Here is a 112,066-nt window from a genome sequence, read left to right as displayed (position 1 = left end):
GTGCTGTCGGCGGGGGACCGGTCGTTGAACGGGTGTGACGGGTGCTGCGGGCGAAGGGCCGGTGCTGTGGGCGTTGGCGGTGCGGGAGACGGAGGACGGCGACGTGATCGCGGAGGTGATCATCGAGGTGGGTGAGGAGGACTACGGAGCGCTTGCCGTGGATGCGTGGGAGAGCGGATTCGTGTCCTCGGCGGGGGACGCGCCGGTGACCACGGGCGTCGTCCGGGTGCGGGAGAACCGGGTGGCGGGGCTGGTGCTGGTCGGTGGTCGCCAGGTGTGGGAGCCGTTCCCGGCGATCGAGGCCTCCCCGGGCTGGCTGTCGGCCGCGGCCGAGGGCGGCGCGCTGGTCACCCTCGTCCCGCCCGGCACCTGGCCGCACCTTGCCGCACTTCCGCCCGACCGGCGCGCCGATGCGTTCGAGTCGGGATTGGAGGAGGCGCAGGACCGGGGGATGGTGCTGCGGGGCGTCGTCACGGTCGAGATGCTCTGAACGGGGCCTCTGTCGGGAGCCTGCCGGGTCGGACGACCCGGGACCAGGTCTGCCGTGCAGGTGGAGCAGTGGCTCGGACCACCGGCTGACCTGTCCGCCTCCCCTCTGCGGCGGGCTTCAGTTCCCGTCGGAGCCCACCGCCCGGTCGCCGTTTCCGGCCGGGGTCCCGTCGAGGAGCGCGAGAAGGGAGGCGACGGTGTGCCCGGCCTCGGCCGGATGGCGCAGTTCGGTGTCGGGGTTGATGTGGTAGCGGTTGCGGCGGCCTTCACGGCTGCGGGTGAGGTAACCGCCGGTTTCGAGGTCGGCGACGATGCCCTGCACGGCGCGTTCGGTCACCTGGCATGCGGTGGCGAGGTCACGCATCCGGATCTCCGGATTGCGGGCCACGAGGGAGAGCACCCGGGCATGGTTCGTGAGGAAGGTCCATCCGCTGCCGGGATCGCCACTGGTCATGACCCCATCCTACGATCAATGGTTCCTGCACTGCAATACGCGTATTAAGATTCACGTATCTATTGACATCTCTTGTGGGGCGGCGGACGATCGATTCGACAGCCTTGCTCCCCCAGAGGAGGCGCCCGTCATGTCCGAGAACCTCGGCCCGCTGAACCGGCTCACGCCCGCCCTCGGCCCGGGTACGACGGCCACGGCCGTGGGCTCCGTCGAGGACCTGCCGGACCGGCTGTTCGCTCGGACCATGCGCGGGTCCGACGGGGTGCTGCGCGTACACCTGTCGGGCGAGATCGACCCGGAGAACTCCGACGCGCTCCGGGGCGTACTGCTCGCCCTGGGGGAGGAGCGGCCGAGCGCCGTCGAGCTCGACCTGCACGACGTGGCCTTCATGGACTGCTCCGGCCTCAACGTCCTGCTCGAACTGCGCCTGCAGGGAATCGCCGCGGGATTTCCGGTCCGGCTGCGCGCCGCGAGCCGCACCGTTCTTCGCCTGCTGGAGGTCTCCGAGACGCTGCCGCTCTTCACCGGTGGCCGACCGGTCCGGGGGCCTGTGCTGACCACCCGGATCCAGCGCTGGCTGCTCACCTTCCCCGGCACCCCGGGCTGCCACGCCGATCAGCCGAGCGTGGTCGTCGCCCTCATCGGCACCGGCCCCGGTGGCCACCCGGCGTACAGCGACGCCGCCGGAACGGTGCGGGCCGAGATCACCGCCACGGGCCACGTCCACGTGCTGGACAGCGGGCCGCACCCCTCACCACGCACACCCCCGCACGCCCAGCCCCTCACCTGATCGCCGCTCCCGACCGATCCGGGCGCGAGCCGTTGAGCCGTCAGGTGGATCTCTGGCCGGGCCGCCGAGTGGCCCCGTGGCGCGGGGAGGCAGGCTTTGTAACGTGTCGCGGCAGGTGACCGTCCGAGGCCAGGAGTGCGATGCTCAGCAGCCGAACCTTCCGTTCACGGTGGTCGGCTGCCGTCGCCGGGCTGCCCGTGCTCCTGACGGCGCTCACCGGCTGCGCCAGCGGCGGCGGGGGCGGCGGTCCCGTGGCACTCAACTGGTACAACTTCCCGGACGACTCCGGCGCTCTCCAGCAGGCCGCCGACGGCTGCAGCAAGAAATCCGGCGGCCGGTACGTCATCCACTACAACAAGCTGCCCCGCACGGCCGACGGCCAGCGGCAGCAACTGGTGCGCCGCCTCGCCGCGCACGACGCCGGGGTCGACATCATGGGCCTGGACGTGACCTGGCCGGCGGAGTTCGCCGAGGCCGGCTGGATCCGTGAGTGGACCGGGGCGATGAAGGAGCAGGCGACCGCCGACACCCTCCAGGCGGCGGTGCAGACCGCCACCTGGAAGGGCAGGCTCTACGGCGCCCCCTACAACTCCAACACCCAACTGCTCTGGTACCGCGACGACCTGGTGCAGACTCCGCCCAGGAGCTGGGCCGAGATGCTGGCACAGGCCGGCGCGCTCGCGAAGGCCGGCAAGCCGCACTACGTCGAGATCCAGGGCGCCCAGTACGAGGGCCTCACCGTCTGGTTCAACACCCTGGTGACCAGCGCGGGCGGCACGATCCTGACACCCGACGCCCAGGCCCCCTCGCTCGGGCCGCCGGCCGTGGTCGCGGCCGGGATCATGCGGGCCACCGCACGGTCCGCAGCGGCGGACCCGTCGCTGCCCAACCAGATGGAGGACGAGAACCGGCTCGCGATGGAGTCCGGGACCGCCGCGTTCGAGCTGAACTACCCGTTCGTCTACCCGTCCATGAAGGCCAATCAGCCGGAGCTCTTCAAGCACTTCAAGTGGGCCCCCTACCCCGGGGTGACCGCGGACCGGCCCGCGACGGTGACCATCGGCGGCATCGACCTCGCCGTCGGGGCCTACAGCCGGCACCCCGACCTCGCCTTCGCGGCCACCCTCTGCCTGCGCGACCGCGACAACCAGCTCACCAACGCGCTCAAGGGCGGTCTCCCGCCGTCGCTGCGCGGTCTCTACCAGGCAGCGGAACTGACGAAGAACTACCCGTTCGCCGCGGACGTGCTGGCCGCGCTCGACACGGCGAGCGTACGGCCCCGCACCCCGGCGTACCAGAACGTGTCGATCGCCATCTCGCACACCCTGTCGCCACCCGCCGCGATCCAGCCCGAGAGCAGCATCGCCGACCTCCGGGGGCAGATCCAGGACGCACTCGGTTCGAAGGGGTTGATCCCGTGAGCCCATCCGCCACGGCCGCCGAACACGAGCGCGCCCGACCGCGTCCCGAACTGTCCGAGGGCGCGCGCCAGGAGCGGCGGCTCGGCCTGCTGCTCTGCGCGCCCGCGGTGGTCGTGATGGTCGCCGTCACCGCCTACCCCATCGCCTACGCGATCTACCTCTCCCTGCAGCGCTACGACCTCCGGTTCCCCGGGCAGGCCCACTGGGTCGGGCTCAGCAACTACGGGGCCGTCCTGACGTCCCCGTTCTGGTGGCAGGCCCTGTGGGTGACCGTCCTCATCACGGTCGTCTCGGTCGCCGTCGAACTCGTGCTGGGGATGGCACTCGCCCTGGTGATGCACCGGGCGATCTTCGGGCGGGGGACCGTCCGCACTGCCGTCCTGATCCCGTACGGCATCGTCACCGTGGTCGCCGCCTACTCGTGGCAGTACGCCTGGACGCCGGGCACCGGCTACCTGGCCGCACTGCTGCCGGCCGGGAGCGCACCACTGACCGACCAGTGGCAGGCCATCGGCCTGATCATCCTGGCCGAGGTGTGGAAGACCACCCCGTTCATGGCGCTGCTGCTGCTCGCCGGACTCGCCCTCGTCCCCGACGAGACGGTGTGGGCCGCCATGGTTGACGGGGCGAACTTCTGGCAGCGGCTGCGGCTGGTCGTCCTGCCGCTGATGAAGCCCGCCATCCTGGTCGCGCTGCTGTTCCGCACGCTCGACGCGTTCCGGATCTTCGACAACATCTACGTCCTGACGGGCGGCTCCAACGACACCGGCTCCGTGTCGATCCTCGGCTACGACAATCTCTTCACCGCCCTCAACCTCGGCATCGGGTCGGCGATCTCGGTACTGATCTTCCTGTGCGTGGCAGCCATCGCCTTTCTCTTCATCAAGATCTTCGGTGCCGCGGCGCCGGGCGGCGAACCGGAGCGGCGATGATGTCCCACCGCAGCAGGACCCTCACCGGCTGGGGCGTCGTCAATCTCATCGTGATCCTCTACGCGCTGTTCCCCGTGTGGTGGATCGCGGCGCTGTCGTTCAAGGACCCGAGCACGCTCACCGACGGCAACTTCATTCCGCGCAAGTGGACGTGGGCCAACTACCGCGGCATCTTCCAGACCTCGGAGTTCACCCGGGCCCTGATCAACTCCATCGGCATCGCCGTGATCGCCACGACGATCGCCGTCGTCCTGGGCACCATGGCCGCGTACGCGGTCGCCCGCCTGCGTTTCCCCGGCAAGCGGCTGCTGATCGGCATGTCGCTGCTGATCGCGATGTTCCCGCCCATCTCGCTGGTCTCCCCGCTGTTCAACATCGAGCGGGTGCTGGGCATCTTCGACACCTGGGCCGGGCTGATCATCCCGTACATGACCTTCTCGCTGCCGCTGGCGATCTACACCCTGTCCGCGTTCTTCCGCGAGATCCCCTGGGACCTGGAGAAGGCCGCCAAGATGGACGGCGCCACCCCCGCGCAGGCCTTCCGGCTGGTCATCGCGCCACTGGCGGCGCCCGGTGTCTTCACCACCGGGATCCTCGTCTTCATCTTCTGCTGGAACGACTTCCTCTTCGCGATCTCGCTCACCTCCACCACGGCGGCCCGGACCGTACCCGCCGCCATCGCGTTCTTCACCGGCAGTTCGCAGTTCCAGCAGCCCACCGGTTCGATCGCCGCCGCCGCCGTGGTGATCACCGTACCGATCGTGATCTTCGTGCTGCTGTTCCAGCGTCGCATCGTCGCCGGACTCACCGCCGGCGCAGTCAAGGGATGAGCCCGCCCCGGGCGGGACAGGAAGGCAGACCGTGGCCGAGATCGTCCTCGACGGCATCACCAAGCGCTACCCCGACGGTGCGCTCGCCGTCAAAGACTTCAACCTCACCATCGCCGACGGAGAGTTCGTCATCCTCGTCGGCCCCTCGGGCTGCGGCAAGTCCACCACCCTCAACATGATCGCCGGGCTGGAGGACATCACCGCCGGGACGCTGCGGATCGACGGCCGGGTGGTCAACGACAAGGCGCCCAAGGACCGCGACATCGCCATGGTCTTCCAGAGCTACGCGCTCTACCCGCACATGAACGTCCGCGACAACATGGGCTTCGCACTGCGGCTGGCGAAGGCCGACAAGGCGGTCATCAGGACGAAGGTCGAGGAGGCCGCCCGCATCCTCGACCTCACCCAGCACCTCGACCGGAAGCCGGCGAACCTCTCCGGCGGCCAGCGCCAGCGCGTCGCCATGGGCCGCGCCATCGTCCGCGACCCCAAGGCCTTCCTGATGGACGAACCGCTCTCCAATCTCGACGCCAAGCTCCGCGTCCAGATGCGCACCCAGATCGCCGCCCTCCAACGCCGCCTCGGCACCACCACCGTCTACGTGACGCACGACCAGGTCGAGGCGATGACCCTCGGCGACCGGGTCGTGGTCATGCGCGGCGGTGTCGTCCAGCAGGTCGGTACGCCGCAGCACCTCTACGACGCCCCCGTGAACCTCTTCGTCGCCGGATTCATCGGGTCACCCGGCATGAACTTCCTCGCAGCCAGCCTCGAACAGAACGCCCTGCGCACCTCGCTCGGCGACCTCGCGATCGACGACCGGCTGCGCCGCCTGCTGGAGGGGCAGGACGCCCCGCGCGACCTCATCGTCGGTGTCAGGCCCGAGGACTTCGAGGACGCCGCACTCGTGGGCGAACGGCGCTCCGGACAGACCTGCACCGCCACGGTCGACGTACGGGAGTCGGTGGGCTCCGACGTCTACGTCCACTTCACCGAGGAGGGCGGACCCGCAGGCACCGCCGAGCTCGCCGAGCTCGCCGCCGACTCGGGCCGCGCCGACACCGGGATGCAGGGCCACCGGATCGTCGCGCGCCTCGACCCCGCCACCAGCGCGGTCGAAGGCAGCCCCCTGGAACTGTGGATCGACACCGCTCGCATCCACGTCTTCGACCCGGCGACCGGCGCCAACCTCACCCACCCCGAACGGGCCGGGCAGTAGGGCGGAGAGGGCGCGGCTCCGGGCGGCCGCCCGTCGCCGTCGCGACGGGCGCCGGAACGGGTGACGCCTGTCGTACCCGCGCGGTCCCGCCACCCTTCCCCGGGTGGCGGGACCGCGCGGTGGCGTGATGCGCGAGGTGCCTGCGTCAGTCCTTGAAGACGTCCTTCACTTTCTCGCCGGCCTGCTTCAGGTCGCTCTTCGCCTGCTCGCCCTTCCCCTTGGCCTCCAGACTCCTGTTTCCGACGGCCTTCCCGGCGGTCTCCTTGACCTTGCCCTCGATCTTCTCGCCGGTGTTCTTGACCTTGTCGCCGCTGCCCATGGGGTGCCTCCTGAAAGTGGCTCGGGGCCGTTGCATCAGGCGTCTGCCCGGGCTGGGGCGGGTGAACCGGACGAATGTCCAGGGGTGGCCGGCGGCCCGCGGAGTGCGGTCACCGACGGGCGACGGCGAGGCGACGCCCATGGGGCGATTGGCGGCCGTGCCGGGGAGCCTCCTCCTCCGGTTGGGATCCGCCGGCCCGGGAAGACGCAGGTCGAGGGGGACGGAAGCAAGGAGAGCGACATGATCGTTCTGGGTGTGATCCTGCTCGTGATCGGTCTCGTCACCGGTCTCGGATTCCTCTGGACCATTGGCGTGGTGCTCCTCGTCATCGGTCTGATCCTCCTGATCCTCGGCTCGGTGGGCCGTGAGGTGGGCGGACGCCGCCACTACTGGTGAAGCGCGTCCGGGCCGCTCGCCTTGGAGGCTGCCGTGCCGGTACTTGTTGTCCTGCTGCTGTGTGCTCTGCTGCTGTTCACGCTCGGCTTCGCCTTCAAGCTGCTCTGGTGGGCCGCACTCGCGGCCTTCGTGCTCTGGCTGATCGGCTCCCTACGTCGCGGCACGAGTACCGACAGCTCCGGTCGCAGCCGGCACCACCGGTAGCGTCCCCCGCTCCCATCGGCACACCGGGCCGCCACTGCCGCGCCCCGGACGTCCTTGTTTCGGGCGGCCCGGGCGGGTGAGACGAGCGGGCGGGGAGCTTCCCCCTCGCCGCGGGTGATTCCCGTCGGTGAGCCGCGCTGCGAACGGAGCCCATGCCCATGAAGGTCTCGGACCACATCCTGGAACGCCTGCGGCAGTGGGAGGTGGAGCAGGTCTTCGCCTACCCCGGGGACGGCATCAACGGCCTGCTCGCGGCGTGGGGACGGGCGGACGACAAACCGCAGTTCGTGCAGGCGCGGCATGAGGAGATGGCCGCCTTCGAGGCGGTCGGCTACGCCAAGTTCTCCGGCCGCACCGCGGTGTGCGCGGCCACCTCCGGACCGGGCGCGATCCACCTGCTGAACGGCCTGTACGACGCCAAGCTCGACCATGTGCCGGTGGTCGCGATCGTCGGGCAGACGGACCGGAGCGCGATGGGCGGCTCCTACCAGCAGGAGGTCGACCTGCTGTCGCTGTACAAGGACGTCGCCTCCGCCTACTGCGAGATGGTCACCGTTCCCGAACAACTGCCCAACGTGCTGGACCGGGCGATGCGGATCGCCACCACCGCGCGCACGGTGACCGCGGTGATCGTCCCGGCCGACGTGCAGGAACTCGACTATGAGCCGCCCGCGCACGCGTTCAAGATGGTGCCCTCCAGCCTCGGCGTCGGCCGCTACGCGCCCGTGCCCGCGGACGACGACCTCGCCCGGTGCGCCGAGATCCTCAACGCGGGGGAGAAGGTCGCCGTACTGGTCGGCCAGGGTGCCCGGAACGCCCGCCCGGAGGTCGAGCAGCTCGCCGAGGTGCTCGGCGCCGGTGTCGCCAAGGCCCTGCTCGGCAAGGACGTGCTGCCGGACACGCTCGCGTACGTCACCGGCGCGATCGGACTGCTGGGCACGCGCCCGTCGTACGAGCTGATGCGCGACTGCGACACCCTGCTGGTGATCGGCTCCAGCTTTCCCTACAGCCAGTTCCTGCCGGAGTTCGGCCGGGCCCGGGCCGTGCAGATCGACGTCGACCCGTCGATGGTCGGGTTGCGCTACCCCTTCGAGCTGAATGTGGTCGGGGACGCCGCGGAGACGCTCAGGCGGCTGATCCCCCTGCTGGACGTCAAGGAGGACCGGGCGTGGCGGGAGACCGTCGAGGAGAACACCGCCCGCTGGTGGGAGGTCATGGAACGTCGTGCGGCCGTGTCCGCGGACCCGCTCAACCCCGAGCACGTCGTCCACGCCCTCGACGCGCTGCTGCCCGACGACGCCATGATCGCCGCGGACTCCGGCTCCTCCGCCAACTGGTACGCCCGCCACCTGCGGATGCGCGGGGCGATGCGCGGCTCGCTGTCGGGCACGCTCGCCACCATGGGACCAGGCGTGCCGTACATGATCGGGGCGAAGTTCGCGCACCCCGACCGCCCCGCGATCGCGATCGTCGGCGACGGCGCGATGCAGATGAACGGTCTCGCCGAGCTCATCACCGTCGCCAAGTACTACCGGCAGTGGTCGGACCCGCGCCTGGTCGTCGCCGTGCTCAACAACCAGGACCTCAACCAGGTCACCTGGGAGATGCGGGCGATGCAGGGCGCCCCGCAGTTCGAGCCCTCCCAGCACCTCCCCGACGTCCGCTACGCCGACTTCGCCGTCCAACTCGGGCTCCACGGCGCCCGGGTGGAGAAGCCGGAGGACGTGGAGCAGGTGTGGCGACAGGCCCTGGCCTCCGACCGGCCGTACGTGATCGACTTCCGGACCGACCCGGCGGTGCCGCCGATCCCGCCGCACGCCACGCTCGACCAGATCACCGCGGCGGCCTCCGCCGTCGTCCACGGCGACAGCGACCGCGGCGCGATGATGAAGCAGGGCATCAAGGCGAAGATCCAGGAGTTCCTGCCCGGCAGCGGCAAGGAGTGACCCCGGTGAGTCTGCCAGCCGTTCTCCGCCCTCCGCCCGGCCGGGCCGCAGGCCCTCGCCCGGGCGGCGTACGACCTGCGCCACGGCCGCATCGAGCGGTCGCTTCCCTGCTGATGTCCGGCGGCGCCCTGGTCACCGCCGCCGAGATCTACCTCGAGCACGACCGGGCCAGCTTCGGCAACCGCATGATGTGGTGGCCCGTCGTGCTCGGCCCGCTCTCCGCCGGGGCCGCCTGGCCGGGTGCGCCAGCGAACGCGCCGCGCACACCGTCCTGCCGGTGATGTCCGCCGCGGTGGTCGCCAACGGCCTGCAGGGCACCTACCTGCACGCCCGCGGCATCGCTCGCAAGCCCGGCGGCCGGTCGATGGCCCGCTACAACGTCGAGATGGGGCCGCCGCTGTTCGCGCCCCTGCTGGTGACCCTCGTCGGCGGCATGGGCCTGCTCGCGTCCGTCCTGCGCCGGGAGCGGTGACCGTGCACGCCCGACGACCGCCGTCCCGCCGGATCGTCCCGTCGGGGGAGACCGGCCGGCGCGTCCCCGACTTCGACGTCCTCGACCAGTCCGACGCGTGGGATCCGGCGTCCGCCGCCACCGTGTACGAGCGCCTCCGACTCCAGCCGGACCTGCGGTTCTTCACCACCACGGAGGAGGCCTGCGCGGGCGCCCTGCTCGACCTGCTGCTCGCCCAGGACGGGCCACCACAGCACCCGAAGGTCCCCGTCCTGCAGATGGTCGACGCCCGCCTCGCCGAGAACCGGACGGACGGCTGGCGCCACCGGGACATGCCCGAGGACGGAGACGCCTGGCGAGCCACCCTGCGCGGCCTCGACGAGGACGCCGACGACCAGCACACAGCCCCCTTCGCGGCCTGCACCGCCGAGCGGCAGCGCTCCCTCGTCCAGGCCGTCCCGGACCTCCAGGGCGACGACTGGCACGGCATGCCCGCCGGCCATGTCTGGAGCCTGTGGACCCGCTACGCCTGCACCGCGTTCTACGCCCACCCGTGGACCGGGCGGCCGGCGATCACCGGGGCGAGCCAGCCGGTGATCACGTGAGCCGTCTCGGGGGCGCCCGACGCCGGAATCGGGGAACTGCACGACGACCACTGGACCCACAGCCGCCTCGCCGCCGTCGCCGGCCTGCGCGCCGCCGCCACCGCAGGCGTCACCGACCGCGGCACGCCGGCCGCTGGGATGCCCTCGCCGACCGGATCACCGCCCGTACCGCCGCCGCAGCCACCCACCCCACCGGGCGCTGGCAACGCACAACCACCGACCCCGGCGTCGATGCCGCTCTGCTGCTTCCCGCCCTGCGCGGCGCCGTGCCGGCCGACGACCCGCACACTCTGGCGACCCTGGAGGCCGTCCGCTCCGATCTGTGCGAGGACCACTACACCTACCGCTTCCGGCACGACGAACGGCCGATGGAGGAGGCGGAGGGCGCGTTCCTGCTCTGCGGCTTCCTCATGGCCCTCGCCGAGCACCAGCAGGGGCGCGCGGTGGAGGCGGCCCGAGGGTACGAACGCAACCGCGCCGCCTGCGGCCCGCCCGGGCTGTACGCCGAGGAGTTCGACATCGCCCGGCGGCAGCTGCGCGGAAGCCTGCCGCAGGCCTTCGTCCACGGTCTGATGCTGGAGGCCGCGGTGCGACTGGCCCGGCCGGTCCGGCACGGAGAGCTTCAGATTCCCTGATTGGGTGTCCGCGCCGTGGGCAGGCGCAGCGACAGTATGGATTGTCCGGCTTGTCTATTCGGAAGGAGACCGTGGTGAGCAAGGTCAAGGAGTCCATCGACGTGGACGTCCCGCTGCACAGCGTCTACAACCAGTGGACGCAGTTCGAGGACTTCCCCGTTTCATGAACGGGGTGGAGGAGGTCCGTCAGACGGACGACCGGCACTGCCACTGGACGACGAAGGTCGGCGGAGCGCGCCGCGAGTTCGACACCGAGATCGTCGACCAGCTGCCCGACGAGCGGGTCTCCTGGCGCACGGTCGGCGGTGACGTCCGGCAGATGGGCGTGGTGACGTTCCAGCGCCTCGACGATGCTCGCACCCGGGTGAGCCTGGCCATGGACTTCGAGCCGCATGGCATGGTCGAGAAGGCGGGCGACATGCTCGGTGTCCTGGACCGCCAGGTCAAGGGAGACCTCAAGCGCTTCAAGGGCTTCATCGAGGAGCAGGGCGGCGCGGACGGCGGGTGGCGCGGGCGGCTGGCCCCCGACGGGTCGGCAGCCGCCGGTGCCGGTGCTGGTGCGTCGGGAGGTCTGGCGGACGCGCCGATCCGGGAACGCCCCCAGGCCCGCATGACCGGTGAGGGCGCGCCGCCGCCCGAGGACCCGGACGGCATGCGCCTGGGCTGACGGCCCCGCCGCACTCGCCGGCGGTCCACCGCTCCGCGGAGCGGTGGACCGCCGGCGAGTGCGGCGGGGCGCCGACCGGGGAGAGGGGCCCGGTGGGCGGTCACCGGACCCCGCGCCCGGTCGGTGGATGTCCGAAGGCACTGTCCGCAAGGGCGGCCAGCAGGGCGGCAGGGTCCTCGTAGACCTCCAGCGCACCGGCGGCCCGCAGGTCGCGCTCGCCCCAGCCGCCGGAGAGCACGGCGATGCACGGCACCTTCGCGGCCCCCGCCGCCTCGATGTCCCAGACCGTGTCCCCGACGAATACGGCCTCGCGTGCCTCGGCACCGGCCTTCGCCAGGGCGGCCCGGACGAGGTCGGGCGCGGGCTTGCTCGCCTCGACGTCGTCCGCGCTCGTCGCGGCGGTGACCGCGTCGTCCGCGTCCAGGGCGCGCCGCATCACCGCCATGTCCCGCCGGGAGGCCGAGCTCGCCAGGACGACCGTCCAGCCCCGCGAGGCCACCGCGCGCAGCAGGTCCGCCGCGCCGTCGAAGGGCCGCAGCCGTGGCCAGAACCGGGCGTAGAGGGCCTGGTGGGCGGCGCTCATCGCGCTGTCCTGGTCGCGGTCGCGGTCATCGCCGAGGACGCGGTCGAGGAGCTGGTCGCCGCCCATACCGATCGACGCGTGGATGCGGGCCATCGGCGGGGCGTGGCCGTACTGGGCGAACGCTTCCGCCCAGGCCAGCGTGTGCAGGTAGTTCGTGTCGAGGAGTGTCCCGTCGATGTCGAACAGTGCCGTGGGCGCCATCTCTCCTCCTCCGCTCGAAGCCGGTCGGTCCGGCCTCGACGCTACGGCCGCTGCGCTCCGGCCGCGACGCACCGCGCCCGGGCGTTTGCCCCGGGGGCTGCCGGACACACGACGGGACATGGACGCATCGAGCCGGTCGGGACGGGTCGTCGCGGTGACGGGTGCCAGCGGCGGGATCGGCCGGGCCTGCGCCAGGGCGTTCGCGGAGCGCGGTGACCGGCTCGCCCTGATCGCCCGCGGCAGCGCTGGGCTGGAGGCCGCGGTGGCCGAGGCGCGACGGAGCGGAACGACCGCCATCATGGTCGAGACGGACGTCTCCGACCCGGACGCCGTCGAGGCCGCCGCCGAGCGCATCGAGAACGAGCTCGGTCCGATCGACGTCTGGGTGAACGACGCGTTCACGTCCGTGTTCGCGCCCTTCACGGAGATCACGCCGGAGGAGTTCCGCCGCGTCACCGAGGTGACCTGCCTGGGCTACGTCCACTCCACCCTGAGCGCCCTGCGGCGGATGCTGCCGCGCAACCAGGGAACGCTGGTGCAGGTCGGATCGGCGATCGGCCACCGCGGGATCCCGCTGCAGACCGCCTACAGCGGTGCGAAGCACGCGCTGCAGGGGTGGCACGAGGCGCTGCGGTGCGAACTCCTCGCCTCCGGCACGTCCGTGCGCACCACCATGGTGCAGATGCCGGCGGTCAACACGCCCCAGTTCGACTGGGTGCTGTCCCGGCTGCCGAACCGCGCCCAGCCCGTGCCGCCGATCTACCAGCCCGAGGTGGCGGCCCGGGCGGTCGTGCACGCGGCCGACCACCCGCGGCGGCGGGAGTACTGGGTCGGCGCCGGCACGGCCGCCACCCTGATGGCGAACGCGGTCGCCCCCGGACTGCTGGACCGCTACCTCGCGCGGACCGGCTTCGACTCCCAGCAGACCGACCGCCCCCGGCGTGCCGACGACCCGGCGAACCTCTGGAAGCCCGTCGACGGAAGCGAGGACCACGGCGCGCGCGGACGCTTCACAGACGGGTCGTACGACCGCAGTCTGCAGTTCGGGGCCACCGCGCACCGTGGCCGCCTCGCCGCCACGGCGGCCGTCGCCCTCGCCGTGGGCATCGGTGCCTTCGCCAAGCGGGCGAGGTGATGCGCATCGCGGGCCACCCGCAGGGGATGTGAACGACAACCGGGCCGTGTGCGACCCGACACCGGGTCACGCCAGCGGCGGCGGGCGACCGCCCGCAGAGCCGGCCGACACCGAGGAGCTACGTCATGCCGAGCGGATCGAGTCCCAAGCGGGAGCGCCAGTACGAGCACATCAAGGACAGCGCCCGGGAGCGCGGGGAGAGCCCCGAGCGGGCCGAGGAGATCGCGGCCCGCACAGTCAACAAGGAGCGGGCGCGGCACGGCGAGTCCAGGACCGCCAGCCGCTCGTCCACCCACGACATCTCCTCCGGCCGCCGGGGCGGGCTCCGCTCGCATTCCGGCTCCCAGGGGCCGACCTTCGACCAGCTCTACAACGAGGCCAAGCAGCGCAACATCAAGGGCCGGTCGAAGATGAACAAGAAACAGCTGGCCGATGCCCTCGGCCACTGACCCGCCAGGGGTGCGGGCGCGGCGCCCGGCCGAGGAGGAGCATGACCTTCGCCCACCCGGCCGAGCGCACCGACGGCGACCGCGGCCGGTTCGAACGCCTCGCCGAGGCGGCCTCCAACCTCACCGCCTCGCCGGCCTTCTCCGTGTTCTGCCTGCTCTTGGTGGCCGCGTTCGTCACCGTTCACGCCGCCCGCCTGTCCACGGAGTGGCAGATCCTCGTCGGCGACACCATGACAGCGCTGACCCTGCTGCTCCTCGCGTTGCTGAAGAACGCCGAACGCCGCGCCGAGCACGCCGTCCAGCGCAAGCTCGACGCCATTGCGGCAGCGCTGCTCGAAGAGCGCGAGGGCCCCGAGGGGACGGCCCGGCGGGAGCTGCGCGAGGCGATCCGCATGGACGAGCGCCTCTGAACCCGCGAGCGGCAGCAATCCCGGAAACCGCGGGAATCAGGCGAGGCGGTCGTTGCCTTCGCCGCCTTTTCCGGGTCCACTGAGGGCGAACGCACATGTCGTGCGTGCAGCGCCGTACGCACGGTCTCCATCCCCCGGGTGCCGTTGCGGGCGTGGCGCGATCGGGCGGTCGAGTTCTCCCATGTCCCCGGCCGCCCGTTCCCCTCGTCAGGTTCCCGGCCCGTCCTGGTCGCGCGCCCCGGCAGGCCGGTTCTCGTGGGTGGCCGTCCCCGGCGGGCGGACGTCGAGAACGGTGTCGGTCTCGGTGATACGCAGCAGGCGCCGCATCTGCTCGCGAGGAGCCGACAGACACAGGGCGATGCCGCGGTCGCCGGCGGTCCGGCGGGCCCGCAGGAATTCGTTGAGGCCGGCCGAGGCGCAGAAGGTCAGTCCCGAGCAGTCCACGACCACCGTGGCCGGTGGCGGCGGCCTGTTCAGTTCCTCCTCCAGGGCCTGACGCAGGAGGGGCGCGGTGTCCATGTCCGCGTCACCCATCGGCGCGACCGTCCGGATGCCGGGCACGTCCTCGCGGCGGACGATGCGCAGGCTGGGGCTCATGGTTGCCGCCCTTCGGCGATTTCCCCTCCAGTGTGGTCGCGCAGGCGTCCCTGTGCAGCGCCCGCTGCCGACTCCGCGGCGACGGTGCACCGATCCGCGTCCGCGAGGGTTACTCCGCGGGCTGCCGGACACACGCCCGGGGGAGAGGTTCGCGGGAGGAGGGCGCCCTGTGATCGCCGACCGCTCCGAGCATCGGCATCTGGATCTCGGTACCGCCGACAATCGTGGCCTGCACGAGGGGATGACCTTTGTCCGCCGGACGCTGGCCGCGTGGAACGGCACAGCCGTGGCCGGGGAGCGGGAGGACATCCTGCTCGTCGCCTGCGAACTGATGACCAACGCCTACACCCACAGCCCGGGAGCGACGGCGCTGGACCTCGACCGGGACGGCGGCCGGGTCACCGTGGCGGTCACCGACAGCGGAGGTCCGCGTCATCCGACGGTGCGGCCGTGGAGTCCCCAGGAGCCGCACGGCCACGGCCTGCACATCGTCGACCGGCTGGCCACCACGTGGGGCGTCTCACCGGCCACGGGTGGCAAGACGGTGTGGGCCCGGTTGCCGTGGTCGACCGGACCGGGGTGATGAGCGGCCCGCGTCGACGACCGGGCCGGGCCGACGTGTCGGCCGCAGTGGACCGTCGTCGACCGCAGCCCGACCGCTCACGGGTCGGAGAGGCCGAGCACTGAACTGGCACCGGTGAGGTCGAACAGGTGACGCACGCGGGGCCCGGCGGCCTGGACCACCAGCCGACGGCCGTCCGACTCGGCTGCACGCCGCACGGCGAGGACGGCGTTGAGTCCCGAACTGTCGCAGAACGTCACCGCGGTGAGATCCAGTTCGAGGTTGCCCGGCCCCGCGCGCAGGGCCGCCTCCAGCATCCGGCGCACCTCGTGGGCGCTGTCCTGGTCGATCTCCCCGGCCAGGACCAGAAGGACGCCCGAAGTGGTGGGGACGGCCTTCCCCTGCACCCGATAGGAGCCGCTGGGGCTCTGCGCCAGCCGTGGCCGGGGCGAGGGCGTTTCGCCGTCCCCCGTCTCCCGCAGGTGCGGCGGGCGATCCGATCGGTCGGACATGAGGACGCCTCCCTCGGCGTCGCGGGTGTCGTACGCGGCACCACCTTCAGGTTATGCCCGGTGGTCCTCCGGGGCGGGCGGCGCACCGCCACCCTGCGCCGTCCGTCACCGGTCCCGCCCCGCGAGGCGCTGTCGGCGCGCTGTTTCGCCCGGTGCCACCCGGGCAGGCGCCAGGGCCCGGAGAGGCAGGAGCGACACCATGGACGACCTCCCCCAAGGCGATGCCGGCGGCGTACCCGGACACGCGGACGAGAGCGACCAGCGGGTCCCGACGGTCCGTGCGGGCACCCCCGTCGCCGAACAGAAGGACGTGAAGGACGGGGAGCACGAGAGGCAGGAGGAGCACGAGCACGACGCCGCGGCCGGGAGGAGCGGAGCGGGCGAGCAGGACCGCGCGGGCCGGCGGGACCGGGCGGGAGGCCACCCGGACGGGGCGGGCCGCGACCGCACGGTGTGAGGAGCAGCGATGAGTCACCGGACGAGTGCGGACCACCCCGTCCGCCGTGGGCACGACCCGGGGGACCATCTGCGCCGGGTCGCGGCCGCCCAGATGGAACTGATGGCCGAGGACGTGCGGAGACTGGCGCTCGCCCTGCACGAGCTCTCACGCCGCGAGGGCACCCGGCGCCCGTCCGGGCCGATGGTCGGCCCCGTGGGTGCGGTGCCCCCGCCGGTCGCCGCTCCGGACTCCCGGCCCGATCCGGCCGCTGCCTGACGGCGGCCGGACCGCTGCGCACCCGTACCGCCAGGAGAGAAGGCCACCATGAGTGAGCGGATCCCGAGGAGGGCGCGGCCGCGCCGTTTCCTGATGTGCCCTCCCACGTACTTCGCGGTGGAGTACGCGATCAACCCGTGGATGGACCCGGCGGTCCCGGTCCACCGCGCGAGAGCTGTCCGCCAGTGGGGCGAACTGCGGTCGGCCGTCGAGGGGCTGGGGCACTGCGTGGAGCTGATCGATCCCGTTCCGGGGCTGCCCGACATGGTGTTCGCCGCCAACGGCGCGACCGTGATCGACGGGCGGGTCCTCGTGGCGTCGTTCCGCCACGCCGAGCGCTCCGGTGAGTCGTCCGCGTTCGAGCGCTGGTTCAGGGGGCGCGGGTACCGCCCGGTTCTCGCCGCCGAGCACGTCAACGAGGGCGAGGGCGACCACCTGCGGGCGGGTCGTACCGTGCTCGCGGGCTACGGGTTCCGGACCGAGCGGGCCGCCACCGCGGAGACCGCGCGCTACTTCGGGCGGCCGGTGGTGGGCCTGCGACTCGTCGATCCGCGCTTCTACCATCTGGACACGGCGCTCGCTGTCCTGGACGAGCGCACCGTGATGTTCTGGCCCGGGGCGTTCACCGCCACCGGCCGTCGTCGGCTGGCCGCGCTGTTCCCCGATCTGCTGGCCGTGGGGGAGGGCGACGCCGAATGCTTCGGGCTCAACGCGATCAGTGACGGGCGGCACGTCGTGCTGCCCGCAGCGGCCGAGCGCACTGCCCGGCTCCTGGCGTCGCGCGGCTTCGAGCCCGTGCCGGTGGAGACCGACGAACTCGCGAAGGGTGGTGGCGGCCCGAAGTGCTGCGTCCTGGAACTGGGGGCCGCCACGGTCCTCCCGGCGGCCGCCTGACCGTCCGGGCGCCGGTCCCGTACCGCGCCCCGGCCCGTGCGCCGGATTCGGGGTCACCGACGTGGCGCGGGGTAGGCGCCGAGGCAACCGAGCCCCACCGTCCGGGAGGTTCCGTCGTGGGTATCACCGCCGAAGGCCGCGAGCCGGTCCTGCCCCCGCCCCGGGGGCCGTTGACCGCCTACGTGGCCGGCCTGCTTGCCGGGCCGCCGACGTCCCGGGCGCCCGCGTACGAGGGGCCGGTCGACGCACCGTGGGACGACGACCACCAACTGGCGCTCTACGTCTGCTACGAACTCCGCTACCGGGGGTTCGCGGGCGTGGCAGCCGCCTGGGAATGGGATCCCCCGCTCCTTGCCTTCCAGCGGCGCCTGGAGGACGCCTTCCTGGCGGCCCTGCGGGCCGAAGTCGCACCGGTGCCGCCGCTCGCCGGTCAGCTGTCCGCGCTGCTGGTCGAGCCGGTGCACGGCAACGGCCCCTCGCACTTCCTGCGGGACGAGGGGGAGCGGTGGCAGGCCCGCGAATACCTCGTGCACCGCTCGCTGTACCACCTCAAGGAGGCGGACCCGCAGGCCTGGGTGATCCCCCGGCTGCACGGCGCCGCCCAGGCGGCCCTGGTCGCGGTGGAGCACGACGAGTACGGCGCCGGCCGCGCCGAGCGCGCCCACTCCCGGCTGTTCGCCGAGATGATGGCGGACTTCGGTCTCGACACCGGCTATGGGTACTACCTCGACGCGGTACCCGCACCGGCCCTCGCGGTCGTCAACATGATGACCCTCTTCGGCCTCCACCGGAGCCTGCGCGGGGCATCGGTGGGGCAGTTCGCCGCCGTCGAGGTGACGTCCTCACCCGGCTCCGCGCGCCTGGCCGAGGCATTCGGGCGGCTGGGCGCCGGGCCCGCGGGCACCCGCTTCTACCGTGAGCACATCGAGGCCGACGCCGTCCACGAGCAGCTCGTGCGGCGTGGCGTCATCGCGGCACTGATCGCGGACGAACCAGAGTTGGAGGCCGACATCGCCTTCGGAGTGGCCACCACCGCACTGCTGGAGACGCGGCTGGCTGACCACCTGCTGGGGGCGTGGCGCCGCGGCGCGTCGTCACTGCGGCGACCGCTCGCGGACGGCTGACCGGCCGACGCCCCGATCCCGATCGCCCCTCGCCCCGACGACACACCGCGGTGCCCGCCCGCGCCCCGTCACCCAGGTCGGCTACTCGCCGTTCCCCGGCCGCTCCGCGGCGCCGTCGGGCGGCTGCGCCGACGGTGACTGGTGTCGCAGAACGGGTACAGCCGACTTCGGCGGCACAGGCACAGGGCGACCACCGGGCGTTCGCTCCTGCGGACCGAACCGTCCGCCAGGACGACCTCGACCGGGCCCTCGACCAGTGCCGGCCCCACCCCGTCCGGGAGGACGATGCGGGTGCTCTCACCTCGGCCTGACACCGCGGACCACCACCAACTCCTCCTCGCGCTCGCCCACCGCGATCAACCCCCGCTCCTCGAACCAACCCGCCCGGGCGGACATGATCGGACCGAACGGCTGGACCCGCTGCGCCGTGACCCGGACGTCCAGCCCCGATCGCTCCAGCGCCAGGCAGGTGGCCTCGACACCGCACAGCGAGGACTGCACCAGCAGCAGCACACCGCCCCGGTCGAGCACGCCCGGCCCCTCCCGGCAGATCCGGTCCAGCAGGGCCCGGCCGTCCGGACCGGCGTCCCAGGCCCTCGCCGGGCCGCGGGCGGGCGGTTCGGCCGCCGCGGCGGGCACGTACGGCGGGTTGGAGACGACCAGGGCGAACTTCCGTCCCCGGACGGGGGCCAGCAGGTCACCGTGCCGCACGCGGATTCTCCGCCGGTGCAGTGCGCCGTTCAGCCACGCGGTCGCCAGCGCACGCCAAGAAACGTCGATCGCCGTCACCCGGGCGCCGGTTCCGGCGGCCGCCAGCGCCACCGCACCCGTGCCCGTGCCCACGTCCAGGACCTCGTCGCCGGGCCGCAGGGGCTCTTGCACCACCCTGGAGATCAGCAGGTCGGTGTCCTCCTGCGCCCGGTACACGCCCGGCGGTCGCATCAACCACATGCACCACGCCTGCCCTGTCCGGCGGAACCGACACGCCGCCCGCGGACACGCCGCCCGCCGTGCACCGCCGGCCGTGCACCGTCCGCCGCGCCCACCTGCGGTGGGCGGCCCGCGCGCGTCAGGCCGTGGCGGTGATCCCCGTGATCAGCCGGATGAGGCCGTCCCGTCCGCCGGCGGCCAGGGCTGCGCGCTGCCGGTCGGCACCCTGGCCGTCGCGCAGCAGGCGGTGCACCAGGGAGGTGACCTGGCGCTCGTCACCCGCCTCCCGCAGCGCGGGCAGGGTGTACTTGAGAAGGCCGGCGACGACGTCGCCCGCCTTGGCCGGATGCCCGGTCAGCGGGTCGTGCAACCGGTTCGTCAGGCCGTATCGTGCGGCGTGCCACACCGCCCCGGCCGCGAACTCCGGCGGCTGGACGGGAGCCGGTGCACCGGCCCGCTCGCCGGCCATCGCGGTCGCGACCAGCGCGCGGATCAGGCCCGCCAGCAGGACGGCCTCGTCCGGCCGGAGCTGCACGTCCGTCGCCCGCACCTCCACCGTCGGGAAGCGCTCGGACAGCCGCGCCTGCCAGTACAGCTGCCCCCGGTCGCGGATGATCCCGTGGTCGACGAGTGCGCCGGCACGCCGCTCGTAGTCGTCCGCGTCGGCGAACGGCGGCGGCGTGCCGCTGACCGGCCAGCGGCCGAAGACGACGGTGCGCCAGCTGGAGAACTGTGTGTCGGCGCCGTCCCACAGGGGAGTTCGCTCCGATGGCGACGAGGACGGGCAGCCAGGGCCGGAGCCGGTTCAGCACCGCCACGCCGGTCGCCCGGTCGGGCACGCCGACGTGCACGTGCATGCCGCAGATGAGCTGCTCGGCGGCCAGTTGCGCGGCATCCACCCGCATCGAGCGGTACCGCGGTGAGGTGCTGATCGCCGGCGTCCCCAACGGTGTGAAGGGCGCGGAACCCGAGGCCGCGAGGCGGCAGCCGACGTCCTCGGCGGCCTCGGCCAGCGAATGCCGCAGACGCAGCAGATGGCCACCCACCTCGTCGAGCCCGAGACAGACGGGAGTGTTCACCTCCACCTGGCACTGCAGGAGCTCGGACTGCACCTCCGAGGAGGCGACGGCGGGCCGGAGCCCCGCGGCCGTCCGGACGTGCTCGGCGCGGGGCACCGTTCTGCCGGTGGCGGGATGGATCAGGAAGAACTCCTCCTCCACGCCCACGGTGAGTGTGTCCATGGGTGGGTCGGCCTCCTCGGTTGACGCCGCCGGGCTGACGGTGCGTCGGATTCAGGGTCGAGGCGGCGTCGCGCCGACCATGAGGGCTGTGGCGCCATGTGCGGCGCACGTGCCCACCTTCGTCCCGGCGTCTGTCCGCATCGGCCGGATCGAACCGTGCCGGGGGCGGAGCGTGCGGGGCGCGGAAGGCCTCGGAGGCCGCGCCTCCGGAGCTCGGCCGGATTTCTCGGATTGCATCGGGCTGTGCGGGTAGGCGTTCCTGGTGCGGGGGTCGTCCGGTCAGGATCGGACGGCAGGGGGTCGATCCAGGTGGTGATGACGATGCGACAAGTTCTCGTGCGGCGGCCCCAGGTGCCGGCGCCCCGACCCCCGCTGGACCTTCGGACGCCGTCCGGCCGTCCGCTCCCGTACTGAGCGTGACCCTACGCCGCTACGGGCCGCAGATCGTGCGGCCCGTAGCGGTGTCAATGGTGTGCGGCGTCAGTGGCGCGCGAGGCCGGGGGCGGTGGGACGGCGCGTGCTGCGGGCGCGGACGTCATCCGCGGTCGGGGTGGCACAGGCGGGGCGGCACGTCGTCGAGGTCGACGAGGACGTCCATCGGCGGGTGGAGCCAGCGGATCAGCCGACGGCTCTCGGAGGGGCGCGGGTGCTGTTCGGAATGGAGACGCAGTGCGGTGCCGACGGTGCGGGACTGTGCCTCGTCGAGGAGGGCGGTGACGGCGCGGCTGCCGTTCCACGCCACGAGCAGGCGCTCGGGGCGGGCGACGGGGCCGAGCACGCCGACGGCGCGGGCCGGCTGGGCGGACATGAGGTCTTCCGTTCACGAGGGAGTCGGTCCCCTGCACGTCTACCCGTCGTCCGCATTCCGAACGCGGTGTCGCGGTCGGAGCCCGGAGAGGGCTGCCACGATGTCGCGGCGCCCACTCGCCCGTCCTCCTGCGGTCGGTCACCCGGAGACCCGGCCGCCGTCGTGAACGGCCGCTTGTCGGCGTCTCACCCGGGGCCGCCGCCCGACGACGACGACGGGCGGCGGCCGGGCAGCGGCGGTTCCGGCGCCCGGCCGCCGGGTGCGCCGAGCTCCGGCTCCAGGCCCTCGGTCACGCGCGTCACCGGACGGCCCACGTCGCCGCGCCAGGCCTCGAACGCCCAGGCCGTGGCCGCCACCAGCGCCGACCCCAGCAGCCAGCCGCCGAGGACGTCACTCACCCAGTGGACACCGAGGGCGATCCGGGTGATTCCCACGCCGCCGACGGAGACCGCGGCCGCGGCCCAGGCAGCCGGTCGCAGCCGCTGTGGGACGGAAGGCAGCAGGACGAGCAGCAGGATCGCGCAGGAGGCCGCCGCCGTCATGGCGTGCCCCGAGGGGAACGAGTAGCCGGGCGCGGTGGCCACCGGATCCGGCAGCCGGGGCCGTACCCGGGCGACCGACATCTTGAGGAGCAGGCCGATCAGGCCCGCGGCGGTTTCGGTGGCGGCCGCCCAGAGGGCCAGGCGCCAGGCTCGGCGGGCCAGCAGGCCCGCAACGACGACCGCCACGAGCAGCCGGAAGGTCAGTGGATCCCAGACCCGGTCACTGAGCAGCCGGACGGTCGCGAGGAGCCCGGGGCGGTCACGGACGACCGCGTGCAGGCGCAGCGCAGTCTGCTGGTCGACGGTCTGCAGCGGACCCCAGTGGGCCTCGATCAGCACGACGAGGACGACAGCGGGCACGGCGGCGACCGCGAACGCCACCCCGGCGGCCGCCAGACGTCCGGCGAACCGGAGGTCGGCGCGGCGAAGGGCGGCGAACCGGATGGACAGGGGACGCGAGGTGCTGCCGGAGGGAGTCATCGCACCGCGGCTACCCCGCTGCCGTGCTCCGAAGCCTGCCGTCCGACCGGGCCACCGCGTCGGGGTCGGTGACCGTGTCGCGCGGCGAGCACCGTCGGGACGGTGGGGCCCGCGATCACTGTCGGGTGGCCGTGTCGCGGCCGGCCTCACTGTCGGACTCCGTCTCGGGATCCGGGCGGACGGGGTCCCGGTGCCCTGTCCGGTCGGCCTCCAACTGCGCCGCGAACGCGACCCCGAGGAAAAGGGCGATCGCGGTGAGGTAGGACCAGAGCAGCAGCGAGAAGAACACGCTGAGCGGCCCGTAGACCGCGTCGAAGGAGCCGCTGATCCGCAGGTAGGCGCCGAGCAGCAGGGTGAGCCCCACCCACAGCACCAGATGGACGGCGGCCCCGAACGCCAGCCAGCTGTAGCCGGGCTGGCGGCGGCGCGGAGCCCTGCGGAAGACCACACTCGACGACAGCAGGGCGAGCAGCAGGCCGACCGGCCAGCGGAGCACCGCCCAGGCGGCGGCCGCGCCGTGGCCCAGGTGGTACACCTGCGAGACCGCGGCGGCGATCTCGGGGCCGGCGACCAGGACGACGAAGCCGAGCCCGAGCGGCACCCCGGCCCCCAGCGCCATGGCAAGGCCCCGCCCGTACTTGCGGTGGAAGGGCCGGTCGCGCTCGATGCCGTAGATGCGGTTCGACCCGCGCTCGATCTGGCACATCGCGGTGGCGACGTTGGCCAGCGAGAATGCGGCCCCGAACCACAGCGCCACCGCGCCGCCGCTCCCGGCCCGTTCGCGGCTCTGCTGGAGCACCTGGTGGATGGTGTCCGCGCTGGGCCCGGTGGTGAGCCGGCCGATCGTCAGCTCCACGACCTCGCCGATCCGCTGGGTGTGCAGCACCGACGAGAGGCCGACCAGGGCGATGGCTGCCGGCACGATCGACAGCACGGTCTGGAAGGCGAGCGCACGTGCGTGACTGAATCCGTCGGCGTAGCGGAACCGGACGAAGGCGTCGACCGCCAGGCGCCCCCGGCGCTCCGCCCGGAGCGAGGCCACGGCCTCGTCGGCGGACAGCTCCTCGCGGGCCCCGCCCCGTCGTCCGACCCGGGTGGCCGTGCCCATCAGTTCCCCCGTCCGGTCGCCGGGGCGGCCGGCTGCTCACCGGACACGGACCGCGCACCCGGCGGCGTGGCCGCATGCGCTTGTTCCCGCGGCGGCGTCTGCGCCCCGTTCATCCGCTGCTCCTGCCTCCGGTCCCGGGTCGGTTCATGGGCTCGTTCTCGGTCCTGTGCACGGTTCTGTTCCGGCGTCCTCTGCGAACCGGGGCGGCGCCGCACGCCGTCGGGCGCGTGGATGAGCAGCGCGGCGGGCTGCACCTGCAGGGTGAGGGTCCGGCCGGCGGGTACGGCTTCGCCGTCCAGTTCGCGTGGCGCGCTGCTGTCGGCGGTGACGGTGATGCGGCGGGCCCGGAAGTACTCGAGCGGCCCGTGCGCGTCCCCGGTCCGCCGTCCCGGGCGGCCCATGCCGAGCCCGAGGAGGGCGGCCGTCCAGCCGCCGATCCCGTGCGGGTGCAGCAGAACGAGGTCGAGGAGACCGTCGTCGGGCTCGGCCTCCGGCAGGAGCCGGACCCCGGCCTGCAGCGAGCCGACGTTGCCGACCACCGCCATCTGCACGCGACGCCGCAGCACGGGCTCGTCGTCGAGCGTCACGGCGATCTCCACCCGCTGGTCCCGCAGGTGCCGCAGGACGGGCAGCAGGTAGGCCGGCCAGCCGAGTCGCCGCTTCAGCCCGCGACCGGTCCCGGCCACGATCGCGGCGTCCAGGCCGATCCCGGCCATGGCGCAGACACAGGTCGGCACGATGCCGTCGCCCTCCGCGAACGCCAGGTCGATCCGACGGGGCCGGGCGGCGAGAGCGGTCCGCAGGGCCTGCACGGGGTCGCCGGGCAGTCGGAGGTTGCGGGCGAGGACGTTGCCGGTGCCGCACGGGACGATGGCCAGCGCCGTTGCGCTGCCGGCGAGGGCGTGCGCGCAGGCGGTCACCGTCCCGTCGCCGCCGCAGGCGACCACCAGGGCCGCGCCTTCGCGGACGGCCTGCGCGGCTACGCCGCGGCCCGGATCGTCGACGGTGGTGGCCGCGAACCGTGGCCGGTGGAAGCCGTGCTCGGCGAGCACGGCGCGCAGCGCCTCCCGGGTGGCCGGCCCCACCAGGTGGGGATGGAACACCACGACAGCACCTCCACCGACCACCGCCGGGTCGCCGCCCGCCGCGCCTGCGGTGCCCGGCGTGTCCGCGGTGCCGGCGGCGCTCGCAGGAATCGCCGGGCCGGCGGCCTCCGTGTCTGTACGGTCCGAAGGGTCCGTGGTCCCCGGTTCGAGCGGGGCTGCCGACGCGAGCACTCCCGGGGCCGCGTTACGGTCCGCAGAGGCTCCGGATCTCCCGTCAGCTGTCCCCGCGGCGGTGGGGGACGGCGCCCGGTCCGCGAGCAGCGCCCGCCACATGATCCACAGCACCAGTCCGCCGTTCAGCAGACCGGCCAGCACATCGGTCGGGTGGTGCATGCCCCGGTACAGGCGGCTGGCTCCGACGAGCAGCGGCAGCAGCAGCGCCGTGACGGCCAGCGGCACCCGCGCCGGTGACCGGACGAGGAGCAGGAACAGCACCGCCAGCCCGCCGTACAGCGCGAGGGCCGCGCCGGTGTGCCCCGACGGGAAGCTGGACGTCGGCGGCGCCGCGTCCATCGCCGGCACGGCCGGCCGCGACCGCTCCACGCATGCGGTGACCAGCAGGAACACCGCCGACTGGGCGGCCACCGAGCCGCCGAGGAACGCCGCCTCGCGCCCGAGCCGCCCGCGGCTTCCGGCCAGCAGCGCGACCACGACCACTGCGGTGACCGATACCACGGTGGCGGTGCAGGCCAGTTGGGAGAGCCATCCGCTCACGGTGTCGAGCGCCGGGACGCGCGACCTCGCGAGCCACTCGTCGAGACCGCTGCCCGGCAGGCCGGTCGCCCGCCGCACCGGTCCGGTGAGCAGCAGCCCCAGCAGCACCATCAGCATCGTCTGGAGGCCGAGCGGCAGCACGACCCGCCGTCCGAGGGCCATGCCCCGCAACATCGTCATGCGCCCCGTCTGCCCAGTGGCGGGGATTTCAGCCTCAGCCGTGCGGGCGGGTTCCGCACCCGGTGGGCAGGGACGGCCGGGCCGCTCGTGCCCCCTGGCCGGCGGGGCTGCCCAGCGGTCACAGGAAGTGCCGGATCGGCGCGGTGGCGGCCTCCAGTGCACGACGGCCCGTGCCGCGGCGCCGCCAGCGCCCGGGGTCGAGCCGCTCGCTGCGGGTGACGTCCTCGTCGAAGTGCGCGTCCAGTCGGGCGGTGAACTCCTCGTCGATGACCGCGAGCATGACCTCCTCGTCGTGGTCGAGGGAGCGCCGGTTGAAGTTGGTGGACCCGATCAGCGTGGCGATGCCGTCCACGGTCAGCACCTTGGCGTGCATCATGGTCGGCTGGAACTGCCAGATCGTCACGCCGCTCGCGGTCAGGTCCTCGAAGAAGCGCCCGCCCGCGAGTTGGCACACCCGCTTGTCGGTGTGCGGCCCGGGAGGAGGAGTTCCACCTCGACCCCGCGCCGCGCTGCCGCACAGAGCAGGTCCACGAAGTACCGGTCGGGCGCGAAGTAGGCGGTGGCCAGGCGAAGGCGCTGCTCGGCGCCGGAGATGACCACCCGCATCAGCGTCTGGAGGTCCTGCCAGCCGACGCTGGCGGAGCCGCGGACCACCTGCACGACCGCCCGGCCGGGCTGCGCGTGCTCCTCGAACCGGTCGGCCGGCCCGTACAGCGCGTCCTCGCGGCACTCCGCCCAGTTCTGGGCGAAGGCGGCGGCCAGGCCGTCCACCGCGGGACCGCGCACCTGCACGTGGGTGTCGCGCCACTCGTCCGGGTTGCGGGCGTCGCCGCTCCACTCCTCGGCGATGCCGACGCCCCCGGTGAACGCCGTCCGTGCGTCGACGACCAGCACCTTGCGGTGGCAGCGGTGGTTCTGTTTGAGCGGTGAGAGCCGGACCGGCCGCCGGAACCAGGCGACCTCGACACCGGCGGCCGCCATCAGGTCGAGCAGTTCCCGTTCGATCAGCCGGCTGCCGAAGCCGTCGAGCAGCAGCCGCACCCGCACGCCCTGACGGGCCTTCGCCGCCAGGGCGTGGGCGAAGCGGTGGGCGATGTCGCCGCGCCAGTAGACGAAAGTCGTCATGTCGACCGTGTGCTCGGCCTCCTCCACGGCCTGCAGCATCGCCGGGAAGATCTCGTCCCCGTTGCGCAGCGGGAGGAGCTCGTTGCCCTCGGTGGCGGCGATCCCGATCAGCCGTTCCAGCCGACGCCGCAGCGCCTGCTTCCGGGCCGTGACGTCCGCCTGCGGCGAGGGTGTCTCCCGGAGGCGATGTGTCACCGGCGGGAGTGGCTCGGCCTGTGGTTCGGCGGTACGGGCGGTGCTTTCGGACAGCACGGAATCCCCCTCGGGGCGGGTCGGGAACGGGCCGGGGTCGGCGGCCTCCAGGACGGCCGTCGGCTACCCGCTGCGCGGAATCCCATGGCACCCGATGGCGCCCGGTGACGCTCGACGGCGGATTCGGCAGCTCGGCGACGGACGAGGCGAAAACACCCGCGGTGCGCGAGCTGCTCAGCCCGGCCACCGACCGGACCGCGCCGAGCGTCGCCGCCCCTGCGCCGATCTCCGGCGTTGACCACCGCTGCGAGTCCTGACGATCAGTGCGATCGGTCACGTCGTCCGTGACCGTCTGCTTCGTGCCGTCCACGGCAGGCCCCGTTCGGGGGAGTGTCCGGGCGCGGTCATGAGCGGGGCCGGACGGCGGCCGCGGCTGCGGTGACGGAGGTGGCTCGGCTCGCGGCCCGGGCGGCCCCGAATGTCTGGACGTACGCCGGTCGGTCCTTCCCGCGGGCCGGTCGGCACCGGATGGGGCAGCGTTGTCGGCCATGGGGACCTTCTTCGCACGCATCACCACCGCCATGGCGGACAGTTCGGACAACGTCGGCGTCCGGATGCTCAAGGCACTCGACGCGGTCGGCGAGGCGAGTGAGCTGGACCGGGTCACCGAGCCCGTCAGGGACGCCGTCCGGGCACTGCCGCTCGGGCGACTGCGCAGCATCCTGCAGGGCCGCCCGCTGGGGCATCCGCTGCATCCGGTGCTCGTCCAACTTCCCATCGGGGCATGGACGTCCGCCACCGTGTTGGACATGGTGCCGGGGTGCGAACGGGCCGCCAAGTTCCTGGTCGGCCTCGGCGTGGTCGCCGCCGCGCCGGCCGCGTGGACCGGGTGGGTCGACTGGGCGGAGCAGCACGAGCAGCAGATGCGTACGGGCCTCCTGCACGCCGCCTCGGTGGCGACCGCAGCGGGTGTGTTCGGCGCGTCGTGGGTGGCCCGTTCCCGCGGTCGCCACGGGCTGGGGCGGGCCTTGGGGCTGGCGGGTGTGACGGCGGTCGGCGGTGGCGCCGCGATCGGTGGCCATCTCGCCTACCGGCAGGCTTCCGGGGCGAACAAGGCGGAGCCCGTTGCGCACGTGGTCGAGCCGGGCTGGCGGACGCTGGGGCAGGTCGAGGAATTCGCGGTCGGCGAGGCCGTCCGTCGGATGGTCGGCGAGGTGCCGGTCGTCGTCGTCCGGGAGGCCGACGAGGTGTTCCACGTCCTGGCCGACCGTTGCAGCCACGCCTCCGGTCCGCTGTCGGAGGGGAGGTCGCCGACGGCTGTGTGATCTGCCCGTGGCACGGGAGCGCCTTCCGGCTTTCCGACGGCTGGAACGTGGGCGGCCCGGCGACCGCACCGCAGCCGCGGTTCACCACGCGGACCGGCGCCGACGGCAGCCTGCAGGCTCGCCTCCCGGGTGCCGGCTGAGTCCTCTGCCCCGTACCGACTGTCCCTGCTGCGAACCGGTGGCACCGCACGGCGTCCGACCGGCCCCGGCCGCTCCTCGAAGGCCACTCCCGCGCCCTCGCGGCCTGTCCGACGCGGCGGCCCATCCCCCGCCGACGGGAGCCCCCGTGGCACACAAGGAAATCCGGCGCGAGGACCGGAACCAGCAGGAGGCAACCGAGGCCCGGCCGCCCGCCGATCGCTCGTACGGTGACAGCGCCTCCGACCACACCGAGCCCGCAGACGGACCCGACCCGCGGCGCCCCGACACCGCAGCGGTGAAGGAGGGCTACGACGCCACCGCCGAGAGCACCGCCACGGCCCGGGCCCCGCGAACGGACACCGTCCAGCCGCCGGACGACGACCCTGAGGAGTAGAACGCCCGCCGGCCTCCGGATGGGCGGGCCCGGGCCGGGCAGGTCCCGGCGGCCCGGCAGGTCGTACGGCCGAAGGGTGCGGGATTGCCTGGGGTCGGTCCGGCCGCCGTGTCCCCCCTCGTGACGGCCGGATCTCGCCGCTCGGACCGCGCGGGCCCGCTGGTGCTCACGCCGACCGGACGGCCCGGTCGCAGCGCGGGCAGACGGTGCCGGCGAGGTGCGGCGGGAACCAGCGCTCGCCCGGCGTCGCCGGCTGCCAGGGCTCGACCACCATGCTCGCGGTGTCGGTCCCGCAGGCCGTCACCGGGCCCGGGTCACCGGGCACGTCCGGATCGGACCCGGCCGTGTGCACGACCAGGAGGTCCGGCCGATCCGGCTGCTCCACCACCACGAGGATGCCCACCACCCCACCCTCCCCGGCCAGGAACCGAGCCGCACCCTGTGACCGGCCATCGGGCACCGGCCCGCGCAGCCGAGGGGCCGGGCGCGACGACATCACGCCCTGCGGGCCGGGCCCGTGCGGAGCGCCGGGGATGGTCGCGGAGTTCCGCGCACCGACGTCAGGGCTTCGGCGAGTTCGTGGTCGGACAGGCGGTGGTAGTCGGTGTACCAGTCCGCGACCGACCGGAAGTACCACGGCAGGCTCAGACAGACGAGGTCGTCGACGACCGGCCGGACGGAGGCAGCCGCACGGGGTGCACAGACGGGGGTGGCGACGACCACCCGGGCGGCCCCGGCGGACCACCCGTCGCGGACCGCGCTCAGCGCGGCGTCGCCCGTGGCGAGTCCGTCGTCCACGAGGACGACGGTCCGTCCTTTGCCGCGAATGACGGGGCGGGGCGGCTGTGTCGCCCAGTGGCCGGGCGGCACCTCGCCGGCCAGCTCGGCGTCCAGGCACCGCGCCACCTCGGCGGCCACCGCCAGTCCGCCCCGGGACAGAGCGAGGACAACCGGGTCCACCATCGGCTTGCGCGAGGCTCGGGCCAGCCGGTCGCCCAATTGCCGGCCGGCGTTCCGGCGGTCGCTGAATCTCACCGCACTCACCTCTGATCGGGCCGCAGTGCCCCTTCGTGGCAACCGCTCCCCGCCGCGCCTACCCGAGCGCTCCCGTTCGACGCATCGCGGCCGGCGGGCGGGCAGTTTCCGTGCCGGCGGGTCGTTCTCAGCCGACGGGGTAGGCGCGTCTGGTGACCGGTCGGCGCCGCCGGCCCACGGAGTGGGAGACGGATCATGGCCGCAGCTGGTTCGGACATACCTCTGAGTGAGGACCAGGCAGACCTGTACGCGTGGGCCGGGGCCCTCGGCTGGTCGGTGGACGGGGGGACGCCCGTCGCCCGGGACCTCCTGCGGATCCGGCGCTCCGGGCGTCTCGTGGAAGCCCACTTCTGGCACGACGGCGGGTTCCGCTTCGCCCGTGCCCACGGCCCCGACGGCCCCGACCTGGAACTCGACCTGCCGTCGACACTCGACTTCCTGGAACACCACGGAACGGACCTGGGCGACGGGCCGGCCCCCTCGGGGGCAGCCGTGTCGAAGCCCGTTCCGCCATCCGAAGCAGGCACCGCCGCACACGCGCCCCCGGCGGGCGTGCCACCCCAGGAGACGCGGCCGGGCGAGGGGAGCACCACCGCCGGCATCTCCGTGCCCGAGCCGACGGAGGTGCGCCGTGCATGGGGACCCTGGCCGATCGCGGTGCTCGCGGTGCTCGTCGCCTGTGTCGTGCTCTTCTTCATCGCCCGTGCCGCGGGCTGATGACGGCCCGGCGGTCGCCCACGGCGTCCCCTTCAGCTCCGCCCCGGACCGCCGCCGGCTGCTCCGGGGCGCCCGGGCCGCGCGGGCAGTAACGTGAACAATCCGCTCCGTCGAGCCGCGCCGGGAGGTGAACTGTGGGCAGCTACGTCGAACACGATCTCACCACCCTCGCCGACATCCTCGAATCCGCCGCCCGCTCCCTGCCGCCCGATCTCCACCCGCGTGCCCGGCGCACGGTGGCCGCTTTCGCCCGTGACCGGGACGACTACCGGATGCTCCTGGACGCCCTCGGCCTCGTCCCCGACGATTCCGCCGTGCCCGGGGCCGCGGGCCGAGGCCCGGATCAGGAGCGGGCGGCCCCGAGCGTACCGGGCGCACGTCGTGCCGGACGGGCCGACCGGACCTGGGATGATGGCCGGCATGGACATCCGGCGCAGGAACAACGTGACCGTCACGGGAAACCCGCACGGGCGGGTGGTGGTGCTCGCCCACGGGTTCGGCTGTGATCAGAACATGTGGCGCCTGACGGTGCCGGCCCTCGCCGAGGACCACCGGGTGGTGCTGTTCGACTACGTGGGCTCGGGGCGCTCGGACCCGTCGGCGTTCTCCGAGGATCGTTACGCCTCCCTGGCCGGCTACGCCCGGGACGTGGTGGAGGTGTGCGAAGCCCTCGACCTGCGGGACGCGGTGTTCGTCGGCCACTCGGTGAGTTCGATGGTGGGGGTGCTGGCCGCGGAGGCGGCTCCGGAGCACATCGGGGCGCTGGTGATGGTCGCCCCCTCACCGCGGTACATCGACGACGACGGCTACCGGGGTGGCTTCAGCACCGAGGACATCGACGAACTGCTCTCCTCACTGGAGTCCAACTACCTGGGCTGGTCGGCGGTCATGGCGCCGGTGATCATGGGGAACGCCGAACGGCCCGAACTCGGCGCGGAGCTGACGAACAGCTTCTGCGCCACCGACCCGGAGATGGCCCGGGTCTTCGCCCGCACGACCTTCCTGTCGGATTCCCGGGACGAACTGAAGCGCGTCAGCGTCCCGACCCTGGTGCTGGACTGCGCACGGGACGTCATCGCCCCGCCGGAGGTCGGCGCCTTCGTCCATCGGGCGATCCCCGGCTCCACGCTGATCACACTCGACGCGACCGGTCACTGCCCGCACCTGTCCGCACCCGAGGCCACCAACGAGGCGCTCCTCGCCTTCCTCAAGGGCCTGGGATGACGTGCCGGGAAGGACAGGAGGGCGCAGCGCCCGGGCCCGAGGACGGCTCGGTGGTGACCTCCGCGTTCGCCGCACTGCTGGAGGACAGTTCCGAGGACCTGTACGAGCACGCCCCCTGCGGCTATCTGTCCACCCTGATGGACGGCACCATCGCGAAGATCAACGGGACGCTGCTGGGCTGGCTCGGCCTGGAACGCAGCGCCGTGGTGGGCCGGAAGCGCTTCACCGACCTGCTGACAGTGGGCGGGCGGCTGTACCACGAGACGCACTTCGCTCCGCTGCTGCAGATGCAGGGGGAGATCAGCGGCATCGCCCTCGAGATCGTCCGCGGTGACCGGACGAGGATGCCCGTGCTCGTCTCCTCCGCAGTGAAGCGCGGCAGTCACGGGGAGCCGTTGCTGATCCGCACCACCGTGTTCGACGCCCGGGACCGCCGGTCCTACGAGGAGGAACTCCTGCGCGCCCGGAAGGCGGCCGAAGAGGCAGCACGGCAGGCGCAGGCCGACCGGGCCCGGCTGCAGGACGCCCTCGCCGCCCTCCAGCAGGCACTCCTGCCCCCGTGCTGCCGTCGGTGCCCGGAGTGGAGACGGCCGCCCACTACCACACCGCCTCACCCGACCGGCTCGGCGGCGACTTCTACGACTTCTTCCCGGTGGGCGAGGGGCGCTTCGCCTTCTTCCTCGGCGACGTGTGCGGCAAGGGGCCGCAGGCTGCCGCGGTCACCTCCCTGACCCGGCACACGCTGCGCGCCGCCGCCCTGCACGACCCCGACCCCGTCTCGGCGCTGTCCACGCTCAACACCGTGCTGCACGAGCGCTATTCGGGCGGCGACCCGCGGTACTGCACCGCGATCTTCGGCATTCTCGAACCCGACCCGTCCACCGGCCGGGTCGGCGTTCTCCTCGGGTCCGGTGGCCACCCGCCGGCCCTGGTCCTGCGGGCCGACGGCACCGCCGACTTCCTGCCCACCCCCGACGGCCTCCTCATCGGCATCCTGCCCGATCCCCACTTCACCACCGCCACCACCACCCTCGCCGCCGGCGACACCCTGCTGCTCTACACCGACGGCCTCCCCGAAGCCCGCACCGGCCCGGGCCGCACGGACCGCTTCGGCGACGACGCCCTGCTCGACTTCGCCGCCGGCCTCGCCGGCCGGCCTCCCCAGGCCGTCGTCCGGGCCCTGACCGGCCTGCTGGACGACTTCGGCGACGGCCTCGACGACGACACCGCGCTGCTCGCGCTCGGCGCTCCCGCCGCGGGCGGGCCCACCGATCCGCCTCCCGGCCCGGGGACGAAGAACGCATGATGAGCCCTCTGAAGATCACTGTCCGAGACGCCGCGACCGGCCCCGTCCTGGAGGTTGCCGGTGAACTCGACTACGCCACCGCCCCAGGGCTGCGCGATCTGGTCACCACCCTCACCCTCCGACCGGGCCAGCGCCTGGTCGTGGACCTTTCCGGGATGGGCTTCTGCGACTCCAGCGGCCTGACCGCCCTGCTGGCGGCCCGTCACCACGCCCACGCCGCGCAGGCGGAGATCGCGCTTGCCGCCGTCCCCGCCCACACGCTGCGCACCCTGCACATCGTCGGCCTGGACCAGATCTTCACCCTCCGCCCCGACGCCGAGTCCGCCACCCGGGCCTGAGCCCCGGGGCGGGCGCCTGTCCCCACCAGGGGACTGCGGCCGCCGGCGACGGGCAGGCGCCGGGCCAGGCGAGCACGCTCCGCATGGACTGTCGCTCGCCCGAGGCGGCCCGATGACGGGGAAGTGCCGCCCGGCGGTCAGCGGTGCAGGGCGGGCAGGACGAGTTCGCGGTAGGCGTCGAAGAAGATCTCCTGGTCGGGGCCGATCTGACCGATGTACACCTCGTCGAAGCCGGCGCGCTGGTAGGCGCGGACGGTGTCGATGTGCTCGTCCTCGTCGTCGCCGCAGGTGACGGCATCGGCCACCATCTCGCGCGTGACGAGTTCGCTCGCCTGCTCGAAGTGCGTGGGGGTGGGCAGGATCTGCGCCAGCTCACCGGGCAGGAGCTCGGTCGGCCACAGCCGGTGAGCGGTGTCGACGGCCTTGTCCCGGTTGCTGCTCCAGCAGACCTTCACCCCGCCGACCACGGTCTTCCCGGTGCCTCCCGCGTCCCGGTAGGCCGCCACGAGGTCGGCGTCGGGGCTCATCGTCACGAAGCCGTCGCCGAGCTGCCCGGCCACCTCGGCCGCCTTCGGGCCGAAGCCGGACACGTAGATCGGCAGCGGCCCGGCGGGCGCGGTGTACAGCCGGGCATTGTCGACGGCGTAGTGGCGGCCGCGATGGTTGACCAGTCGCCCGGTGAACAGCTCTCGCATCACGCCCACCGCCTCCTCCAGCATGTCCGCCCGCTCCGCGAACGACGGCCACCGGTCTCCGTTGACGTGCTCGTTCAGTGCCTCCCCGGTCCCCACACCGAGCGCGAAGCGGCCGCCCAGCAGCACGCTGGAGGTCGCCGCGGCCTGCGCGGTCACCGCAGGGTGCATCCGAACGGTCGGGCAGGTCACGAGCGTGGTGACCGGCAGGTCGACAGCCTGCGACAGGGCCCCGATCATCGACCAGACGAACGGGCTGCTGCCCTGTGCATCGTTCCACGGGTGGAAGTGGTCGGAGATGGCCAGGCGGGTGAACCCGGCCTGCTGCGCCTGCCGGGCCTGGTCCAGAAGCTCGGCAGGTGTGAACTCCTCGCAGGACAGGAAGTAGCCGTAGTCGGTCATGGAAGCCTCCACCCCACCGGCAACAGCGCGCTCGTCACCCGGCCCAGGTGCCGGGGGCGACTGCTCCGGGACGCCTCGACGAGCAGCCCGCCGAGCATGGACAGGTTCTTCAGGAAGTGGATGCGCTGCTGGGCGCGCTCACCCGCGTCCTCGGCCTCCCAGAAGCGGTGACCGGCCCAGGTCACCGGCACCAGGGTGCAGGCCAAAACGGCGGACGACAGCCGCGGCAGCCGCCCGAGCGCGAGGAGCGAGCCGGCGACGGCCTGCACTCCGCCGTTGAGCCGCACTGCGGTGCGGACGTCGCTCGGGACGCCAGGCAGTGGCTCCAGCGCGTCGACCACCGGGGCCGCCGCCGGGACCAAGGGCTTGGGACGCCGCACCGCACCGGCTCCGCCTGCGATGAACATCGACGCCAGCAGAGGGCGCGCACAGACATTGATGATCTCCATGACCAGCGCCTGTCCATCGGGCCGCGGTTCAATCACGCGGACCGTCCTCGGGGAGGACGTGCACAGCTGCCTCGACCGCGGCGGCCCCGTCACCCGCACCCAGGCACCGCGCGCCGACCTCCCGCTCGCGGACTTCCGCTTCTCCCAGGACGAGAACGACGACGCCGTCCAGGAGGTCTCCGACGGGGCCGGCGGGTCGTCCGACTGGGTCCCCACCCTGCCGGACTACCTCGACGTCTCGGTCACCAGCTCGACCGCGTTCAGCCCACCGACACCATGCCGCTCTCCACCCGCGCCAAGCTCCGGACGGCTGCGCCTCGGCGGAGGAGGCTGCCCGCGGCGGCTGCGTCCTGCGCGATCCGGCCGTCGGCGAGCGGCCGCAGGTGCTGCTGCTCGCCACAGGCTCGGAGGTGCACCCGGCACTCGCGGCACAGCGACTGCTGGCCGACGGCGGAGTGCCGAGCCGGGTGGTGTCATTGCCGTGCCTGGAGTGGTTCGCAGCCCAGCCCCGCGCGTACCGGGAGGAGGTCCTGCCGCCTGGTCTCACCGCCCGGGTCGGCGTGGGGGCCGGCGTCGCGCTCGGCTGGCGGGAACTGGTCGGCCCGCGGGGCCGGATCGTGAGCCTGGACCGCTTCGGTGCCTCGGCCGACTACCAGCGCTCTACACCGAGTTCGGCCTCACCGCCGAGGCGGTGGCCGACGCCGCACGGCAGAGCCTCGCCGAGGCCGGGTGAGGCGCCGTCCGTGGGAAGGCGCACCGGGCTCGCCCGATAGGACTGGCCCGACATGAGCGGACCGTCCTGCCGGACGTTCCCGCCGTGACGCCGAACGACGGCATCCGCGTCCCGCACCCGGCTGACGGCTCCGTCGGGAGCCGGGCGTCTGCCGAGTGCGGGGCCGGGAGCGCTGCTCCCGGCGCCCCGTGGCTACGGTCGGGCGCTGTGCGCCGCCGGCCCGCGCGGATGCCCGACCAGTACCTCGGTACTGGTCTCCCGGTGCCACCCGTTGAGGAGGTCGGCCTGCGCCCGGGCCCGGTCCGCCAGGCGATCGACCGCGGCGGCGTCCAGACGCGGGTCGTCCTCGGCGACGCTGCGCAGGGCCCGCCACAGGGCTGCCTTGCCCTCGACGCCGGTGCGCATGGCCTCCAGCTCGACGAGATCGCTCAGCGGCGGCCGGCGGACCAGGGTGCCGTTCGGCTTGAGCCTGCCGATCCGCTCGCCGGCGACACCCAGCCAGGTGCGGTAGTGCCGGACGGGTACGCCCAGCCGGTTCATGATCCGCACCAAGTCGTCCCGGTCCTGGGCGATTTCCCGGGCGAGTCGGCGCAGGTCGGCGGCGCGCCGCGGGTCCGGGTGGCTGCCGGCCATCCGGCGGGCCAGCGCGGCGCCGCCGAAGGCTCCGGTCAGGTGGTCGTTCAGGTAGATGTTCAGCGGTCGCGCGATCTGCTGTCGGGACATCGTGCCCTCCATCGAATATGGGCCGCCTGCGGGTGGCGGACGACACGGCCGGAGCCGTCGCCTCCGGTGCGCCTACCCGGATCGCGGTTTCGTCCCGCCGCCCGAACATCGCTTTTGACCGGGACGGACCGGGGCAGGCGTCTGCCGCAGCATTCACCACGACGACGGGAGTGCACCATGACCGGCCACGGCGCAGACGTGATCGCGGAGCTCGAGGCGGACCATCGGGAGGTGCAGATGCTCTTCGCGCGGATCGCCGTGGCGCCGCGCACCGAGCTGCAGGAGCTCGTCCACCGGGTCAGCGTCGAGCTCGTGCGGCACTCGATCGCGGAGGAGGCCTACCTCTACCCGGCCGTCCGCGCCCACGTCCTCGACGGTGACCGGCTGGCCGACAAGGAGGTCGCCGACCACGCCCAGGTCGAGAGGCTGCTCAAGGGCCTAGAAGGCAGGTCCCCGGCCGATGCGGACTTCGATCCGCTCCTGCGGACGCTGAGCCGCGAGGTGGGCCTGCACATCCAGGACGAGGAGCAGCGACTCTTCCCCGCGCTTGCCTCCGGCACCACGCCGGAGGAGCTGATGAAACTGGGGGATCGGGTCCGCGCGACGAAGGCGATGTCGCCGACGAGGCCGCATCCCGACGCGCCGTCCTCGGCAACCGCCCGCCGGCTGCTGGCCCCGGGGATCGGCCTCATCGACCGGGTGCGCGACTACGTCTCCGGCCGGGGGTGATCCGGCACCAGGACACCGCGTGCCGATCAGAAGGAACGGCTGCGCCGCAACCGGAGCGGCCGGCCGTCGGGGTCGGCCACCAGGCGGTAGAGGGGGCCGGCCAGCACGCGCGCCGTGCCTGTCAGCTGCGGCACCCGGTAGGGGCGCAGCCGGCCCGGCGGACGGGGGCCCCGGCGGCTGTTGCGGTGCCACGCGTCCAAGGCGGCGGCGGCCTCGGCAAATGCGTCGAAGGCGAGGACCGGGTCGCAGAGGGGATCCGGCGCGAGCGGGTCGTCGGGCGCGGGGCGGTCCAGGTGTTCACGGGCGAGTTCCAGTCGGAGGTTCCTCGCGAAGGTACGCGCGCTGTGGCCCTGCCCGCCTGGGTCGCGCGGCTCGCGCCCGTCCCGGTCCTGGTCCAGGACGGCGCAGTTGAGCTCCGAATCATGTGTCCAGGAGCGGCGGTTGAGGTTGGCGGAGCCGACCGACGCCCAGACGTCGTCGACCACGCACACCTTGGCGTGCACGTAGACGGGAGTCCCTGCGTGGTTCTCCACCCCGTAGACGGCGACCCGGTCACCGCCGGCGCGGCGCAGCTCCTCCAGGGCGGCGATCCGTCCGACCAGGTTCATCCCCCGGGTGAGTCGGCCGTCCTGATCGGGGTGTGAGGGGACGACAGCGATCAGCCGTAGCCCCGGGTTGTCGGCAAGGGCCCGGGCGAAGCAGCCTGCGACTTCGGCCGACCAGAGGTACTGATCCTCGACATGGACGAGCGCCCGGGCCCGCAGCAGGGCCTTCCGGTAGCCGCGGGCGACACTGCGCTCGCCGTCGGGGGCGTAAGGGTAGCCGCGGAGCAGCCGGTTGGGGTATGTGCGCAGCACCTGGACGGTGTGGCTGCCGCAGGGCAGCGGGTCGGGCAGCCGGGCGGGCAGCCGGCCGGCCCGGGTGTCCTCGCGGTGCACCAGCTGGCGTAGCCGGCCGAATGGGCTGCGGCTGAGCGGGGCCGGGTCCTCCCAGCGCTCCCGGAAGCAGCCCTCCAGGTCACCGACGGCGGGCCCGCGGACGGCCAGCTGGAGGTCGTGCCACGGCGGCCGGTGGCCGTAGACGGCGGCCATCGGCTGGGCCCGCGGGTCCCCGCGATGGGTGCCGTCGTCACGGCGGCTGTGACAGAGGTCGATGCCTCCGACGAAGGCGACATCGAGGTCCGGGCGGTCCGGATGGCGCAGCACGACCAGCTTCTGGTGGTGCGAACCGCCCGGCCGCACCCGCATGTCCAGCAGACACTCGCCCCCGGCAGCCTCGACTTCCTCGCCGATATGGCGGTTCTCCCGCTCGCTGAACTGGAGCCGGTCCAGATGGGACCGCCACACCAGGCCCTTGACGATCACGCCGCGTTCGGCCGCCGCGCACAGCGCGCCGCCGACGTCGGTGCCGTCATCGTCGAGCAGCTCGTCCGGGTCGCCGCGCCAGTCGGTGAAGAGCAGCAGGTCCCCGGCGCGCTGAGCACGCACGGCGGCGAGCAGTTCGGCGAAGTACGCGGCGCCGTGGACCAGCGGCCGTACCCGGTTGCCCTCGGACCAGGCCGCCCGGCCGGCCCGGCGGTGATCCAGGACGGTCGCCCGGTTCCCGCGTTCGTCGGGCAGCAGCAGCCAGTCGGTGAGTTCCACGGTGCGCTCTCCTCCTTCCCCCGTCGGCCTGACACCACCCTGACGGCTACCCCGGGGGCGGCGTTTCATCGGCACAGGTGCGTCCTCCTGTGGTGTGGGTTTGGGGGCTTTGGGCAGAAGCGGGGCATGTCGCTGGCTTCGGCGATGGATACGGCGCAGGTCCGGTCGGTGGTTCTCTGGCACGGCAGTCCGGGGCTGCGGGCGCGCGGGCGCCTTGCGTCCTGGCCGGCCGGCCCGCCGCGGATGGACGGCAAAGTGGTGCTGGTGACCGGTGCCGCGCCGGGAACCGGGCGGGCGGCTGTGGCCGGGTTCGCCCGGCGGGGTGCCCGTGTGCGGGGCCTGGCCCGGGATCGGGCCGGCCACGGACCCTCCCGCTGACGGCCGCACCGGACGAGGATCCTCGACCGTCCCGGAGGCGACGTCGCCCCGCAGGATTGCGCCTCCCGCGTGCGCGCACGGGGCTGTCTGTCCAGACTGGAAGTGCGGCCCTTGGCGCCCGAAGCGCCGACAGTACCTGATCGCTCGAAGATTGCCCTGGGCGATCGGTCGCCGCGGTTGACTGGGCGTCACACCTGCGCGATGGCCGAGGCCAGGCCTCCGGTGGACGCATCGCGTTTGCCCCGCGCCCGCCGTGAGCCGGACGGTGTCCGCGTCCGGCGTGTGCCGCGGAGTGTCGCGCTGTGTGTGTGCCCCTTGACGCGCTGTCCGACCGGGAAGGGCACATCGGGAAGGGATGACCTCATGAACAACGCCACCAAGGCCGCTGTGGCGGCTGCCGTCGCCGGCGGCTACGTACTCGGGCGCGCGAAGAAGGGACGACTCGCGTTCGCGGTGGCAACCTACATCGCCGGGCGCCGGTTCGGGCTCGATCCGCGGCAGCTCGCCACCGAAGGGCTCCGGAAGCTGGGTGAGGTGCCCCAGGTCGCCGAGCTCAACGAGCAGGTCAGGGGGAGCTCCTGGAGGCGGGCAAGAAAGCTCTGGTCGCCGCGGCCAACCGACAGGTAGGCGAGCTCGCCGACTCCCTGCGCGAACGCACGCTCAACATCGGCAAGCCGAAAGACCAGGACGACGAACTCGACGACGAGGAAGAGTTCGACGAGCCCGAGGGCGAGGGGAGGGCGAGGACCAGTGGGAGGAGGTGCCGCAGGACGAGGACGTCGAGGAGCCCGGAGAGGAAGGAGAGGACGAGGAGGAGCCGGAGGAGGAAGAGGAAGAGGAGCCGTCGCGCAAGCCTGCCCCGCGGCACCGCGCCGGACGTCCCGCGCGGTCGGCTCACAGGGCCGAGCCCGAGCGCAAACCCACGAGGAGGACCCCGGAGAGGTCCGCCTCCCCGGCCAAGCGCTCGACCGGCCGCGCGGCGCCGGCCGGACCGGCGGCGAAGAGGACGGCAGGAGCGAAGGCTTCTGCCCCCGCGAAGAAGAGCGCGACGCAGAAGGCTCCCGCGGAGAAGAGCGCGGCGAAGGCCCCAGCGAAGAAGGCTCCAGCGAAGAAGGCCCCAGCGAAGAAGGCTCCGGCGAAGAAGAGCGCGGCGAAGAGGACCGCCTCCGGAACGCCGTCCACGCGCGCCGGCAGGAGGTAGGCCGTGGCCACCAAGGAGGAGCAGAAGGCACCTGGGACCTCGGGTTTCGACAAGCTGCGCGAGGAGGCCGTCCACTATCTCGGAGCACAGGTGGAGCACCTGGTCGACAAGGCCGGCGAGAAGGTCTCCGACCTCACCGGCCGGCTCGGTGAGGTCGTCGAGAACGGTGGCGCGCTCCCGAAGAGCGGCGCCCGTGCCCTGCCGGGGGCTCACCGGCGAAGGCCTTCCTCGGCGAGAAGGCGAAGAGCGTCAAGGACAACGTCGTCGACAAGGTCAAGGGCGCGTTCGGCGGCGGTGGTGGCGGCAAGCCCGGACGGAAGTCCGGCAAGAAGCCGATGAACATCATCGAGACCCTCGACGTCGGCGTTCCGCTGCGCACCGCGTACGACCACTGGACGAAGTACGAGGACTTCAGCGGCTTCGCGAAGGGCGTGCAGAGCGTCTCCCAGGGCGATGAGGTCACCACCGACTGGGAGGTCAAGGTCGGGCCGTCCAAGCGCAGCTTCAAGGCCACCGTGCAGGAGCAGGTACCGGACGAACGCATCGTGTGGACCTCACAGGGCGCCAAGGGCAGTACCCGCGGCGCCGTGAGCTTCCACGAGATCACCCCACCCTGACCCGCATCGTCCTCGTCGTCGAGTACTACCCCGCGGGCTTCTTCGAGAAGACCGGCAACATCTGGCGCGCCCAGGGCCGCCGGCTGCGCCTGGACTTCAAGAACTTCCAGCGCTACGTCTCGCTCAGCAACGACGAGGCCGACGGCTGGCGCGGCGAGATCCGCGACGGCGAGGTCGTCAAGACCCACGAGGAGGCCGTCGAGGAGGAAGAGGCCGCCGAGGGGGAGAGCGAGTACGACGAGCCCGAATACGACGAGGAGGACGGCGGTCCCGAGGAGGAAGACGCATACAGCGAGGAGGGAGAGCCCGAGGAGTACGACGAAGGGGAGTTCGACGAGGGCGAGTACGACGACGAGGGCGAGTACGACGACGAAGAGGATGCCCCCGGGAATGACGATGACGAGGAGGAGTTCGAGGCGGATGAGGAGGATGGTGGTGAGCGTGCCCGCCGTTGACCGGCCCGAGCACCCGGGTTCGCTCAAGAAGGCGGCCGACGCCATCCTCGGGTGACGCGGTGACGCGGTGACGCGGTGACGCGGTGACGCGGTGACGCGGTGACGCGGTGACGCGGTGACGCGGTGACGCAGTGACGCAGTGACGCAGTGACGCGGTGACGCGGTGGGCCGCCGGTCCGCCTGTCCCCACGGTGCAGCCTGGGCCCTTTCCCCTCCGGGGGACGGGGGTGCCCGGGGTTGGCAGACGGTGTGTCAGTAGTAATGGCGGCGGGCGCCGACCTGGTGGCCGACCGCGCCCAGGATCCACAGGATCGCGCCGATGACGACGAGGACGATGCCGATGGTCCAGAGTATGGAGATGCTGGTGAGGAATCCGATGACGAGAAGGATGACTCCGAGGATGATCACGGTGGTCTCCGGTGTGTGGTCCCGGTAGTGGTGCTCCGCCGGTGCGGAGGTACTGGTTCGTCTTCCCGTTTTCGTGCTTTTAACGGGGCATTCTCCTATTTGTTGTGGTCTCGCCTGGCACGAGTTCCGGATCCGGGTGGGATCGCGAGTTCGGGCCGGCGCCGGTGCCGCGAACCAGCTCACGAGTGCGTTCTTCGGAAGGTGCCGGCAGTGTCCTGGAAGATCGGTTGGCCGTCCGGGGTGTGGGTGCCGGTGGCGTGAACGATCACGATCTCCGGGGGCGCGTGGGTGCCGGGCGTGCCGGGGAGGGTGACTGCGTAGCGCGTGCAGGTCAGGCGGCCGTGGCGACGGGCTCGGCCATGCGGGTGGCGAGGGCGTGGCGGACGTCGGGCTGGACGGGGAACAGGTCCTCGGTCTCGCTCAGGCGGAGCAGGCGTTCGACCTGGGGGCTGGGGGAGAGGAGGACGAGGGTGCGGCCGGCCTGGCGGGCCGTCAGGCGGGCCTGGAGGAACAGATTGAGGCCGGTGCAGGAGCAGAAGCCGAGGTCGCGCAGGTCGACGCAGATGAGCGGGCAGGGCATGGCGAGCGTCCGGTCGAGGGCGTCTCGCGCGGCTTCCGCGTCGTCGGGGTCGAGGGTGCCGCCGAGGTAGCACAGGGCCGCGTCACCGAGACGAGCGGTGACGGCGCGCAGGGCAGTGCCAGGCGGGCATGCGGGGTGGCAGGAGTGGGGGTGCATGGCCAGGCCTCCTGGCCCGTCGATGGTCCCCATGCTACGAGGGAGCGACGCGCTCCGGTCGTCTTCGGGAGTCCCGGGCAGACGGCGGGTGCGAACGGCGGGGACGACGGGCGACCGCGGCGGCAACCTGCCGTGTCTCCACCCTACGCCCCCGGAATGAAGTGAACCCGGGCCGCAGGGATGACGTCCATTCGCCCTGCGGGCACAGGCCGAGGGGATGATGAACACAGAGCGTTGTGACCCGTCCGTGCTTCGGCCCGTCGAGAGGGTTCGCGGGACGGGTGCTCCCGATTCCGGTTTCCCTGGAAGCTGCGGGGCAGACGCTGCCTGGGCGGAGGCGGACAACTCCCTTCGCCCCGCACCGATCGGCCTGGGGCCGGCCGTGCATGGCACGGTGATCATGACCGGGGTGCCGCCGTCTGAAGAAGCCGGACGGGCGGGGCTCCCTTCTTCCGCGTTTCCTGTTGACCCGATGCCCTTCGTCCCGGAGGGGTGGGTGCGCGGCGTCCGTCTCGTGAAGGGATGCGGGCGGTGGGCAAGGCGCAGGCGCGTGCCTTGAGCGATGCGCGCTTCGTCCGGCTGGCCGGGCTCGAGCCCGGTACGGCCGCCTCCAGCCATGTGCGCGGCACCCTCATCGAGCTGAACGTGCCCCTGGTGCGCTTCGCCGCGGCACGCTTCCGCTCCCGGGCCTCGACCGAACGCCAGGGCCTCACACAGGCCGGCACGGTCGGGCTGATCAAGGCCGTTGACGGCTACGACATCCAGCGCGGTGTCGAGTTCCTCGCCTATGCGCTGCCGACCATCATCGGCGAGATCAAGCGGTACTTCCGCGACACGATCCGGCCGGTGCGGGTGCCGCGCAGCCTTCAGGAGCTGTACCTCACGGTCACGCATGCCGCGGACCGGCTCGAACAGCGATCGGGGCGCCTGCCGACCGCCGCCGAACTCGCCACCGACCTCGACGTCGATCAACCCCAGGCGGAGCGGGGCCTGATGGTCGGCCGGGCCTACCGGGCGTACTCCCTCGACGAGCTGCGCGGCGACAGCAGCGACGGCATCGCCACCCGCGCAGAGCGCATCGGGGGCTGCGATCCCGAACTCGACCTGGTGGGCCGCGTGGGCGCGGGCCAGGAACGCACCCTGGCCGCGCCACTGGCGCCGTCCCGGGCCACTCCGCACTCTGCCCCCCCGTGGGCTGCCTGCTCCGGCCCTCGTCCCGGAGCACCTCCGGTAGGCCGTTCCGCGGCCGTCCGGTGCCGCACCTGATGCCTCGTCCGCCAGATGCCCACGCCCGACGCCCCGGCCCCGGTCGGCGCGTCCTCAGCGTTCGCCCGCCGCGTGGTGGAGGTACTCAAGGGCGTTCAGCAGGGTGTCCCGCAGATTCCAGTTCAGCCAGCCCGCGGTGTGGTGGGCCAAGGCGTCGAGGGCGCTCTCCTCGATGCGGCTGGGGGTGTGTCCGGGGCGGGTGTGGTGGGTCGACACGATCCCCAGGCAGCGGCCGAGGACGAGGAAAGGGGTGCTCTGCACGGCCCGGCTGTCCGCTGCGAGCAGCGCCTCGCGGGCGGGGGCGTACGAGAACAGAGGGTCGGTCGACGTGTCGGTGACGGTGACCCGCCGGCCGCGGGCCCGGGCAGCAGAGCAGGCGCTCGTGGTGGCGGGGGAGACGCGGGCGAAGAAGTCCAGGAACGGCTGGTCGAAGCCCTGCTGCTCCTCGATCACGAGCGTGTCGTGCAGCGGATCGAGGACCTGCAGGTCGGCCCGGGCGCAGCCACTGATGTCGACCGTCCGGGCGAGGGCGGCGCGCAGGACGGTGCCACGGTCGGCGGTGTCGGCTCCTGCCTCCTCCCAGTATGAGGAGTCGGGGGCGCCCGGCCGGTTCCGACGGGGGAACCACAGCCGGTGGCGGTCGGCCGGTCGTGGTGCGGCGACAACGGCCTCCGCCAGGACTTGGGGCGGCAGGTGGTGGAGTCGGGCGGCGGCCTCGATCAGGGCAACGGTGTCGGCACCGTTGGCCAGCCGGTAGCGCTCCATCAGAACGCCGGCTGCCTGCCAGAGCGTCGCGGTCTCTACGGACGGGCGCTGCGGGAACGGGAGTCGGGCCGGCGCGGTCGAGAGCCCGCCGGTGCTCCCGTGGCCACGTCCGTGGACGGTCGGGTCGGTGGTGGCGATGGCCGTCCTCCTGTCGCGGACACGGCCGCGTGCGGCAGCCGGGTGCACGCCGAGCGTACCGGTGACGACCGTGCGTCCGGCGCACAGTGGTCGGGGAAGGGGTCGGGGAAACCGCAGGCCCTCCCGGCCCGTGATGGCGATGGGCGGACTGCTGTCGGGTCAGGCCGGGCGCGGGACGAGGCCGCGCAACTCGCCGCCCCCGTCCGCGACATGGCCGTAGGAGGATTCGGGTACCTCGTGCCAGGCGCCCGTCAGGTCGCCGAGCGGTTCGGAGACCACGATGCGTGCACCGTCCGCGACCTCGCGCAACGCCTCGATCTCCGGGTGGAGCGCGCGCAGCGTGCGGACATCCGTGCTGAAGAACAGTGTCCTCGAGTGACGTTCTGTGGAGTATCGGAAGGCCCAGAGGCGGCGTCCGTCGGAGACCGCGACCGTCATCTGAAGTGGGTCGGGCACACCGTGGCGGTTCCCTGCGGCCTCGATGGTGCCGATCATGCGCTCGACGGCGAGCGGGGTGTCGTCCTGCAGCCCGAACGTGAGCGCCACGTAGAACATCAGCTCGGAGTCGGTGGATCAGCAACTGCCACCCCTTCCGCTACGGCCGCTGGTTGTGGATGCACAACGGCGCCATCCAAGGCTTCCCCGAGCTCAAGCGGGACCTCGCTCTCGTCGTGGACCCGTCGCTGTACCCGTTCATCGAAGCGTGCCGGCTCTGGTCGATCAGGGAGTGCTGGGGCTTGTAGAGCAGCTCCGCCAACGCGATCGGAGACCCGGAATAGGCCAGCCACCTGCACATGTCCTCACCGTCCGTCGCCAACATGGGCGGGTGCCCGGCCGGATGCCGCGGCCGCGGTGTCTGTCCCGCCCTGCCTTCCACGGTAGGCACGACCGGGGCCGCCCGCCGAACATGACCAGGCAGGGACGGTCTGCTCGGCCAGTCAAGGGGAGCTGGCACAGAGCCGTCGCGTGGCCCTGTCTTCTCGTCCGTCCGCCCCGCCGATGCAGCCGTCCGGATTCGTCGAACTGTCGCCGCCAGGTTCGGGGCCGGGGTCCCACGCCAGGTATGGCGAGGGACCCCGCCCGGCTCGCCGCCTACCGGGGCGAGGTTGCCGGTGGAGGTCGGTGCAGGTCGAACCGGTCGAGGTTCATCACCTTCTGCCAGGCCGCCACGAAGTCGCGCACGAACTTCTCGTCCGCGTCCCCGGCGGCGTAGACCTCGGCGATGGCGCGTAGCTGGGAGTGCGACCCGAAGACGAGGTCGACGGCAGTGGCCAGCCATCTCATCTCGCCGGTCTTCCGGTCCCGCCCCTCGAAGACGTTCACGCTCGACTCCGACGCTCTCCACTCCGTGCCCGAGTCGAGCAGATTGATGAAGAAGTCTCTCGTCAGCGTCTCCGGACGCAGGGTGAGGACGCCGTGCTGGGAACCCCGGAAGCCGGCGTTCAGTGCCCGCATGCCGCCGACCAGGACGGTCATCTCGGGCGCGGTCAGCGTCAGCAGGTTCGCCCGATCCAGCAGCAGCGTCTCCGGCGACAGCTTTTCGCCGGAGCGGAGATAGTTGCGGAACCCGTCGGCCCGCGGGGCGAGCACGGCGAACGACTCGACGTCGGTCTGCTCCTGCGAGGCGTCCGTGCGCCCCGGCGCGAACGGGACAGTGACGGTATGCCCGGCGTTCAGCGCGGCCCGCTCGACCGCTGCGCAACCGCCCAGGACGATCAGGTCGGCGAGGGAGATCCTCTTGGCGCCGGTCTGTGCCGCGTTGAAGTCCCGCTGGATCTGCTCCAGCCGATGCACCGTTCCGACCACCTCGGGCAGGTCGTTGGCCTCCCAGTCCCTCTGCGGCGCCAGCCGGATCCGCGCCCCGTTGACCCCGCCGCGCTTGTCGGTACCGCGGAAGCTCGCTGCTGCGGCCCACGCGGTGGTGACCAGCTGCGGGATGCTGAGACCGGAGTGGACGATCCGCTCCTTGAGGGCCGCAATGTCCTCGTCCTCGACCAGTTCGTGATCGACCGGGGGGACCGGGTCCTGCCACAGCTGCGGGTCGGGAACCCACGGCCCGAGATAGCGGGACAGCGGGCCCATGTCGCGGTGGAGCAGCTTGTACCAGGCCTTCGCGAAGGCCTCGGCGAGCTCGTCCGGATGCTCGTGGAAGCGCCTGCAGATCGGCCCGTAGACCGGGTCCTCCCTCAACGCCAGGTCCGTCGTCAGCATCATCGGGGCGTGCCGCTTCGACGGGTCGTGCGCGTCCGGCACCGTGCCCTGCGCCGCGGGATCGGTCGGCCTCCACTGGTGGGCCCCAGCGGGACTGGTGGTGCGTTCCCAGTCGTAGCGGAACAGGTTGCCCAGATAGCCGTTGTCCCAGGCCGTCGGCTTGTTGGTCCAGGCGCCTTCCAGTCCGCTGGTGAGCGTGTCGGCGCCCTTGCCGCTGCCGTACGTGTTGTGCCAACCCAGGCCCTGCTGCTCCAGGGGAGCGGCCTCGGGTTCCGGGCCGAGGTACGCCGGATCGACGGCGCCGTGGCACTTTCCGAAGGTGTGACCTCCGATGATGAGGGCCGCTGTCTCCTCGTCGTTCATGGCCATCCGCCCGAAGGTCTCCCGGATGTCGCGGGCGGCGGCCAGCGGGTCCGGATTGCCGTCGGGACCCTCCGGATTCACGTAGATCAACCCCATCTGCACGGCGCCGAGAGGATTGCTGAGATCGCGGTCGCCGCTGTAGCGCTCGTCTCCGAGCCAGGTGTCCTCCGGGCCCCAGAAGATCTCCTCGGGTTCCCAGATGTCCTCGCGTCCGAATCCGAAGCCGAACGTGCTGAACCCCATCGACTCCAGGGCGCAGTTGCCGGCGAACACCAGCAGGTCGGCCCATGAGATGTTCTGGCCGTACTTCTGTTTGACCGGCCACAGCAGCCGACGCGCCTTGTCTAGGCTGGCGTTGTCCGGCCAGCTGTTGAGCGGGGCGAAGCGCTGGGCGCCACTGCCGCCGCCTCCTCGCCCGTCGGCGATGCGGTACGTGCCTGCGGCGTGCCAGCTCATCCGGATGAACAGCGGTCCGTAGTGGCCGTAGTCGGCAGGCCACCAGTCCTGTGACGCGGTCATCAGCTCGATGACGTCCCGCTTCAACGCCTCGACGTCGAGTGCGGTGAACTCGGTCGCGTAGTCGAAGTCATCGCCCATCGGGTTGGAACGGGGCGAGTGCTGGTGCAGCACCTGCAGGTCCAGCTGGGCCGGCCACCAGTCCCGATTCGCCCTTGGGCGAGTCGGGACCGGGGTGGGGAGGGAATCGCTGGGTTTTCACTCTCGCTGCCGGACACGTCCGCCCCTTCTTCTTCCATTCTGGTACGGCTTTTCTGCCCCTTTCACCCGTATGCTCCCGTATCGCGGCCGGTGCGCCGAGCAGAACACGCAGGGAGCGGCCGGCGAGTGCCCGGACGGCGGTGTTCGGCCGTGGTGCACTGCGCGATCGGCATCCGCTCGACGACGTCCGCGCCGCCTCGTCCGTGACCGGCGATGCGAACGCGGGCTTCCCGGCCGGGTCGGCCCCCGCCGGCGGTGGCCGACGGACGCCCGTTCCGATGCTCGCGGTGCAGGGCTGCTGCTGCGCATCACCGGTCGCGGGCGAGTGCGGGGTGGGACAAGGGCGCCTCCCGAGCCTCCTTCGGTTCGCCCCGGTGGGCCGGTGGGTGCGGCTGCGCGCTGCGCGCCGGATCGCCCTCGGCACGACGCCGCTCGGCAGCACGCCCCCGGCCCCGTCCGTGCGGCTGGAGGAGTCCGTGCAAAGCCGTGCACGATCTTTGTGGACTGGACCAATAGGCCGGTGGCGTGCGGCCGACCAGACTGGCGGGCCCGTCCACACCTCCGCCACCTGCGGCGATGACCCACCAGGAGCGGAGCACGTGTCCACCTCCGACCACGCCGGCCGTGATCTGTCCGCGTTCGGCGACGCCGAACTCGCCGAGGCCCTGCGTCCCGCAACGGACGGCACCGGCGGCGGGCCGGACCAGGACGCGGTGATGGCGGAGGTGTTCCGGCGGCACCACGCCGCCGTCCTGGCCTATGCGCGGACCTGCTGCCGCGACCGGCACAGCGCCGAGGACCTGGCCGCGGAGGCCTTCGCGGCGACCTGCCGCGCGGTGACGGCGGGCCGCGGCCCTCGTACGCCTGGCGGCCCTATCTGCTCACCTGCGTGCGGCGGATCGCCGCCGACTGGGCGCGCGGGGCGCAGCGCATGCACCTCGCCGCCGACTTCGACACCTGGGCCGCGGCGATCCCCGGATCCGAGGACACCGAGGCCTCGGTGCTCGACGGACAGGAGGCCGCACTGGTCGCCCGCGCCTTCGCCCGGCTCCCGGAGCGCTGGCAAGCGGTGCTCTGGTACTCGGCGGTGGAGCGGGAGGGCGCGGGGGAGGTGGCGCGTCGGCTCGGGATGACCGCGAGCGGCGTCGGCTCGCTGGCGGCCCGCGCCCGGGAGGGGCTGAAGGCGGCCTACCTGGAGGCGCATCTGGACGCGGCGGGCAGCGCGGAGTGCCGGCACTACGGGCACCTCCTCAGTGTCGCCGTCCGTGGGGGCGGCAGCCGGGGGCGCGACCTGGAACGGCACCTGGCGTCCTGCGACCGGTGCGGACGGGCCGCCGCCGACCTGCAGGACATCAACAGCCGGCTCGGTGCCCTGCTCCCGGTCGCGCTGCTGCTGTGGGGCGGGTGCTACGCCGTGGCGCCGCTCGCCGCCGGCGCGGCGGCGTCGGGAGCGGGAGCCCCGGCCGGCCAGGCGGCGCGGCCTCGGGCAGCGTGACGTCAGGTGGTGGTGTGACGTCAGGCGGTGTGACGTCGGGTGGTGGTGTGACGTCGGGTGCGGTCGGGGCGTGGGTGCCGGTGGCCGGTGCGGTGCTGGCGGTCGGCGCGGCTGCGGTCGCCGCCACGGCGATGTTCTGGCCGGCGAGTCCCTCCGGCCCGGGTGCGCACCCCGCGACCCCGCCGGGGCGGCCGCATCGGTGGGCTCGGCGGCGGTCACCACCCCGACCGCGACCCCTCCCGGGCATCCGTCCGGAGCGCCGTCGGCGACCGCGTCGTCGGCCCCGTCCCCGGCCGTGCCGCAGGTCTCGGCGACCCGCCCGGCACTGCCGGCCGGGTCGCGGCAGTTGGTGAGCCGCAAGACCGGCCAGTGTGCGGAGGCCGGGCCGGGCACGGCGGTCTCCCAGCAGCCGTGCCGGTCCGTCACCTCCCAGGCGTGGTCGCTCGTCACGGCCGCGGACGGGACGGTGCAGCTGCGCAACGCGGCGGCCGCCCGTTGCCTGGGCGTCGGCGGGAGCACCCAGGATCAGGCGCGCACCGTCCTGGAGCCGTGCGACGCAGCCGCGGCAGGGCAGAGCTGGCGGATCCCCGACGACGGCCAGTACCACCCCGTGATCAACCAGGACAGCGGGATGTGGCTCGGCCTGGTCGACTGGTCGCTCCCGGCACCGCCGGCCGGGGACGGTCTGACGCAGAGCAAGAACTACTACAACGACCCGGCGTTCCGCTGGTTGCTGCGTCCCGCTGTCGACTGAAAGGTCACGGTCGGATAACGTCGCGGGATGGGTCGCGGGCCGGGCCCTCTCCTCTGGCACGCCGGGCGGATCCGCCTCCCGGCGCACGACAGCCAGGGAGTACACGTGAGACCCTTCCGCTCGTCGGCCGCCCGCGCAGGGCGCGCGGCCAACCGGCTGGGGCGCCTGCGCGGCGTCCTGTTCGCCCTCCTCGCCTGCCTCGTCGGCCTGCCGCTGGGCCTGCTGCCCGTCGGCGCCGCGCACGCCGCCGTCCAGGTCCCGCTCACCGCGCTGCCCGGGCCCACCCCGCCGGTGGCCTGCGACCCGAGCGTCGACGACACCACCGAGGGCCGGATCCAGGTGATCTACGCCTACGAGGCCGGCGGTGCCGACCGCTACGCCACCGCCCTCACCACCATCCGCCGCGTCACCTGGGACTGGGACCAGGTGATGGAGGCCAGCGCCCGCCGCTTCGGCCGGGGCGACTCCAGGCGTCTGCGCTTCGTCCAGACGCCGGACTGCCAGATCGACGTCGCCCGGGTCCGGATCCCCACCAACCCGAAGCCGACCGACACCGCCGCCAACAACGCCGGCGCGATCGTCAAGGCCGCCGTCGCCGCCCTCACGGCGATCAAGGCGCAGCCGGCGGGCGACACCCGCAAGTACATGGTCTTCTCCGACGCACCGTCCTGGATCCCGCGCGTCACGCTCGGCGGGGTTGACGGCAACCGCTGCACCGGCGGGGGCAGCGGCCGGGGCACGCTCGCAGGGGGCTGGGCCGCACTGCCGCTGGAGATCGGCTGCTGGGACGAGGCCACCATCACCCACGAGATGGGCCACAGTTTCGGCCTCACCCACTGCGACCAGGACACGAACGGCGGTGCGAACGGCCCCAACGGCCACGACCCGATGTGCCGGGGCTGGGGCAGCCCCGCGCACTGCACCGAGCTCAACGGCAACTACGTCTACGACTGCCAGGCCGACGGCTACGCCTACTTCAACCCCCACCCCGCGGCCGGCAGCGAGCTCGCGACCCACCCGGACGAGAACCTGGCCGACAGCCCCTACCTCATCACCACCAGCCCCGCCCCCGACGTGACGATGCGGCTGGTGAACACCGCCACCGGCAAGTGCCTCGACGCCCCGGGAGGCGGGGACAACGTCCTCGTCCAGCACACCTGCCGCAACACCGCCACGCAGTACTGGTTGCGCCACATCGACAACCAGGGCTACTTCACCCTGATCAACAAGGCCACCGGTACCTGCGCCGACGTCGCCAACGGCTCCACCGCCCCCGGCACCCCGCTCATCGCCTACACCTGCACCGGCGGCCAGAATCAGCAGTGGTGGTTCAGCCCCGCCGATCAGTCCGGCGCCCAGCACGTCACCAGCCGCAAGAGCGGGACGGACATCGGCCTCGCCGGCACCGCCGCGGCCGTGGCCGGCGACATCGTCCAGCAGGGCGGCGGCGCCACCGCCTGGCGGATGGACTTCACCACCTCCGACGCCCCCGCCGACCCCACCGCCTTCCGGCTGCGCAACACGGTCAGCGACGAGTGCCTGGACACCGGGAGCACCACCGGCCTGATCACCCAGATGCCCTGCCGCGCCACCACCACGAGCCAGCGGTGGACTCGCGTCCCCGCATGGACGGCTACTTCGAGGTCCGCAACGCCGCCACCGGGGACTGCCTCAATGTGCCCGGCGCCTCCAAGGTCGACGGCAGGGCGGTCAACCACTCGCCCTGCAACGGCACCGACGCCCAGCGCTGGACGGTCGTCGGCACCGGCAGCCTGGTCAACAAGAACAGCGGTATGAGGATCACCGTCCTCGACTCCGGCGACCTCGCCGGTGACCTCGCCGTCCAGAGGCCCGCCTACGGCAACGCCCAGACCTTCACCATCGACACGACCGGCCCCGACTCCGCCGCCCGCACCGGCACCTTCCACCTCGTCAACGAGAACTCGAGGATGTGCGTCGATGTCCCCGGCGCCGCCACCACCGGCGGCACCGGCCTCGTCCAGAACCCCTGCACCACCACGGGCAGCGAACGCTGGGAGCGCCTGCCGACCGTCGACGGCAGCTACCTGCTCCGCAACACCGCCACCGGCCGGTGCCTCGACAACGGCGGCACCGCGGCCACCGACGCCCAGGCCGTCCAGCAGACCTGCGCCACCACCGACCCCGACCAGATCTGGAGCCTGCCCACCAACGGCGCCTTCGGCCGCCTCGTCGACCGGGCGAGCAACCTGAACCTCAGCATCCACGGATGGAGCACCGCCGCCGGAGCCCCCGTCATCCAGGACGCCTACACCTACGGCCACCCCGCCCACCGCTTCGCCCTCACCCCGACCCCGTGACCGCCTGACGGCTCGACAGCTCGACCCCCCGGCGGGCGGCCCACCCCACGGGCCGCCCGCCACCGGGCCCTCGACCGGGGATCCGAGCGGGGGCCTCCAGGCGGAGCGGTCCCTGCTGCTGCGGCGTCCTGGTGTACCGGGGGCCGCTGGACGAGGGCCCCGGGCCCGGCCGCGCTGCCGTCGGACGCGGCCCGGACTGCTTTCGCTGCACGCCGATGACCGTACAGGCCGCCGGCGGCTCCACCGGGCCCGTGGACCCGACGACGGGCCCCACTCCTAGGATGGACGGATGGCAACGATCAAGCAGGTCCAAATCACCTTCGACTGCGGAGAACCGGCGCGCGTCGCTCGCTTCTGGTCCGAGGCACTGGGGTACGACGCACCGCCGCTGCCGGAGGGGTTCGCCACCTGGGACGACTTCGACCGCGCACTGTCCACGGGGCATCAGGGACCGGCGTCCGCCGCCTGCGCCGACCCCTCGGGTGCGGGCCCGCGGCTGTACTTCCAGCGCGTTCCCGAAGGCAAGGTCGTGAAGAACCGGGTGCATCTCGACGTGCGGGTCGGCACCGGGCTCGTGGGCGAGGAGCGCCTGGCCGCGCTCGAGGCCGAATGCACGCGACTGCTCGCGCTCGGCGCGGTGCGCGGGCTGCTCCTGCGCGCCGACGGTGTCAACGAGTCGTGCCTCCTGATGCAGGACGTCGAAGGCAACGAGTTCTGTCTCGACTGAGCGGCTCCGGAACGCGGCGCCGTCGCGGGTCGCCCGCCTGCCCGCCCCCGCCCCCGTCCCCGGCGGCCCGGCCCCCGGCCGCGGATCCGCGCTCAGTCCCCGGCTGCCGCCCGGTCGGCGAGCGGCAGCCGGCGGGCGGCCGGGGCCAGGGCGGGCGAGCGCCAGGCGCCGTCGGGGTGGTAGAGGTTGACGCCCGGTGGGACGATCTCGTCGATCCGGTCGAGCGTCGCGCCGTCCAGCGTGAGCGAGGCACCCTTCAGCAAGCCGGTGAGCTGGTCCATGGTGCGCGGCCCGATGATCACCGAGGTGACGGCCGGGTGCGCCGCCGGAAAGGCCACCGCGAGCTCCGGCAGCGAGCAGCCGAGCTCGCCGGCGAGCCCGACCAACTGCTCGACCACCTCCAGCTTCCGGACATTCTCGGGCAGCGCAGGGTCGAAGCGGTGCGGGGTGAGCGCGGCCCGCCCGCCGGTCAGGTCCACCGGACCGCCCTTGCGGTACCGGCCGGTGAGGAAGCCGGAGGCGAGCGGGCTCCAGGTGAGCACGCCCATGCCGTAGCGCTGTGCGACCGGCAGCACCGAGGACTCCACCCCGCGGGCCAGGATCGAGTACGGCGGCTGCTCCGTCCGGAACCGTGCCAGTGCACGCCGCTCGGCCACCCACTGCGCCTCGACGATCTCCTCGGCCGGGAAGGTCGAGCAGCCGAAGGCCCGGATCTTGCCCTGCCGCACCAGGTCGCCCAGCACGCCCAGCGTCTCCTCGACATCCGTGCGGTGATCCGGCCGGTGCACCTGGTACAGGTCGATCCGGTCGGTGCGCAGCCGCCGCAGGCTGTCCTCCACGGCCTGCACGATCCAGCGTCGCGAGTTGCCGCCCCGGTTCGGCCCCTCGCCCATCGGGAAGTGCACCTTGGTCGCCAGCACCACGTCGTCACGCCGCCCCTGGAGCGCCTTGCCGACGATCTCCTCGGACTCGCCCGCGGAGTACATGTCCGCGGTGTCGACGAAGTTGATCCCCTGGTCCAGTGCCGCGTGCACGATGCGGATGCAGTCCTCATGGTCCGGGTTGCCGACGGATCCGAACATCATGGTCCCGAGGCAGTGCGTGCTCACCTCGATGCCGGTACCGCCGAGTACTCGGTAACGCATGGTCATCTCTCCTTCTTCCACCGCTGCAGGGCTGCCGGTCGGCCACTCTAGGAGCTGGAGTCGGGTCTAGCTCAAGTCCTACGATGATCGAATGGAATCCCCGGAAACCCTGGCCACCGCCGGTCTGAGCATCGGCCAGGTCGCCGCACGCACCGGCCTGAGCGTCCACGCGCTCCGCTTCTACGAGCGTGAGGGAATCCTGGCCAACCCCGTGCAGCGCGAGGCCGGCGGCCGACGCCGCTACACCGAGGGGGACGTCGAGTGGCTCAACCTCTGCATCGTGCTCCGAGCCTCCGGCATGCCCCTGCCCGAGATCCGCCGCTACACCGGGCTGGCCCGCACCGGCGCGGGCACCGAACCGGACCGGCTGGCGCTGCTGCGCGATCACGAGCAGCGCGTCCTGGGACAACTCGCAGATCTGCAGCGCTGTTTGGACATCGTGCGGCACAAGGTCGCGGCGTACGAGGACTACCTGGAGCAGTCCCCGTGACGTGGCGCGTGCGGCGGCTGGCCCGGGGAGGTCCGCCGCACGCCCACGCGGTTCAATCGTCGTAGCGGTGCTTGAGCGCCTGCCGCTGACGGAAAGCGACGCCGGTGGCCACTTCTGACGTCACCTCGACCGCCTCCCCGGATGAGTACGAGGTTGCGCGATCAGCAGGCGGAGTTCGATTTCGGGCCGCCGTATTGGGCGAGTGCGGCGGTCAGTTGAGCTCGCTGGGTGTCGGTCATCGGGCCCAGGATGCAGACCGGGATGAGGGCGTCGCTGCGCAGTGCCATGTCACTTGCCGTGGGGTAGGGCCATCCGGCGGGGCGAACGTCGATGTCGGCCTGCTGGGTGGCGCCGTGGGAGCCTGGTGGGGAGACGGATGGGAACCGGACGTGGACGGCGGTGTACCGATAGGCGGAGGTGCCCGCATAGTCGAGGTCGGTGCGGAAGTGCATCTCCCAGCCGGGCGGCATTGCGCGCTTCGCGGGTGGCCCGGGCGAGCAATTCCGCACGCTTCGCCGGAGACGGATCGGCCGGCAGGCGGGCTTCCTTGATCGCCACCTCCACACCCAGCGCGGCGTCCTCGGCGAGCCAGACCTGGCCGAACCCTCCTGCACCCGGGCGCCTGACGAACACTCAGACACCGGGGGCCAGCCGGGCGGTGAGAAAGCGAAGGATCTCGTCGCGGGCGTGCAGCGTCGGGTGGCCCTGCTGGTCGACCAAGTGGGCGGTGACCACGCTGTGGGCGCAGCCGACCAGGTCCCGGAAGAAGGGTGGCGGGTCGGGGTTGGCCGCGATCGCGGGCAATTCCCGGCCGTCGAAGGCCTCGCCGAGTAGAGCCCGGTAGGCGGCGAAGCGCCGGCCGGTGCACCACCTGTCCCCCTGGAATCGGTAGGCCAGCACGGTCAGGCCGTCCCGGCGGACCCGATCGGCCACGGCGGAGGCGTCCTGCAGGCCGAGTTCGATTCCGGCGGGGTCGTCCAGCGGTAGCGAGGGGTGGTTCATCACGGGGGCGATCACGGCAGGTTCCAGTGCCATGGCCAGTGCGAAGTTGCCGGTGAAGCAGAGACCGACTGCGCCGACTCCTGGGCCGCCGCACTCGGCATGGGCGATCCTGGCCAGCCCGCGCAGCCAGAGCGTGACAGGGCTGGTACCGCCTCCGGCGAAGGCACGGAACTCCGCGCTGACACAGGCCCGGCGGACCACGTCCGCCCCCGCCTCGGCCGTGGGCCAGGCCCCGTCCACGCCAAAGAGCGAGGGAACGTAGACGGTGAAGCCGGCGTCGCGGACCCAGCGGGCCAGCCGGGCGACATCCGGGCTGATGCCCGGCATCTCGGGCATGAGCACGACGGCCGGGCCGGTCCCGGTCACGTGGACGGTCTTGTCCACGCCGTCGACGCCGACCGTGCGGTGGGCGAAGTCGTCGAGGGGGTCGTCCCGGTGAGCCGCAGTGGTTGTCATGAGCGGGATTCTGACGGGAGACTGGCCGCGCCGGGACCGGCGGGATCGCCGGGAATCCCGGTGATCCCGCCACGGAAGTCGGAGCAACCCGGGAGAGGACATGACAGCGCTGCGTTTGGGCGTGCTGGCCTACCCCGGCTGCTTCGCCTCCGAAGTCTTCGGTGTTCCCGACCTGCTGCTGATGGCCGATCGCATCGCCGCGGCCGCTGGTGCCGTGCGCCCGCCGTACGAAGTGTCCGTCCTGTCGCCACGTCGACGGGTCATTGCGGCCGGCGGGACGGCTCTTGACGTGTCGGCGCTGCGGCCGGTCGACGTCCTGGTCGTACCCGGCTTCGCGTTCTCGCCGGGGGAGGACCTGGACGCGTTCCTGGCAGAACTCGGGCCTGAGCTCGCGGCGATCGGGGAGCACGCGGCCGCGGGTGTCGCAGTCGTGTCGATCTGCGTCGGGGCCTTCCTCCTCGGGGAGGCGGGCCTGCTGGACGGGCGCGAGGCCACCACCTCCTGGCTGTTCGCGGACCGCCTGGCCGGCCGCTACCCGCTGGTCGGGCTGCGCCCCGAGCGTCTGGTGGTCACCGACCGCGGGGTCACCACGACGGCCGCCTTCAGCGCGATGTACGACTTCGCGCTCCAGCTGATCCGGGAGCACGACGGTCCGGGCGTAGCGCGCAGCACGGCGCGCGTCGCGCTGGTCGACGACGCCCGCTCGTCCCAGGACCCGTATGTCGATCCCGCTCTGCTGCCGACCCCGGGGGCCGCGTTCTCCAGTGCCGTGAAACGCCGGCTGGATCAGCAGCTCGGGGCCCGCTACGACCTGGTGGCGCTGGCCGCAGAGTTCCGGGTGAGCCCGCGTACGCTGCTGCGGCGCTTCGGCGCGGAGGCCGGCCAGAGCCCGCTCGCCTACCTGCACATCGCCCGGGTCCGCAGGGCGCGCTTCTTGCTCGAGACCACTGACCGCACCGTCTCGGCCATCGCCGCCGCCCTCGGCTACACCGACCCCGACGCTTTCGCCGCGCTGTTCGCCCGCCACACAGGGCGCGGGCCGCGCGACTATCGCACCGCATTCCGCCCAGCCGGGGTTCGTCCGGTCATCGGTGCACCTCCCGATCGAGGAATTACCTGAAACGGAAGGCCTCGCCGGAGCCATGTCCCCTTCCCCGAGTGCTCGTTGAACGAGTCAGGGGGAAGGGGACCAACCCGGCGACTCGCCCGATCAGGGGCCCGGTCCTGCTGCACCACCTCCTTCGGCCTGTCACTGTCACGCCTCAGCGCGTCGAGCCCAGAACAGGACGTGGCCGCTGTCGCCCTCGGGCACGAACTCCTCGTGGATCACGTCGAAGCCGGCCCGTACGAGCCATGCGCGATTCGCATCGGCGTCGGCGTGGCTCCACCACATTGCGGCCCCGCCGCCGAGCCAGTTCTCATCGGTTCCGGTCCAAGCCCGATGCCCGGTCGTGCTCAAGAACCAGCCTCCCGGCCGCAGCCAGGAAGCGATCCGCTCCAAGAGAGCCGGCTGTTCCTCCACCGGAACATGGATCAGGGCATACAGGCAGACGACGGCGTCGAAGCTGCCCTCGGGGAGCTCCACCGTTGTGGCATCAGCCCGGATGAAGTCGGCGCCCGGCACACGCTCCCGGGCCCTGCGGATCTGAACCTCACTGATGTCGATGCCCGTCACGCGGTGACCCGCCGAGACCAGGGATCGGGCTACCGGCACCCCGGTGCCGCACCCGATGTCCAGGACGGCGCCTGTCTCAGGGAGGCGACCCAGCAACTCCTCGATCCACGAGCCGTATTTCGTCTCGCTGCCAAATGCCCGCTCGTAGTGTTCCGACAGCACGTCATACCCGCGCCGGACCACTTCCTTTGGATCTTCAACGTTCACGCGCGCACGCTACGGCGCGACTGTCGGCAGCGCGACCGCTTTTCGCTCGGATGCTGTGGCCGGCCCTCCGACCGCCGACGTCCTTGTCCCGGTGCTGCGGCAGGGGCCCCGGACGGGTGCCACCCGTATGCCCGGACCGGCTGGTGGTCCCGTGGAGCAGGGTTTCTCCTGGTTGGGGGTGAGCGTCCTGCTGCCCTGATCCGAGGAGCGTGCGATGGCGCCGAGCGAAGCCGGGCCGGGCCCGGAGCACGGACCGCCGGTACCTGGCAGCTGCGCCGCGACCGGACCTGGCGGGCCGGTGCCGTCGCGGCCCGTGCCTGCTGCCGGTTCGTCCGGGGGTCGGACGGGGGTCGGACGGGGAAGTGGACGAAGTCGCCCGGTTGCGTGCTCGGATCGCGGCCCCGCCCCGGAGGCGACCACGCCGCCGCCCGAGCGGGAACACCACCAGTGGCGGACGTCCGGTGCGGTGGTGTTGATCGTGGTCGCCGCCCTGCTGTCCTCGCTGTCCCTGTCGACGGTGCTGTCGGCGTGGATGTCCGGCTTCGTGGGCGACACCGACCCGTACGTCCGGACCATGGCCCCGCTCGCCATCGGGCCGGACACCCGGGCGGCACTCACCAGCCGGGGCACCCACGTCGCACTCGAGCGGCTCGACGGGAACGCCCTCGCCGTACAGCTCTCCGACGGCACCGCCGGCCAAGGCGTGCCGCAGAACGTCGCCAACCTGATCAACAACCTCAGCGAGCCGATCGGGAGCGGCCTGACCCCACTGGTCGCAGTGGTCCTGCTCGCCGCCGCCGACGCCCTCCTGGTCGGCCCCTTCCGTCCTTCGGTCACTGCGCGGCGGACTGCCCGCCGGCGGATCACGGGCTCGCTGCGTCGGGCTGTACTCACTCGGTGTGCAGCGCGGTCGGGCGGGCCGGTTCGTGCACCGCTGGAAGGACTTCTCGGACACCGGCGCAGCCCTGCCACCCGTCGCAGACAATCGCCCGCAGAACAGACCGCGGTGCCGCCCCGATCGCGGCGTTCGGGACTGACCGGGCCCGAAGAGGCCCGGGTATGAACCCCGACGACGGGCGAGGCGGCCGACGCCTGCGCCGGCTGGCCGCATCGGGCAAGCAGCGCTATTTCGGTTCCTGGGCGCAGGACCTGTGGGCGCGCCTGCGGGCGATCGACTTCATCAACCAGGGCATGATCTTCGCCGCGACCCTGCTGCTGTGCTTCTTCCCGTTCATGCTCGTGACCGACGCGCTGGCCGGCCGGTCCGCGGTGACGGGCATGGCTCGTCGGCTGGGCCTCGACAGTCAGGCGGCGGCCGAGTTGGCCAGCCTGTTCGCATCCTCCACCACGACGAGGAACGCCGTCACCGGGGCCGCCACCGTGTTCTTCTGCGTCGGGGGCATCGCTGCCATGTCCACGATGCAGCAGCTCTACCAGAAGAGCTTCGGCCTGCCCGGCCGGGGCTTTCGGGACCTTCCCCACCAACTCCTGGCACTGGCGGTGCTGGTGGGGGTGCGGCCCTGGCGGCATGGGCATCGGGCGGGCTGCACCGCTTCGGCGGATCGGTGTTTCTCGCCGTCATCGGCCTGATCGGTTTCACCCTCTACTGGTGGGTCACGATGTGGGTGCTGCTGGCCGGTCGGATGTCGTGGCGATCTCTGCTCCCGTCCGCCTGTGCCACCGGCGTGTACTACCTGGGCATGGGCGTGGTGTTCTCATTCGTCGCCTCGGGCATGGTCAGGTCCAACTCCGAGGAGTACGGCCCTATCGGCGTGGTCTTCGTGCTCATGTCCTGGCTGATCGGGCTGGGTGTGGTGATCATCCTGGGGGCGGTGACAGGCACGGTGTGGCGGGACAGGGAGATGTCACTCGCAGGGGCAGTCCGAAGGATGCTGCGCCGGACCCGGCCCCGGACCCGGACCCGGAAGCGCAGCGAGCAGTGAGACCGCCGCCCCGGCACGCGGTCCGAAGGCTGCGAAGCGATCGCCCACCGGTGCAGGGTCCGGGCGCGGCCGACAGGCGTGCCTGTCCAGCACGCCAGGCCTCCCGGCCGGTTCACCGCCGTCGCATCGGTCCGCCTGTGACGTCGAGCCGTGCGGCGCCGTGCTGGACCGCCGTGCCCTTCGGTACCCGTCCGGCCGTCTCCGTGCAGCGCCGGCCGGCTCGGCGTCCTGGCACGAGGCCACCTCGGCGGCCACCGCCGGTGCGCCCCAGGATCGCGCGATGACGACCGGGTGCACCACCGGCCTCTGCGCGGCCCGGGGCGGCTGGGCGCCCCGTTGCCGGCGGTCCGTCTGCGGCCACGTCCGCGGCCGTGTCTGCGGCCGGGCAGAGGCCGTCCCGTGCGGCGGTCCGGCGCCGCCGCCGCCGACGGCCGTGCGCTTGAGTGCCCGTCAGAAGCAGACCGGCAAGGGTTGAGGTGTCGCGCATTCCACCGGGCAGGGCTCTGACTGGTCACTCCCGGAGGTGAGGTCGGTGCTCGTGCTCCGGCCCTGGACAGGTAGGTTCACCGGTGACGTGTTCGAAGGGGAGATCACCGGTGGACGTTGTGGCGATCATGGAAGCACTGGCCGAGCAGGGCATCACCGTGCTGTTCAAGGCCGACGCCGAGCGGATGGCAGAGCGGCGAAAGCCCTGGACGTTCGTGGCCACCGGCGCCCCTTTGCGGGACGACATCCTCGTACGAACCGATGCGGCCTCGGTGGAGCAGTGTCTCGAAGCGTGCCTGCCGCGCCTGCGCGAGCTGGGATTTTCGCTGCCCGAGTGACGAGAGGGTCGGCCGGGACACGACGGACGGGTCACCGCGTGTGGTCACCAGGGGTGCAGCGGGACGGTGCCGCAGGCCACGGGTTCGGGCCCTTCCATCGAGGACTGCTCGCCCTCGACTGCCGGCCGGCGGTGGTTCGTGGGGCGGCGGAGTCGGGTCGCTCCCCGCGTGTACGGGCCGGATCCGACGGGAGGGTACTCGGCCTCGAGCGGAAGGGTGCCTCTGCCTGCCCGACGGCCTGCTGTGCACCGGTGGCGCTGTCAGTGCCTCGTGTCACTGTGCGACTCATGATCAACAGTCTTGAGGGCGTCGACTGGTCGTCCATGGGTCACGCCTACGGCCCGGCGGACGAAGTCCCGCTGTGGCTGGAGCAGATGACCTCACCCGACCCCGATGTCCGGGAGAGGGCCTTCAGCAGCTTCTACAACTCTGCCCACCACCAGGGCGGCGTCTACGCGTGCACGGCGGCGAGCCTGCCGTTCCTCCTCGCGCTCGCCGACGATCCCCGCACGCCCGACCGCGCGGCCGTCGTCCGGCTCCTGCTCAGCATCGGCCGCTCGGCGCTGGACTGCGACCCCGACGGCGTCCATTACAGTCCCGCCGGCGACATCTCGACGCCCCATGCGGATGTCGTGCCCCGGATGCGTGAGCGCATCGAGGACTTCGTCCGGCACGCGGCGGACCCGAACCCGCAGGTCCGGCAGGCCGCCGTCCCGGCCCTGGGGCTGTTCCTGGACGACACCGACCGGGCCTTCGCCCTGCTGCGTGAGCGACTGGCGGCCGAGAACGGTACCGAGGAGCGGCTCCTGGTCATCGAGGCGGCCGCGACACTGGCCCGGCGTCTGCCGGCCGCACGCGGCCCGGTGACGACCTGGCTCGCTGCCCAGGCGGCCGACACCGCGCTGGACGCCGACATCCGGCTTGCCGCACTCGTCCACCGGGCCGCCTGCACACCCGAGACGATCGATGCCCACCTCGTCCCGACGGTGACCGGCCTGCTCCAGCAGCTCGCACCCGAGCCCGCGCCCCGGGACGAGGTCGACGCCCGGCCGGCCGACTGCCGGCAGTGCACCTGTTCGGACGTCGCCGACGCACCGGCACCGGACCAGGGCGTCCCGCCGCAACTCGCCGCAGTCTTCGACGACCTCGACCGGCACGGCCGCGTGCACGCCCCGACCACCGAGTTGCTGACCACCCTCCACCGCATCCTGGACACGCGGCTGTCCGAGCGCACGGCCCTGCTCACCGCCCAACTCCGCAGTCCGGACCGGGCCACCCGGCACGACGCCATCGCCATGGCCAAGGCCCTGATCGGCTCCTGGCGCGGCGACCACTCCGGTCTCGTCCGGCTGCTCGCCGACTGCCTGCTGCCCCACGACCCCTACACCGCCGCCGAAGCGGCCGAAGCCCTCAGCAGGCTCCCCGCCGGCGTCGCCGAACCGGCCCGCGAGCCCCTCGCCGCCCTCGTCGAAGCCCACCGCACCACTCACGGGCCGGCCGTCTGGGCCACCCGGCACCCCTGCTGCGCCGGGCCCACCAGGCGGCCGTCACGGCACTGGCCCGCCTCGGCGACGAGCGTGCCCTGCCCGGGCTGTTGACGGCGCTGGACACCGACACCGATGCCTGGCGCGCGGTGCAGGTTGCCGGCCACCTCCCCCAGGCGGCCGGGGAACTGCTGCCCGGACTGTCCCGGCGCCTGGCCGACGCGGACCTCGCCCGGGACTGGCCCTGGTCGGACGCCTGCGCGCTGATCGCCGCCTTGCGCAGGCTCGGCGACCCGGCGGCCGTACCCGCACTCATCGCAGCCGTCACCGCCTCCGTCCGGCAGGAACAGTGGCGCGGCGCAGCCGCGGCTCTCCACGCGCTGGCCCGCTTCGGCACCGACGCCGCCTGCGCCTTGGAGACCGTCCGGCCGCTCGCCGACGCCGAGGACCCTGACCTGCGCCTCGCCGCGACAGAAGCCCTGTGGGCCCTCGAACGCGACCCCGCCGGCGCAGTGCCGCGGCTGACCGACCTGCTCGACACCCACAAGCAGCACAATGCGGTCGACGCCCTCGGCCGGATCGGAGCGCCGGCGACCGCGGCCCTGCCCCGCCTACGGCAGATGCTCCGGGCCGGATACGACTGGACCCGGGTGCACGCCGCCGTCGCGATCTACGAGATCGGCGGCCCGGCCGAGGTGGAGGTCGTCCTGCCGGTGCTGCTGGAAGCCTGGGAGAAGAACGACTCGACCGCCAACCGCGTGCTGGAGTGCCTGCAGCGGATGGGCCCCGCCGTCGCGCCCGCCCTGCCCCGGATCCGCGCGGAACTCGCCCTGGCCCGCCGAAGCGGCGGCTACTTCACCAGCGTCGAGGACGACGAGGCACTGCAGCATGCCGCCCTGGCCGTCATCGACCGGCTCGCACGGGAGAGCGAGCACCCGCTGTAGCTCCGAGTCGTCCCAGCCGGTATCGCAGTCCTGCGATTCTGCGCCTGCGTCGCGGGAACAGTCCCCGCGCCCGCGAGCGCAGTTGGGAGCCGTCCCGGCAGTATCCGAAGGACAGCTCCGCTTGCAGCATCAGGTGCTGTTGATCTCGCTGGAGCCTGACCGCGTAACTCGCCTCGTCAAGTCCGAGCGGCCCGCTGGCGTCGTTCACGCCGGGGCGGCCTGCCTGGCGCAGATGCTGGACGGGTTCGTCCGGATGAGGTCGCGCCTCGCGCCAGAACGGCGAGCTGCCGGGCGCCGTGAAGTGATCGGGCTGGCGAGGAGCAAGTACAACCGCGCCGGACAGCTGATCGAGTGCAGCGTCGACAGCCTGACCGTCTTCGACAACGACCTTGGTGCCTGGCGTCTATCCCATGCCGACCTCACCGTCACCAGGCCGGCATCAGCGGAGTCCATCGTCTGTGCGTCCAGCTGCCCGGACATGTCCAGCATGCGCTTCGCCGTGCTGACCGACCCCGCCAGGCGCTCGACGAAGCTCGAGCAGTTCGCGGACCACCTGCGCGAGACGGCTCTGCCGTGGTTCTCGAGTTCGGAAGACCCGCAGAACGGGCCGGGGCCGTTGGCCTCCAGGACGGCCGTCGGCTGCCCCCTGCGGCCAATCCCATGGCAAGGCCCTCGGCAGCCCTCACTGCCGGCCTGGTCGCTGCGGCGGCCGGCTATGGCCCTGCCGGCCGGGCTGTGAACCGGGGCCGGGCGGGCCGAAGGCCATGAGAGGCGGTCGGGAGGCGGGCTGTGACATCCGGGCCGGCGGTGGCGCTGTAGGACGTGAGATGAGCAAGAACCGATTCCACCGGATCATTCGGGCCTCCGGGAGCGGCTCCACGCCCGGCCCGGACTCTCCTGGATCGGGCCGGTACGGGGCCACAGCGGCCGCAGGTCCGCCCGCGCGTCCGCAGCCGGTCGTCGCGCAGGCAGGCGTCCGCCGCCTCCCGGTTCCGGACAGGACCGGGCACGATGACCTGACCTCGGGGTACGGCGTCCGCCGCCGAGCGGCTTCCCGGCGCAGCACAGGGCCGGCTCCGGCCCGCCTGCGGGCCCGGTGCGCGTCCGACCCACGCCCGGCACCGCCGGGCCGCGCCGTCCCCACTTCTGCCCCGACCTTCCATCCCCTCCCTGGAGCACCGCGGTGATCGACCAGAACCTGCCTGTGGACCGCACGCCGCCGGCGCCCGCGCCCGTGTTCGTCGACGGGAGCGGCCGTCGACAGCGCCGTGTCCGCCGAGGGGTCTGATTCTTCTGATCCCCGCCGCGCTCTACCTGGCCCTGCTCGCCAGCAACATCCTCGGCGGCCCGAGAGTCGACGCCCCCTTCCTGCCCGGCGGTGCGGCCCGCGTGCACCCCACACCGACCAGCCCGCCCGCATCCCCCGACGCACCGGCGGCGACCACCGTCCCGCACACGGGCGCCGCCACCCGCGGAACCACCGCGTCGACCGCCCGACCCGGCGCCCCGCAGGCGGCTCCCGGCACGGCGACCACAGCCCAACCGCGTCCGACCACCCCCACCGCCACCACGACACCCGCCCCGGCGCCGACCCACGGCAAATCCACCACCCAGCCCAGCCGCAGGCCCACCAAAACCCCTGACACCCCCGCCCTCCGTCCCCTGCCCACCGTCGTCCCCTGCCCATCCGCCAGACCCGGAGACCGAACCGCTCGTGACCACCGCCACACACCCCCGGCGCCCCGCCGCCGAGCCCGCCGAGGTCGAGGCCGCCGCGGCGTGGTCCGCCAGGGCACCATGCGCACCCACTGGCTGCTGCTCAGCGCCCTCGTCCTCACACTGACCGCCGCCCTCCTCCTCCAGGGCTACACGCAGCACATGTACGGCACTGCCGCGGACGGCGCCGCACCCGACAACGGCGGCAGCACCGCCGTCCCCGACCAGGTGCGCACCGGCGGCCCGGTGATTGCCGCAGCCCAGGACGGCGCACCGCGCACCGTCCGCCCGGCCGCCGGAACGATCGCGCTCACCTTCGACGACGGCCCGGACCCCCGCTGGACCCCGCAGATCCTCGCCGTGCTGCACCGACACGGCGTGCACGCCACCTTCTTCACCGTCGGCACCCAGGTCGCCGCCGAACCGGACCTCGCCCGCCGCATCGTCGCCGAGGGCCACCAGATCGGCATCCACACCTTCACCCACGCCGACCTCTCGACCGCCGCGCCCTGGCGGCGCTCCCTGGAACTCCGCGAGGCGCAGAGCGCCGTGGCCGGCGCGACCGGAGTCACCACCGCGCTCCTGCGGCCGCCCTACTCCTCCGGGAACGACGCACTCACCGACGCCGGCTGGGACGCCGTCCGCCAGGCCGGCCGGGAAGGCTATCTCACCGTCCTGACCACACAGGACACCGAGGACTGGCGCCGCCCCGGCGTGGCGTCCATCGTGGCCGCGGGCACCCCGAAGGGCCGCGACGGCCAGATCGTGCTGATGCACGACGCCGGCGGCGACCGCAGCCAGACCGTCGCCGCCCTCGACATCCTCCTGTCCCGCCTGCAGGCGGCCGGCTGGCACTTCGCGACCGTCTCCGATGCCGTCGGCATGCCCGACCCCGTCCGCCCCGCCACCACCGCCGATCACTGGCTGGGCACGGCCCTCATCGGCGCCCTGGGCGGAAGCTCCTGGGCCCTCACGATCCTCGGATGGCTGCTCTGGGCCGCCGGCGCGATCGGGATCCTGCGCGCCGTCGCCCTCGTGGCCGCCGCCCGCCGCCACAAGCGCCTGCGCGCGCACGGTTGGGGCCCCCGGTCACCGACCCGGTCTCCGTCATCGTCCCCGCCTACAACGAGAGTGCCGGCATCGAGGCGGCCGTCCGGTCCCTGCTGGCCTCCGACCACCCGGTCGAGGTCATCGTGGTCGACGACGGCTCCACCGACGGCACCGCCGACCTCGTCGAGTCTCTCGGCCTGCCGTACGTCCGGGTCCTGCGGCAGCCGAACTCCGGCAAGCCCGCCGCCCTCAACCTCGGCCTGCGGCACGCCCGCGCCGAACTCGTCGTCATGGTCGACGGTGACACCGTCTTCGAACGCGACGCCGTCCGCATGCTCGTCCAGCCCTTCGCCGACCGCCGCGTCGGCGCCGTCTCGGGCAACGCCAAGGTCGTCAACCGCGGCGGCCTCCTCGGCCGCTGGCAGCACATCGAGTACGTGGTGGGCTTCAACCTCGACCGGCGCCTCTTCGATCTCGCCGAATGCATGCCGACCGTCCCCGGCGCGGTCGGCGCCTTCCGCCGCTCCGCCCTGCTGCGCATCGGGGGCGTCGCCGAGGAGACCCTCGCCGAGGACACCGACCTCACCATGGCCCTGTGCCGGGCCGGCTGGCGGGTCGTCTACGAGGAGCGCGCGAAGGCGTGGACGGAGGCCCCGGCCACGCTCGGCGCGCTGTGGCGCCAGCGCTACCGGTGGTGCTACGGCACCCTGCAGGCCATGTGGAAACACCGCGGTGCGCTGCGCCAGCGCGGCCAGGCCGGCAAGCTCGGCCGCCGAGGCCTGCTCTATCTGCTGGTGTTCCAGGTCCTGCTGCCCCTGCTGGGGCCGGTCGTCGATGTCTACGCCGTCTACGGCCTGGTCTTCCTCGACCCGCTGCGGATCGTCGGCCTGTGGGGCGCCTTCCTCGCCCTGCAGGCCGCCATGGGCGCCTACGCCTTCCGTCTGGACGGCGAGAAGCTCGGACCGCTCTGGACGCTGCCGCTGCAGCAGTTCGTCTACCGGCAGTTGATGTACCTGGTGGTCATCCAGTCGCTCTGCACGGCCCTGGCCGGCTCCCGCCTGCGCTGGCAGCGGATGCAGCGCTACGGCTCCCTCCGCGTCCCGCAGCAGCCCACCGCCTGACACACACCGCGACCGGGGCGGCCGACGCTGCCCTCAGCCGGCCCGAGCCGGGTCCCTCTGCTCCGCGCCGACAGGTCGGTCATGGTCGGAGCAACCGGATCTCGGCGTGGGCACTCCGCGGCCGTCGGTTCGTCGGCCGGTCCCGGTCCCGGTGCTGCCGCCGGCCGTCCGTCCCCGCCGGGCACCGGGCCCGCCCGGCGGGGCACGGCCGCCCGGCCTGTTCATCATCCGGGCCGTGCGGACGGCCGCCGGACCCCGCGTCCGTCGGCAGCGTACGCGCCGACGCGTGCGGGGCCTTCGGCCGGACGCCTCTCCGTGCACGCACGTGGCGCATCGGACCGCGCGCGTACGGCCCCCGGGGGTGTGCTGCGCGGTCTCATCCGGATCGGACCCGGGGCCGGGCCGGCCGACCAGGCGGCAGTGCTCGCGCCGAGATGCACCGGCCCCTGTGACAGTTCCATGGCTCGCGCCGCTGTCAGAGGTGCGGCGGTGGGAAGGGCACGGCCGAACGCCATGCCGTGTCATCAAGTCGAAGGTCGCCCCGAGTCGCGGCGTGGTGGCGGCTGACCATTCCCCGGGCGATGGGCCACGGGGAACGGCGGAGGCGAATGCGCGGTCCGGCATTCGCCCCATTTCCATGCCCAGCCAGAATGTCATGGACAGGAATAGGGCGGGCATTGCCCTGCCAGGCGGGCCCATGGATTCGGCAGGACCTTTGTGCCCATCCGTTTCCGGGCGTGCGCTTCACGCCCGCCCGGACCGGTATCGCCACGCAGTGGTGCGGGTAGCCGCCTGTCCTTGACCCGGCAAGGGCGCGTGCATGGCGGACCTCCGCCATTCGGCTGACGAAATGACATCTGCGGTACCCGATCCGTGCTGAAGTTCCGGACCGCTTTCGAAATCGCAGGGCGCGGGGGCGGATGCCGTTCTGCCAGCAGTGATTCGCCCACCGACGCAGAACTGTCACACGGTCGACATATTCCCTCTTGGCGAGCTCTTGCCAAGCAACGGCAAAGGACTTTCGTCAGGAGTTGATTGTTCGTCATGATTCCGGCCAGCCACGCAGGAACCCTCCACCTCGCCGCTCTTCCGGGTGCCGGTGACAACCCTGCGGGGCGCCCCCACAGCGCCCGCTCCGCCCCTGCTCGCGCCGATCGGCGCCTCGGAGCGTGGTGCGACCGCACACCCGCGGTAGACCCCCGGAAGGAACCGTACGTGAAGCGAAAGCTCGCCCTCGGAGCCGTTCTGTCCACCTCCGCCCTGCTCGCCGGCGCCATCCAGGTCAGCGCCGGGCTCGCCCAGGCGGCCCCGCAGCCCGACCTCGCGCAGCAGCACGCGAGCCTGATCAGCCAGTCCCGGCAGGCCGCCCCCGGCGCCGCACGCGCCCTCGGCCTGGGCAGTCAGGAGGCCCTGGTCGTCAAGGACGCCGTGGTCGACGCCAACGGCACCCGGCACACCCGGTACGAGCGCACCCTCAACGGGCTTCCCGTCATCGGCGGCGACCTGGTGGTGCACCAGACCGCGAAGGGCGCCGTCACCTCCGTCGACCGCGCGGTGCAGGGCCCGATCGCCCCCGCCTCGCTGACCCCGAAGCTGTCCGCCGCGCAGGCCGCCGCCAAGGCCACGGGCGCCGTTCGCGCGACGATCGGCGTCAAGGACACCGAGGGTGCCGTCCTCACCTCGGCGAACAGCACCGGCGACGCGGCCCTGGTCGTCTGGGCCACCTCCGGGGCCCCGCGCCTGGCCTACCGTTCCACCGTCACGGGCGTGCGCGCCGACGGCACCCCCAGCAGCCAGGTCGTCGTGACGGACGCCGCCAGCGGCGCCGTGCTGTCCACCCACGAGCAGATCCAGACCGTCGATGCCACCGGCACCGGCAACGGCGTCTTCGTCGGCAGCGTGGCGCTCACCACCACGCTCTCCGGCTCCACCTATCAGCTGAAGGACGCCACCCGCGGCGGTCAGTACTCCACCGACCTGGCCCACAAGACCCAGGGCACCGGCACCCTGTACACCGACGCCGACAACGCCTGGGGCACCGGCACGGTCTCCAGCGGCCAGTCGGCCGCCGTCGACGCCCAGTACGGCGCGGCGGCCACCTGGGACTTCTACAAGAACACCTTCGGCCGCAACGGCATACGCGGCGACGGCGTCGGCGCCTACAGCCGCGTCCACTACGGCCGCAACTACGTGAACGCGTTCTGGAGCGACTCCTGCTTCTGCATGACGTACGGCGACGGCGCGAGCAACACCCACCCGCTCACCGAGATCGACGTCGCCGGCCACGAGATGAGCCACGGCGTCACCGCCAACACCGCCGGCCTCAACTACTCCGGCGAGTCCGGCGGCCTCAACGAGGCCACCAGCGACATCCTCGGCACCGGCGTGGAGTTCTACGCCAACCTCGCCTCCGACACCCCGGACTACCTCATCGGCGAGCTGATCAACATCAACGGCAACGGCACGCCGCTGCGCTACATGGACAAGCCCTCCAAGGACGGCGCCTCCGCCGACTACTGGTCCTCCTCCGTCGGCAGTCTCGACGTCCACTACTCCTCGGGCGTCGCCAACCACTTCTTCTACCTGCTGTCCGAGGGCAGCGGCGCCAAGACGATCAACGGCGTCAGCTACAACAGCCCGACCTACAACGGCGCCACCCTCACCGGCATCGGCCGCGCCAAGGCGCTGCAGGTCTGGTACCGCGCCCTGAGCGTCTACATGACCTCGACGACGAACTACCAGGCCGCCCGCACCGCCACCCTCAACGCCGCGGCCGACCTGTACGGCGCGAGCAGCGCCGAATACAGCGCGGTCGCCGCGACCTGGACCGCGGTCAACGTCAACTGACCGCCGGGCCCGGGCGGTGCTCACCGCCCGGGCCCCACCGTCCGTCCCGCCCGAGGCAGTGGGCGGGTGCCCGGCGCCGGAGAGCCGGACGCGTGCCGCAGGCGCGCGGGCCATTGACAGCCAGTGGTCCAGACCTCACGATATGACGGCCCGGGGCCCACCGCTTCGCCTGGAGGCGTCGATGCGTCATCCGCTCCACCGGCTCAGAGCAATCGCCACCACCGCCACGCTGATGGCCGCCGCCCTCGTACCGGCCGCGGCGCCGCAGGCCACCGCCGCCACCGCCGGCATCCAGGTCTACGGGGCCTGGCAGTGCAGCAACGACGCCTGCACCTGGGCAACCGTCCGCGACATGGCCGACTTCGACCACAACAACCACTGGCTGATCGACCGCGGGGACGGCCGCCCCTCGGTCAACCTGGTCGTCCTCAGCTTCGTCCAGCCCCTCAGCCTCCTCGACGCCACCAACGACGCGCAGACCGCCGACGGCGTGCCGATCGGGATGAACAGCGCGGTGGTCGACTACTTCACCAGCCACGGCATCCGGGTCATGCTCTCCATCGGCGGCATCACTTACGCCGGCGCGTGGGACACCGCCCTCGCCCAGGACCCGGCCCTGCTCGGCCGCCGTGCCGCGGACATTGCCTCCCGGCTGGGGGTGGGCATCGAGATCGACTACGAGAACAGCTCCAGCCCCAACCTCGTCGGCCTGCAGGCCTTCATCGACGCCTACCGCGCCGCGCACCCCTACGACGCCACCGGCACCGACCCCACCGCCCGCCTCACCATCGACGTGGCAGCCGGCGACCGCTGGCTCATCCCCCTCGACCAGTACGCCACCGCGCACTGGCTCACCACGGCGAACCCCGTGCTGGACTACGCCAACGCCATGGTCCCCAGCAAGCAGCCCTCCACCGGCACCGCCGAATCCAACTGGCAGGAACACCTGACCGGCAAACCCACCTACAACCCGCCGATCGGCCCGCTGGCACCCGCCAAGTTCACCGCCGGCCTCTACATCGCCGAGGGCTCGCAGGTCCGCCCGGAGTGCAACAACTTCCCCGCCTCCTCCAGAAGACCACCGGTGACTGGGTCGCCAACGCCGCGCCCGCCGGAGCGGGCACCACCAGCGGCCTCCTCGGGTACATGTTCTGGGCCGCCGAACGGCCCTCCACCCGCGGGGTCACCACCGATCCGCCCAACAGCTGCGAAGGCGGAGTCGGCGCGGGCGCCACCGCGTACGCCGTCCCCGTTCCCATGCCTGCCCTCCGCCAGAACTGACTGGGCGTTTCGTCGTTTCGTCCCCGACTTCGAGGGTCAGGTTCCGTGCCAGGTCAGGGTTGATTCGCCGATGGGTCGGCGAGTCATGACGCTGATCACCGCGATGTCGACCACGGCTTCGGAACGGGCCGGGAGGGCCTCGTAGTCGCGGGCGAGGCGACGACGCTGCATGAGCCGGCCGAAGGTGCGCTCGATGCCGGCGCAGGCCTTTTCGGACGCTCGGATGCTCGGCTACTGCCGTGGTCAGCAGCTGCCGGCCTGCGGCGTCGTCCTGGGTCCGAGGACTCTCGACGGCACCTGGAAAGCCCAGCCGTCACCTGCGCCGCACGGGGGCACTGCCGCGGGCCCGTGCTCCGTGTCTCCTGTTCGGAGCCGGGGCACGGGCCGGCGGTGGACGTTGTCAGTCGCCTAGCTTCGCGCGCAGTCCCAGCACCCTGGTGTGGCCGGAGGGATACGGGAGGGTGCGAGTGAGGTGTTCGGCGCGGGCGAGGGCGGTGCCGGCGGTGGCGGGGTCGCCGAGGCGGTGCGCGGCGGTGGCGTGGGCGATGAGCGCTTCGGCTTCGGCGAGGCGTTCGCCGGTGGCGTGGGCGCGCGTGGCTTCGGCGGCGGCGATGCGGGCGGCCTCGGCGGGGCGGTCGGCGGCGAGGTGGGCGTAGGCGGCGAGTTCGGGGGCCTGTTCGGCGGCGTCGGCGCCGAGGACGGCCAGGGCACTGGCGGGGGCGTCGCCGCGCAGAGCGTGCAGGGCCCGGGCGCGCCGCACCTCGTGGTGGGCCTGTTCGTCGCCAGGGGTGCCGGCCCGTTCGAGGAGGGCGGCGGCGCGGTCCCGGTCGCCGGTGCGCAGGAGGACGCGGGCGAGGACGGCGAGGGCGTAGGGCAGTGACCAGGCGTCGTCCCAGTCGGCGGCTGCGACGGCGGCCTCGGCGTACTGGGCGGCGGTGCTGTTGTCCTCCAGGAGGAGGTGGAGTTCGGCAAGGTTGAGCTGTTCGAAGGCGGCGGCGACGGGGTCGCCGGACTGCCGGGCGTGGTCGAGGGCCCGGCGGCCGAAGCGGACGGCATCGTGCAGGCGGCCGTGTCGTCGGGCGTTCTCACGCAGGGTGGACAGGACGGAGCCGAGCAGCACGGGGTCGCCGTAGGCCTGGGCGGGGGCGAGGGCGCGGTCCCCGGCCCGGCGGGCTTCGCCGAAGCGGCCGGCCAGGCCGAGGTTGATGGCCTGCATGGCGTGCGCGCGGGCCTGGAGGAGTTGGCCGGTCGGGCCGGGGACGTGTTCGGCGGGGTCCTGGGCGCGGCGGGCTGCCAGGAATGCCTCCTGGTAGTGGCCCTGGGTCTTGTGGAGGTTGGAGCGGGCGAGGTGGTGCAGGGCGCGGGCCTCGGCGCCGGTGTCGGCCTGCGGAGGGTGGGCGGCCAGGACGGTGAGCGCCTCGTCGAGTTCTGCGGCCCGGAACAGGGCTTCGGAGAGGTGGGCGGCGGTGGCGACGGTGTCGTCGTGGTCGCCGCGGGCGAGGAACTCGGCGAGGGCGGTGCGCAGGGCCTCGGCGGCGCGGCCGGGTTCGCCCATCCGGCGCAGGACCTGGCTGTGGGCGAGGCGGGCGCGGGCGGCGTCGATGTCGAGGCGGGCGACTAGGTCGCGGTAGTAGCGGTCGGCGGTGTCGTTGGCGTAGAGCGCGGCGGCGCGCTCGGCGGCGCGGCGCAGGTACTCGGCGGCGCGCGGGTCGTCGGCGCGGGTGAAGTGGGAGGCGAGGGCGTCGACGGCGTCGGGGCGGCGGCGCTGGACGGCCTGGGCGTATGAGGCGTGCAGTTGGCGGCGGCGGATGGCGGAGAGGCCGTCGTAGCAGGTGAGCCGGACGAGGGGATGCCGGAAGGCGAGTCCGGCTTCGGTGGGTCCGGCGATGACGACCTGGCGTTCCTCGACGAGGGCGGCGGCGATGGCGTGTTCGACGGCGTCGGCTGCGGCAGCGCCGGTGACGGGCGGGTGGAGGCCGTGTTCGGCGACGTCCAGGAGTTCGGCGAGGGCGGCTTCGCCTCCGGCGACGGAGAGCGCCTCGACGAAGCGGCGGGCGTGCGGGTCGAGCCGGACGAGGCGTTCGCCGACCAGATCGCGTACTCCGGCGGGGGCCGGTCCCGGTCGTTGCCGGGGCCCGCGCCGCGGGCGAGTTCCAGGGCGAACAGCGGGTTGCCGAGCGAGAGTTCCCAGACGTGGGGGTGGGGGTGCGGCCGGTGGCGTCGCGGACGGCGGCCAGCACGGCGGCCTCCCCCAGCCGGCCGAGTTCTTCGCGGACGGCGAGTTGCTGGCGGAGCAGGGCGGCGACGGCGCGGCGGCGGGCGTCGCCATCGAGGAGTTCCTCCTCGCGGTAGGTGGCGAGGAAGCGCAGCGGGGCGCGGCGGTCGTGGGCGCGCCGGGCGAGGTGGCCGAGGAGCTGGTACGAGCCGGTGTCGGCGGCGTGCAGGTCGTCGAGGACGACCAGGACGGGGCGGGTGGCGGCGAGGTCGCCGAGCAGGGCGGCCCCGGCCCGGAAGAGGCGGTCGCGTTCCTCCTCGGGGCTACGGGCGGTGCCGGTCGGCACCTGGCCCAGCGAGGGCAGGAAGGCGGCGAGTTCGGGGTACTCGGCGCCGGCCCTGGCCCGCTCGGTGGGGTCGTGTTCGGCGAGCCAGCCGTCGAGGGCGGCCGCGAAGATTCCGTAGGGGGTGTGGTCCTCGGCGTCCTGGCCGCTGCCCCACAGGACAGCGGTGCCGTCGGTGGCGGCGCGACGGGCTGCTTCGGCGGCCAGGCGCGTCTTGCCGATGCCCGCTTCGCCGGTGAGCAGGCGGACGGGCGGCCCGGCGGGGGCCAGTAGGCGGCCCAACTCGTCTTCGCGGCCGTGCAGCCGGGCGGGGGTCGCGCCGCGCAGTCGGGCGGGGAGAGAAGTATTGGCGGGCGCGAAGGCAAGAGTGGGAGCCAGGGCGGCGCGGTGCAGGCGTTCGGTCTCGGGGGCGGGGCGGATGCCGAGTTCGGCGTCGAGGGCTTCGCGGCACTGGTGATACTGGCGCAGGGCGCGGCGGCGCTGTCCCTGGCGCAGGCAGGCGTCGATGAGCAGGCGGTGGGCGAGTTCCTCGGCGGGGCTGGTGGCGAGGACCTGTTCGGCGCAGGCGGCGGCGTCAGTGTGCCTCCCCTGGTCGAGGTGGGCGGCGGCGAGGCGGAGCAGAAGCTGTTCGCGCAGCTGCGCGAGCCGGGCGCGCCGGGGCTCGGCCCAGTGCGCGTACCGGTCCTCAGGGAGCAGTTCGCCGGTGAATTGGCTTATAGCGTATGTAAGTTGTTCGGTCCGGCCGTCGGCGAGGGCGTCCTCGGCGGTCTGTTCGGCGTGGTCGGCGTCGATCCAGACGGCGGCGTGGTCGAGGAGCAGCAGTCCGCCGTCAGCCCTGAGGTAGGAGGAGGCGGCGCGGGGGCGAGTTCGGGTTCGAGGGCGTGCCGGGCGGCGTGCAGGGCGACGCGGAGGCTGCCTGCGGCGGACTGCGGTTCGGCGTCGGGCCAGCACAGCTCCATGACTTCCTCGCGGTGCAGGCAGTGGCCGGAGGCGACGGCGAGGACCTTGACCAGGGTGCGGGCGCCGGGGCGGGGCCAGCGTTCAGTCAGCGGCGGCCCGGAGTCGCGCTCGGCCCGGAATCCGTTGAAGAGGTGGAGGCGCAGCATGGGTGGTGCGGTGTCTGTCCGGTTTGTCTCGCGTGCGCCCATAAGGTCGACAACAGTACACGAACAAGCCGAGTACCCCGCAGGCCGGCGCCTGCGGGGTACTCGGCTCCCACTCATTCAGATGGTCATGCGGGGGTCCCGTGAAGGGTTCAGGAGAGCTTAAAAGTCGTCATCTGGTGGATGCCGTTCTCGCTGTACAGCACGCCGCCGCCGAGCAATTCGGCCGCACGGTTGACGCCCGTGCTGTCGAAGTTGAGCGCGACCATCTCCTGCTTGCCGTCGCCGTCGAGGTCGGCCGCGAGGTAGTTGCGGGCACCGCGCAGGGTGGCGCCGCCGAGGTCGTCCTGGAAGGCCCAGCCGTTGCCGACGATCGCCGGGTCGAACACGCTGACTCCGGCCTCGGTGCCGCCGGCCAGTAGCTGCTGCCCGTCCGGGCCGGTGATGTACTCGGCGGTGCGCAGCGGCAGGATCACCGAGCTGAACCGCTCCTCGCCGTTCGCGCCGAAGACGTTGAAGACGCCGAAGCTGACCTCGACCAGCCCGGCACCGGTGCCGGTGCCGCCGGTGAAGTAGTTGCCGTGCGACCAAGGGCTGCCGCCGATGGACTGGTGGAGCAGTTCGCCGGTGCGGCCGTCGCGGATCTCCATCACGACCTCCGGGCTGGCGAGGTCGGTGTTGCCGGTCGTGGTCGGGTCGGCCTGCACGATCCAGGTGTGGACCACGGCGTGGCCGTCGGCGTAAGGGATCTGGGGCGAGGCGAAGACGGCGTGGTCGAGCAGCGCGCCGTGCAGCTTGCCGTCGACGGCCGCTGCGGGCGCGGTCGGGGCGGTCTGCCAGGCGACGGTGCCCTTGGCAGCGTCGAGGGCGACGGCGCCCTGCACGGAGTCGGCGCTCTGCATGCCGTTGACGCTCCCGTACTGGACGTGCACCCGGCCGTCGGCGACCACGGCGTCGGAGAAGACCACGTCGCCGGAGCCCGTCGGGGCGCTGTACGTCCACAGCGGGGTGCCGTCGCCCTTGTAGGCGCGCAGCGCGTCGGTGGGGACGAGGATCTCGGCCTTGCCGTCGCCGTCGAGGTCGGCAACGGTCACCGAGCGGACGAACTTCCCGCCGCCGTCGACAGTGGTCAGGACCTTGCCGGTGCGGCCGTCCAGGACGACGGTGGCGGTGTCGGCGGCGACCACGACCTCGAGCCTGCCGTCGCCGTTGACGTCGGCGGTGGTGACGGCGTGCACCTCACCGGGGACAGTGGCCCGCCACAACTGCTTCGGGGTGCCCGACAGCAGCGAGGTGCCGCTCCAGGCCCACACGCCGTCGGAGTTGCCGCCCGCGACGACGTCCTGCTTGCCGTCGCCGTCGAGGTCGCCGGCGGCCGCGTAGTTGAGGTCGCCCTGCAGCGGGGTGAGGCTCTTCTGCTTGCCGCTGCCGAGGTTGTAGGTGCGGACGTTCTGCTGCTGGTCGACCACCCGGACGGTGCCGTGCTCGCGGTCGATCTGCTGACTGTGGGGCGAGGCGCTGGTGCCGGCGGCCTGCCATCGGACCTTGCCGTTGCCGGTGTACGAGGTGAGCTGCCCGTAGCGCTGGCCGGCGAAGTTGGCGGCGGTGGTGGTGTCGTGGGCGTCCTGGGAGCTGGTGACCAGCGAGCCCTCGACGGCGTCCATCTGCCAGGTGGTGGGCCCGTCGGTGCCGTCGGCGATGCGCTTGGTGGTGGAGGTCCAGCGGACGGTGGAGCCGTCGCCGCCGTCCAGGACCCGGACGGTTCCGGCGTTGATGTACCCGGCGGGGTCGAGGCTGTCCTCGGCGACCGCGTACTCGTCGCCCCGGCTGCCGGCGACGTCGCCGACGGTCAGGGCGGTCGGGAGCACGTTGACCCGGGTGTCCAGCACGTGGCGGGCGCCGTCGGCGATGTCGTAGGCGACCATGGAGTAGGTCACCGCGTCGCTGTACTCGGGGTGCTCGACCGCGACCAGGCGCTGGCGCGAGGCGTCCAGGCGCAGTTTGCGGTTGTACAGGTCGCCGTCGGTCTGCCAGCCGAGGGTGCCGTCGGCCACGTTCAGCACGGAGGTGGTGCTGCGGCCGGTAGTGGTGGCGGTCTTGCGCCGGTCGAAGGAGACGGCGACCTTGCCGCCGCCGAGGCTGACCAGGTCGCCCCAGGCGGCGTTGCCGGCCTCCCCGGTGTCGTACGTCCAGGTCTTGGCCGGGGTGAGCTTGCCGTCGGCGTGGTCGAACCGGATGCCGGTCAGGGTGGCGGTGGCGGTCCTGGGCGCGCTGCCGTTCTGCCGGGGTGCGTCGGAGACCAGCAGGGTGCCGTCGACGATCCGGACCAGGGTGGCGGAGGCGTACAGCTTCGACCACAGGGTCGTGCCGGTGGAGCCGTCCAGCACGGTGACGAACGAGCCGGAGGTGAGCGTGGAGCCGGGCGAGGTGAACGGCCGGTAGGGCAGGGCGCCGACGGACGCGGAGATCACCACGTCGGGCACGCCGTCGCCGGTCAGGTCGCCGGTGTCGTAGCCCTGCGCGGAGTCGTTGCTGAACGGACTGACGAAGTTGTAGGCCATCGGGATGCGGGCCGGGTACGGCTCGGTGTCCCACGGGCGCAGCGGCTTGACCTGCCAGTCGGCGTACAGCGAGGTGTTGGTGCGGGCCCACTTGGTGCTGCCGTCGGCGGCGTGCAGCTGCACGTTGCCGAGGCTGTGGACGGTGAAGTAGCTGCCGTCGGAGCCGGCCGGGACGGTGGTGCCCAGGCCGCGCACGCCCTCCATGGTGGAGGTGCCGGTGAAGGTGACGGGCGCGCGCTCGGCGTCCAGGTGCGAGGTGGTCGAGCCGCCGCCGTCGGCGGCGGGCTCGGTCGCGCCGGTGTCGCCGCCCGGGTACGCCTGGGCGTCCATCCGCTGCGTCAGGTCCTGGGCCTGGGCGTCGGTCAGCTTGACCACGCCGTCGGTCCCGGCGGTGGCGTCGGCGGCCAGCGCGTACGGGGCGGCGGTCAGCGCCAGGCCCGCGGCGACCAGGCCGGAGGCGAGCCGGAGGGCTCTGCGGTGGGTGGTCATCACTTGGCTCCTGGGTGAAGCGGATCGCCGAGCCGTTGGTCAGGACGGCCTGGTTGAAGGAGTACTGGAGGGCGTCGGTGCCGGCCTGGTTCTCCAGGCCGACGGTGGCGCCGGAGCCCGCCCCGGGCACGTTCTGGTACTGGAAGGTGATCGCGCCGCTCGCCTCCTCGAACAGCACCTCGAAGCTGACCCGCTTCGAGGTGTCGGCGACCAGCGGGACGTTGTCCCACACCACGGCGAAGGTGCGCTTGCCCGTGGTGCCGGTGGTGGCGGTGGTGACGGTGGCCTTCTTGTCGAGCACCAGGTCGTCCCAGAACGGGGCGACGACGCCGTTGGGCTGGTAGGCGGTGGGCAGCGCGGTGTTGGCGTAGTCGCCGATCCGCGGCGCCAGGAAGTTCACCAGGCCGTCGGTGGTGACGGCGGCGCTGGTGTACTTCACGCCGTAGTACGTCACCGGGAACGGCAGCGCGATCGTCTTGGCGTCCTCGTCGCCGCTGAGCGCGACCTTGGTGGCGCCCTTGACCCAGGAGTACGCGGCGGGGGCGCAGCTGGTGCCGGAGTTGTCGGTGCGGGCGGGGGTCTGCACGCTCTTCTTGACGTCGGCGGCGACGGCCAGCGGGCCGGTCCACACGCCGTTGCACAGCACGGGCTGGGCGGGCTTGACGGTCAGCGTGTAGCTGCCCTCGGCGACCTTGCCCAGGCTGTACGAGCCGTCCTGGCCGGAGACCGCGGAGGGGACGGGGGTGCCGGTGAGCTCGACCACGGCGCCGGCCAGCGGCTTGCCGGTGACGTCCAGGACGGTACCGGTGACGGCGTGCGTGGCGACGGCGGTCATCGCCAGCGGGACGTCCTGCGGCTGCCCGGCGGCTACGGTCAGGCCGTTCAGCGTGAAGGTCGCGTAGCCGTAGCCGGACGCGGCGACGCTGTAGGTGCCGGGGGCCAGCGCCAGGCGGTAGGAGCCGTCGGGGGCGGTGGTGACGGTGCGGGTGTCGCCGCCGTCTGCGGTGATCTTGACGGTGATGCCGGGCAGTGCGGCGCCGGTCGCCTTGTCGGTGGCCTTGCCGGTGACGCTGACGGCGGTGTGCGGGGCCAGGCCGACGGACTTGAGGATGTCGAGCTTGCCCTCGCCCCAGACATTGTTCATGCCGAAGGTGCCGCCGCAGTGGGTGTCGTCGACGTCCCGGGCACCGTGGTTGAGTAGCGCGCGGGTGCCGTCGATGTCGCCGATCAGGCTCGGCGCGGCCGACCACAGCAGCGCGGCCGCACCCGCCACGTGCGGGGTGGCCATCGAGGTGCCGGACTCCGCCATGTACGCCGAACCTGGCCAGGTGGAGCGGACGTTGACGCCCGGGGCGGAGATGTTCGGCTTGGCCGAGCCGTCCACCAGGGACGGGCCGAAGCCGGAGAACGAGGCGATCTTGCCGTTCACGTCGTACGCGCCGACGCCGTAGGACGGGGCCTGCGAACCGGGGGCGTGCGCGGTGGAGCAGGTGGAGCCGTCGCCGTCGTTGCCCGCGGCGAAGGCCTCGAAGATGCCCGCGGAGTTCCAGGCCTCGACGATGTCCTGGTAGAACGTGGTGTCGTCACCACCCCAGGAGTTGTTGACGATGTTCGGCGCCAGGTCGGGCCGCGGGTTGTTGCCGTTGTGGTCGGTCGGGGCCAGGATCCACTGGCCGGCCTTCAGCAGGTACTCGTCCGAGCACTGCGAGGACTCGCAGCCCTTGGCGGCTATCCACTTCGCGTTCGGGGCGACACCGATGCCGTTCTTGGCGACCATGGTGCCCATCGTGTGGGTGCCGTGGCCGTTGTTGTCGCACGGGGTGCTGGAGGTGGCGCAGGTCCCGGTCGGGTCGTAGAAGTTGTAGTCGTTGGTGAAGGTGCCGTCGCCGTTGTTGCCGCGGTAGTTGGCGACCAGGTCCGGGTGGTCGTATTGCACGCCGGAGTCGACGTTGGCGATCACGATGCCCTCGCCGCGCGCGCCGTACTGCGACCACACCTGGTCGGCCTCGATGTCCTTCACGCCCCACTCGGGCGTCCCGTCGCCCGCGTCGGTGGCAGCGGTGGCCGACAGCTGAGTGTCGTCCACGTGGTACGTCTGAGCCTTGACGATCTGCTGCACGTCGCCGCGCTTCGCCAGCTTGGCGATCAGCTCGGCGTCACCCGTGACCTGGACGGCGTTGGCGATCCAGTAGTCCTGGTGGCCGACCTTCTGCTCGTCCAGGAACAGAACGTGGCGTCCTGACCCCCTGCCACGGCGCCGGTCAGGGCCGGGTCCACCTGGACGAAGGCGGAGCCGGACGGAGTGGGTGCAGCGGCCATCGCCGCAGGCAGCGGCGAGCCAGCCACGCCGGCCGTCACACTCAGCGCGGCAGTGGCCCAGAGAGCCGTTCTGCGCCGGTTCTGTCGGGGCAGGTACATCGGGGTCCTCCAAGGAGGGAGCGGGGGATGCCCAAAAACTAGACAGCGGCCGTTACTGCGGAATTACAGGCCCACGGCCCGCCCCGCTGATCGGGCGGCAAGGATGGTGGCCAGGGCGCCACAGACGGCAGAACAGGACATCCCCGTGTCGAAAGTCAGCGCCGCCAACTGCCCCGCGCTCAGCCTCGCCCACCTGGTCCTCCGGTCGTCGAGCCACACACCCGCAGGGCGAAATGCCACACGACCACCTGCTCCCCACCCCAAGGACCCGGCTCCGCGACACCCAGCAGCTCGTTGTACGAACGCCTGACGCTGGCGCGGCGCCTCCCGCGCGGCGAGCTGCGCCAGCGCCGCCAGACCCTGCGCGAAGCGATCCACGCGGGACGCCTTCGGCTTCGCCTCGGCCGTGGCCTTCTCGGCAGCCAGCTGGGGTCCGCCTCGATACCGATCGCGGTCAGCAGGTCCTGCTGGTCGGCTTCCAGGCCGGTCCAGCCGGCCCGCTGCGCGAGGATCCATCGGCCGAGCTGCTCGCCCTCGAAGACGGTGTCCTCAGGCAGCGCCGGCCAGTCGACGCGGCCGTCCAGCTCCAGCCACCACGACCTGGCGACCGCCCAGGAGCGCTGCCAGACGATCGGCCAGGCGGGGCACCACCAAGGGTCGATCTCCTCCAGCGCGGCCCGGCATCCCGGGGGCCAGGGCGCCCGGCCGGCCCGCGGGGACCCGGGCGGCGGCCCTCGGCTCGGCGAGCCAGGTGCCGATGGCGTACCCGCCGACCGAGGCCCGCGCCGGTGCCGGCGGTGCCGGACGTGCCTGCTGCTGCGGTGGGCAACAGCAGGGCGGTCACGGTGACCAGGGCGGCCACGAGCGGGGGCCAGCGTGCGGCCGGCCTCCTACCCCGGCGGCCGGCCGGACGATGGGGGCATGCGTGTCTCCGATACCGGTGTATGAGGTCGGTGTGGATGGAGCACGACGAGGCGGCCCGTTCGGTCAGCTGGCCGTGACGTTGTCGACGTAGACGGCGGATCTGCCGCTGCTGTCGGCGGGGCTGACGAACTGGACGCCGATCTCGCGGACGTCGCTCAGTCCGGCGACGGAGCCGAGGTTCAGCCGGAGCGTGGTGGTGCCGGAGGTGACGGTGACCGGGCCGCTGTCCGTCCAGGTCCACGCGCTGCCGGTCTTGACGTACAGTCTGGCGGTCACGCCGCTGCCCGGACTGCCCCAGGGGGCGAGGTGGACGTCCGCGCTGAGAGCGGCACGGCCGGTCAGGTCCGTGCCGGCCGTACGTGCCAGGTAGACGGTCCGGGAGCCGAGGTCGACGTCGGCCTTGAGAGAACTGCTGCCCTGGGATGCCCACTCCTGGACCTTCCACGGTCCGCCAGCGATGCCCGAGCCCGTCCACCCGGCGGTGCCGCTCTCGAAGTCGAAGAGGCTCTGCGCCGTCCCACCGGTGCCGCCCGTGCCGCCGCCGTTTGGGTCGATGGCGAGCTCGCCGCGGTTGACCGTCCACGGGTCGTTGAACAAGTTCCAGGCACCCTGGTTGGCCTGCGGTCCCCACTTGTCGTTCCAGGCGAGGAAGTAGCTTGTCCGCGGGAACTTGTCGTGGATGGCGCGTATCCACAGGCTGTAGTCGAAGGTCCCGCTGCCGGCGGAGCTGTTGCTCGGGCCGATCTCGGTGAGCGCGAACGGCTTGCTCAGGGCGATCATCTCGTCGTAGCCGGGGACGGTGGACGGGGTGTCGGAGTAGGCGTCCAGGCCCACGATGTCGACCGTGGCGGCCCCCGGGTAGAAGGCGGTGCGGTTGCCGCGGCTCATGTCCGGGGCGTAGACCCACAGCAGATTGTCGAGGCCCTTGGTGGTCACCAGGTAGTCGTGCATCTGCCGCCAGACCTGCTGGAAGGTGCCCGGGTCCTGGTTCCCCCACCAGAACCAGTCGCCGTTCATCTCGTGGAAGGGCCGGAAGAGCACGGTCACCCCGGCGGCCCTGAGGTCGGCCAGGCCCTGTGCGGTCTTGTCGAGGTAGCTGCGCCAGCGCGCCCCGGTCTCGGTGGCCGGGTTCAGCAGGTCGGCGAACGAGGACAGCCGGGTGTTCAGGTTGCCGCCGTTCGCGTAGCCGGGGCTCGGATAGTGCACGTCGACGGTGACCAGCCCGCCGGCGCGGGCGTGGTCGGCCAGCGCCCCGTTGCAGCTGCTGTCGATCAGCGTCGTCGGGTCGGTGGCGGTCGCCCAGCCGGCGCCGTAGTCGCAGCCCAGCACTGCGGGCCACTGCCCGGTCTGGCTCTGCAGGGCGCTGGTCTGCGTCAGGGAGAAGCCGTTGTTGCTGTATCCGCCGAAGAACCCGGAGGCGACCCGGTTGGCGGAGTGATTGGGCAGACCGGCCAGGTAGGCGAGCACGGCGCTCCGGCTCAGGCCGGCCGTGCCGGTCACCGTGGCCGCGCTCGACGTCGGGGCTGTCGCGGCGGCAGCGGCCGCTGCGGTCAGGACTGCGGCCAACAGTGCCGCGGCACGACGCGCCGGGCGGGGCCGGTGGTCCGGCCGGGCGGGCGGCGTGCTGACATGACGTCCGGTCATGATCGATGTTCCCTTCAGGCTGGCGGCGGGTCCGGCTCTCTCCTCGTCCGGCCGGAGGCCGGCCGTGTGTTCACCGGCCGCGGACCCGGCGGTGGTCCGGGAGGACCGGCCGGTCCGTCCCGGGCCGGGGGCGGCGGGCGCCGAACCCGTTCGCAGGGTCCGACGGCAGTGCCGACGTCGGAGGTGTACGACTTCGTCGGCGGCCCAGCCGGTCGGCAAGTGCGCGACATCAAGAGCGAGTTGAGTCTGTAACGGTTAATCTGCCGCGTCAAGGGAGTGAACGGCGCGTTTCCCGCCCGAACGACCCGCCATCCAGGTTCGTGACTCGGATCGCGGCACGACGCCGGTGCGGACGCTGCCACCATGCATCGCGCCGAATACCGGATTCACCTGGGATTTTGTGACGGCGAGCGCTCCACCGCGGGAACGGAGGGGCCGCGAAACGGCGGGGGCCATCTAGTCCAATCCGGCCGGCCACCCCCGGCGCCGCCCGCGACAGACGAAGGGATCCGATTTGATGATGAGTTGACAACTTAACCGATTCGTCTCCATCATCAGGTCCGCCGCCGCATGGTCCGCCGGTCAACCGGCTGGCCGATGCGGAGCGCCGGTCGGCCGATGACACCAGGGATGTCGCCGGGCCGGCGCTGCCCGTAGGGGGTGCCGGCACGCAGTCGGTGCCGCCGGACGAGCGCCGCATGGGCGATCTCGGTGCCCCGGACATGCCGTCACCACCCGCGGTCGCACCGGATCACGGTCTCGTCCAGCGGGTTCCCGACCCGAGGAGCTCTTGGTGATCGGGCCCGGGACGGTGTGCGGGAACGGTGACGGGTGTGGTGGGGCTGTCGACAGCATCAGGGATCGGGGGAGCGCACGGAAGATCACCGGCCAGATGATGTGGTGCGCGCCCGGCGGTGCCGCGTGCCGTGCGACGTCCCGGGCCCCGCCCGCGTCCGACGGGGCGGGACGTCGCGGACGGCGGCCGTCGCGTGATGTCGCACCGCAGATGGCGAGAGTTTCGCGCTACTTGGCCAATGGGTGGGCAACTTGTCAGACCCGGGAGGGCCGTGGGATCGGACATGGCTCGGGGAACCGCCCGCGGGTCTTCCATGGAGCGACAGACATACTGATGGGACGTCAGATCTTGTCGGAGGGTCGGTACACCAATGGTGACGGCCCGCGCCGTGCGGACCGCCGACAGGCTCTGCCCACAGTCCCCTCCGTCCGACGGTCAGGCGTTCGACTCCTTGTCGGGGCGGGTCGCGCGGACGGGCGGTGGGTTCCATCGGCCATCGAGAGCCTGGGGCGCGGGTGCGTACAGGCGCATGGTGACGCCCAGTGGGCCAAGTGGGGCGGGGAGCCAGTTGGCCTGTCGGTCCCGGCCTGGGTTGCGGTGGGAGATGTGGATGTCGAGTGAGCCGTCGGCGTTGTAGGTGAGGGGGTCGCGGTCGCCGAGCGCGAAGCGGTCGAGTTCGTTGCCGACCTGGAAGCCCTCGCCGTCGTACATGGTGACGGACCAGAAGGCGCCGGCGGGCGGGAGCGCGTCGGCGTCGAAGTGAAGGACGTAGTCGTTCTCGCCGGCCACGGGCCGGCCGTCGGCGTCGGTGGCCAGGACTGGGTAGACGGCGTCTTCGGGCGGGTTGGCACCGAGTCCGCCTGCGGCGACGACGGCGCGCTTGAAGTAGCTGTTGCCGTAGACGCCCATGGTGTCGGTGGAGGTCCGCCAGCCGTTGGCCGGGGTGCCGAAGGACGCCATGGAGCCGAGGATCGCGTCGCGCGCGGCCCGTGCGCCATCCTCGACCTGCGTGAGTGCGTCGGCGTCGAATCGTCCGGGGTCGAAGTCTTGGCCCGGGACGATGCCGAGGTGCGCGATGCGTGCGAGGGCGGAGAAGTCGGACGCGTGTGGGGGTTCTCGGCCAGGGCCTGGGCGGCGTGGGTGAAGAATTGCGCCGCGCTGAGGCTGTTGACCAGCGTGAGGGGGTCAGTGGCGACGTCCACGCCGGGGTCGGGCGTGTGGGTGGTCGGGTTCGGGGTGGTGAGGGTGTAACCGTCCTGGACCTTGTGGACGGCGTCGTAGTCAGCGGGGCCGTTGGTCTGGGTCCGTCCGATGAGCCACACGTATGGGGTGGGGGAGCGCAGGACCGTGGCCCCGGCCGGGGTGTCGCCCCGCCAGTCGGGGCCGACGACGAGGTAGTCCTGGTCGCCGGTGCCGGTGGTGCGCTGGCCGATGGTGGCGAAGACGTCGGTCCACATGTCCATCAGCGGCAGCATGTAGTACCGGTCGGCGGTGTCGGCGACATGGAGTTCGACCGGGCCGGAGGTGAGGTCGAGCCAGGCGTTGGAGTAGAGGGTGTCGAAGTTGGGCCGGACGACGGCACGGAAGTCCGCTGGGGGAAGGCGCGCAGGTGGTGGAACTGGTTCGGCGGGCCGTATCCGGGTTTGACGCCGGCCCGGACGGCGGCGGACTGGCGGCGTGTGACGTCCATCATGACCAGCGGGTACAGGTAGACGTACGCCTCGCGGCTCAGGGTCCGTAGATCGTCCGACAGCATGCTCACGTGCGTCCTCGCCTCCACGCTGAGGGCCCGCGGTCGCAGCCCCTCCCGGTCGCAAACTGCCGCCCGATCGCGAGTGCCGCAACCGGGCGGCGGCCGAACGGGTAACCGGGCCCTTCGGTTCGCTGCGTGGCGGGTGAGGGAGGAGAAGCCCGCCACGACCGCGGACCGAAAGGAACGGGGCGTCAGGCCCAGAAGTTCAGGGCCCGCTCGGCGAAGGATTCGGCCCGTTCGATCTGCGGCATGTGGCCGGTGGCCGGGAAGAGGTGGGTGCGGGCCTTGGGAAAGGCGGTGCGGGCCGCGTCCAGGTGCCTCGCGGGCAGGATCCGGTCGCGGTCCTCCCAGACGACGAAGATCGGCAGGTCCAGGATGGCGACCTTGGCCAGCAGGTCACGGCGCCACTGCTTGTGCACTCCGCGCATGGAGCCGAGGCTCGAAAGGATCCCCAGCATCGCGTCCGCGCCGCCGGGCCGCGAAGCGAGGCGTAGCGCGCGCTCGATCCGGGCGGTGGTGGCGAAGGAGGGGTCATGGAAGATGGCGCGTTCGAAACTGGTCGATCTGCACCAACGAGAGCATCGCCACGACCGTCGGCTGCCTCTACGACGAGCAACTCGTCACCGACGCCGACGGTTGGTGCAGCATCGTGCTCAGCCTGCCGCAGGACCGGCCCGCCAACGCCACCCGCGCGAATGGCGTCAACTGGCTCAGCCTCTCCCCAGACGGCGACGGCGGCGGCGCCGGCCACGGCGACGACACGCCCCTGATCCTGCGCAACATGCTGCCCTCATCCGCTTTCACCCACGCCGTCCAGAACACGCACACTCCCGGCGACGAACGCGCCGTCATGGGTGACTACCTGCCCACCGGCACCTACACCACGGCCACCTTCGAGGCCCGCAGCAGCCAGGTGAGCTGAGTCCCGCTTGCCGCCGGATACGCCGGCGGCCGGTTTGGCTGTCACGCGGTTCCCGCGCCCCGGCACCTGGAGTCACCCGGCTCCGCCGATCCCCCGCCCACGTCGCGGAGCCGGGAACCGCCTCAGCCTCGGGTCCGACGGGCGCACATCCAAAGGACCATGCATGAACCGCTTCCCTCTCGCGAACAAGACCGGCCTTGTCGCCGGTGCTGCCAGCGGTATCGGCGCTGCCACCGCCCGCGTCCTGCGGTCGCACGGTAGGAACGTCACCCTTCTCGACCTGCACCTGAACGCTGTCCAGACGGTCGCCCGAAGCATCGGCGACCGTCAGACGCCGGCACTGGGCGCCGTCGCGACCGACCCGAGATCCCTCGCCGTCCAGCAGAGCGTCGACCACTTCGGCACGCTGGACGTCGTATTCGCCAACGCCGGCATGGTCACGGACCCCAGTACCTTCGCTGACCGCTCGGTCGCAACCGGCCCGCCCGCGTGGCGCACGATGGCGAGGAGGCGCCGGTAGCCCGGCGGCGGCGCGTCCAGGTCGACGCCGGGCCCACGGTGCGGGGCCAGCGGCACCGCTCGGCCTGCGACCTGCATCGCCGGCGGCTCGGCCGCCGCCGATTCCGCAGTGAGCTGTCCGGCCATCCGCTGCCAGACCCGTTCCGTGACGGCGAGTTCGTCGCGCTCAGCCCGAAGCCGGTCCAGCTGCGTGACCACCTGGACTTCCAGTTCCAGGCTCATGGCACGCTCTCGAGTCCGCCGTCGGATGGGGCGATCGCGACCGAGATCGCCGACCGGCTGGGCTGCGGCACCGCGCCCGCGTTCGACATCTCCGCGGCGTGCGCCGGCTTCGGCTACGGCCTGGGCCTGGCGGACGGCATGATCCGCGGCGGCAGGGCCGAGTACGTGCTGGTGATCGGCGTGGAGCGGCTGAGCGACCTTACCGACACCTCGGACCGCTCGACGGCGTTCATCTTCGGCGACGGCGACGGCGACGGCGACGGCGACGGCGACGGCGACGGTGCGGGCGCCGCGATCGTCGGCCCGTCCGACACGCCCGGCATCGGCAAGCTGATCTGGGGCTCGGACGGCTCGCAGCGCGACGTCATCACGCAGACCCAGGCGTGGGACACCGCGTTCGCCAAGGAGGACGCGGTCAACGGTGCGGGCGACGAGACCCGCTGGCCCGCGCTGCGGATGGACGGCCAGCCGGTCTTCCGCTGGGCGGTCTACGAGATGGCGAAGGTGGCCCAGCAGGCGCTGGACGCCGCCGGGATCACCGCCGACCAGCTCGGCGCGTTCATCCCGCACCAGGCCAACATGCGGATCACCGATGCGATGATCAAGACGCTGAAGCTCCCGGAGTCCGTGCCGGTGGCCCGCGACATCGCGGAGACCGTTGAACAGTGCGCCTTGGGCGGCTGTGGCGACGAATCCACGGTCGGAGTAGACGCCTGGCGGCAGAAGAGGTTCCCGGGTGGAGCGCTCGGCTCAGACGAAGCCGGCGGGACTGGAGATGGCCAGCGCGGCAGCGGTGATGATTGCGGGGCAGAGCCATCCTCGCGCGGGGGCGTCGACGAGCGCGAAGACCAGCCCGCCCATCACGACGGTCGCACTGGCCATCCCCGCGATGTCGAGGTGCCGACCGCCCCGTGAGACGGCGGGAATCGAACGGATGCTCCACAGTGCGGCTGGAATTCCGATGACCACGTCGACGGCGAAGACGGCACGCCAGTTGGCCAGCGCGACGAGCGCCCCGCCCAGCAGAGGGCCGGCGGCCATTCCGAGGCCACCCGCGGCGGCCCACCTACCCACCAGCCATTGCCGGGTCTGCTCGTCGGGTGCGGAAGCGGTGGCCAGGACGAGCGCGCTCGGCAGCAGGGGCGCGGAACCCGCGCCCCGGGCCAGCCGGGGGACGTTGAGCACCAGCATGGAGCCGGCTGCAGCGCAGATCGTGGAGGAGGCGGTGAAGACCAGCAGGCCCGCCACGAAGGCCCGCTTCGCGCCGAGGGTGTCCGTGATCGCTCCAGCGCCGAGCATCACCGCGGCGAAGGAGAGGGTGTAGGCGTTCACCGCCCATTCGAGCTCGGACCGGGAGGCGCGTAGAGACGAGGCGAGTTGGGCGAGGGTGAGGTTCACGATCGTGCCGTCGACGAAGACCATGAAGGCCGCGATCAGCGCGAGTGCAACGACGCCCCGATGGTGTGCGACAGCCGCTACCGGACCGCCTCCGGTGCCGTGGCGGACGCGGTGGCGACCGCCACTTCCAGGGGATCACGAAGGGGGCGGCCCAGGATGTCGGCGAGGTCGGGGCCGGTACCGTCCAGGAAGCCGTGCCGGATGCCGGTCGCGATCGAGGCAAGCATGGGCGGTTGGAAAGGCAGCAGTCCCGGCATCTCGTGGAGCCGGCGCCGGTACTCGCCCAGGTCGATGGTCCGGTGCGGTACCGCGAAGCGGTCGGCCACGTCTGCTGCCGTGATCGGCGTGCCGACCAGATCGTAGGTGCGTTCGCTGTGTTGGGCCGGATCCGCCGCGATGACCGCTGCGGCCTCGGCGAGATCCTCGCGGGCGACCGCGGCCAGTCCTCGGCCCGGCAGATCGCCAGGTGCAGAGCCATCTCCTCGCCCGTGCACCCGGGCACCAGATCCGTTCCGGCGTCCAGGTCCGCGGCCAGGTCGTCGAACGTGCGGGCCATCTGCCTCCGCCAGTCGGCTCCCTGGTGGAACGTGACCCGCGGCAGGCTCGCGAACAGTCCCGCCGCCTTCGCCGTCAGTCCCTCATCGCCCAGCGCCGCCGCCTCCGCCCACGCCGTGGCGGCCAGGTCATCCAGCGCCAGGCGCAGCACCGCCCGGGTCCGGGCGGTCAGCGTCCAACCGCCTTCCTCGCCGTCAAGGTCGTCCCAGGCGTCCTCGTCGTCCACATCGGGCAGGGCGCGGCCGCCGGAACGGGAACGCTCCTCCAGTAGCCGCTGCACCCGGTGCGCGGCCTCCTCCGGGGCGGCCATCGCGGTGTCGATGATCCGCAGGTCCTCACCGAACTCCTCGCCGGCCAGCAGCGCCCCCGCCTCGTCCAGCAGCACGGCGCCGGCCACGTCGGCGCCGGCGCGGGGAGGACCACGGCGGAGCCGTTGTCTGCGAGCCGGTCGATCAGACTGGAGACCAGCGAGGCGGCGATGAGCGGATCGGCCCACGGCCCGGACAGCTCCAGGCCCTCGACCACCAGGACATTGCCCGCCATGTCCACCGCGGCCTCGAACTTGGCGCTGAACGTGCCGTCCGGGTCCAGCAAGACCGACGACACGCCGCCAGGAAGGCCCCCTCATCCCCGAGGCGCTCCCGCAGGTTCCCCGACCGCCAGTACAGGCCCCGCACCGCGCGCAGCACCCCGACCCGCTCCCCGCCGGCCCGGACCTCGACCACCCACCGCTGCACACCCGGCGCCGCCGGATCCAGCAGCCCATGCACATGCCGGAACTCCACCTCCAACACCGCCGGATCCGCCGCCACCGCCAAGGGACCGCCCACAACCCACCCCTCACACCGAGCTCCACCCCGCTCGCGGGGCAGCCGACCGATCAGCCTAGAGGCCGGTGCCCTGCCCGCGCGGTCCCTCGAACCGGTGACGCAGCCGGCGCCCGCGCGGGACCGGGGGCGTTTGCGGATCCTACGGGCGGTCACACTTGCGGGCATGAGTGGTGATCGTCGCCCGCTGGGCCTGCCGGAGTTCTCCACCCCTGCCACCGACCGGCCCGCCGCCAACGAGCGGCGCGCCCTGCCCCCGGTCGACCGGGCCCTGTTCCTGCCGCCGCCGGCCGCAGAGCCGCCGTCCCCGGCGCCCGCACGCCGGCCACTGGCCGACGGCGGCGTGGTGTTCTCCAGCACCAGCTGACCTTCTGTCACCGGCCAGCGCCTCCGGTGCGCCCCGCATGGGTGGACGGCATACAGGCCTGCGGGCCGGCAGATCACGACTCCGCCCGGGCAGGAGCCGAACCGGGTTCCCCGGAGGCCACCGGCAGCGGCCTGGCCAGGTCCTGCAGCGCCTTGAGCTGCTCCGCCGTAGCCCCGCTGCGCACGCCTTGCCGCACCGCTGCATCGTTCCGCCAGCCCCGGATCTCGGCGAGCAGTGCCGGAAGGACCGGCATCACGTGCCGTACCACCGCGGCGATCGCGGCCGCCGTCGCGGCCCACGGGGAGGCCGCTGCGAGCTGACCAAGGACGGCATCACCGGGCACCTGAGGCCTCCCGGCAGCGTTCCGGCCGATGGCGGCCCCGCCCCCGGCGCCGCGGACACCGCCTGGTTCCAGTCTCCGGCCTGTCGGCGGCCGCCTTTGCTTCCGTCTCCATGCTGATCCTTTCCGACGGTCCCACGACCGTCTCCCGCGATCAGGTAAGCAGTGCAAAAGTCCTGGTCGCAAAGCCTGTTGACCGGTTTGCAAGTTATCGCGCACCTAGCTGGGAGTACCTCGACCGGATCGCGTGATGACGCCTCTGACGCGAGCACCGCGCACTACGCTGCGCGGCATGAGCAAGGAGCCGAGAACCGGCCTGGAGACCTCTGATCTGCTTAGGGCAGCCACCGGCGCCGGGTACAGCGTCAGCGAGCGGATGCTGGAGATCTTCCGCAGCCAGGGACTGCTCCCGCACCCCGCCAGGGCGGGCAACCGCGGACGCCGTCCGCTGTGGCGGTACCCGAAGGGCACGGACGGGCAGCTGCTACGCCTGCTGGCCTGGCGGGAGCACACGAAGGATCCCCGGGTGCTGCACGTGGTGCTGTGGCTCGACGGGTTCCCCGTCGCGACCTCGGCCGTCCGCGAGGCGATCACCGCCGTCCTGCGCGAGGTGGCAGCGGGCCTGGACCGGGAAGTCGCAGCGGAAGCCGAGCGACTGAGCCTCGACCCCGAGGCCGACCGCGGTCAGGCCCTGGACTCCATCGCAGCCCGGTTCGCAGCCAAGCGCACGGACCAGGCGCTTCCGCGCAGCGTCCGGATCACCGCGGCAGAGCGTGCCGAGGCTTTCGCCTCGCTCACCCGGCTGACCGTTCTGCGAGACCCCGGCGAGACGACGGAGGAGCATGCACTGACCGTCGAAAGGGCACTCGGTATCTCGCCGGGTCGGCGCCAAGGCTTCGGCGACGCCGGGCCGTGGCTGACCGGCCCGGCCCGGGACCTCTTCGACGCTGCCGACTTCATCTCCATGCCGAGCACGACGCAGGCCGTTGAGGCGGCAACGAACGAGGAGCTGGAAGCAGCGCGACCGACTGCAGCCGCGTTGTTCCAGTACCTGCCGATCGCGGCCCGGGCCGTCGGAGCCCTGTCACAGAAGGAGAACCACGCCGGAATGCAAGGGCCGGCCGCGATGGACGACGACCCGAAGCTCGCCGTCCTCCTGGTGCCCGCCGTACTGGGCTTCAGACGCGCTGGATGGCAGCAGAACCTTGACACCATCACCTCAGCCCTCGAACCGTACCCGGCCCTCCTCGCCGACCTGTTCACAGTGCTGGACATGCCGCAGAGCACAGTCCAACGCCACCTGAGCAGCCAGCCCGCCGCCGTCGTCCAGCAGGCCAACACCCTCATCAACGCCGCCCTCGACGGCAAACTCGCCCTGGCACCAAGACCGCGAACCTGAGAGGCAACAGACCCGGCACGACCCACACCCCGAAGCCGACCCACCGCCCAGCCGACCGGATGCCAGGGCAGGCACAGCCCAGCAAGGCCTGGCGCGACTACCACGCTGCCGGTCGACCGGTCCGCCGGAGAATGTCGGCAGCGGAAGCTACCGTGCCCTTGTGAACGCCGATGCCCCGTCCCACCTGCCGGTGGAGGACCTGGTCGACCAGGTGGTCGATGCGATGGTCCGCACCCGGGAGTGGACGGCGGGCCGGCTGCTGCTCGACGAGCTGGAGCACCGTGGCGAGGACGCGGTGTGGGAAGCCGCGCTGCTGCTCCTCGCGGTGCTGGCGAGTGGCCCGGTCTACGGCCTTCCCGAGCGCGCCGGAGTGGACCACCTGCGGGCGGTCGCCCGCTCGACACCGGACCCGGTTACGGCGCTGGTCCTGGAGCTGCAGGCCGAGCACCGGGACGCTGGCCAGGCGGCCGCACGCGAAGTGTGGGAGCAGGCGGACACCGAGGTCCGCCAGGCCGGGCTGCTGCAGCTGCTGGTCGTGGTGTGCTCGGCGGTCGGCTCCGACCACGGTCGGCTCCGACCACGGTCGGCTCACCCCCGAGCAGACCATGGCCCTGACCAAGGAACTCATCCGGTCCGGCCCACCGGATGCCTCGCGCACCCCGGTGCCGCCGTCCTGACCGCCCGCCGGGCTTGAGGCATGACCACAGCGGTAGGAACGGGGCAGCAGCCGGAAGGTCAGCTGGAGTAGATGCCGCCGTCGTGGACCTCGACGCACGCCCACACCTTCGGGGTGTCGGTGAAGGAGCCGCACAGCTTCCCCCAGGAGACCTCGATGTCGGTCCACTCGGCGGTGATCTGCCCGCCCCGCGCGGTGCCGGTCATCCGTGCGTGGATCTCGACCTGCCGCTCGCCCTCGTGCAGGACCGCGGTCGACCGCGCCACCGTGCCCGGATTGGTCCAGGTCACCGTCAGGCGCCGAGCCCAGTCATCATGCCCGTCGATGCTGATGCACACCTGCGGCCCCGACCAGTTGTGCGTACAGGCATCACTGCTGCGCCGCCCCATCGCGCCAGCCGGCGCCGCGGTGGCGAGCAGGGCGGCCGCGGCCGTAGCCGTGAGCGCGCACCCCTGATGATGACCCGGTGCATCCGGTACCCCTTCTCCCGTGCTGGGCCCGCCGGGCTGTCCTCGGTGGGCACTGGGGATGAACGAGGTGGAGGCGGGGTTGTTGCGGGGTGGTCACTCGGGTAGCTCACGGCGCAGTGGAAGCCGAAAGGCCGCTACCTGCATGTGACGGCGTTCCAGTGCTTTCTCAGAGCCGCAGCAGCCTACCGCCTGCCCGGCCGGCGCGTGCCCTTCCGCGCAGGTCACACCGAAGGGCAGCAGGTTCCAGCAGCAGATGAGATAGCCGTCATCGGCGGGATCGACACGCACACCGAGTCCATCAGGTGGCGGTCATCGACGGCATCGGCCGCCACCTGGCCACCGAGCAGTTCGAGACCGGCCCGGACGGCTACCGGGGGCTGCTGGACTGGCTGCGGTCCCACGGCGAGGTCCTGGCCGTCGGCATCGAGGGGACCGGCGCCTACGGCGCCGAGATCGCCCGGTTCCTGACCGCGTCCGACATCGCGGTAAGCCTGCCTCGTTGTTTCCCCTTGTGCTGCCGATGCCCTTGGCCAGGGTGAGCCGGGGTCGGGTACCTCGGCGGGCACGGCCGGGCGCGCCCGCCAACTCTTGCGGACCGGCGACTCCCGGTGGCGACGCTGGCAGGCCATCGATGCCCTGAGCGCGTGGAGCCGTGACTCCACCGGCCCGGCGGCGACAACGTCAGCCCCTGGGTCGAGGGCTTTCCCAGGGCCGGCGACCGACTGGAGCCCTGCCCCTCGGTGGGGCGGTACTGAGGACGGCGAGGCGGTCGGCGACGACTTTGCTCGCCGAGTTCGACGATCCGACCGGTGTCGAGTTCCCGGTTGTCTTGTTCGACGACAGCGAGTCCGGCGCGGGCGCTCGGGTTCGATGCTGATTCGCAAGAGGCGATGGGTTAGGAGCAGGTGTCCGGGGCGGGTTTACCGGCGAAGCGGTCCTGAGTCCAGGTCACCAGGAGGGGGATGAGTGCGGAGTCGGGGGCGACGACGCCGACGTGGTCGCGGCCTGGGAATGTGCGGTAGTCGATGGTGTCGCCGCGCTTGCAGGCCTGCTGGACGAACCCCTGCTGGACGGCGGGCAGGACCAGGGCATCGTTCTCGCCCTGTGCGATCAGCAGCGGCGCCTGGATTTGGCCGGTGGGGGTGTTCTCGCGCAGCCTCGCGCCGCTGGCCCCGGTGGCGGGATCGGTGGCGAAGATCGGCTTGTCGGCCAGCAGGGAGGACACGACGGAGACGAAGACCTCGGGTTCGGCCAGGCAGCGGGAAGCGTGGCCGCGGACCTGGGCCTGGGCCTCGGGCCGGATCAGGCGGTTGAAGGAGACGTCCGGGTAGGTCTGGCTGTACGCGGTGACGATGTAGGACGCGAAGATGCTGCCGCCGGGGACGGTGTTGAGGTTGGAGACCAGGCCGGTCAGGTCGCTGGCCGGCGCCAGTGCGGCCACACCGGCCAGCGGCACGTCAGAGGCGTAGGTCGGCTGGAGCTGGCCGGTCCACAACGCGGCATGGCCACCCTGGGAATGGCCCCAGACCGCCGTCTGGTCGGAAAGGTGCACCGTGGCCAGGTGCCGGGCGGCGCGGACGGCGTCCAGGACGGAGCGCGCCTCGCCCTGCCCGACCAGGTAGGGATGCGGGCCCGCGGTGCCCAGGCCCGTGTAGTCGGTGGCCACCAGGACCCAGCCATTCGCGACGATCTGGTCCAGCGCGGGCAGCGCCCCGCCTCGAACGGCTTCTGAAGGAGTGAGGGCGCGCAGGAGGAGGCGACGCCGGTCGTCCCGTGCGCCCAGGCGATCACCGGCCGTGGCCCCGCTGGGGCACTGCGGGAGACCAGGACGATGCCGGAGGCCACCGCCGGGACACCGTCGTCGCGCGTGGTCGTGTAGAGAATCTTCCACGCCTGCGCCGAAGCGGGAACGGCTCGGGTGAACGGCTCCGACCGCAGCAACGCCCCCGCAGTGGCGGGCACGGACGCGGGCCGGGTGTAGAAGGCGGTCGGCGAGGGCGAGGCGCGGTGCAACGCCGCGCTGAGCGCCAGCAGCGCGAGCGCCACAACCAGCGAAGCGGCCATCGCAGCAGTGCGCGGCCACCCGTGCAGCCAACCCCGCCCTCCGCCCACCCCCTCGTTCTCGCGGCGCCCGCCCTCGTGCGCCGCCCGCACCGCCTCGACGATCCGCGCGCAGCCGAACACGAACGTCCGTGCCCCGAACACCACCGCGACCACCAGCAGCGTCACATCTGGCCAGGCCAGCGCCAGACAGCCGAACACCACCGACGCCAACGCCCCGAGCACATGCGCAGCCCGCTCGTCCCCGCGGCCACGCACCGCACCCACGAGCCGCGCCATCCCGCCGGCCACGAGCGCGAGCCCGACCACCAGCGCCAGCACACGCAGTGTCAGCCCCGGGAACACCGCCGCGACCAGCGCCGTGACCAGCCACAGGACGCCCACCGCTACCGTCCATCGCGCAGACCGCGACCTGCACGCGGAGGCCAGGTCAGCAACCCCCGACACAGCCAGCACGATGACGATGAACAGCCGCAGCACCGACAACGAGGTGAACGGCTGCAACACGATCACCGCGCCAAGAACAGCGCAGGCCACACCGAGCAGCAGGACCAGCCACCAGGGGGCTCTCTGCCCCCACTTTCGCACGGCGGACAAACCTCGTGTATCAGGCATCATGAACAAAAGCTATGAGGTGATCGCGCCAGTGCCACGCCGCCGCGCTTACGCGGCCGCAGCAGGCCTTCGCCACCAGAAGCCCCGACCGCTCACCCGCGAGTGTCGCCCCGCGCAAGGAGGATGGTCACCTCGGGGGACGGCTCAAAACGGCGGACTGAGCACGGCCTGGGCGCTGGACATGATCGCGGACGACACCAACCCGGCGGCACATCAAGGACGGCGACACCGTCGCAGAGGAGGAATGACCGGCGATGGACGCCATCGACCGCGGGCTGGTACACGCCCTGCAGCCCGTCCCCAAGACCCTCCCCGGCCGGATCAACTTCCTCGTCCGCCGGCACCCACCCGCGCGGTCGCCGCGATCAGCGTCCCGATGCGGTCCGTTGAGCGGTGGCGCAAGTCGCCGGCATCGGCCACGACAACGCCCGCAAGGTCGACGCCGTCCGCGAACGCTGGCAGCCCCACGTCCGCGAAACCGCGGAGGCCGCGGCTTCCCCGTCGAGGTCATGGCCTTGTTCGGCTACACCTCCGCCGGCCAGAGCACCGACGATCCCCGCGAAGGCATCGTCACCCCCGCGGCTAGTTCCTCGAGTCGGGCCGTGACTCCTGCCGCTTCGGGGCTCCTGCATCGGTCATGCCGATCACCGTAAGTGCCCAGAACGGCAGGTATCACCGGGTTTGGCGGTTCGCGGGCTCATGCTGCAACGCCGATCTGTTCAGGTGCGGATGGCTGGCGTGCGGGTGGCGTGCCCCCGGCGGACGGCGCGGTGAGCTCCCTGGTGAGGCGTTCTTCGTACTGGCCGAGCAGGAGCACGGCTCCTAGAAGCGCGGGGAGTAGGAAGAGAGCGAACACAAGCATGTGAACCTCCCGGCTGGGGGTGCTCACCGTTCGTTTCGGCGTTCCGGTTCGTCGGCCGGGCCACCTCCACGCTACGGCCCGGGGTCCGGCGCGGCAATACAGGGACCTGCGGGGTGAAGCCGAGCCGGCGCATCAGCCTCGTGGCCCCGGAGACGCTGTAGGAGACGTGGAACTTCCTCCCGATCAGCACGGCCACCCGGGCCCCGGTCCACACCTGGTCCTCGTCCCAGCCGTGCGCGGCCGGACCCTGGTCCAGGTACTCGGCGAGTTTCTCCTGGCAGCGCGGGGACAGCTTGCACCGGTTGCCGCCCGGACCGCGAGAGGCCAGCGCCCCGGACCCGTTCTCCTGCCACGCCCGCTGCCATTGCCACGCCGATTTCCGGCTCACCCGCAGCCAGCGGGCTACCTCGGGCGGCCTGACCCCCTCGGCGAACAACCCTGCGGCCTCCAACCGCACCCTCTCGCGGCGCCGACGTGCCTTCGCCGTCAGCCCGCCCCCATCCGCATAGCGCATACCGAACGCGGTGGCGGCCAGGTCCTCCAGCGCCAGGCGCAGCACCGCCCGCGTCGACTCTGCCCCCCGCTGCCACCCACGTCACCGTCCTGGTCCGCCGCGGCATGTCCGCCCGGGACATCGTCGACGCCTCCGGCAGGCGCTTGACTTTTCGCATGGAGCTACTTGCCGCCGATGCCGGGCGGGGGATGGTGACGCACTTCGGCGCGCCGTCGTTGGCGCCCACCCAATGCAGCCCGTTGCTTTCGCTGTAGCGGTAGAGGTGTTCCGGCTCCGCCTGATCCCACGGGACCCGGGGTCCACTCCTGGACCGTCTCTCTGCCTTCGGGCGTCCAACCGGTGAACTGTCGAAGGTCCAGGGGTGGGGTCCCGCTGCCGGGGTCCAGGGCTTCCGCCCGAAGCGGCGACGGCGAAGGACCCCTGACAGCTTGTGGCCCGTGCCATTTGGCCTGGGTAGCGACGTAGCGCGCCGGTGACAGGCTCGTGGACGGTGGCCGGTCGAGCGTGTGGATGCTCATCGTGGCGGCCTCCCGGGGAGGCCGCCACGATGGTGGACCGTGATGAGGGCACGGCCGACCCTGCGCTCTCCGACGCGCGCCGGGGGGCGTCGCAGTGCGCTGCCTCCCGTCCGCACGGGAGGACCGGCCCGGCGACCGCTGTGGGACGGTCGCCGGAGAATGTGAATCTGCTTCGTTTTGCCAGGGGCCCGGCCTCGCCTTTGAGGCCGGGCCCCATGTGCGCCGCCATGGGACGGAGCAGCGCACCGGCAGCGGGCCGGTCCCTCGATCCGGGCCCGCTGGGGAGTCCCGTCGGACTCCAGGTGTCCCGCTCGACCAGGCGGGACGTGGACCTGGCGGCTGCCTCAGGAACTACCAGCCGCCAGGAGTGGATGTGGCCTTGGCTGCGTGGGCCGCGGCGAAGAACGGGGCCAGTGAGCGTAGGGCTGTCCCGGTCGGAAGCCTCACGTCGGACCCGGGCGGCCTTGCTGCAGCCGCGTAGATGCGCTGTACGGCCCGTAGTACCTGGGCCGCCGGCCACAGGTTGCCGCCTCCGTCGGGTTCGACCAGCCAGCAAGCGCCGGGGGCTCCCCGGCCGGCCGCAGGCGGTCGGCCGGGGAGGGCGGTGGAGCGTCCCGGCGGTGGGCACTCCAGCACGCCGTCGCACAGCCGGGTGCCCAGGCGTCTCGGCACCTGTATGGCGTTGGTCGGCACGAAGAAGTCCACGGTTCCCCGGTGGATGCTGTGCAGGACGGGGCAGGGCGGGTGCGGATGGCCGAGGATCTCAAGGGCGTGAAGTCCGAGGCCTGCGCTCACACTGAGGACCGCGAAGGCATGGATCGGTACGGGTACCAGCCGCCCGGCGATCCAGCCGTCCAGACAGGAGGCGGGATCGGGGTGGAGCCCGGCGAGCCAGCGCATGCCGGCCGCGTTGGCCGGTGTGGTCACCGCCGCACAGGGCGCCGCGCGGTGACCGCCCGGCAGGCTCCGGGAGTCCGCGGCGCGCTGGTGCGTGGGCCCTGAACCGCCTGGGCCGGCCTGCTGGTCACCGTTGGTGGCCAGGGCGGCGTCCGCGGCCGGCTGCGGGATGCCTTCGGGGGAGGCGTTGCGGTCGCGGGGCCGGTCGGAGAGCAGGTGTCTCAGGACACGAGTTGCGGCCGCCGCGCCTCTTCGGCGGTTGCGCGCAGCAGGGCTGCGACCACCCGGCGGTCTGTCCCCATCTCGGGGTGCCACTGAACTCCCATGATCCACGGTACTTCCCTGCCTTCAATCGCTTCCACGGCTTCGATCGTCCCGTCGCCCGCATGGGCGCTCGCCCGAAGGCCTGCGCCGAGGCGGTCCACCGCCTGGTGGTGATAGGTGGCGACCGCGGTGGTCTCCGGTACGAGCGAGTGGTACAGCGTCCCGTCGACCGGGGAAACGGGGTGTGAGCTGTACATTCCTGCCACGCCGTGCCCGTGCCCCTCCAGGTGCTGTACGAGGGTGCCACCGAAGGCCACGTTGATCAGCTGCATCCCGCGGCAGATGCCCAGCAGCGGGGTCTTCAGGGCCAGGGCTGCCGCGATCAGGGCAAGCTCCCAGGCGTCCCGGTCGGAGGCCGGGGGATCGGTGCGCAGGTCGCGCGTCGCGCCGTAGCGTTCGGGGTCGACGTCCGGGCCGCCCGCGATGACGATGCCGTCAAGGCCGGCCACGGTGGCCCAGGCGGCTGCGGGCTTGTCGGGCGGGAGCATCACGGCGATGCCTCCCGAGGCCTGCACCATGCGGATGTAGGGGGTCGGCAGGAGGACGGCGGGCATTTCCCATGCGCGCCAGCTCGCTGAGGGCTCGACGTAGGTGCTGATGCCGATCAGCGGCTTGCCGATGGCTGCTTGTGTGGATGACATTCGTGTGGACCGGTGCCTTTCGGGTCGTGGGTCGGCGCAGGTTCACGCCTGGCCGGTGCGCAGGGAGGCCATCCAGGCCTCGACGTGGTCGGAGCGTCGCGGCAGTGTGGCCGACAGGACGCGGTGTCCGCCGGCGGTGACGAGGATGTCGTCCTCGATGCGGACGCCGATCCCGCGGTACTCCTCGGGGACGGTCAGGTCGTCGGGCTGGAAGTACAGGCCCGGCTCCACCGTCAGGCACATGCCGGCCTGGAGGTTGCCGTCCACGTAGGTCTCGGTACCGGCCGCGGCACAGTCGTGGACGTCCAGGCCGAGCATGTGCCCGGTCCCATGAAGGGTCCAGCGGCGCTGCAGGTCGAGCGCGAGCACCGTGTCGACGTCCTCCGCCACGACACCCCAGGCGACGAGGTGCTCGGCCAGGACACGCTGGGCGGCGTCGTGGATGTCCCGGTAGCGGGCACCGGGGCGGATCACGGCCAGAGCGGCCTCCTGAGCCGCGTGGACCGCGTCGTAGACGCGGCGCTGCACGTCGCCGAACCGCCCACCGATCGGCAGGGTGCGGGTGAGGTCGGCGGTGTAGAGGCTGTGGGTCTCCACACCGGCGTCCAGCAGCAGCAGGTCGCCGCGGCGAAGGGCGCCGTCGTTCCGGGTCCAGTGGAGGGTGCAGGCGTTCGCGCCGGAGGCGCAGATGGTGTTGAAGCCGACGTCGTTGCCCTCCACTCGGGCCCGCAGGAAGAACGTGGCCTCGGCGTAGCGTTCGGTGGTGGTCTCCGCCCGGTCGAGGGCACGTACGACGTCCTCGAAACCGCGCACGGTCGAGTCGACGGCGCGCTGGAGCTCGGTGACCTCGAAGACGTCCTTCACCAGGCGCAGCTCGGCCAGGTACTCGACCAGTTCCTCGTTGTGCGCGGGCGCCCAGTGGTCCGCCAGGTCCCGGTCCAGGGCTGCGTCGTGGCCGGGTACCAGGCGCACCGGAGCCGGGGCGCCCAGCAGCGCCTCGGCCAGGCCGTTGATGTTCCGGCAGGGGATGCCGAGGGTGTGTGAGCTCTCCGCCAGTCCGCGGCGGCGTCCGGTCCACAGCTCGCCGGAGCGGCCGTCGAGCCAGAATTCCCCGCTCTGTCGGCTGGAGCGTGCCGGCAGGTACAGGGACTGTTTGTGTCCGCCGCCGGGAGCCGGCTCGAGGACGAGGACACCGCCCTCGGTCTGATCGCCGGTCAGGTACACGTATTCGGTGGCAGCCCTGAAGCGATAGCTGGTGTCGTTGGAGCGCCTCTTACGGCTTCCGGCGGGGATCACGAGGCGTTCGTGAGGGAACCGTGTCGACAGCGCGGCCCGGCGGCGGGCAGTGTGGTCCGCCTGTCCGGTGGGCCGCGAGCCGGCTGGCTCGCCGGGGGAGCCCCAGCCCGCCTTCATGCCCGACAGAAGCTGGGCGGACGGGTTGCCCCACAGGCCGTTCTTGCGCTGCTTGATCGGCCGTGCCGCGGGTGGGGCGGTGGCTGCTCTTGCGGAACCGTCGATCGGGCGGGCATCCGGAAGAACGTTTTCGGGCATGGCACGCCATCCTCGGGTAAGGGATTGGATGCGGAATTCCGATACTGCGGTACGGGTACCGGGAGTTTCCGAACGGTCCGTAGTCGGGGCCCGCCGGAACGGGTGCGGAAGAAAATCCGCCTGCGCTGCTGTGAACCGGAGGACGGTTCTGGGCCTGTGGGGCTGCTGTCTGCGGGGACTACGTAATCAGAAACTTCCCCAAGCCGTCAGCAATCGATATCAGACATATACCCCATGCCGGGGTGAAATCCTCCATGTCAACTGGTCATAGCCGCCGGCCGGAAGCTGCTTTCGGCGATCGTCCGCGAGCGAATGCCGACTTCGGTGTGTGCGCGAAGCCGTGCCGGGCTTCCCGGAGACGACTGACCGATGGGCCCGGATGTGAAGCCGCCGATCATTGACTGCGGGGCCTGACCGGATGGGCGGACCCTGGCGCAGGCGCGCGTGGCCGTGATCGGGAGCCGGCGGCTGCGAGTGCCGGTGGGCCGAGGCGTGTGGCACCACGGTGAACCCGCACGCGTTCTGCCCGTCCAACCCGTGGCCCTCCTCCGGACCATTCGCTCCGAGCGCGCTTGATGGTGGGGCACGGCCCCCGGCATGTGTCGAACGCGATCCCGCGCGGTGGTGAGGACGAAGTAGGCGTGCGCGGTGGGGCTTCAGTCCACCGCGTTGAACAGGGACGGGCTCCGGTCCAGGCCGCCACGGCGCGTGGCCCAGGCAGGGTGGGCCGGCGATTGCCGCATGGCCTCCCGGTGGGCGTCCCGTGCCGTTTCTGCGAGAGCCGGCCCGTGCGGGGCCACGGGGCTGTCTCGACGCCAAATGAGAAGGTGGCGCATCCACAGCGGATCGCCCCGGAGGGGCTTCACGCTGGTGTTCCCGTCCGCGGCGAACGACGCCTGGCATGCCGTAACCGCCCGCCCCGTGGCCACCAGTTCGCGGCGCAGCGCAGTGTCGGACAGCCTGTAACGGCCCTTGGGGTGGAACCCTTCTGCGGCGCAGACGTCGTAGAGGTGTTCCGGCCATCCCATGCCGTCGGAGTGCGGCACCACCCACTGCTCGTCGGCCAGGTCCGAGAGCCGGATCTCGTCCGAGTCGGCGAGAGGGTGATGCGCACTCACAGCAATGAAGATCGGTTCTACGGCGATCGTGGCGCACTCCAGCTCGGGCCGCCGATCCATCAGGTGGCCGGGGTAGTCCGCGACCAGGGCCAAGTCGAGGCGCTTCCCGACCACCATGTCGACGAGCGTGCCGATGGCCCGTTCGGCGTGGACTGTGACCTGGGCGTCCGCGTCCAGTTCCGAGAGCCGGTCCAGTAGCCCGCCGAGCCACGGTGGCATCGTTCCACCGAATCGCAACCGACCGAGCGCACCGGCGCCGGGCTTGTAGGCGAGGATTTCGTCGATATTGGCCAGCGCGGCTCGTGTCCGGGCGAGGATGAACTCTCCGAACGCGGTGGGTGTGGCCCCTTGCCTGCCGCGGCGGAAGATTTCCCCTCCCAGCTCCTCCTCGATGCGCTGCACCTGCTTGGTGAGAGTCGGCTGAGATACGCCCATGCTGGCGGCGGCACGAGTCAGGCTTCCGTGCTCGAAGATTGCCTGCAAAATACGGAGGTGGCGCAGCTCGAGGTGCATTGGAACATGGTAGGCGCCGAAAGGTCCATCGGAACAGTGGCCAGATGGCGCACGATTTCGGCCTCTCTGCCTCGGCCCCCTGTATCTTCCGGCGCGCGAAGAAATGCTATGGCCAATTGGAATGATCCAGCGGACTCATCGGGAGCGCTCCGCACAAAGGAATGCGTCGTCAGGGCTGACCGGGCGGGACACGCAGGTGGCCGGGGCATCGCCGAAGACGTCGCCCGCGGCGTCGGACCGGTTCCTCGCATCGCCTGCACGGGGTGCAGCCCATGGGGACAGGGCCAGGAAACGAGCCTCTTTCCCTTCCCCGTGAGCTGTGCACGCCCGGCCGGGACCAGCCGGGTTCGAGCGAGGCGGCCTGGCGCCGCGGCCAGGCGGGTCCTGGCCTGCGACGCCGGCGACCTCAGTCGATGCCACGGACGATGTGCGGGTCCGCGCAGTCCTCGGCATCGAAGCCGGGCGGCATGGACCGGACCGGCGTCGCATCATCGGCCGGCACAGGTGGGTTGTCGCTCGCTGTGACGTCAGCGGCCGGCACCTCTGGCAAGGGAGCCCTCCTTTCTCTGGACAGATTCCCACGATGGGGAGAAGTAGGTGAGCTGCGGTGCAGCAGCAGACGTCCAACTGCTTTCGCGGACGGCGCAGGCGGACCTGACGTGCTGACGACGCGGGCGGCCGGCCGGGGTTCGAGCCCCGGCCGGCCGCCCGCGCCTGGTATGCGGGTGATCACCCGCCGAGTGCCGCTCCGCCTGCCTTGACGGGCAGGGTCACCGAGCTGAACTCGGTACGGGCCGTCAGCGTGGAGCTCTCGGTCCCCGAGGTGCCGACGTAGCGCGGCGTGTACTTCTTGTCCGAGGAGACGAGGACAACACCGAGCTGGTGGCCTGCCGGCACGGTGTATTCGGTCGGCTGCCCCTTCCACTGGAACTGGTGGACCGACCCGTCCGTGAGCAGGGAGGTGGTGCTGTCGTTCATGTAGTTCCGGCCGTCGAGCCACCCGCGGGCGACCACACGGAAGTTCGGGTGACTGGTCGGGTAGTAGATCCCCGTGGTGTAGGGGGCGGAGCATCCGGTGTTGGTCCCGTCCGCCACGCCATCACACAGTGTGGCTTGCCCGCTGGTGCTGCCGCTGTACGCCGTGTACTTCTGCGGCCCGTAGTCGACCAGCAGCGCAGTCAGGTAGGGCGAGGGCCCGTTGAGTGAGGCGTTGACGCTGAAGGAGGGGAAGCCTTCGAGGGTGACAGCGTCGGTCAGCTTCGGCGTGATGTAGGCCAGCGAGTCGGCATTGCTGGCCCCGTTGGGGTCCAGCACGCTCTCGGTGTCGATGGCGTCGCCCTTGTCGGTCATGGACTGGCTGACGCTGAGCCCGCCGTATCCGCTGCTCAGGGAGCCGTCGGCATGCATCTTCAGCGTCACGTTGGTGGCCTCCGGCGCGGGCCAGGAGCTCTGAGTGGTCCAGCCGCTGAGGTCCGGCTTCTGAACGTCGACCTTGGGCTCGTCCATGATCCCGTTGTCGAGGTTGTAGAGCCAGTGGTCGTACCACAGGTGCATCTGGCGGACGTACTCGTCGCGCCGCAGCTGGTAGGGCCGCATGTGGGTGCCCTGGAAGGTCCAGAGCTTGCTGGGGATGCCGTACTGCTGCAGCGCCTGCCAGTAGGAGAGGGTGCCTTCCGGACGGACGGTCTCGTCCCTGGTGCCCTGGATCAGGAAGACGCTGGCCTTGGTGTTCATCAGGGCGTTGGAAGAGGCGTAGTTGCGCTCGTTCCAGAAGGCCGTGCGGTCGCCGCTGTTGAAGGCGACCTTGTCGGTCAGGTTGGAGGCGATGATGGCCTTGCAGGCCGCACGGCTCGGACCCGAGTTGACGAAGGTGGCGAGGTTGTCCAGGTCGTAGCCGTTGGCGCCGCCCGGCGCGACGGGCATGCCGTTGGAGCGGCTGTAGCGGTACCAGTCCGGGATGCCCGCAACGGAAACCACCGTCTTGAGGCCCTTAACGCCGGAGGCCGCTCCTTCGACGGACAGCGCGCCGTCGTAGGACTTGCCCTTGAGCGCGACACTGCCGTTCGACCAGTCGGTGGCGGTGACCGGGTTGCCGTTCTCGTCGGTGCCGACGGCACTGCCATTCAGCCAGTCGACGGCTGCCTTGACGCCGGCCTGCTCGTTGCTGCTACCGGGGTTGGGACAACCGGTGGACTTCCCCGTGCCCAGAGCGTCGAGGTCGGCGACCGCGTAGCCACGGGGGACGAAGTAGTTGTCGAACCACGATTCCCACGTCATGTCCCACATGTCGGCCTTGGCCGGCACCGGCGCCGCGCCTTGCGGGAGATTGACTGCCGGGACGTCGGGGTCCTGGTTCGGGTCCGCGTCAGGGAACAGCGCTGAGAACTGGTCCGCGAAGTACTGCGCGATGGAAGGGGTGCCGTCCGATTTGAGCTGGGTCTCGTGGTACGGGAGACGGTCGCTCTGTGTGTAGTTGTAGGGGCTCGGTTCGATGATCGTCGGCACCTTCACGCCGGCAGCGGTGTGGGGCCGCTTGAGCCGGAGCTGCACCGTGTCCGGATGACCGTCCTTGTCGGTGTCGACGCCGGTCTGGATGTTCACCTTGAGGGTGATCGCATCGGACATGCCGTACACCGGCTGCGTCTCGTTGTTCTGGACGAGGGCGACCGGCGCCGGGTCGGCTGCGGCGGCGTTGACGGCGGCGAGAGATGCGAGGAGCGCACCGGCGGCCGTCACGCCGAGGAGTCTTGTGGGGAGGCTTCTCATGGCTGGAGGGTTGCAGCTGATTGAACCTCACCGACACTTCCAGATTTCCATAGCCCGATGGGGAGTCGGACGGGAGCATGTGGCTCAGTATCCGCCGGCGCACACCCCATCTCGAGGGGTGACCCACGTGGGAGGCATCCTGTGCTTTTGCACGCAATATGCTGGCGGTTCGTCCGGATCCTGCGACTCCGCACGAGGTCGGAGCGGCACAGTGAATGCTGCCGCGCCCGACAATCGGAAGGACGCGGAGCGTTCTCGATCCCTGGGACGGCTCAGGGTGGAACAAGAAAGATTTCGACACGTTGTGGGGCGCCGGGGAGGGGACGCAGCGGCGGACGCCGCCGTCAGGGGTCATTCAGCAAAAGATGAAGGTGTCTTTTCGTCTCCTCAGCCCCGGTGCAGAGCTGGATTGCCCGTACCCGTTCGGTGACGTACGGGTACGGCTCCCCACCGGAAGCCAGGCTGCAGGCCATCCCGTCGGGGGCGGATGGCCCGCCGAGTTGCCTGCGACTCCGCCCGGGCGGCCCCGCGTCATCCCCTTGCGCCGGCCGGCGGATGTCCCGTTGGCGGGCATGTTCACCGGTGTCCGGATCCTGTCGGTAGCGCAGGTTCTGCCCTAGGCTGGCCAGGTGCATCTCGAATTGCGGCACCTGCGCATCTTGAAGGCGGTGGCCGATCACGGAAGCCTCACGCGGGCGGCAGCCGCGCTGGGCATCTCCCAGCCGACGCTCACCAAGCAGGTCCAGCGGATCGAGGAGGAACTCGGGGCGCCGGTCTTCCTCCGGGGCCGGCAGGGCGCCCAGCCGACGGAGTTCGGCGCATTCGTCCTCGCCAGGATCAAGGCGGTTCTGACCAACATCGACGAGATCCTTGCCTATCGCCCTCACCGCGGGGACTTGGGGAACGTGCGCTTCGGAGGCACCATGCCGCCGTGGATCGGAGGGTCGTGGACTGGCTCGCCGACCTCGACTCCGCCACCAGTGTCACCGTGCACGCCGAGCGGGCCATCGGCACCCAGGTCGAGATGGTCGTCGCCCGGCGCATGGACCTCTCGCTGGTCGCCGACTACCCGGGGCACGTCCTGGAGCCGCAGCCGGAACTGGTGTGCAGGACCATCGCGGTGGAGCCCGTCTTCATCGCCCTGTGCACCAGCCACCCCTGGCGCAACAGGAGGAAGTCGACCTGAACGACCTGGAGGACGAGATCTGGGTCATTCCCCACTCCGATGGCATGGGATGGCCCGAGCATCTGCACGACGCCTGCGCGGCCGCCGGCTTCTACCCCAACAACCGTTACCCTCTGTTCGATACCGGTCTACGTCGCGAGCTGGTCGCCACCGGACGCGCGGTCACCGCCTGTCAGGCAACCGTGCGGGCCGACGAGAACGTCGCGGTCCGGCCTATCCGGGGCAATCCCCTGTGGATGCGCCACCTCATGCTGTGGCGCCGCGACAGCGCCATCGCCGCCTACGGCGACGACCTGGTGCGCGTCGCCCAGCAGGCGCACCAGGCCGCCGTGGACAACTCGCCCGCCTATCATGCATGGGTGCAGCGCTACGGTCAGTCACCGGCGGAGTCCGAGCTGTTCCATAGCTCCTGAGGGCTATGGAATTTTGGCAGCTACACACGGAATGTATTCGGTGTGAAGATCATCAGGTATGGGAACCGCTCAGCTCCGAACTCCCGGACGCCTCGCCTGGGGACGACTTCTCGCCGACAGAACCGGCATAATCTGCGGCTTCGTCGTTTTCCTGTACTTTCTTATCGGCATTGGCGCGCCGGTCGTGTCGGCCCTCTACGGGCACGATGCGTACACCATGTACGGGCAGGAGCAGCCGGGCCTTCTCAATGAATTCGGCTATCCCGTCAAGGCCAACGGCGGAATCGACGGACATTTCTGGCTCGGTCTCGAGCCGGAATTCGGCCGCGACGTCCTCATGCAGCTCCTGTTCGGCATCAGGACGTCCCTGCTCATCGCCGCCTCGGTGGTGGCCGTCGTCACCGTCGTCGGCACCATCGCCGGTGTCGCGGCGGGCTACTTCGGCGGGAAGACCGACTTCGTGATCAGCCGGGTCATCGACGTGGCCCTCGCCTTCCCGGCGACGCTGTTCTTTCTCTCCTTCACACCGCTCATCCTGTCCCTGTTCGTCGCGGACGACGAGAACGCCTCCACCGGGCTCCGCGTCATGGCCCTCATCGTCGCGCTCTCGCTCTTCAGCTGGACCAAGACTGCCCGGCTGCTGCGCGGCCAGGTGCTCTCCCTGCGCGAGCGGGAGTTCGTGAAGGCCGCAAAGGTCGCAGGCTGCAGCCCTTGGCGGGTCATGACCAAGGAGCTCCTGCCCAACCTGTGGACCCCCATCCTGGTCACCGTCACCCTCGAAGTGCCCATGATGGTCACCACCGAGGCCGCCCTGTCCTATCTCGGCGTCGGAATCGTCGAGCCCACCCCCGACTGGGGGCGGATGATCAAAAACGGCGCGGCCCACTACCTCAACGACATCACCTACATGGCCATACCCGGCCTCGCGATGCTCGTCTTCGTCGTCGCCTTCAACCTCTTCGGCGACTCCCTGCGCGACGCCCTCGACCCCGCTCCGCGCGCTGAACCCACCCTCCAGCCGGCCCGGCCCCACTCGCAACCACGGCCACGGCCATGCCCCGCCCTGCCCGAAGGACACACCATGAACCGACGCACCCACAGACGCGCCGCCGCCCTGCTCGTGGCCGCCCTCACCGCCTCCGCGTGCAGCGCCGCCGGAGGCGGGACACCGAAGCAGGACGCCGCCAAGCCCGAGGCGCTCAGCCCGACCGTCGTCTCGATCGGCACGACCGCGGACTCCAAGGGTCCGGCGGCGCCCTGGCGGAGGCCAAAAAGGGTGGCACCGTCACCGTCCTGCAGACCGCCGACTTCAAGCACCTCGACCCGGCCATGGTCTACGCGACGAACGCCAGCACCGCCTCCCAACTCTTCACCCGTTGCCTCACCCGCTACAAGCAGGTCGACGGCAAGGCCATCCTCGTCGGCGACCTCGCCACCGACACCGGCACCACGACCGACAACGGCAAGACCTGGACGTTCACCCTCAAGGACGGCCTCAAGTTCGACGACGGCACCCAGGTGACGGCCGAACAGGTCAAGTACGGCATCGAGCGCTCCTACGACAAGACCAAGACCGGCGGCCCCAACTACGTCCAGACCTGGCTCTCGGGACCCGACTACGCCAAGACCTACCCCGGACCCTCCGGCGGCTCGCTTCCGGACAGCATCCTGGAGGCCAAGGGCAAGACCCTCGTCTTCCACCTCAAGGAAGCCCACGCCGACTTCCCCTTCGCCGTCGCCTGGCCCAGCACCGCACCCGTCCAGCAGAGCAAGGACGGCAAGGACTACGACCGCCTCCCGCAGTCGACCGGACCGTACAAGATCGCCAGCCACTCCGACACCGCCATGATCCTCGAACGCAACCCCTACTGGGACCCGGCGACCGACCCGCTGCGCCACAACTACCCCGACGGGTGGAAGTTCGAATTCGGCGTCCAGTCCCAGCAGACCTCCCAGCGCATCGCCGCCCAGTCCGGCTCGGACCGCAACGCCCTGACCCTGACCACCCAGATCGACGCGTCCTTCGTCCCCCAGTCCCAGACCGACCCCGACCTGAAGGCCCGCACCGTCAGCGGCATGACCCCCTACGTGCGCTACTTCAACATCAACACCACACGCATCACCGACCTCGACGTGCGCAAGGCCCTCTACACGGCCTTCCCCAAGCAGCAGCTGCGCCAGGTCTACGGCGGATCCACGTACGGCGAGATCGCGACGACCATCCTGTCGCCCGCCACCATCGGCTACCAGGCCTACAACCCGTTCCCCGAACTCCCGGCTACCGGCGACCCCGCTGCAGCCAAGGCCATCCTCGACAAGGCTGGCAAGACCGGCACCAAGATCGTGTACGCCTACGCGCAGGACGACATCGGCGAGAAGGGTGCCCTCCTGATCGCCGCCGCTCTGCAGAAGGCGGGCTTCGACGTCGTCAAGAAGCCCATCGATGCCACCAGTTACCTCGACGCGGTCATCAAGAAGGACAACGGCTTCGACCTCTACACCGGTGGCTGGTCGTCTGACTGGCCCAGCGGCGCCGGCACCATACCGGCCCTGTTCCAGTCCTCCAACGCCGACGGCTCCTACAACTACTCCAAGCTTGACGACCCGCTGATCGACGGTGAGATCCAGCGCGTCAACCAGCTCCCCGGCATCATCGAGCAGGGCAAGGCCTGGGCCGCACTCGACAAGAAGATCATGGAGAAGGTGCCGGTCATCCCCTTCGCCGACACCCGCTCCACTCTCCTCGTCGGCTCCAACATCGGCGGCGCCTTCATCGGTACGACCAGCAGCGCGCTCTCCCCGCTCAACATCTACCTCAAGAGCGGCGGCTGACCGCCGCACGAGACAGCCGGCCGGGCGCGCCAGGTGAATCCCCGCCGCCCACGCGCCCGGCCGGCCACCACATGCCCGCCTCCGCCCAGCGACCGCCGAAGGCGAAACCCATGCCCTCCTACCTCATCCGCCGACTCCTCAGCGCCGCAGCCATCCTTCTCCTCATCACCGCGGTGACCTTCTTCCTCTTCTTCCAGATCCCGCGCGACCCCGCACGCATGGCCTGCGGCCAGCTCTGCACCCCCGAAACCCTCGCCACCATCCGCCACAACATGGGCATCGACCAGCCCGTCTACCTCCAGTTCTGGCAGTACGTCAGCGGCATCTTCGCCGGACGCACCATCGGCGACAACCCCTGTCCCGCACCGTGCCTCGGGTACTCCTACGTCAACCAGCAGCCCGTCCTCGACCTCATCACCGCCAAGTTCCCCGCCACCGCATCCGTCGTCGTCGGCGTCGTCGCCATCTTCCTCACCGTCGGCGTTGGAGCCGGCATGCTCGCCGCCTGGCGCCGCGGCTCCTGGCTCGACAAAGCCGTCTCCGGCTTCGCCCTCGTCGGCGCCGCCGTCCAGATCTACTGGCTCGGCATCGTCGCCACCTACCTCCTCGTCGACCAGACCCGACTGCTCCCGCGCCCCCAGTACGTCCCGCTCACCGAGGACCCCGCCGCCTGGTTCGGCGGCCTCATACTTCCCTGGGCCGTCTGCGCGATCATCTACATCGCCACCTACTCCCGCTACACCCGCTCCTCCATGATCGACACCCTGGGCGAGGAGTACGTGCGCACCGCCCGCGCCAAGGGCCTGCCCCAGCACACCGTCTTCTTCAAGTACGCCTTCCGCGGAGCCCTCACCCCGATCGTCACACTCCTCGGCCTCGACCTCGGCGTCCTCTTCGGCGGTGCCCTCATCACTGAGACGACCTTCAACATCCCCGGCATCGGACAACTCGCCGTCAAGTCCGTCACCGAACAGGACCTCCCCGCCATGATGGCCGTCACCCTCGTCGCAGCCGCCGCCCTCGTCCTGTTCACCGTCGTCGTCGACATCGCCTATGCCGTCATCGACCCCCGGGTGCGTGCCTCATGAGCCCTCTCCTGTCCGTCACCGACCTGACGGTCCGCTTCGCCACCAAGGACGGCGAGGTGACCGCGGTCGACGGCCTCAGCTTCGACCTCCAACGCCAGAAGACACTCGCCATCGTCGGCGAATCCGGATCAGGGAAATCCGTCACCTCCTGGCCGTCCTCGGCCTCCACGACCCGCGCAAGACCGTCATCACCGGCTCCATCACCCTCGACGGCATCCAGCTCGCCGGCGCCACCGACAGGGACATGCGACGCGTCCGCGGACGACGCATCGCCATGATCTTCCAGGACCCGCTCACCGCCCTCTCCCCGCACTACACCGTCGGCGAACAACTCGCTGACGCCTACCGCCGCCACACCGGCCAACCCCGCAGCGCAGCCCGCAGGCGCGCCGTCCAGATGCTCGACCGCGTCGGCATCCCCCAACCCCAGCTACGGGCCGACAGCTACGCCCACCAGTTCTCCGGCGGCATGCGCCAGCGCGCCATGATCGCCATGGCGCTGATGTGCGAGCCCGACGTCCTCATCGCCGACGAACCCACCACCGCCCTGGACGTCACCGTGCAGGCGCAGATCCTCGACCTCTTCGCGGAGATCAAGCGCGACCTCGGCACCGCCGTCGTCTTCATCACCCACGACCTCGGCATCGTCGCCGA

104 protein-coding genes and 16 pseudogenes (1 of these 120 only partly in view) are annotated in these 112,066 nt (G+C 72.1%); 69 read left to right on the top strand and 51 right to left on the bottom strand.

Features of this window, described 5'->3' with window-relative positions; genetic code table 11:
• Positions 1 to 61 precede the first annotated feature (61 nt).
• Positions 62 to 490: a hypothetical protein gene (locus ABEB13_RS02590; RefSeq protein WP_345704072.1), complete on the top strand. Its 429-nt coding sequence runs from the start codon at positions 62 to 64 to the stop codon at positions 488 to 490.
• 117 nt (positions 491 to 607) lie between these two features.
• On the opposite strand, the gene ABEB13_RS02585 is transcribed toward ABEB13_RS02590, so the two are convergent.
• Complete coding sequence (locus ABEB13_RS02585; RefSeq protein ID WP_345704071.1) at positions 608 to 943, bottom strand: helix-turn-helix transcriptional regulator; 336 nt, start codon at positions 941 to 943, stop codon at positions 608 to 610.
• Between the two features lie 130 nt (positions 944 to 1,073).
• On the opposite strand from ABEB13_RS02585, the gene ABEB13_RS02580 reads away from it, so the two are divergent.
• The 5 genes from ABEB13_RS02580 (at position 1,074) to ABEB13_RS02560 (ending at position 6,135) form a co-directional block, all read left to right on the top strand.
• Positions 1,074 to 1,733, top strand: coding sequence for a DUF6296 family protein (locus ABEB13_RS02580; RefSeq protein ID WP_345704070.1), 660 nt, complete (start codon positions 1,074 to 1,076; stop codon positions 1,731 to 1,733).
• Positions 1,734 to 1,873: 140 nt separating this feature from the next.
• On the top strand, positions 1,874 to 3,154 hold the full coding sequence (locus tag ABEB13_RS02575) for an ABC transporter substrate-binding protein (RefSeq protein ID WP_345704069.1): 1,281 nt from the start codon (positions 1,874 to 1,876) through the stop codon (positions 3,152 to 3,154).
• Positions 3,151 to 4,086 carry a carbohydrate ABC transporter permease gene (locus ABEB13_RS02570; protein WP_345704068.1) on the top strand — a complete coding sequence of 312 codons (936 nt, stop codon included), beginning with the start codon at positions 3,151 to 3,153 and terminating at the stop codon, positions 4,084 to 4,086. The genes ABEB13_RS02575 and ABEB13_RS02570 overlap by 4 nt, the downstream gene beginning before the upstream one ends.
• Positions 4,083 to 4,916 carry a carbohydrate ABC transporter permease gene (locus ABEB13_RS02565; RefSeq protein WP_100893589.1) on the top strand — a complete coding sequence of 278 codons (834 nt, stop codon included), beginning with the start codon at positions 4,083 to 4,085 and terminating at the stop codon, positions 4,914 to 4,916. The genes ABEB13_RS02570 and ABEB13_RS02565 overlap by 4 nt, the downstream gene beginning before the upstream one ends.
• A gap of 31 nt (positions 4,917 to 4,947) precedes the next feature.
• Positions 4,948 to 6,135, top strand: a complete 1,188-nt coding sequence (locus tag ABEB13_RS02560; protein ID WP_345704067.1) for an ABC transporter ATP-binding protein — start codon at positions 4,948 to 4,950, stop codon at positions 6,133 to 6,135.
• 145 nt (positions 6,136 to 6,280) lie between these two features.
• On the opposite strand, the gene ABEB13_RS02555 is transcribed toward ABEB13_RS02560, so the two are convergent.
• Positions 6,281 to 6,454, bottom strand: coding sequence for a CsbD family protein (locus tag ABEB13_RS02555; RefSeq protein ID WP_345704066.1), 174 nt, complete (start codon positions 6,452 to 6,454; stop codon positions 6,281 to 6,283).
• 240 nt (positions 6,455 to 6,694) lie between these two features.
• Between ABEB13_RS02555 and ABEB13_RS02550 the strand changes: the two genes are divergently transcribed.
• The 8 genes and pseudogenes from ABEB13_RS02550 to ABEB13_RS02515 form a co-directional block, all read left to right on the top strand.
• Complete coding sequence (locus tag ABEB13_RS02550) at positions 6,695 to 6,850, top strand: DUF6131 family protein (RefSeq protein ID WP_345704065.1); 156 nt, start codon at positions 6,695 to 6,697, stop codon at positions 6,848 to 6,850.
• Positions 6,851 to 6,883: 33 nt separating this feature from the next.
• On the top strand, positions 6,884 to 7,054 hold the full coding sequence (locus ABEB13_RS02545) for a hydrophobic protein (RefSeq protein WP_345704064.1): 171 nt from the start codon (positions 6,884 to 6,886) through the stop codon (positions 7,052 to 7,054).
• 158 nt (positions 7,055 to 7,212) lie between these two features.
• Positions 7,213 to 9,000: a thiamine pyrophosphate-requiring protein gene (locus tag ABEB13_RS02540; RefSeq protein ID WP_345704063.1), complete on the top strand. Its 1,788-nt coding sequence runs from the start codon at positions 7,213 to 7,215 to the stop codon at positions 8,998 to 9,000.
• Positions 9,001 to 9,113: 113 nt separating this feature from the next.
• A complete protein-coding gene (locus tag ABEB13_RS02535) occupies positions 9,114 to 9,281 on the top strand; it encodes a hypothetical protein (protein WP_345704062.1) in 168 nt (55 codons plus the stop codon).
• A complete protein-coding gene (locus tag ABEB13_RS02530) occupies positions 9,278 to 9,472 on the top strand; it encodes a hypothetical protein (protein ID WP_345704061.1) in 195 nt (64 codons plus the stop codon). Before ABEB13_RS02535 ends, ABEB13_RS02530 begins: the two co-directional genes overlap by 4 nt.
• Positions 9,473 to 9,474: 2 nt before the next feature.
• Positions 9,475 to 10,056: a gluconate 2-dehydrogenase subunit 3 family protein gene (locus tag ABEB13_RS02525; protein ID WP_345704060.1), complete on the top strand. Its 582-nt coding sequence runs from the start codon at positions 9,475 to 9,477 to the stop codon at positions 10,054 to 10,056.
• Positions 9,966 to 10,691 carry a glycoside hydrolase family 15 protein gene (locus tag ABEB13_RS02520; RefSeq protein WP_345704059.1) on the top strand — a complete coding sequence of 242 codons (726 nt, stop codon included), beginning with the start codon at positions 9,966 to 9,968 and terminating at the stop codon, positions 10,689 to 10,691. Before ABEB13_RS02525 ends, ABEB13_RS02520 begins: the two co-directional genes overlap by 91 nt.
• A gap of 74 nt (positions 10,692 to 10,765) precedes the next feature.
• Positions 10,766 to 11,217: pseudogene (locus tag ABEB13_RS02515) on the top strand (SRPBCC family protein); the annotation flags it as partial.
• 241 nt (positions 11,218 to 11,458) lie between these two features.
• Here the strand turns inward: ABEB13_RS02515 and ABEB13_RS02510 are convergent.
• A complete protein-coding gene (locus tag ABEB13_RS02510) occupies positions 11,459 to 12,142 on the bottom strand; it encodes an HAD family hydrolase (RefSeq protein ID WP_345704058.1) in 684 nt (227 codons plus the stop codon).
• A 118-nt stretch (positions 12,143 to 12,260) separates the two neighbouring features.
• On the opposite strand from ABEB13_RS02510, the gene ABEB13_RS02505 reads away from it, so the two are divergent.
• The 3 genes from ABEB13_RS02505 (at position 12,261) to ABEB13_RS02495 (ending at position 14,136) form a co-directional block, all read left to right on the top strand.
• Positions 12,261 to 13,277 carry an SDR family oxidoreductase gene (locus ABEB13_RS02505; protein WP_345704057.1) on the top strand — a complete coding sequence of 339 codons (1,017 nt, stop codon included), beginning with the start codon at positions 12,261 to 12,263 and terminating at the stop codon, positions 13,275 to 13,277.
• Positions 13,278 to 13,402: 125 nt separating this feature from the next.
• Positions 13,403 to 13,726 (top strand): plasmid stabilization protein, encoded by a 324-nt coding sequence (locus ABEB13_RS02500; protein ID WP_345704056.1) that lies wholly within the window; start codon positions 13,403 to 13,405, stop codon positions 13,724 to 13,726.
• Between the two features lie 41 nt (positions 13,727 to 13,767).
• Positions 13,768 to 14,136: a low affinity iron permease family protein gene (locus ABEB13_RS02495; RefSeq protein WP_345704055.1), complete on the top strand. Its 369-nt coding sequence runs from the start codon at positions 13,768 to 13,770 to the stop codon at positions 14,134 to 14,136.
• Between the two features lie 207 nt (positions 14,137 to 14,343).
• Here the strand turns inward: ABEB13_RS02495 and ABEB13_RS02490 are convergent, their stop codons facing one another.
• The gene (locus ABEB13_RS02490; RefSeq protein WP_345704054.1) at positions 14,344 to 14,733 is read right to left on the bottom strand and encodes an STAS domain-containing protein; all 390 of its coding nucleotides are present in this window, start codon (positions 14,731 to 14,733) and stop codon (positions 14,344 to 14,346) included.
• 169 nt (positions 14,734 to 14,902) lie between these two features.
• On the opposite strand from ABEB13_RS02490, the gene ABEB13_RS02485 reads away from it, so the two are divergent.
• Complete coding sequence (locus ABEB13_RS02485) at positions 14,903 to 15,316, top strand: ATP-binding protein (protein ID WP_345704053.1); 414 nt, start codon at positions 14,903 to 14,905, stop codon at positions 15,314 to 15,316.
• Between the two features lie 77 nt (positions 15,317 to 15,393).
• Here ABEB13_RS02485 and ABEB13_RS02480 read toward each other — a convergent pair whose 3' ends face one another.
• A complete protein-coding gene (locus tag ABEB13_RS02480) occupies positions 15,394 to 15,807 on the bottom strand; it encodes an STAS domain-containing protein (protein ID WP_345704052.1) in 414 nt (137 codons plus the stop codon).
• Positions 15,808 to 16,006: 199 nt separating this feature from the next.
• Between ABEB13_RS02480 and ABEB13_RS02475 the strand changes: the two genes are divergently transcribed.
• From ABEB13_RS02475 to ABEB13_RS02460, 4 genes are all read left to right on the top strand, one after another.
• Positions 16,007 to 16,264: a hypothetical protein gene (locus tag ABEB13_RS02475; protein WP_345704051.1), complete on the top strand. Its 258-nt coding sequence runs from the start codon at positions 16,007 to 16,009 to the stop codon at positions 16,262 to 16,264.
• A 9-nt stretch (positions 16,265 to 16,273) separates the two neighbouring features.
• A complete protein-coding gene (locus ABEB13_RS02470; protein ID WP_345704050.1) occupies positions 16,274 to 16,522 on the top strand; it encodes a hypothetical protein in 249 nt (82 codons plus the stop codon).
• Between the two features lie 48 nt (positions 16,523 to 16,570).
• Entirely contained in the window at positions 16,571 to 17,416 is an 846-nt protein-coding gene (gene ddaH, locus ABEB13_RS02465; protein WP_345704049.1) for a dimethylargininase, read from the top strand.
• Positions 17,417 to 17,538: 122 nt separating this feature from the next.
• Entirely contained in the window at positions 17,539 to 18,540 is a 1,002-nt protein-coding gene (locus tag ABEB13_RS02460; protein WP_345709513.1) for an iron-containing redox enzyme family protein, read from the top strand.
• Positions 18,541 to 18,608: 68 nt separating this feature from the next.
• Here ABEB13_RS02460 and ABEB13_RS02455 read toward each other — a convergent pair whose 3' ends face one another.
• The 8 genes and pseudogenes from ABEB13_RS02455 to ABEB13_RS02420 form a co-directional block, all read right to left on the bottom strand.
• Positions 18,609 to 18,809: a CDGSH iron-sulfur domain-containing protein gene (locus tag ABEB13_RS02455; protein ID WP_345709512.1), complete on the bottom strand. Its 201-nt coding sequence runs from the start codon at positions 18,807 to 18,809 to the stop codon at positions 18,609 to 18,611.
• 28 nt (positions 18,810 to 18,837) lie between these two features.
• Entirely contained in the window at positions 18,838 to 19,491 is a 654-nt protein-coding gene (locus ABEB13_RS02450) for a HemK2/MTQ2 family protein methyltransferase (RefSeq protein WP_345704048.1), read from the bottom strand.
• A gap of 118 nt (positions 19,492 to 19,609) precedes the next feature.
• Positions 19,610 to 20,711, bottom strand: a pseudogene (locus tag ABEB13_RS02445) (carboxylate-amine ligase).
• 535 nt (positions 20,712 to 21,246) lie between these two features.
• Positions 21,247 to 21,519: a hypothetical protein gene (locus ABEB13_RS02440; RefSeq protein ID WP_345704047.1), complete on the bottom strand. Its 273-nt coding sequence runs from the start codon at positions 21,517 to 21,519 to the stop codon at positions 21,247 to 21,249.
• A gap of 185 nt (positions 21,520 to 21,704) precedes the next feature.
• A complete protein-coding gene (locus ABEB13_RS02435) occupies positions 21,705 to 22,541 on the bottom strand; it encodes a phosphatase PAP2 family protein (RefSeq protein ID WP_345704046.1) in 837 nt (278 codons plus the stop codon).
• A gap of 115 nt (positions 22,542 to 22,656) precedes the next feature.
• Complete coding sequence (locus ABEB13_RS02430) at positions 22,657 to 23,649, bottom strand: YihY/virulence factor BrkB family protein (protein WP_345704045.1); 993 nt, start codon at positions 23,647 to 23,649, stop codon at positions 22,657 to 22,659.
• On the bottom strand, positions 23,649 to 25,649 hold the full coding sequence (locus ABEB13_RS02425) for a bifunctional phosphatase PAP2/diacylglycerol kinase family protein (protein WP_345704044.1): 2,001 nt from the start codon (positions 25,647 to 25,649) through the stop codon (positions 23,649 to 23,651). The genes ABEB13_RS02430 and ABEB13_RS02425 overlap by 1 nt, the downstream gene beginning before the upstream one ends.
• Before the next feature lie 118 nt (positions 25,650 to 25,767).
• Positions 25,768 to 26,969: pseudogene (locus tag ABEB13_RS02420) on the bottom strand (phospholipase D-like domain-containing protein).
• 161 nt (positions 26,970 to 27,130) lie between these two features.
• Here ABEB13_RS02420 and ABEB13_RS02415 point away from each other — a divergent pair.
• From ABEB13_RS02415 to ABEB13_RS02405, 3 genes are all read left to right on the top strand, one after another.
• Positions 27,131 to 27,283: a hypothetical protein gene (locus ABEB13_RS02415; protein WP_345704043.1), complete on the top strand. Its 153-nt coding sequence runs from the start codon at positions 27,131 to 27,133 to the stop codon at positions 27,281 to 27,283.
• A 231-nt stretch (positions 27,284 to 27,514) separates the two neighbouring features.
• Positions 27,515 to 28,291 (top strand): DUF2231 domain-containing protein, encoded by a 777-nt coding sequence (locus ABEB13_RS02410; RefSeq protein ID WP_345704042.1) that lies wholly within the window; start codon positions 27,515 to 27,517, stop codon positions 28,289 to 28,291.
• Positions 28,292 to 28,577: 286 nt separating this feature from the next.
• On the top strand, positions 28,578 to 28,826 hold the full coding sequence (locus tag ABEB13_RS02405; protein WP_345704041.1) for a hypothetical protein: 249 nt from the start codon (positions 28,578 to 28,580) through the stop codon (positions 28,824 to 28,826).
• Positions 28,827 to 28,992: 166 nt separating this feature from the next.
• Here ABEB13_RS02405 and ABEB13_RS02400 read toward each other — a convergent pair whose 3' ends face one another.
• Together ABEB13_RS02400 and ABEB13_RS02395 are read right to left on the bottom strand one after the other, a co-directional pair.
• The gene (locus ABEB13_RS02400; RefSeq protein WP_345704040.1) at positions 28,993 to 29,232 is read right to left on the bottom strand and encodes a hypothetical protein; all 240 of its coding nucleotides are present in this window, start codon (positions 29,230 to 29,232) and stop codon (positions 28,993 to 28,995) included.
• Positions 29,233 to 29,321: 89 nt separating this feature from the next.
• Positions 29,322 to 29,861, bottom strand: a complete 540-nt coding sequence (locus tag ABEB13_RS02395) for a hypothetical protein (protein WP_345704039.1) — start codon at positions 29,859 to 29,861, stop codon at positions 29,322 to 29,324.
• 195 nt (positions 29,862 to 30,056) lie between these two features.
• On the opposite strand from ABEB13_RS02395, the gene ABEB13_RS02390 reads away from it, so the two are divergent.
• The 4 genes and pseudogenes from ABEB13_RS02390 (at position 30,057) to ABEB13_RS02375 (ending at position 33,446) form a co-directional block, all read left to right on the top strand.
• Positions 30,057 to 30,578 carry a DUF6480 family protein gene (locus ABEB13_RS02390; protein ID WP_345704038.1) on the top strand — a complete coding sequence of 174 codons (522 nt, stop codon included), beginning with the start codon at positions 30,057 to 30,059 and terminating at the stop codon, positions 30,576 to 30,578.
• A 420-nt stretch (positions 30,579 to 30,998) separates the two neighbouring features.
• A complete protein-coding gene (locus ABEB13_RS02385) occupies positions 30,999 to 31,802 on the top strand; it encodes an alpha/beta fold hydrolase (RefSeq protein ID WP_345704037.1) in 804 nt (267 codons plus the stop codon).
• Positions 31,799 to 33,108, top strand: a pseudogene (locus ABEB13_RS02380) (SpoIIE family protein phosphatase). The gene ABEB13_RS02385 and the pseudogene ABEB13_RS02380 overlap by 4 nt, the downstream one beginning before the upstream one ends.
• Positions 33,108 to 33,446, top strand: a complete 339-nt coding sequence (locus ABEB13_RS02375) for an STAS domain-containing protein (protein ID WP_345709511.1) — start codon at positions 33,108 to 33,110, stop codon at positions 33,444 to 33,446. The pseudogene ABEB13_RS02380 and the gene ABEB13_RS02375 overlap by 1 nt, the downstream one beginning before the upstream one ends.
• A gap of 137 nt (positions 33,447 to 33,583) precedes the next feature.
• Here ABEB13_RS02375 and ABEB13_RS02370 read toward each other — a convergent pair whose 3' ends face one another.
• Together ABEB13_RS02370 and ABEB13_RS02365 are read right to left on the bottom strand one after the other, a co-directional pair.
• Positions 33,584 to 34,540, bottom strand: a complete 957-nt coding sequence (locus ABEB13_RS02370; protein WP_345704036.1) for a TIGR03557 family F420-dependent LLM class oxidoreductase — start codon at positions 34,538 to 34,540, stop codon at positions 33,584 to 33,586.
• Complete coding sequence (locus ABEB13_RS02365; protein ID WP_345704035.1) at positions 34,537 to 35,025, bottom strand: DoxX family protein; 489 nt, start codon at positions 35,023 to 35,025, stop codon at positions 34,537 to 34,539. Before ABEB13_RS02365 ends, ABEB13_RS02370 begins: the two co-directional genes overlap by 4 nt.
• Positions 35,026 to 35,372: 347 nt before the next feature.
• Here ABEB13_RS02365 and ABEB13_RS02360 point away from each other — a divergent pair, with 347 nt between their 5' ends.
• Entirely contained in the window at positions 35,373 to 35,762 is a 390-nt protein-coding gene (locus tag ABEB13_RS02360) for a transketolase-like TK C-terminal-containing protein (RefSeq protein ID WP_345704034.1), read from the top strand.
• Between the two features lie 152 nt (positions 35,763 to 35,914).
• On the opposite strand, the gene ABEB13_RS02355 is transcribed toward ABEB13_RS02360, so the two are convergent.
• Complete coding sequence (locus ABEB13_RS02355) at positions 35,915 to 36,445, bottom strand: hypothetical protein (RefSeq protein ID WP_345704033.1); 531 nt, start codon at positions 36,443 to 36,445, stop codon at positions 35,915 to 35,917.
• 177 nt (positions 36,446 to 36,622) lie between these two features.
• On the opposite strand from ABEB13_RS02355, the gene ABEB13_RS02350 reads away from it, so the two are divergent.
• Positions 36,623 to 37,174, top strand: a complete 552-nt coding sequence (locus tag ABEB13_RS02350; RefSeq protein WP_345704032.1) for a hemerythrin domain-containing protein — start codon at positions 36,623 to 36,625, stop codon at positions 37,172 to 37,174.
• A 26-nt stretch (positions 37,175 to 37,200) separates the two neighbouring features.
• Here ABEB13_RS02350 and ABEB13_RS02345 read toward each other — a convergent pair whose 3' ends face one another.
• Complete coding sequence (locus ABEB13_RS02345) at positions 37,201 to 38,817, bottom strand: phospholipase D family protein (RefSeq protein ID WP_345704031.1); 1,617 nt, start codon at positions 38,815 to 38,817, stop codon at positions 37,201 to 37,203.
• A gap of 741 nt (positions 38,818 to 39,558) precedes the next feature.
• Between ABEB13_RS02345 and ABEB13_RS02340 the strand changes: the two genes are divergently transcribed.
• The gene (locus tag ABEB13_RS02340) at positions 39,559 to 39,822 is read left to right on the top strand and encodes a hypothetical protein (protein WP_345704030.1); all 264 of its coding nucleotides are present in this window, start codon (positions 39,559 to 39,561) and stop codon (positions 39,820 to 39,822) included.
• 267 nt (positions 39,823 to 40,089) lie between these two features.
• On the opposite strand, the gene ABEB13_RS02335 is transcribed toward ABEB13_RS02340, so the two are convergent.
• Entirely contained in the window at positions 40,090 to 40,407 is a 318-nt protein-coding gene (locus ABEB13_RS02335) for a hypothetical protein (RefSeq protein WP_345704029.1), read from the bottom strand.
• Between ABEB13_RS02335 and ABEB13_RS40225 the strand changes: the two genes are divergently transcribed.
• Genes ABEB13_RS40225 through ABEB13_RS40215 form a run of 3 tightly spaced genes read left to right on the top strand, consistent with a single transcriptional unit; the run spans position 40,400 to position 41,468 of the window.
• Positions 40,400 to 40,735 (top strand): hypothetical protein, encoded by a 336-nt coding sequence (locus tag ABEB13_RS40225; protein WP_425559854.1) that lies wholly within the window; start codon positions 40,400 to 40,402, stop codon positions 40,733 to 40,735. The genes ABEB13_RS02335 and ABEB13_RS40225 overlap by 8 nt on opposite strands.
• A complete protein-coding gene (locus ABEB13_RS40220) occupies positions 40,732 to 41,013 on the top strand; it encodes an SRPBCC family protein (protein ID WP_425559853.1) in 282 nt (93 codons plus the stop codon). Before ABEB13_RS40225 ends, ABEB13_RS40220 begins: the two co-directional genes overlap by 4 nt.
• Entirely contained in the window at positions 40,944 to 41,468 is a 525-nt protein-coding gene (locus tag ABEB13_RS40215) for an SRPBCC family protein (RefSeq protein WP_425559852.1), read from the top strand. Before ABEB13_RS40220 ends, ABEB13_RS40215 begins: the two co-directional genes overlap by 70 nt.
• A 252-nt stretch (positions 41,469 to 41,720) precedes the next feature.
• On the opposite strand, the gene ABEB13_RS02325 is transcribed toward ABEB13_RS40215, so the two are convergent.
• The 3 genes from ABEB13_RS02325 to ABEB13_RS02320 form a co-directional block, all read right to left on the bottom strand.
• Positions 41,721 to 41,876 carry a DUF6131 family protein gene (locus ABEB13_RS02325; RefSeq protein ID WP_345704028.1) on the bottom strand — a complete coding sequence of 52 codons (156 nt, stop codon included), beginning with the start codon at positions 41,874 to 41,876 and terminating at the stop codon, positions 41,721 to 41,723.
• Between the two features lie 179 nt (positions 41,877 to 42,055).
• Positions 42,056 to 42,211, bottom strand: coding sequence for a DUF6296 family protein (locus ABEB13_RS40210; protein WP_380232725.1), 156 nt, complete (start codon positions 42,209 to 42,211; stop codon positions 42,056 to 42,058).
• A complete protein-coding gene (locus tag ABEB13_RS02320) occupies positions 42,208 to 42,645 on the bottom strand; it encodes an STAS domain-containing protein (RefSeq protein ID WP_345704027.1) in 438 nt (145 codons plus the stop codon). The genes ABEB13_RS40210 and ABEB13_RS02320 overlap by 4 nt, the downstream gene beginning before the upstream one ends.
• A gap of 498 nt (positions 42,646 to 43,143) precedes the next feature.
• Here ABEB13_RS02320 and ABEB13_RS02315 point away from each other — a divergent pair, with 498 nt between their 5' ends.
• Positions 43,144 to 43,878: a sigma factor gene (locus tag ABEB13_RS02315; protein ID WP_345704026.1), complete on the top strand. Its 735-nt coding sequence runs from the start codon at positions 43,144 to 43,146 to the stop codon at positions 43,876 to 43,878.
• Positions 43,879 to 43,932: 54 nt separating this feature from the next.
• Here the strand turns inward: ABEB13_RS02315 and ABEB13_RS02310 are convergent, their stop codons facing one another.
• The 3 genes from ABEB13_RS02310 to katG form a co-directional block, all read right to left on the bottom strand.
• A complete protein-coding gene (locus tag ABEB13_RS02310; RefSeq protein ID WP_345704025.1) occupies positions 43,933 to 44,829 on the bottom strand; it encodes a GAF domain-containing protein in 897 nt (298 codons plus the stop codon).
• Positions 44,830 to 44,940: 111 nt separating this feature from the next.
• Positions 44,941 to 45,327, bottom strand: coding sequence for a class II glutamine amidotransferase (locus tag ABEB13_RS02305; protein WP_380232723.1), 387 nt, complete (start codon positions 45,325 to 45,327; stop codon positions 44,941 to 44,943).
• A gap of 546 nt (positions 45,328 to 45,873) precedes the next feature.
• Positions 45,874 to 47,985 (bottom strand): catalase/peroxidase HPI, encoded by a 2,112-nt coding sequence (gene katG, locus ABEB13_RS02290; RefSeq protein WP_345704024.1) that lies wholly within the window; start codon positions 47,983 to 47,985, stop codon positions 45,874 to 45,876.
• 365 nt (positions 47,986 to 48,350) lie between these two features.
• Between katG and ABEB13_RS40205 the strand changes: the two are divergent.
• The 6 genes and pseudogenes from ABEB13_RS40205 to ABEB13_RS02265 all read left to right on the top strand — a co-directional run.
• Positions 48,351 to 48,902, top strand: a pseudogene (locus ABEB13_RS40205) (RNA polymerase sigma factor); the annotation flags it as partial.
• A gap of 59 nt (positions 48,903 to 48,961) precedes the next feature.
• Complete coding sequence (locus tag ABEB13_RS02285) at positions 48,962 to 49,567, top strand: RNA polymerase sigma factor (protein WP_345704023.1); 606 nt, start codon at positions 48,962 to 48,964, stop codon at positions 49,565 to 49,567.
• Positions 49,568 to 49,862: 295 nt separating this feature from the next.
• On the top strand, positions 49,863 to 50,321 hold the full coding sequence (locus ABEB13_RS02280; protein WP_345704022.1) for an RICIN domain-containing protein: 459 nt from the start codon (positions 49,863 to 49,865) through the stop codon (positions 50,319 to 50,321).
• A 27-nt stretch (positions 50,322 to 50,348) separates the two neighbouring features.
• Positions 50,349 to 51,746 (top strand): annotated as a pseudogene (locus ABEB13_RS02275) (RICIN domain-containing protein); the annotation flags it as partial.
• Between the two features lie 251 nt (positions 51,747 to 51,997).
• The gene (locus ABEB13_RS02270; RefSeq protein ID WP_425559851.1) at positions 51,998 to 52,660 is read left to right on the top strand and encodes an RICIN domain-containing protein; all 663 of its coding nucleotides are present in this window, start codon (positions 51,998 to 52,000) and stop codon (positions 52,658 to 52,660) included.
• A 289-nt stretch (positions 52,661 to 52,949) separates the two neighbouring features.
• Positions 52,950 to 53,387 carry a VOC family protein gene (locus ABEB13_RS02265; protein ID WP_345704020.1) on the top strand — a complete coding sequence of 146 codons (438 nt, stop codon included), beginning with the start codon at positions 52,950 to 52,952 and terminating at the stop codon, positions 53,385 to 53,387.
• Between the two features lie 92 nt (positions 53,388 to 53,479).
• Here ABEB13_RS02265 and ABEB13_RS02260 read toward each other — a convergent pair whose 3' ends face one another.
• On the bottom strand, positions 53,480 to 54,532 hold the full coding sequence (locus ABEB13_RS02260; protein ID WP_345704019.1) for an aldo/keto reductase: 1,053 nt from the start codon (positions 54,530 to 54,532) through the stop codon (positions 53,480 to 53,482).
• A 91-nt stretch (positions 54,533 to 54,623) separates the two neighbouring features.
• Here ABEB13_RS02260 and ABEB13_RS02255 point away from each other — a divergent pair, with 91 nt between their 5' ends.
• Entirely contained in the window at positions 54,624 to 55,022 is a 399-nt protein-coding gene (locus ABEB13_RS02255) for a MerR family transcriptional regulator (protein ID WP_345704018.1), read from the top strand.
• A 161-nt stretch (positions 55,023 to 55,183) separates the two neighbouring features.
• Here the strand turns inward: ABEB13_RS02255 and ABEB13_RS02250 are convergent, their stop codons facing one another.
• Positions 55,184 to 55,474: a hypothetical protein gene (locus tag ABEB13_RS02250; protein WP_345704017.1), complete on the bottom strand. Its 291-nt coding sequence runs from the start codon at positions 55,472 to 55,474 to the stop codon at positions 55,184 to 55,186.
• Between the two features lie 181 nt (positions 55,475 to 55,655).
• Complete coding sequence (locus ABEB13_RS02245; RefSeq protein WP_345704016.1) at positions 55,656 to 56,480, bottom strand: dienelactone hydrolase family protein; 825 nt, start codon at positions 56,478 to 56,480, stop codon at positions 55,656 to 55,658.
• 100 nt (positions 56,481 to 56,580) lie between these two features.
• Between ABEB13_RS02245 and ABEB13_RS02240 the strand changes: the two genes are divergently transcribed.
• The gene (locus ABEB13_RS02240; RefSeq protein ID WP_345704015.1) at positions 56,581 to 57,600 is read left to right on the top strand and encodes a GlxA family transcriptional regulator; all 1,020 of its coding nucleotides are present in this window, start codon (positions 56,581 to 56,583) and stop codon (positions 57,598 to 57,600) included.
• Positions 57,601 to 57,735: 135 nt separating this feature from the next.
• Here the strand turns inward: ABEB13_RS02240 and ABEB13_RS02235 are convergent, their stop codons facing one another.
• On the bottom strand, positions 57,736 to 58,362 hold the full coding sequence (locus ABEB13_RS02235) for a class I SAM-dependent methyltransferase (RefSeq protein WP_345704014.1): 627 nt from the start codon (positions 58,360 to 58,362) through the stop codon (positions 57,736 to 57,738).
• Positions 58,363 to 58,828: 466 nt separating this feature from the next.
• Here ABEB13_RS02235 and ABEB13_RS02230 point away from each other — a divergent pair, with 466 nt between their 5' ends.
• From ABEB13_RS02230 to ABEB13_RS02185, 9 genes and pseudogenes are all read left to right on the top strand, one after another.
• Positions 58,829 to 59,425, top strand: coding sequence for a hypothetical protein (locus ABEB13_RS02230; protein ID WP_345704013.1), 597 nt, complete (start codon positions 58,829 to 58,831; stop codon positions 59,423 to 59,425).
• A complete protein-coding gene (locus tag ABEB13_RS02225; RefSeq protein WP_345704012.1) occupies positions 59,422 to 59,952 on the top strand; it encodes a hypothetical protein in 531 nt (176 codons plus the stop codon). Before ABEB13_RS02230 ends, ABEB13_RS02225 begins: the two co-directional genes overlap by 4 nt.
• Positions 59,928 to 60,305, top strand: a complete 378-nt coding sequence (locus tag ABEB13_RS02220) for a hypothetical protein (RefSeq protein ID WP_345704011.1) — start codon at positions 59,928 to 59,930, stop codon at positions 60,303 to 60,305. Before ABEB13_RS02225 ends, ABEB13_RS02220 begins: the two co-directional genes overlap by 25 nt.
• Positions 60,306 to 60,901: 596 nt before the next feature.
• The gene (locus ABEB13_RS02215; protein WP_345704010.1) at positions 60,902 to 61,129 is read left to right on the top strand and encodes a hypothetical protein; all 228 of its coding nucleotides are present in this window, start codon (positions 60,902 to 60,904) and stop codon (positions 61,127 to 61,129) included.
• Between the two features lie 287 nt (positions 61,130 to 61,416).
• The gene (locus ABEB13_RS02210; protein ID WP_345704009.1) at positions 61,417 to 62,727 is read left to right on the top strand and encodes a hypothetical protein; all 1,311 of its coding nucleotides are present in this window, start codon (positions 61,417 to 61,419) and stop codon (positions 62,725 to 62,727) included.
• Positions 62,631 to 63,557 carry a hypothetical protein gene (locus tag ABEB13_RS02205; RefSeq protein WP_425559946.1) on the top strand — a complete coding sequence of 309 codons (927 nt, stop codon included), beginning with the start codon at positions 62,631 to 62,633 and terminating at the stop codon, positions 63,555 to 63,557. Before ABEB13_RS02210 ends, ABEB13_RS02205 begins: the two co-directional genes overlap by 97 nt.
• Before the next feature lie 121 nt (positions 63,558 to 63,678).
• Positions 63,679 to 64,296, top strand: coding sequence for a hypothetical protein (locus ABEB13_RS02200; RefSeq protein ID WP_345704007.1), 618 nt, complete (start codon positions 63,679 to 63,681; stop codon positions 64,294 to 64,296).
• A gap of 1,058 nt (positions 64,297 to 65,354) precedes the next feature.
• A pseudogene (locus ABEB13_RS41070) lies at positions 65,355 to 67,444 on the top strand (bifunctional polysaccharide deacetylase/glycosyltransferase family 2 protein).
• Positions 67,445 to 68,659: 1,215 nt separating this feature from the next.
• Complete coding sequence (locus tag ABEB13_RS02185) at positions 68,660 to 70,291, top strand: M4 family metallopeptidase (RefSeq protein ID WP_345704005.1); 1,632 nt, start codon at positions 68,660 to 68,662, stop codon at positions 70,289 to 70,291.
• 1,317 nt (positions 70,292 to 71,608) lie between these two features.
• Here ABEB13_RS02185 and ABEB13_RS02175 read toward each other — a convergent pair.
• From ABEB13_RS02175 to ABEB13_RS02160, 4 genes and pseudogenes are all read right to left on the bottom strand, one after another.
• Positions 71,609 to 71,767 (bottom strand): annotated as a pseudogene (locus ABEB13_RS02175) (IS5 family transposase); the annotation flags it as partial.
• A gap of 205 nt (positions 71,768 to 71,972) precedes the next feature.
• Entirely contained in the window at positions 71,973 to 73,901 is a 1,929-nt protein-coding gene (locus tag ABEB13_RS02170; protein WP_345704003.1) for an ATP-binding protein, read from the bottom strand.
• Between the two features lie 97 nt (positions 73,902 to 73,998).
• Positions 73,999 to 75,081: pseudogene (locus tag ABEB13_RS02165) on the bottom strand (AfsR/SARP family transcriptional regulator); the annotation flags it as partial.
• A 304-nt stretch (positions 75,082 to 75,385) separates the two neighbouring features.
• On the bottom strand, positions 75,386 to 78,283 hold the full coding sequence (locus tag ABEB13_RS02160; protein WP_345704002.1) for an FG-GAP-like repeat-containing protein: 2,898 nt from the start codon (positions 78,281 to 78,283) through the stop codon (positions 75,386 to 75,388).
• Between the two features lie 53 nt (positions 78,284 to 78,336).
• On the opposite strand from ABEB13_RS02160, the gene ABEB13_RS02155 reads away from it, so the two are divergent.
• A complete protein-coding gene (locus ABEB13_RS02155) occupies positions 78,337 to 78,627 on the top strand; it encodes a hypothetical protein (RefSeq protein ID WP_345704001.1) in 291 nt (96 codons plus the stop codon).
• A 374-nt stretch (positions 78,628 to 79,001) separates the two neighbouring features.
• On the opposite strand, the pseudogene ABEB13_RS02150 reads toward ABEB13_RS02155, so the two are convergent.
• Positions 79,002 to 80,219 (bottom strand): annotated as a pseudogene (locus ABEB13_RS02150) (S8 family serine peptidase); the annotation flags it as partial.
• On the opposite strand from ABEB13_RS02150, the gene ABEB13_RS02145 reads away from it, so the two are divergent.
• Positions 80,205 to 80,525, top strand: coding sequence for a hypothetical protein (locus ABEB13_RS02145; protein WP_345704000.1), 321 nt, complete (start codon positions 80,205 to 80,207; stop codon positions 80,523 to 80,525). The pseudogene ABEB13_RS02150 and the gene ABEB13_RS02145 overlap by 15 nt on opposite strands.
• A gap of 1,163 nt (positions 80,526 to 81,688) precedes the next feature.
• Here the strand turns inward: ABEB13_RS02145 and ABEB13_RS02140 are convergent.
• The 4 genes and pseudogenes from ABEB13_RS02140 to ABEB13_RS41065 all read right to left on the bottom strand — a co-directional run bounded on the left by ABEB13_RS02140 (position 81,689) and on the right by ABEB13_RS41065 (position 86,246).
• Positions 81,689 to 83,269: a glycosyl hydrolase gene (locus ABEB13_RS02140; protein ID WP_345703999.1), complete on the bottom strand. Its 1,581-nt coding sequence runs from the start codon at positions 83,267 to 83,269 to the stop codon at positions 81,689 to 81,691.
• A 1,231-nt stretch (positions 83,270 to 84,500) separates the two neighbouring features.
• Positions 84,501 to 85,025 (bottom strand): DUF1214 domain-containing protein, encoded by a 525-nt coding sequence (locus ABEB13_RS02135; protein ID WP_345703998.1) that lies wholly within the window; start codon positions 85,023 to 85,025, stop codon positions 84,501 to 84,503.
• Between the two features lie 338 nt (positions 85,026 to 85,363).
• Positions 85,364 to 85,882, bottom strand: a pseudogene (locus ABEB13_RS40200) (DUF1254 domain-containing protein); the annotation flags it as partial.
• Positions 85,883 to 86,009: 127 nt separating this feature from the next.
• The gene (locus tag ABEB13_RS41065) at positions 86,010 to 86,246 is read right to left on the bottom strand and encodes an alpha/beta fold hydrolase (protein ID WP_465262249.1); all 237 of its coding nucleotides are present in this window, start codon (positions 86,244 to 86,246) and stop codon (positions 86,010 to 86,012) included.
• A gap of 221 nt (positions 86,247 to 86,467) precedes the next feature.
• Here ABEB13_RS41065 and ABEB13_RS02120 point away from each other — a divergent pair, with 221 nt between their 5' ends.
• The 3 genes from ABEB13_RS02120 (at position 86,468) to ABEB13_RS02110 (ending at position 88,396) form a co-directional block, all read left to right on the top strand.
• The gene (locus ABEB13_RS02120) at positions 86,468 to 86,740 is read left to right on the top strand and encodes a hypothetical protein (protein ID WP_345703996.1); all 273 of its coding nucleotides are present in this window, start codon (positions 86,468 to 86,470) and stop codon (positions 86,738 to 86,740) included.
• A 163-nt stretch (positions 86,741 to 86,903) separates the two neighbouring features.
• Positions 86,904 to 87,260 (top strand): SDR family NAD(P)-dependent oxidoreductase, encoded by a 357-nt coding sequence (locus tag ABEB13_RS02115; RefSeq protein WP_345703995.1) that lies wholly within the window; start codon positions 86,904 to 86,906, stop codon positions 87,258 to 87,260.
• Positions 87,230 to 88,396 (top strand): 3-oxoacyl-[acyl-carrier-protein] synthase III C-terminal domain-containing protein, encoded by a 1,167-nt coding sequence (locus tag ABEB13_RS02110; protein ID WP_345703994.1) that lies wholly within the window; start codon positions 87,230 to 87,232, stop codon positions 88,394 to 88,396. Before ABEB13_RS02115 ends, ABEB13_RS02110 begins: the two co-directional genes overlap by 31 nt.
• 48 nt (positions 88,397 to 88,444) lie before the next feature.
• Here ABEB13_RS02110 and ABEB13_RS02105 read toward each other — a convergent pair.
• The 3 genes and pseudogenes from ABEB13_RS02105 to ABEB13_RS02095 form a co-directional block, all read right to left on the bottom strand.
• Positions 88,445 to 88,903, bottom strand: a pseudogene (locus tag ABEB13_RS02105) (MFS transporter); the annotation flags it as partial.
• A gap of 53 nt (positions 88,904 to 88,956) precedes the next feature.
• A complete protein-coding gene (locus tag ABEB13_RS02100; protein ID WP_345703993.1) occupies positions 88,957 to 89,373 on the bottom strand; it encodes a Rossmann-fold NAD(P)-binding domain-containing protein in 417 nt (138 codons plus the stop codon).
• A 229-nt stretch (positions 89,374 to 89,602) separates the two neighbouring features.
• On the bottom strand, positions 89,603 to 90,040 hold the full coding sequence (locus ABEB13_RS02095) for a hypothetical protein (RefSeq protein WP_345703992.1): 438 nt from the start codon (positions 90,038 to 90,040) through the stop codon (positions 89,603 to 89,605).
• A 387-nt stretch (positions 90,041 to 90,427) separates the two neighbouring features.
• Here ABEB13_RS02095 and ABEB13_RS02090 point away from each other — a divergent pair, with 387 nt between their 5' ends.
• Complete coding sequence (locus ABEB13_RS02090; RefSeq protein WP_345703991.1) at positions 90,428 to 90,628, top strand: hypothetical protein; 201 nt, start codon at positions 90,428 to 90,430, stop codon at positions 90,626 to 90,628.
• A gap of 73 nt (positions 90,629 to 90,701) precedes the next feature.
• Here ABEB13_RS02090 and ABEB13_RS02085 read toward each other — a convergent pair whose 3' ends face one another.
• Positions 90,702 to 90,971: a hypothetical protein gene (locus tag ABEB13_RS02085; protein ID WP_345703990.1), complete on the bottom strand. Its 270-nt coding sequence runs from the start codon at positions 90,969 to 90,971 to the stop codon at positions 90,702 to 90,704.
• A 289-nt stretch (positions 90,972 to 91,260) separates the two neighbouring features.
• Here ABEB13_RS02085 and ABEB13_RS02080 point away from each other — a divergent pair, with 289 nt between their 5' ends.
• On the top strand, positions 91,261 to 92,367 hold the full coding sequence (locus ABEB13_RS02080) for a hypothetical protein (protein WP_345703989.1): 1,107 nt from the start codon (positions 91,261 to 91,263) through the stop codon (positions 92,365 to 92,367).
• 160 nt (positions 92,368 to 92,527) lie between these two features.
• Positions 92,528 to 93,061 carry a hypothetical protein gene (locus tag ABEB13_RS02075; protein ID WP_345703988.1) on the top strand — a complete coding sequence of 178 codons (534 nt, stop codon included), beginning with the start codon at positions 92,528 to 92,530 and terminating at the stop codon, positions 93,059 to 93,061.
• A 41-nt stretch (positions 93,062 to 93,102) separates the two neighbouring features.
• Here ABEB13_RS02075 and ABEB13_RS02070 read toward each other — a convergent pair whose 3' ends face one another.
• Positions 93,103 to 93,333: a hypothetical protein gene (locus ABEB13_RS02070; RefSeq protein WP_345703987.1), complete on the bottom strand. Its 231-nt coding sequence runs from the start codon at positions 93,331 to 93,333 to the stop codon at positions 93,103 to 93,105.
• A 482-nt stretch (positions 93,334 to 93,815) separates the two neighbouring features.
• Between ABEB13_RS02070 and ABEB13_RS02065 the strand changes: the two genes are divergently transcribed.
• The gene (locus ABEB13_RS02065; protein WP_345703986.1) at positions 93,816 to 94,052 is read left to right on the top strand and encodes a hypothetical protein; all 237 of its coding nucleotides are present in this window, start codon (positions 93,816 to 93,818) and stop codon (positions 94,050 to 94,052) included.
• 356 nt (positions 94,053 to 94,408) lie between these two features.
• On the opposite strand, the gene ABEB13_RS40195 is transcribed toward ABEB13_RS02065, so the two are convergent.
• From ABEB13_RS40195 to ABEB13_RS02035, 7 genes and pseudogenes are all read right to left on the bottom strand, one after another.
• Complete coding sequence (locus tag ABEB13_RS40195; protein WP_425559850.1) at positions 94,409 to 95,404, bottom strand: lipase family protein; 996 nt, start codon at positions 95,402 to 95,404, stop codon at positions 94,409 to 94,411.
• A gap of 248 nt (positions 95,405 to 95,652) precedes the next feature.
• Positions 95,653 to 96,189: pseudogene (locus ABEB13_RS40190) on the bottom strand (HdeD family acid-resistance protein); the annotation flags it as partial.
• 953 nt (positions 96,190 to 97,142) lie between these two features.
• Positions 97,143 to 97,565 (bottom strand): annotated as a pseudogene (locus ABEB13_RS40185) (winged helix-turn-helix domain-containing protein); the annotation flags it as partial.
• Positions 97,566 to 99,201: 1,636 nt separating this feature from the next.
• Positions 99,202 to 99,945 (bottom strand): gamma-glutamyl-gamma-aminobutyrate hydrolase family protein, encoded by a 744-nt coding sequence (locus ABEB13_RS02050; RefSeq protein WP_345703985.1) that lies wholly within the window; start codon positions 99,943 to 99,945, stop codon positions 99,202 to 99,204.
• 42 nt (positions 99,946 to 99,987) lie between these two features.
• On the bottom strand, positions 99,988 to 101,496 hold the full coding sequence (locus ABEB13_RS02045; protein ID WP_345703984.1) for an aminopeptidase P family protein: 1,509 nt from the start codon (positions 101,494 to 101,496) through the stop codon (positions 99,988 to 99,990).
• A gap of 656 nt (positions 101,497 to 102,152) precedes the next feature.
• Positions 102,153 to 103,127, bottom strand: coding sequence for a LysR family transcriptional regulator (locus ABEB13_RS02040; protein ID WP_345703983.1), 975 nt, complete (start codon positions 103,125 to 103,127; stop codon positions 102,153 to 102,155).
• 729 nt (positions 103,128 to 103,856) lie between these two features.
• Positions 103,857 to 105,893 (bottom strand): CocE/NonD family hydrolase, encoded by a 2,037-nt coding sequence (locus tag ABEB13_RS02035; protein WP_345703982.1) that lies wholly within the window; start codon positions 105,891 to 105,893, stop codon positions 103,857 to 103,859.
• A 629-nt stretch (positions 105,894 to 106,522) separates the two neighbouring features.
• Here ABEB13_RS02035 and ABEB13_RS40180 point away from each other — a divergent pair.
• The 7 genes and pseudogenes from ABEB13_RS40180 to ABEB13_RS02000 all read left to right on the top strand — a co-directional run.
• Positions 106,523 to 106,651: pseudogene (locus ABEB13_RS40180) on the top strand (helix-turn-helix domain-containing protein); the annotation flags it as partial.
• A 173-nt stretch (positions 106,652 to 106,824) separates the two neighbouring features.
• Complete coding sequence (locus tag ABEB13_RS02025; protein ID WP_345703980.1) at positions 106,825 to 107,079, top strand: type 2 periplasmic-binding domain-containing protein; 255 nt, start codon at positions 106,825 to 106,827, stop codon at positions 107,077 to 107,079.
• On the top strand, positions 107,037 to 107,492 hold the full coding sequence (locus ABEB13_RS02020) for a LysR substrate-binding domain-containing protein (RefSeq protein ID WP_345703979.1): 456 nt from the start codon (positions 107,037 to 107,039) through the stop codon (positions 107,490 to 107,492). The genes ABEB13_RS02025 and ABEB13_RS02020 overlap by 43 nt, the downstream gene beginning before the upstream one ends.
• 184 nt (positions 107,493 to 107,676) lie before the next feature.
• On the top strand, positions 107,677 to 109,014 hold the full coding sequence (locus tag ABEB13_RS02015; RefSeq protein WP_345703978.1) for an ABC transporter permease: 1,338 nt from the start codon (positions 107,677 to 107,679) through the stop codon (positions 109,012 to 109,014).
• Positions 108,906 to 110,324: an ABC transporter substrate-binding protein gene (locus ABEB13_RS02010; protein ID WP_345709508.1), complete on the top strand. Its 1,419-nt coding sequence runs from the start codon at positions 108,906 to 108,908 to the stop codon at positions 110,322 to 110,324. The genes ABEB13_RS02015 and ABEB13_RS02010 overlap by 109 nt, the downstream gene beginning before the upstream one ends.
• Before the next feature lie 110 nt (positions 110,325 to 110,434).
• A complete protein-coding gene (locus tag ABEB13_RS02005; protein WP_345703977.1) occupies positions 110,435 to 111,412 on the top strand; it encodes an ABC transporter permease in 978 nt (325 codons plus the stop codon).
• A pseudogene (locus tag ABEB13_RS02000) lies at positions 111,409 to 112,066 on the top strand (ABC transporter ATP-binding protein) (it continues 360 nt past the right edge of the window). The gene ABEB13_RS02005 and the pseudogene ABEB13_RS02000 overlap by 4 nt, the downstream one beginning before the upstream one ends.

The sequence above is a fragment of the Kitasatospora paranensis genome, from assembly GCF_039544005.1.
Classification (GTDB): Bacteria; Actinomycetota; Actinomycetes; order Streptomycetales; family Streptomycetaceae; genus Kitasatospora; species Kitasatospora paranensis.
Note: the sequence above shows the minus strand (reverse complement) of the source record. Positions and strands in the feature narration are given on the sequence as shown.

Bases quoted from the DNA above. Each gene is read 5' to 3' on its own strand.
- ABEB13_RS02210 (WP_345704009.1), top strand. From the start codon at position 61,417: ATGATCAACAGTCTTGAGGGCGTCGACTGGTCGTCCATGGGTCACGCC.
- ABEB13_RS02505 (WP_345704057.1), top strand. From the start codon at position 12,261: ATGGACGCATCGAGCCGGTCGGGACGGGTCGTCGCGGTGACGGGTGCC.
- ABEB13_RS02005 (WP_345703977.1), top strand. From the start codon at position 110,435: ATGCCCTCCTACCTCATCCGCCGACTCCTCAGCGCCGCAGCCATCCTT.
- ABEB13_RS02435 (WP_345704046.1), bottom strand. From the start codon at position 22,541: ATGACTCCCTCCGGCAGCACCTCGCGTCCCCTGTCCATCCGGTTCGCC.
- ABEB13_RS02035 (WP_345703982.1), bottom strand. From the start codon at position 105,893: ATGAGAAGCCTCCCCACAAGACTCCTCGGCGTGACGGCCGCCGGTGCG.
- ABEB13_RS02320 (WP_345704027.1), bottom strand. From the start codon at position 42,645: ATGGGGACCATCGACGGGCCAGGAGGCCTGGCCATGCACCCCCACTCC.
- ABEB13_RS02340 (WP_345704030.1), top strand. From the start codon at position 39,559: ATGAACAACGCCACCAAGGCCGCTGTGGCGGCTGCCGTCGCCGGCGGC.
- ABEB13_RS02470 (WP_345704050.1), top strand. From the start codon at position 16,274: ATGAGTCACCGGACGAGTGCGGACCACCCCGTCCGCCGTGGGCACGAC.
- ABEB13_RS02250 (WP_345704017.1), bottom strand. From the start codon at position 55,474: ATGCACTTCCGCACCGACCTCGACTATGCGGGCACCTCCGCCTATCGG.
- ABEB13_RS02370 (WP_345704036.1), bottom strand. From the start codon at position 34,540: ATGACCGACTACGGCTACTTCCTGTCCTGCGAGGAGTTCACACCTGCC.
- ABEB13_RS41065 (WP_465262249.1), bottom strand. From the start codon at position 86,246: ATGCGCGGAGTGCACAAGCAGTGGCGCCGTGACCTGCTGGCCAAGGTC.
- ABEB13_RS02510 (WP_345704058.1), bottom strand. From the start codon at position 12,142: ATGGCGCCCACGGCACTGTTCGACATCGACGGGACACTCCTCGACACG.
- ABEB13_RS02135 (WP_345703998.1), bottom strand. From the start codon at position 85,025: ATGGCGTCCTTCGGCACCCCGGCCAACGGCTGGCGGACCTCCACCGAC.
- ABEB13_RS02440 (WP_345704047.1), bottom strand. From the start codon at position 21,519: ATGTCCGCCCAGCCGGCCCGCGCCGTCGGCGTGCTCGGCCCCGTCGCC.
- ABEB13_RS02265 (WP_345704020.1), top strand. From the start codon at position 52,950: ATGGCAACGATCAAGCAGGTCCAAATCACCTTCGACTGCGGAGAACCG.
- ABEB13_RS02425 (WP_345704044.1), bottom strand. From the start codon at position 25,649: ATGACGATGTTGCGGGGCATGGCCCTCGGACGGCGGGTCGTGCTGCCG.
- ABEB13_RS02375 (WP_345709511.1), top strand. From the start codon at position 33,108: ATGAGCCCTCTGAAGATCACTGTCCGAGACGCCGCGACCGGCCCCGTC.
- ABEB13_RS02495 (WP_345704055.1), top strand. From the start codon at position 13,768: ATGACCTTCGCCCACCCGGCCGAGCGCACCGACGGCGACCGCGGCCGG.
- ABEB13_RS40220 (WP_425559853.1), top strand. From the start codon at position 40,732: ATGAACATCATCGAGACCCTCGACGTCGGCGTTCCGCTGCGCACCGCG.
- ABEB13_RS02555 (WP_345704066.1), bottom strand. From the start codon at position 6,454: ATGGGCAGCGGCGACAAGGTCAAGAACACCGGCGAGAAGATCGAGGGC.
- ABEB13_RS02480 (WP_345704052.1), bottom strand. From the start codon at position 15,807: ATGTCCGACCGATCGGATCGCCCGCCGCACCTGCGGGAGACGGGGGAC.
- ABEB13_RS02430 (WP_345704045.1), bottom strand. From the start codon at position 23,649: ATGGGCACGGCCACCCGGGTCGGACGACGGGGCGGGGCCCGCGAGGAG.
- ABEB13_RS02565 (WP_100893589.1), top strand. From the start codon at position 4,083: ATGATGTCCCACCGCAGCAGGACCCTCACCGGCTGGGGCGTCGTCAAT.
- ABEB13_RS02475 (WP_345704051.1), top strand. From the start codon at position 16,007: ATGGACGACCTCCCCCAAGGCGATGCCGGCGGCGTACCCGGACACGCG.
- ABEB13_RS02450 (WP_345704048.1), bottom strand. From the start codon at position 19,491: ATGTGGTTGATGCGACCGCCGGGCGTGTACCGGGCGCAGGAGGACACC.
- ABEB13_RS02350 (WP_345704032.1), top strand. From the start codon at position 36,623: ATGACCGGCCACGGCGCAGACGTGATCGCGGAGCTCGAGGCGGACCAT.
- ABEB13_RS02080 (WP_345703989.1), top strand. From the start codon at position 91,261: ATGAGCAAGGAGCCGAGAACCGGCCTGGAGACCTCTGATCTGCTTAGG.
- ddaH (WP_345704049.1), top strand. From the start codon at position 16,571: ATGAGTGAGCGGATCCCGAGGAGGGCGCGGCCGCGCCGTTTCCTGATG.
- ABEB13_RS02240 (WP_345704015.1), top strand. From the start codon at position 56,581: ATGACAGCGCTGCGTTTGGGCGTGCTGGCCTACCCCGGCTGCTTCGCC.
- ABEB13_RS02410 (WP_345704042.1), top strand. From the start codon at position 27,515: ATGGGGACCTTCTTCGCACGCATCACCACCGCCATGGCGGACAGTTCG.
- ABEB13_RS02090 (WP_345703991.1), top strand. From the start codon at position 90,428: ATGAGTGGTGATCGTCGCCCGCTGGGCCTGCCGGAGTTCTCCACCCCT.
- ABEB13_RS02160 (WP_345704002.1), bottom strand. From the start codon at position 78,283: ATGACCACCCACCGCAGAGCCCTCCGGCTCGCCTCCGGCCTGGTCGCC.
- ABEB13_RS02500 (WP_345704056.1), top strand. From the start codon at position 13,403: ATGCCGAGCGGATCGAGTCCCAAGCGGGAGCGCCAGTACGAGCACATC.
- ABEB13_RS02585 (WP_345704071.1), bottom strand. From the start codon at position 943: ATGACCAGTGGCGATCCCGGCAGCGGATGGACCTTCCTCACGAACCAT.
- ABEB13_RS02580 (WP_345704070.1), top strand. From the start codon at position 1,074: ATGTCCGAGAACCTCGGCCCGCTGAACCGGCTCACGCCCGCCCTCGGC.
- ABEB13_RS02040 (WP_345703983.1), bottom strand. From the start codon at position 103,127: ATGCACCTCGAGCTGCGCCACCTCCGTATTTTGCAGGCAATCTTCGAG.
- ABEB13_RS02540 (WP_345704063.1), top strand. From the start codon at position 7,213: ATGAAGGTCTCGGACCACATCCTGGAACGCCTGCGGCAGTGGGAGGTG.
- ABEB13_RS02535 (WP_345704062.1), top strand. From the start codon at position 9,114: ATGTCCGGCGGCGCCCTGGTCACCGCCGCCGAGATCTACCTCGAGCAC.
- ABEB13_RS02255 (WP_345704018.1), top strand. From the start codon at position 54,624: ATGGAATCCCCGGAAACCCTGGCCACCGCCGGTCTGAGCATCGGCCAG.
- ABEB13_RS02490 (WP_345704054.1), bottom strand. From the start codon at position 14,733: ATGAGCCCCAGCCTGCGCATCGTCCGCCGCGAGGACGTGCCCGGCATC.
- ABEB13_RS02550 (WP_345704065.1), top strand. From the start codon at position 6,695: ATGATCGTTCTGGGTGTGATCCTGCTCGTGATCGGTCTCGTCACCGGT.
- ABEB13_RS02245 (WP_345704016.1), bottom strand. From the start codon at position 56,480: ATGACAACCACTGCGGCTCACCGGGACGACCCCCTCGACGACTTCGCC.
- ABEB13_RS02170 (WP_345704003.1), bottom strand. From the start codon at position 73,901: ATGGCGACGCCCGCCGCCGCGCCGTCGCCGCCCTGCTCCGCCAGCAAC.
- ABEB13_RS02390 (WP_345704038.1), top strand. From the start codon at position 30,057: ATGGCCGCAGCTGGTTCGGACATACCTCTGAGTGAGGACCAGGCAGAC.
- ABEB13_RS02115 (WP_345703995.1), top strand. From the start codon at position 86,904: ATGAACCGCTTCCCTCTCGCGAACAAGACCGGCCTTGTCGCCGGTGCT.
- ABEB13_RS02260 (WP_345704019.1), bottom strand. From the start codon at position 54,532: ATGCGTTACCGAGTACTCGGCGGTACCGGCATCGAGGTGAGCACGCAC.
- ABEB13_RS02045 (WP_345703984.1), bottom strand. From the start codon at position 101,496: ATGCCCGAAAACGTTCTTCCGGATGCCCGCCCGATCGACGGTTCCGCA.
- ABEB13_RS02575 (WP_345704069.1), top strand. From the start codon at position 1,874: ATGCTCAGCAGCCGAACCTTCCGTTCACGGTGGTCGGCTGCCGTCGCC.
- ABEB13_RS02225 (WP_345704012.1), top strand. From the start codon at position 59,422: ATGAACCCCGACGACGGGCGAGGCGGCCGACGCCTGCGCCGGCTGGCC.
- ABEB13_RS02385 (WP_345704037.1), top strand. From the start codon at position 30,999: ATGGACATCCGGCGCAGGAACAACGTGACCGTCACGGGAAACCCGCAC.
- ABEB13_RS02050 (WP_345703985.1), bottom strand. From the start codon at position 99,945: ATGTCATCCACACAAGCAGCCATCGGCAAGCCGCTGATCGGCATCAGC.
- ABEB13_RS02355 (WP_345704033.1), bottom strand. From the start codon at position 36,445: ATGTCCCGACAGCAGATCGCGCGACCGCTGAACATCTACCTGAACGAC.
- ABEB13_RS02140 (WP_345703999.1), bottom strand. From the start codon at position 83,269: ATGACCGGACGTCATGTCAGCACGCCGCCCGCCCGGCCGGACCACCGG.